The sequence below is a fragment of the Nocardia sp. MH4 genome (assembly GCF_019266065.1).
Taxonomy (GTDB): Bacteria; Actinomycetota; Actinomycetes; order Mycobacteriales; family Mycobacteriaceae; genus Nocardia; species Nocardia canadensis.
Window position 1 is genome coordinate 72,251 of record NZ_LPNR01000124.1, and the last position, 95,459, is coordinate 167,709.

83 protein-coding genes, 5 tRNA genes, 1 other RNA gene and 1 pseudogene (1 of these 90 cut by a window edge) are annotated in these 95,459 nt (G+C 68.9%); 45 read left to right on the forward strand and 45 right to left on the reverse strand.

Annotated features, from left to right (window positions below):
• From ATM97_RS28400 to ATM97_RS28410, 3 genes are all read right to left on the reverse strand, one after another.
• Window positions 1-707 carry the 5' portion of an ABC transporter ATP-binding protein gene (locus ATM97_RS28400; protein ID WP_218721262.1) on the reverse strand. The gene continues 136 nt to the left of window position 1, outside the view, so the window shows 707 of its 843 coding nt (coding positions 1-707); it begins with the start codon at window positions 705-707; the stop codon falls past the left edge of the window.
• 12 nt (window positions 708-719) lie between these two features.
• Complete coding sequence (locus ATM97_RS28405) at window positions 720-1,547, reverse strand: ABC transporter permease (RefSeq protein ID WP_218721343.1); 828 nt, start codon at window positions 1,545-1,547, stop codon at window positions 720-722.
• Window positions 1,548-1,866: 319 nt separating this feature from the next.
• Window positions 1,867-2,454 carry a bacterial proteasome activator family protein gene (locus tag ATM97_RS28410; RefSeq protein ID WP_218721263.1) on the reverse strand — a complete coding sequence of 196 codons (588 nt, stop codon included), beginning with the start codon at window positions 2,452-2,454 and terminating at the stop codon, window positions 1,867-1,869.
• Between the two features lie 86 nt (window positions 2,455-2,540).
• Here ATM97_RS28410 and ATM97_RS28415 point away from each other — a divergent pair, with 86 nt between their 5' ends.
• Complete coding sequence (locus tag ATM97_RS28415; RefSeq protein WP_218721264.1) at window positions 2,541-3,743, forward strand: cysteine desulfurase-like protein; 1,203 nt, start codon at window positions 2,541-2,543, stop codon at window positions 3,741-3,743.
• 3 nt (window positions 3,744-3,746) lie between these two features.
• Here ATM97_RS28415 and ATM97_RS28420 read toward each other — a convergent pair whose 3' ends face one another.
• Complete coding sequence (locus ATM97_RS28420; protein ID WP_218721265.1) at window positions 3,747-4,748, reverse strand: NAD(P)H-quinone oxidoreductase; 1,002 nt, start codon at window positions 4,746-4,748, stop codon at window positions 3,747-3,749.
• A 75-nt stretch (window positions 4,749-4,823) separates the two neighbouring features.
• On the opposite strand from ATM97_RS28420, the gene ATM97_RS28425 reads away from it, so the two are divergent.
• Window positions 4,824-4,911 (forward strand) — tRNA-Ser (locus ATM97_RS28425).
• 341 nt (window positions 4,912-5,252) lie between these two features.
• Here ATM97_RS28425 and ATM97_RS28430 read toward each other — a convergent pair.
• Together ATM97_RS28430 and ATM97_RS28435 are read right to left on the reverse strand one after the other, a co-directional pair.
• A complete protein-coding gene (locus tag ATM97_RS28430) occupies window positions 5,253-5,624 on the reverse strand; it encodes a nuclear transport factor 2 family protein (protein WP_218721266.1) in 372 nt (123 codons plus the stop codon).
• Window positions 5,625-5,725: 101 nt separating this feature from the next.
• Window positions 5,726-6,676 carry an Lrp/AsnC family transcriptional regulator gene (locus ATM97_RS28435; RefSeq protein WP_218721267.1) on the reverse strand — a complete coding sequence of 317 codons (951 nt, stop codon included), beginning with the start codon at window positions 6,674-6,676 and terminating at the stop codon, window positions 5,726-5,728.
• Between the two features lie 83 nt (window positions 6,677-6,759).
• On the opposite strand from ATM97_RS28435, the gene ATM97_RS28440 reads away from it, so the two are divergent.
• On the forward strand, window positions 6,760-7,632 hold the full coding sequence (locus tag ATM97_RS28440; protein ID WP_218721268.1) for a VOC family protein: 873 nt from the start codon (window positions 6,760-6,762) through the stop codon (window positions 7,630-7,632).
• 147 nt (window positions 7,633-7,779) lie between these two features.
• On the opposite strand, the gene ATM97_RS28445 is transcribed toward ATM97_RS28440, so the two are convergent.
• The 4 genes from ATM97_RS28445 to hisC all read right to left on the reverse strand — a co-directional run bounded on the left by ATM97_RS28445 (window position 7,780) and on the right by hisC (window position 11,022).
• Entirely contained in the window at window positions 7,780-8,145 is a 366-nt protein-coding gene (locus tag ATM97_RS28445; RefSeq protein WP_218721269.1) for a YsnF/AvaK domain-containing protein, read from the reverse strand.
• A gap of 32 nt (window positions 8,146-8,177) precedes the next feature.
• Window positions 8,178-8,309, reverse strand: a complete 132-nt coding sequence (locus ATM97_RS28450; RefSeq protein WP_218721270.1) for a PRC-barrel domain-containing protein — start codon at window positions 8,307-8,309, stop codon at window positions 8,178-8,180.
• Window positions 8,310-8,507: 198 nt separating this feature from the next.
• Window positions 8,508-9,683 (reverse strand): nitric oxide synthase oxygenase, encoded by a 1,176-nt coding sequence (locus ATM97_RS28455; RefSeq protein ID WP_218721271.1) that lies wholly within the window; start codon window positions 9,681-9,683, stop codon window positions 8,508-8,510.
• 262 nt (window positions 9,684-9,945) lie between these two features.
• On the reverse strand, window positions 9,946-11,022 hold the full coding sequence (gene hisC / locus ATM97_RS28460) for a histidinol-phosphate transaminase (RefSeq protein WP_218721272.1): 1,077 nt from the start codon (window positions 11,020-11,022) through the stop codon (window positions 9,946-9,948).
• A gap of 89 nt (window positions 11,023-11,111) precedes the next feature.
• Between hisC and ATM97_RS28465 the strand changes: the two genes are divergently transcribed.
• From ATM97_RS28465 to ATM97_RS28475, 3 genes are all read left to right on the forward strand, one after another.
• On the forward strand, window positions 11,112-11,849 hold the full coding sequence (locus ATM97_RS28465; protein WP_218721273.1) for a dienelactone hydrolase family protein: 738 nt from the start codon (window positions 11,112-11,114) through the stop codon (window positions 11,847-11,849).
• Window positions 11,850-11,942: 93 nt separating this feature from the next.
• Window positions 11,943-12,032 (forward strand) — tRNA-Ser (locus ATM97_RS28470).
• 32 nt (window positions 12,033-12,064) lie between these two features.
• Window positions 12,065-12,137: transfer RNA gene (locus tag ATM97_RS28475), tRNA-Arg, on the forward strand.
• 98 nt (window positions 12,138-12,235) lie between these two features.
• Here ATM97_RS28475 and ATM97_RS34630 read toward each other — a convergent pair.
• The 7 genes and pseudogenes from ATM97_RS34630 to ATM97_RS28510 form a co-directional block, all read right to left on the reverse strand.
• A pseudogene (locus ATM97_RS34630) lies at window positions 12,236-12,748 on the reverse strand (tyrosine-type recombinase/integrase); the annotation flags it as partial.
• Window positions 12,749-13,454: 706 nt separating this feature from the next.
• Window positions 13,455-14,138, reverse strand: coding sequence for a hypothetical protein (locus ATM97_RS28485; RefSeq protein ID WP_218721275.1), 684 nt, complete (start codon window positions 14,136-14,138; stop codon window positions 13,455-13,457).
• A gap of 27 nt (window positions 14,139-14,165) precedes the next feature.
• Window positions 14,166-14,642: a DUF4160 domain-containing protein gene (locus ATM97_RS28490; RefSeq protein WP_218721276.1), complete on the reverse strand. Its 477-nt coding sequence runs from the start codon at window positions 14,640-14,642 to the stop codon at window positions 14,166-14,168.
• A 337-nt stretch (window positions 14,643-14,979) separates the two neighbouring features.
• Entirely contained in the window at window positions 14,980-15,705 is a 726-nt protein-coding gene (locus tag ATM97_RS28495) for a hypothetical protein (RefSeq protein WP_218721277.1), read from the reverse strand.
• Between the two features lie 252 nt (window positions 15,706-15,957).
• Window positions 15,958-16,791, reverse strand: a complete 834-nt coding sequence (locus ATM97_RS28500) for a hypothetical protein (protein WP_218721278.1) — start codon at window positions 16,789-16,791, stop codon at window positions 15,958-15,960.
• 561 nt (window positions 16,792-17,352) lie between these two features.
• The gene (locus ATM97_RS28505; RefSeq protein WP_218721279.1) at window positions 17,353-18,078 is read right to left on the reverse strand and encodes a maleylpyruvate isomerase family mycothiol-dependent enzyme; all 726 of its coding nucleotides are present in this window, start codon (window positions 18,076-18,078) and stop codon (window positions 17,353-17,355) included.
• A gap of 143 nt (window positions 18,079-18,221) precedes the next feature.
• Window positions 18,222-18,617, reverse strand: coding sequence for a RidA family protein (locus tag ATM97_RS28510; RefSeq protein WP_218721280.1), 396 nt, complete (start codon window positions 18,615-18,617; stop codon window positions 18,222-18,224).
• 85 nt (window positions 18,618-18,702) lie between these two features.
• Between ATM97_RS28510 and ATM97_RS28515 the strand changes: the two genes are divergently transcribed.
• Entirely contained in the window at window positions 18,703-20,283 is a 1,581-nt protein-coding gene (locus ATM97_RS28515; RefSeq protein ID WP_218721281.1) for an esterase-like activity of phytase family protein, read from the forward strand.
• Here the strand turns inward: ATM97_RS28515 and ATM97_RS28520 are convergent.
• Window positions 20,276-20,965 (reverse strand): DUF998 domain-containing protein, encoded by a 690-nt coding sequence (locus ATM97_RS28520; protein ID WP_218721282.1) that lies wholly within the window; start codon window positions 20,963-20,965, stop codon window positions 20,276-20,278. The genes ATM97_RS28515 and ATM97_RS28520 overlap by 8 nt on opposite strands.
• A gap of 143 nt (window positions 20,966-21,108) precedes the next feature.
• Between ATM97_RS28520 and ATM97_RS34635 the strand changes: the two genes are divergently transcribed.
• Entirely contained in the window at window positions 21,109-21,237 is a 129-nt protein-coding gene (locus ATM97_RS34635; protein ID WP_255588566.1) for a hypothetical protein, read from the forward strand.
• A gap of 11 nt (window positions 21,238-21,248) precedes the next feature.
• On the opposite strand, the gene ATM97_RS28525 is transcribed toward ATM97_RS34635, so the two are convergent.
• Both ATM97_RS28525 and ATM97_RS28530 read right to left on the reverse strand, forming a co-directional pair.
• The gene (locus tag ATM97_RS28525; RefSeq protein WP_218721283.1) at window positions 21,249-21,728 is read right to left on the reverse strand and encodes a very short patch repair endonuclease; all 480 of its coding nucleotides are present in this window, start codon (window positions 21,726-21,728) and stop codon (window positions 21,249-21,251) included.
• Complete coding sequence (locus tag ATM97_RS28530) at window positions 21,725-22,858, reverse strand: DNA cytosine methyltransferase (RefSeq protein ID WP_218721344.1); 1,134 nt, start codon at window positions 22,856-22,858, stop codon at window positions 21,725-21,727. Before ATM97_RS28530 ends, ATM97_RS28525 begins: the two co-directional genes overlap by 4 nt.
• 234 nt (window positions 22,859-23,092) lie before the next feature.
• Here ATM97_RS28530 and ATM97_RS28535 point away from each other — a divergent pair, with 234 nt between their 5' ends.
• The 3 genes from ATM97_RS28535 to ATM97_RS28545 are packed head-to-tail and all read left to right on the forward strand — an operon-like array spanning window position 23,093 to window position 27,442.
• The gene (locus ATM97_RS28535; RefSeq protein ID WP_255588567.1) at window positions 23,093-24,925 is read left to right on the forward strand and encodes an ABC transporter ATP-binding protein; all 1,833 of its coding nucleotides are present in this window, start codon (window positions 23,093-23,095) and stop codon (window positions 24,923-24,925) included.
• Window positions 24,922-26,775: an ABC transporter ATP-binding protein gene (locus ATM97_RS28540; RefSeq protein WP_218721284.1), complete on the forward strand. Its 1,854-nt coding sequence runs from the start codon at window positions 24,922-24,924 to the stop codon at window positions 26,773-26,775. Before ATM97_RS28535 ends, ATM97_RS28540 begins: the two co-directional genes overlap by 4 nt.
• A gap of 49 nt (window positions 26,776-26,824) precedes the next feature.
• The gene (locus ATM97_RS28545) at window positions 26,825-27,442 is read left to right on the forward strand and encodes a putative glycolipid-binding domain-containing protein (RefSeq protein WP_218721285.1); all 618 of its coding nucleotides are present in this window, start codon (window positions 26,825-26,827) and stop codon (window positions 27,440-27,442) included.
• Window positions 27,443-27,508: 66 nt separating this feature from the next.
• On the opposite strand, the gene ATM97_RS28550 is transcribed toward ATM97_RS28545, so the two are convergent.
• Window positions 27,509-28,456 carry a prephenate dehydrogenase gene (locus tag ATM97_RS28550; protein WP_218721286.1) on the reverse strand — a complete coding sequence of 316 codons (948 nt, stop codon included), beginning with the start codon at window positions 28,454-28,456 and terminating at the stop codon, window positions 27,509-27,511.
• Window positions 28,457-28,514: 58 nt separating this feature from the next.
• On the opposite strand from ATM97_RS28550, the gene ATM97_RS28555 reads away from it, so the two are divergent.
• From ATM97_RS28555 to ATM97_RS28570, 4 genes are all read left to right on the forward strand, one after another.
• Window positions 28,515-29,054: a tRNA adenosine deaminase-associated protein gene (locus ATM97_RS28555; protein ID WP_218721287.1), complete on the forward strand. Its 540-nt coding sequence runs from the start codon at window positions 28,515-28,517 to the stop codon at window positions 29,052-29,054.
• A gap of 11 nt (window positions 29,055-29,065) precedes the next feature.
• The gene (locus tag ATM97_RS28560; protein ID WP_218721346.1) at window positions 29,066-29,500 is read left to right on the forward strand and encodes a nucleoside deaminase; all 435 of its coding nucleotides are present in this window, start codon (window positions 29,066-29,068) and stop codon (window positions 29,498-29,500) included.
• A gap of 46 nt (window positions 29,501-29,546) precedes the next feature.
• A tRNA-Ser gene (locus tag ATM97_RS28565) sits at window positions 29,547-29,637 on the forward strand.
• Window positions 29,638-29,766: 129 nt separating this feature from the next.
• Window positions 29,767-30,015, forward strand: coding sequence for a hypothetical protein (locus ATM97_RS28570; RefSeq protein WP_308248652.1), 249 nt, complete (start codon window positions 29,767-29,769; stop codon window positions 30,013-30,015).
• Between the two features lie 121 nt (window positions 30,016-30,136).
• On the opposite strand, the gene ATM97_RS28575 is transcribed toward ATM97_RS28570, so the two are convergent.
• Window positions 30,137-32,425, reverse strand: coding sequence for an MMPL family transporter (locus ATM97_RS28575; protein WP_218721288.1), 2,289 nt, complete (start codon window positions 32,423-32,425; stop codon window positions 30,137-30,139).
• A 172-nt stretch (window positions 32,426-32,597) separates the two neighbouring features.
• Entirely contained in the window at window positions 32,598-34,892 is a 2,295-nt protein-coding gene (locus ATM97_RS28580; RefSeq protein WP_218721289.1) for an MMPL family transporter, read from the reverse strand.
• A 200-nt stretch (window positions 34,893-35,092) separates the two neighbouring features.
• Here ATM97_RS28580 and ATM97_RS28585 point away from each other — a divergent pair, with 200 nt between their 5' ends.
• From ATM97_RS28585 to tgt, 5 genes are all read left to right on the forward strand, one after another.
• Window positions 35,093-35,689 (forward strand): TetR/AcrR family transcriptional regulator, encoded by a 597-nt coding sequence (locus ATM97_RS28585; RefSeq protein WP_218721290.1) that lies wholly within the window; start codon window positions 35,093-35,095, stop codon window positions 35,687-35,689.
• Window positions 35,690-35,736: 47 nt separating this feature from the next.
• Complete coding sequence (locus ATM97_RS28590; protein WP_218721291.1) at window positions 35,737-36,213, forward strand: Rrf2 family transcriptional regulator; 477 nt, start codon at window positions 35,737-35,739, stop codon at window positions 36,211-36,213.
• Between the two features lie 81 nt (window positions 36,214-36,294).
• Window positions 36,295-38,028 (forward strand): ABC transporter ATP-binding protein, encoded by a 1,734-nt coding sequence (locus ATM97_RS28595; protein ID WP_218721292.1) that lies wholly within the window; start codon window positions 36,295-36,297, stop codon window positions 38,026-38,028.
• Window positions 38,025-39,932: an ABC transporter ATP-binding protein gene (locus ATM97_RS28600; protein WP_218721293.1), complete on the forward strand. Its 1,908-nt coding sequence runs from the start codon at window positions 38,025-38,027 to the stop codon at window positions 39,930-39,932. The genes ATM97_RS28595 and ATM97_RS28600 overlap by 4 nt, the downstream gene beginning before the upstream one ends.
• A 58-nt stretch (window positions 39,933-39,990) precedes the next feature.
• Window positions 39,991-41,244: a tRNA guanosine(34) transglycosylase Tgt gene (tgt, locus tag ATM97_RS28605; protein ID WP_218721294.1), complete on the forward strand. Its 1,254-nt coding sequence runs from the start codon at window positions 39,991-39,993 to the stop codon at window positions 41,242-41,244.
• A gap of 33 nt (window positions 41,245-41,277) precedes the next feature.
• Here tgt and ATM97_RS28610 read toward each other — a convergent pair whose 3' ends face one another.
• On the reverse strand, window positions 41,278-42,051 hold the full coding sequence (locus ATM97_RS28610; protein WP_374104915.1) for a queuosine precursor transporter: 774 nt from the start codon (window positions 42,049-42,051) through the stop codon (window positions 41,278-41,280).
• A gap of 62 nt (window positions 42,052-42,113) precedes the next feature.
• Here ATM97_RS28610 and ATM97_RS28615 point away from each other — a divergent pair, with 62 nt between their 5' ends.
• Window positions 42,114-42,671, forward strand: coding sequence for a DUF4190 domain-containing protein (locus tag ATM97_RS28615; RefSeq protein WP_218721295.1), 558 nt, complete (start codon window positions 42,114-42,116; stop codon window positions 42,669-42,671).
• A 68-nt stretch (window positions 42,672-42,739) separates the two neighbouring features.
• Here ATM97_RS28615 and ATM97_RS28620 read toward each other — a convergent pair whose 3' ends face one another.
• Genes ATM97_RS28620 through ATM97_RS28630 form a run of 3 tightly spaced genes read right to left on the reverse strand, consistent with a single transcriptional unit; the run spans window position 42,740 to window position 44,894 of the window.
• Complete coding sequence (locus ATM97_RS28620; protein WP_218721296.1) at window positions 42,740-43,426, reverse strand: RDD family protein; 687 nt, start codon at window positions 43,424-43,426, stop codon at window positions 42,740-42,742.
• A 43-nt stretch (window positions 43,427-43,469) separates the two neighbouring features.
• Entirely contained in the window at window positions 43,470-44,390 is a 921-nt protein-coding gene (gene gluQRS, locus ATM97_RS28625) for a tRNA glutamyl-Q(34) synthetase GluQRS (RefSeq protein ID WP_308248656.1), read from the reverse strand.
• Window positions 44,391-44,405: 15 nt separating this feature from the next.
• A complete protein-coding gene (locus ATM97_RS28630) occupies window positions 44,406-44,894 on the reverse strand; it encodes a DUF309 domain-containing protein (protein WP_218721298.1) in 489 nt (162 codons plus the stop codon).
• A gap of 431 nt (window positions 44,895-45,325) precedes the next feature.
• Here ATM97_RS28630 and ATM97_RS28635 point away from each other — a divergent pair, with 431 nt between their 5' ends.
• Both ATM97_RS28635 and ATM97_RS28640 read left to right on the forward strand, forming a co-directional pair.
• Window positions 45,326-45,523 (forward strand): DUF397 domain-containing protein, encoded by a 198-nt coding sequence (locus ATM97_RS28635; RefSeq protein ID WP_308248653.1) that lies wholly within the window; start codon window positions 45,326-45,328, stop codon window positions 45,521-45,523.
• An 87-nt stretch (window positions 45,524-45,610) separates the two neighbouring features.
• On the forward strand, window positions 45,611-47,053 hold the full coding sequence (locus ATM97_RS28640; protein WP_218721299.1) for a wax ester/triacylglycerol synthase domain-containing protein: 1,443 nt from the start codon (window positions 45,611-45,613) through the stop codon (window positions 47,051-47,053).
• Here the strand turns inward: ATM97_RS28640 and ATM97_RS28645 are convergent.
• Together ATM97_RS28645 and ATM97_RS28650 are read right to left on the reverse strand one after the other, a co-directional pair.
• Entirely contained in the window at window positions 47,050-47,520 is a 471-nt protein-coding gene (locus tag ATM97_RS28645) for a helix-turn-helix transcriptional regulator (RefSeq protein WP_218721300.1), read from the reverse strand. The two genes, ATM97_RS28640 and ATM97_RS28645, sit on opposite strands and share 4 nt — an antisense overlap.
• 265 nt (window positions 47,521-47,785) lie before the next feature.
• Window positions 47,786-48,430 carry a helix-turn-helix domain-containing protein gene (locus ATM97_RS28650; protein ID WP_218721301.1) on the reverse strand — a complete coding sequence of 215 codons (645 nt, stop codon included), beginning with the start codon at window positions 48,428-48,430 and terminating at the stop codon, window positions 47,786-47,788.
• 346 nt (window positions 48,431-48,776) lie between these two features.
• Between ATM97_RS28650 and ATM97_RS28655 the strand changes: the two genes are divergently transcribed.
• Window positions 48,777-50,225 carry a threonine/serine exporter ThrE family protein gene (locus tag ATM97_RS28655; protein ID WP_218721302.1) on the forward strand — a complete coding sequence of 483 codons (1,449 nt, stop codon included), beginning with the start codon at window positions 48,777-48,779 and terminating at the stop codon, window positions 50,223-50,225.
• Window position 50,226: 1 nt separating this feature from the next.
• Here the strand turns inward: ATM97_RS28655 and ATM97_RS28660 are convergent, their stop codons facing one another.
• Both ATM97_RS28660 and ATM97_RS28665 read right to left on the reverse strand, forming a co-directional pair.
• Window positions 50,227-50,649 (reverse strand): DUF5994 family protein, encoded by a 423-nt coding sequence (locus tag ATM97_RS28660; RefSeq protein ID WP_218721303.1) that lies wholly within the window; start codon window positions 50,647-50,649, stop codon window positions 50,227-50,229.
• Window positions 50,650-50,908: 259 nt separating this feature from the next.
• Window positions 50,909-50,996, reverse strand: a tRNA-Ser gene (locus ATM97_RS28665).
• Between the two features lie 147 nt (window positions 50,997-51,143).
• Here ATM97_RS28665 and ATM97_RS28670 point away from each other — a divergent pair.
• The gene (locus ATM97_RS28670) at window positions 51,144-51,695 is read left to right on the forward strand and encodes a TetR/AcrR family transcriptional regulator (protein WP_218721304.1); all 552 of its coding nucleotides are present in this window, start codon (window positions 51,144-51,146) and stop codon (window positions 51,693-51,695) included.
• A 1-nt stretch (window position 51,696) separates the two neighbouring features.
• Here ATM97_RS28670 and ATM97_RS28675 read toward each other — a convergent pair whose 3' ends face one another.
• A complete protein-coding gene (locus ATM97_RS28675) occupies window positions 51,697-52,656 on the reverse strand; it encodes a hypothetical protein (protein ID WP_218721305.1) in 960 nt (319 codons plus the stop codon).
• Window positions 52,657-52,757: 101 nt separating this feature from the next.
• Here ATM97_RS28675 and ffs point away from each other — a divergent pair.
• Window positions 52,758-52,852: signal recognition particle sRNA small type (gene ffs / locus ATM97_RS28680), an RNA gene on the forward strand.
• Between the two features lie 167 nt (window positions 52,853-53,019).
• The gene (locus ATM97_RS28685) at window positions 53,020-54,312 is read left to right on the forward strand and encodes an aminotransferase class I/II-fold pyridoxal phosphate-dependent enzyme (RefSeq protein WP_218721306.1); all 1,293 of its coding nucleotides are present in this window, start codon (window positions 53,020-53,022) and stop codon (window positions 54,310-54,312) included.
• Window positions 54,313-54,352: 40 nt separating this feature from the next.
• Here the strand turns inward: ATM97_RS28685 and ATM97_RS28690 are convergent, their stop codons facing one another.
• Entirely contained in the window at window positions 54,353-55,159 is an 807-nt protein-coding gene (locus ATM97_RS28690; RefSeq protein ID WP_218721307.1) for a methyltransferase domain-containing protein, read from the reverse strand.
• Between the two features lie 79 nt (window positions 55,160-55,238).
• On the opposite strand from ATM97_RS28690, the gene ATM97_RS28695 reads away from it, so the two are divergent.
• From ATM97_RS28695 to ATM97_RS28705, 3 genes are all read left to right on the forward strand, one after another.
• Window positions 55,239-55,817 (forward strand): HhH-GPD-type base excision DNA repair protein, encoded by a 579-nt coding sequence (locus ATM97_RS28695; protein ID WP_218721308.1) that lies wholly within the window; start codon window positions 55,239-55,241, stop codon window positions 55,815-55,817.
• Between the two features lie 105 nt (window positions 55,818-55,922).
• Complete coding sequence (locus ATM97_RS28700; protein WP_218721309.1) at window positions 55,923-56,639, forward strand: hypothetical protein; 717 nt, start codon at window positions 55,923-55,925, stop codon at window positions 56,637-56,639.
• A gap of 373 nt (window positions 56,640-57,012) precedes the next feature.
• On the forward strand, window positions 57,013-58,293 hold the full coding sequence (locus ATM97_RS28705; RefSeq protein WP_218721310.1) for an ROK family transcriptional regulator: 1,281 nt from the start codon (window positions 57,013-57,015) through the stop codon (window positions 58,291-58,293).
• 61 nt (window positions 58,294-58,354) lie between these two features.
• Here ATM97_RS28705 and ATM97_RS28710 read toward each other — a convergent pair whose 3' ends face one another.
• The gene (locus tag ATM97_RS28710) at window positions 58,355-59,980 is read right to left on the reverse strand and encodes a DUF2207 domain-containing protein (RefSeq protein ID WP_218721311.1); all 1,626 of its coding nucleotides are present in this window, start codon (window positions 59,978-59,980) and stop codon (window positions 58,355-58,357) included.
• A 278-nt stretch (window positions 59,981-60,258) separates the two neighbouring features.
• Between ATM97_RS28710 and ATM97_RS28715 the strand changes: the two genes are divergently transcribed.
• Both ATM97_RS28715 and ATM97_RS34920 read left to right on the forward strand, forming a co-directional pair.
• Complete coding sequence (locus tag ATM97_RS28715; protein ID WP_218721312.1) at window positions 60,259-61,170, forward strand: neutral zinc metallopeptidase; 912 nt, start codon at window positions 60,259-60,261, stop codon at window positions 61,168-61,170.
• A gap of 80 nt (window positions 61,171-61,250) precedes the next feature.
• The gene (locus tag ATM97_RS34920) at window positions 61,251-62,348 is read left to right on the forward strand and encodes a neutral zinc metallopeptidase (protein WP_308248654.1); all 1,098 of its coding nucleotides are present in this window, start codon (window positions 61,251-61,253) and stop codon (window positions 62,346-62,348) included.
• 4 nt (window positions 62,349-62,352) lie between these two features.
• Here the strand turns inward: ATM97_RS34920 and ATM97_RS28725 are convergent, their stop codons facing one another.
• Together ATM97_RS28725 and ATM97_RS28730 are read right to left on the reverse strand one after the other, a co-directional pair.
• Window positions 62,353-63,633, reverse strand: a complete 1,281-nt coding sequence (locus ATM97_RS28725) for an ammonium transporter (protein ID WP_218721313.1) — start codon at window positions 63,631-63,633, stop codon at window positions 62,353-62,355.
• Between the two features lie 77 nt (window positions 63,634-63,710).
• Complete coding sequence (locus ATM97_RS28730; RefSeq protein ID WP_218721314.1) at window positions 63,711-64,535, reverse strand: hypothetical protein; 825 nt, start codon at window positions 64,533-64,535, stop codon at window positions 63,711-63,713.
• 440 nt (window positions 64,536-64,975) lie between these two features.
• Between ATM97_RS28730 and ATM97_RS28735 the strand changes: the two genes are divergently transcribed.
• From ATM97_RS28735 to ATM97_RS28745, 3 genes are all read left to right on the forward strand, one after another.
• The gene (locus ATM97_RS28735) at window positions 64,976-67,813 is read left to right on the forward strand and encodes a DNA polymerase III subunit gamma and tau (protein WP_218721315.1); all 2,838 of its coding nucleotides are present in this window, start codon (window positions 64,976-64,978) and stop codon (window positions 67,811-67,813) included.
• 188 nt (window positions 67,814-68,001) lie between these two features.
• Entirely contained in the window at window positions 68,002-69,216 is a 1,215-nt protein-coding gene (locus ATM97_RS28740) for an acetyl-CoA C-acetyltransferase (protein WP_218721316.1), read from the forward strand.
• Between the two features lie 42 nt (window positions 69,217-69,258).
• Window positions 69,259-71,409, forward strand: a complete 2,151-nt coding sequence (locus tag ATM97_RS28745; protein WP_218721317.1) for a 3-hydroxyacyl-CoA dehydrogenase NAD-binding domain-containing protein — start codon at window positions 69,259-69,261, stop codon at window positions 71,407-71,409.
• A gap of 82 nt (window positions 71,410-71,491) precedes the next feature.
• On the opposite strand, the gene ATM97_RS28750 is transcribed toward ATM97_RS28745, so the two are convergent.
• Window positions 71,492-72,367 carry an exodeoxyribonuclease III gene (locus ATM97_RS28750; protein WP_218721318.1) on the reverse strand — a complete coding sequence of 292 codons (876 nt, stop codon included), beginning with the start codon at window positions 72,365-72,367 and terminating at the stop codon, window positions 71,492-71,494.
• 212 nt (window positions 72,368-72,579) lie between these two features.
• On the opposite strand from ATM97_RS28750, the gene ATM97_RS28755 reads away from it, so the two are divergent.
• Window positions 72,580-76,107, forward strand: coding sequence for a serine/threonine-protein kinase (locus tag ATM97_RS28755; RefSeq protein WP_218721319.1), 3,528 nt, complete (start codon window positions 72,580-72,582; stop codon window positions 76,105-76,107).
• A gap of 45 nt (window positions 76,108-76,152) precedes the next feature.
• On the opposite strand, the gene ATM97_RS28760 is transcribed toward ATM97_RS28755, so the two are convergent.
• Together ATM97_RS28760 and ATM97_RS28765 are read right to left on the reverse strand one after the other, a co-directional pair.
• Entirely contained in the window at window positions 76,153-77,469 is a 1,317-nt protein-coding gene (locus ATM97_RS28760) for a class I SAM-dependent methyltransferase (RefSeq protein ID WP_218721320.1), read from the reverse strand.
• Window positions 77,466-78,902, reverse strand: coding sequence for an FAD-binding oxidoreductase (locus ATM97_RS28765; protein ID WP_218721350.1), 1,437 nt, complete (start codon window positions 78,900-78,902; stop codon window positions 77,466-77,468). Before ATM97_RS28765 ends, ATM97_RS28760 begins: the two co-directional genes overlap by 4 nt.
• 174 nt (window positions 78,903-79,076) lie before the next feature.
• Here ATM97_RS28765 and ATM97_RS28770 point away from each other — a divergent pair, with 174 nt between their 5' ends.
• Entirely contained in the window at window positions 79,077-79,511 is a 435-nt protein-coding gene (locus ATM97_RS28770; RefSeq protein ID WP_218721321.1) for an SRPBCC family protein, read from the forward strand.
• A 63-nt stretch (window positions 79,512-79,574) separates the two neighbouring features.
• On the opposite strand, the gene ATM97_RS28775 is transcribed toward ATM97_RS28770, so the two are convergent.
• The 3 genes from ATM97_RS28775 to ATM97_RS28785 are packed head-to-tail and all read right to left on the reverse strand — an operon-like array spanning window position 79,575 to window position 81,363.
• Entirely contained in the window at window positions 79,575-79,925 is a 351-nt protein-coding gene (locus tag ATM97_RS28775; protein ID WP_218721322.1) for a VOC family protein, read from the reverse strand.
• Window positions 79,922-80,752 carry a MerR family transcriptional regulator gene (locus ATM97_RS28780; protein WP_218721323.1) on the reverse strand — a complete coding sequence of 277 codons (831 nt, stop codon included), beginning with the start codon at window positions 80,750-80,752 and terminating at the stop codon, window positions 79,922-79,924. The genes ATM97_RS28775 and ATM97_RS28780 overlap by 4 nt, the downstream gene beginning before the upstream one ends.
• 44 nt (window positions 80,753-80,796) lie before the next feature.
• On the reverse strand, window positions 80,797-81,363 hold the full coding sequence (locus ATM97_RS28785) for a hypothetical protein (RefSeq protein ID WP_218721324.1): 567 nt from the start codon (window positions 81,361-81,363) through the stop codon (window positions 80,797-80,799).
• Window positions 81,364-81,588: 225 nt separating this feature from the next.
• Here ATM97_RS28785 and ATM97_RS28790 point away from each other — a divergent pair, with 225 nt between their 5' ends.
• Window positions 81,589-81,933, forward strand: coding sequence for a YbaB/EbfC family nucleoid-associated protein (locus tag ATM97_RS28790; protein WP_218721325.1), 345 nt, complete (start codon window positions 81,589-81,591; stop codon window positions 81,931-81,933).
• Entirely contained in the window at window positions 81,933-82,541 is a 609-nt protein-coding gene (recR, locus tag ATM97_RS28795) for a recombination mediator RecR (RefSeq protein ID WP_019044526.1), read from the forward strand. Before ATM97_RS28790 ends, recR begins: the two co-directional genes overlap by 1 nt.
• A 3-nt stretch (window positions 82,542-82,544) precedes the next feature.
• Here the strand turns inward: recR and ATM97_RS28800 are convergent, their stop codons facing one another.
• On the reverse strand, window positions 82,545-83,186 hold the full coding sequence (locus ATM97_RS28800) for a hypothetical protein (protein WP_218721326.1): 642 nt from the start codon (window positions 83,184-83,186) through the stop codon (window positions 82,545-82,547).
• A gap of 147 nt (window positions 83,187-83,333) precedes the next feature.
• On the opposite strand from ATM97_RS28800, the gene ATM97_RS35100 reads away from it, so the two are divergent.
• The 6 genes from ATM97_RS35100 to ATM97_RS28830 all read left to right on the forward strand — a co-directional run bounded on the left by ATM97_RS35100 (window position 83,334) and on the right by ATM97_RS28830 (window position 93,304).
• Window positions 83,334-86,996, forward strand: a complete 3,663-nt coding sequence (locus ATM97_RS35100; protein WP_218721327.1) for a transglutaminase family protein — start codon at window positions 83,334-83,336, stop codon at window positions 86,994-86,996.
• A 27-nt stretch (window positions 86,997-87,023) separates the two neighbouring features.
• The gene (locus ATM97_RS28810) at window positions 87,024-90,083 is read left to right on the forward strand and encodes a circularly permuted type 2 ATP-grasp protein (protein ID WP_308248655.1); all 3,060 of its coding nucleotides are present in this window, start codon (window positions 87,024-87,026) and stop codon (window positions 90,081-90,083) included.
• Entirely contained in the window at window positions 90,080-90,976 is an 897-nt protein-coding gene (locus ATM97_RS28815; RefSeq protein ID WP_218721328.1) for a transglutaminase family protein, read from the forward strand. Before ATM97_RS28810 ends, ATM97_RS28815 begins: the two co-directional genes overlap by 4 nt.
• Before the next feature lie 4 nt (window positions 90,977-90,980).
• Complete coding sequence (locus tag ATM97_RS28820; RefSeq protein WP_218721329.1) at window positions 90,981-92,039, forward strand: putative zinc-binding metallopeptidase; 1,059 nt, start codon at window positions 90,981-90,983, stop codon at window positions 92,037-92,039.
• 104 nt (window positions 92,040-92,143) lie between these two features.
• Window positions 92,144-93,025: a bile acid:sodium symporter family protein gene (locus ATM97_RS28825; RefSeq protein WP_218721330.1), complete on the forward strand. Its 882-nt coding sequence runs from the start codon at window positions 92,144-92,146 to the stop codon at window positions 93,023-93,025.
• 93 nt (window positions 93,026-93,118) lie between these two features.
• Window positions 93,119-93,304 carry a hypothetical protein gene (locus ATM97_RS28830; RefSeq protein WP_218721352.1) on the forward strand — a complete coding sequence of 62 codons (186 nt, stop codon included), beginning with the start codon at window positions 93,119-93,121 and terminating at the stop codon, window positions 93,302-93,304.
• A 7-nt stretch (window positions 93,305-93,311) separates the two neighbouring features.
• Here the strand turns inward: ATM97_RS28830 and ATM97_RS28835 are convergent, their stop codons facing one another.
• Both ATM97_RS28835 and ATM97_RS28840 read right to left on the reverse strand, forming a co-directional pair.
• The gene (locus ATM97_RS28835) at window positions 93,312-94,028 is read right to left on the reverse strand and encodes a type 1 glutamine amidotransferase (protein WP_218721331.1); all 717 of its coding nucleotides are present in this window, start codon (window positions 94,026-94,028) and stop codon (window positions 93,312-93,314) included.
• Window positions 94,025-95,260: a Mur ligase family protein gene (locus tag ATM97_RS28840; RefSeq protein WP_218721332.1), complete on the reverse strand. Its 1,236-nt coding sequence runs from the start codon at window positions 95,258-95,260 to the stop codon at window positions 94,025-94,027. The genes ATM97_RS28835 and ATM97_RS28840 overlap by 4 nt, the downstream gene beginning before the upstream one ends.
• Window positions 95,261-95,459: the final 199 nt, after the last annotated feature.

A 95,459-nucleotide genomic window follows, 5' to 3' on the forward strand; every position in this document is an offset into this window, starting at 1 on the left:
CCGTGCAGGCGGATCTGGCCGTGGTCGACCCACATCGCGGTGTCGCACAGCTGGGCCAGGAACTCGTTGGAATGGCTGGCGAAGACGAGAATGCCCGAGCGCGCGACCAGCGACTGCAGCCGCGTGCGCGCCTTCTTCATGAACTCCGCGTCGACCGCGCCGATGCCTTCGTCCAGCAGCAGGATCTCGGGGTCGATGGACGTCACCACACCCATCGCCAGCCGGACCCGCATGCCGGTGGAGTAGGTGCGCAGCGGCATCGACAGGTACTCGCCGAGCTCGGTGAAATCGGCGATCTCGTCGATCTTGGACATCATCTGTTTGCGGGTCTGCCCGAGGAACAGGCCGCGGATGATGATGTTCTCGTAGCCGGAGATCTCCGGATCCATGCCGACGCCGAGGTCGAACACCGGCGCCACCCGGCCGCGGATGCGCGCGCTGCCGCGCGAGGGCTCGTAGATCCCCGACAGCAGCCGCAGCAGCGTCGACTTGCCCGCGCCGTTGTGGCCGACCAGCCCGACCCGGTCGCCTTCCTTGAGCGAGAGGTTGATGTCGCGCAGTGCCTCGACGACCACCACATCGGAACTGTTGCGCCCGATCGCGCCGCCCGCCTTACCGAGGAACGCCTTCTTCAGCGACCGCGACTTGGCGTCGAAGATGGGGAACTCGACCCACGCCTGCTGGGTTTCGATACTCACACGGCTCATCGGGGACTGCTCCTAAACCCAGTACGGGACGCGGGCACGGTACTGCTTGAGCGCCAGGATCGCGACGATCCAGCCGACCACTGTGATCGCGCCGACGATCGCCCAGTGGTGCCATTCCGACGGCTCGCCCAGCAGCGGCGCGCGCACGATCTCCAGGTAGTGGAAGGTGGGCACGATCTCGATCAGCTTGGCGCGGTCGCTCATCCCGCCGACCGAGTTCTCCAGCGCCTTGGTCGACCACATGACCGGGGTCAGCACGAACAGCATCAGCGTCATCGAGCCCAGGATCGGGGCGATGTCGCGGTAGCGGGTGGAGAAGATGCCGAACACGATCGACACCCACATGGCGTTGAGGAACAGCAGCAGGATCGCGGGCACGGCCAGCAGCACCGACCAGTTCAGGTCACGCCAGAGCGAGAACGCGACCAACAGCACCGCGTAGATCGCGGCGTTGTGGATGAAGAACAGGAACTGCCGCCAGACCAGCCGGTACACGTGCACGCTCAGCGCCGACGGCAGCTGTTTGATCAGGCCCTCGTTGGCGATGAAGACATCCGAGCCCTCGAGGATCGAGGCGCTGATGACGTTCCAGACGATCAGGCCGATCGTCACGTACGGCAGATACTGGCTGATCGGCTGATCGAGCAGCGTCGAATACAGCAGACCCATCGCCAGCGCCTGCAGGCCGGTCGCGATGGTGATCCAGAACGGGCCGAGCACCGATCGCCGGTACCGCTGCTTGATGTCCTGCCAGCCCAGCGACAGCCACAGCTCGCGCTGATGGAAGCCGTCTCGCATGTCCTTGAAGGCGCGCTGGAAGGTCTGTGAGTCCGACACCATCGGCTCCGCGACCAGCAGGGGCGAATCCGTGGTGTGCTCGGCTTCGGCGATCTCGGCCAGTTCGGCCTCGGTCACCGGGGAATCGTCGTCGGAATGCACGGGGCTCTCTTCGGTACGCGCGTCACTCTGGTCGGAGACCGAATCGGGACGAGCGGCAGCTGCGGGCACGGTCCCCGACCTTACAGTGTTGTTTTCCGGCTGGCGCCGGGTGTTCTCGGCCTCTCGGCCTCGATTCTTCCCTCCTCCGCTCAGTCGCTGCGCTCCTTCGCTCCGTCAGTCCGGAATCGAGGCGGTCGAGAAGGGGAGTGACTTCAACGGTCTACAGGTACTGCCCGCCGCCCACGTGGCCACCGGCCTTCGGATCACCCGCGTGCATGCCCGGCGGCAAGGCGCCCTGACGCATCTGTTCCAGCTGGGCGCGGGCGGCCATCTGCTGGGCGAACAGCGCGGTCTGGATGCCGTGGAACAGGCCCTCGAGCCAGCCGACCAGCTGGGCCTGGGCGATCCGCAGCTCGGCGTCGGAGGGCACCGACTCGTCGGTGAACGGCAGGGTCAGCCGCTCCAGTTCCTCGCGCAGTTCGGGCGCGAGGCCCTGCTCGAGCTCGCGGACCGAGGACTTGTGGATCTCCTTGAGGCGCGACCGGCTGGCGTCGTCGAGCGGAGCCGCCCGCACCTCCTCGAGCAGCTGTTTGATCATGGTGCCGATGCGCATCACCTTGGCGGGCTGCTCGACCATGTCGGCCAGCGACTCACCCGAATCGGCGTCGTCGGTGGCGCTCTGCTCGTCGTCGGGGACGACCTGCCCGGTGAACGTGGCGCCACCGTTCTGGTCGGCGGGCACGGTGAGCGGACGGCCGTCGGGGCCGATCACGACGATGGATTCCGGTACATCCTCCGAGTGCGTCATATCCCCATCATTGCGTGTGTGGCAGGTTCGCGCTAAAACCCCGACGCGGTTACACCGGACCGCCCGCTGCCCTTAAAGTGGCGGGCATGACTTATGACGTCGCGAGGGTTCGGGGCCTGATACCGTCCCTGGGCGACGGCTGGATCCACCTGGACCCGCAGGCGGGGATGCTCGTTCCGGATTCGGTATCGCGTGCCGTGTCAACGGGTTTCCGCACCTCCTCGTTTTCCCATATCGGCCGCCACGGTGCGGCGACCCGCAGCGGTGCGATCCTCGACGCCGCGCGTGAGGCGGTCGCCGATCTGGTCGGGGGAGATCCGGCCGGCGTCGTGCTCGGACCCGATCGCGCGGTGCTGCTGGCCTGGCTGGCGGAATCGCTGAGTTCCCGGCTCGGTCTCGGCACCGGCATCGTGCTGTCCCGGCTCGACGACGAGGCCAATGTGGCCCCGTGGCTGCGCATCGCCAACCGCTACGGCGCGCACGTGCGCTGGGCCGAGGTCGAGATCGAGACCTGCGAGATGCCGTCGTGGCAGTTCGAGGAGCTGATCGGCCCGACCGCGCGGCTGGTCGCGCTCACCGCCGCGTCCCCGATCGTTGGCTCGGCGCCCGCGGTTCGGGTGGCCGCCGACCGGGTGCACGACGTGGGTGGCCTGCTGGTCGCCGACGCGTTCGGCGCGGCTCCGTACGCCCTGATCGATATCGACGAACTCAACGCCGACGTGGTCGCGCTGAGCGCGCCGTCGTGGGGCGGCCCGCAGGTGGGCGCGCTGGTGTTCCGCGATCCGGCCTTCCTCGATCGCATCCCGTCGATGTCGCTCAACCCCTATGCCAAGGGTGCTGAACGGCTCGAGGTCGGCGGCCACCAGTACGCGCTGCTGGCCGGGCTCACCGAGTCGATCGACTTCCTCGCCGGACTCGACGAGCGGGCGCGCGGCACCCGGCGCGAACGGCTCGAGATGTCGATCACCTCGCTGCAGGACTATCACGACCAGCTCTTCGATCACCTCATGCAGGTGCTCGACAAGGTCGACAACCTCACCGTGATCGGCCGTGCCTCCACCCGCATCCCCACCGTCAGTTTCACCATGGCGGGGATGCAGGCGGAGAAGGTGGCGGCAAAGCTGGCCGACAACCGGATCGGCACGGTCAGCGGCGTGCACGGCGGCAGCCGGTTGCTCGACGCGCTGGGGGTCAACGACGAGGGCGGCGCCGTCACCATCGGCTTGGCGCCCTACACGACCCGCTACGAGATCGACCAGCTCGGCCGCGCGCTCAGCGCGCTCGAATAGTCCTCAGTCGCGCACGCGCAGCACGATCTTGCCGAAGGTCTCCGGCGAATCGAGCAGCTCGTGCGCGCGGCCCGCCTCGGTGATCGGCAGCTCGGCGGAGATCACCGGCACCACCTCGCCCGCGGCGATCAGCGGCCACAGCCGCTCGCGCACCGCCGCGACGACCTCGGCCTTGCTGCCCGCGCCGACGCGTGGCCGGTTGCGCACGTTCGTCGCGTGCACCGTGCCCCACTTGCCCAGCAGCGTGGCCAGATTCAGCTTCCCGGCCACGCCGCCCTGCATCCCGATGACCACCAGCTGACCGTGCGCCGCCAGCGCCTCCACATTGCGTTCCAGGTACAGCGCGCCCATGTTGTCGAGGATGATGTCGGCGCCGGAACCACCGGCCTGCGACGGCTCGGCCGCGACCACCGCGACGAAGTCCTGCGTCTTGTAATCGATCAGCAGCTCGGCCCCCAGCTCGGCGCACTTGGCCAGCTTCTCGGCCGAGCCCGCCGTCACCGCCACCCGCGCCCCGAGGCTGCGGGCCACCTGGATCGCGTGCGTCCCGATCCCGCCGCCGCCACCGTGGATCAGCACCAGCTGCCCGGACCGCAGCCCGGCCGTCATCACCAGGTTCGACCACACCGTCGTCGCCACCTCGGGCAACCCCGCCGCCGCCACCGGATCGAGCCCGTCCGGAATCGGCAACAGCTGGGTGGCAGGCACCGCGACCAGTTCGGCATAGCCGCCACCGGACAGCAGCGCGCACACCCGATCCCCGATCCGCCACTCCCGCACGCCCTCCCCGAGCGCGACGATCGTCCCCGAACACTCCAGCCCCGGCACCGAACTCGCGTCGGCGGGCGGCGGATAGAACCCCCGCCGCTGCAACACATCGGCCCGATTCACCCCGGCCGCGATGACCTCGATCAACACCTCGCCGGGCCCCGGCTCCGGATCGACCGTGACGGTCCACTCCAGCACCTCCGGCCCGCCGAACCCGTTCAACTCGATTGCCTGCATGGGGTGGTTCCACCTCTCCGCGACCTCGGCCGGACACCGGACGCGCGCCGCGCGTCCGCTACGATCTCACTCTAGGGAGACGTGGCAGAGCGGCCGAATGCACTCGCCTTGAAAGCGAGCGTCGCGAGAGCGACCGGGGGTTCAAATCCCTCCGTCTCCGCCAATCCGGTTGGTGGGCACCGCCTGTTCTTCTCGCTGACGCCGCCGATCCGGTCGCACAGGACGTGGAACCGCATCGGCCCATCCCTACTGTCGGGCGCACGGTCGACAACAGCACAGTCCTGGTGATCGGGGCGATCGGTCACGTCACGGTCGGCCGATGCTCTCGGCGGCGACCGCGGAGTTCGTCGTCGCCATGATCGCCGAACGCGCGCGCGGGACCGTGCTGCTGTCCACGGCCGCGATCCGCGATGACGTGGACGAGCAGCTCATCCGATCGGCGCCGCGCACGCGATCGTCGAACGGCCGATCCTCGAATCGGGTCGTTGACGACCCGGGCCGAATTCAGCCGGCCTCGTCCCAGGCCTGGATGGACGTCTGGTCGACGATGCGGCCGTCGCGGATGTCGGCCATCGAGTGGACCAGGACCCGGGTTCCGTCGGGGTAGCGGCAGGATTCGACGAAGGCGACGTGGTCGCCGTCCATCAGGACGCTTTCCAGTTTGTGGGTCATCTCCCGCGAGCACACGTCGGCGAACATCTCGCTGATCGCCGAACGTCCGTGCAGCACACGGGGATGGCTGGGCTGGTCGTTGTGGTCGACCATCCGGATCTCGGCGTCGTCGCCGTACAGTGCCAGCAATGTGGTCGCGTCGCGGCCTTCGATGCCACGGCGCAGTGCTTCGGCATCGAATCCCGAACTGGATGCGGTGCTCATCTCGGTCTCCCTCGCTCGTCGCCCAACGAGCCGGACCAGGGCGATTCGGCCCGTAATCCAGCACATTACGCCCGCGGACCGGCCTGCGGAACGCCCCGAGATCAGCCGACCGGAGCGGCCCGTTTGGCGATGGCCGTGATCGGCACCGGCTCGACGCGTTCGATCCCGTCGAGCGCGCCGAGCCGCTCGGTGAGGTAGTCGAACAGGGTGTCGGCGTCGCGGCACACCACGATCGCGATCAGGTTCGCGGTCCCGGTGGTCCCACCCACGAACGCGGCCTCCGGATGCGCCGACAGGGCCCGCGCGACGGCCACGAGCCGGGCGGGCGCGACCGTCAGCCACAGTGCCGTCTGCACCGGGAAACCGAGCACCGCCGCATCGATCTCCACATCGAAGCGCAGCACGCGCTGCCTGCGCAGCTCGTCCACCCGGCGCCGGACCGCGGACTCCGACCAGTCGACCGCGCGCGCCAGCCGCGCGTAGTCGGCGCGGCCGTCGACGGCGAGGGCGGGCAGCAGGCGCCGATCGAGTTCGGTCATCGTGATCGTGTCCGGCCGCTCGGCCAGCGCCGGTGCCAGTGCGCTGACCTGCTCGGATGTCAGCGCCGACGTCCGGCCCTGCCAGCGCCGATCGGTCAGATGCCGCAGCAGCCGCTGCACCTGGACCGACTCGACTTGCGGATGCCTGGCCAGCGCGTCCAGCGGCACCGTGGCGTCGGCGCCGACATGGAAGAAGCTGCTGATCTCGGCACCGCCGGCGAGCACGCTCACCCACGAGGTGTCCGGCCTGCGGGCGAGTGCTCGCGCCAGCGCGTCCGCGCCGCCGGGCCGCACCCGGATCCGGACCAGCCACTCGGCGTGGCCGACCAGGCCGGTGGCGGCGATGCCGGTGACCCGCGCCAGCCCGTGGGCGCGCAGCCGCGCGAACCGCCGCGCCACCGTCCGGTCGGCGACATCGAGCACCTCGCCGATCCGGCGGAACGAAGCCCGGCCGTCGACCTGCAAGGCGTGCAGCAGCCCCAGATCGACCGCGTCGAGCCTGACCGAATCCACCAGATCAGCGTAGGTCGTGTCGGATTCCGGCGCAGCGGGCGCGGATCGGCGACATCGCCCCCGGCCGGACCCACGATCGACGCATGACAGCAGACATCGACGGCATCCACCACGTCGGCATCCTCACCCGCGATCTCGACGGCCTCGAGCGCCGCTACCGTTCGCTCGGCTTCACCCTCACTCCGCGCTCGCGCCACCTGCTCGCCGCCGGGCCGGGGGAGTCGCCGGTCGCCGGCTGCACCGCGAACCTGTGCGCGGTCTTCGACGACTCCTATCTCGAGCTGCTCGGCATCGTCGACGAATCCGCGCCCGACCCGTGGCACACCAGGGCGATGGCCGACGAGTACGAGGGGCTGCGCCTGCTCAACCTGGAGACCTCGGACGCCGAGAAGGCCGACCGTCGCCTGACCGAGGCCGGGTTACGCACGTCCGGGGTCCTCGACCTCGAACGCCCGGTCGACACCCTGGACGGCCCACGCACCCTGCGGGCCCGCGCCGTCCACGTCGACCCGCGCGCGACCCCCGAGACCTACCTCGGCGTCGCCCAGCACCTGACCCGCGACTACGTCCACCAACCGCGCTATCTGCGGCACCCGAACGGCGCCCGCGGCCTCGGCTCGGCGCTGTGTGTCGTCGACGACGCCGCCTTCGCCACCGTCGTCGACCGCTATCGGCGCGTCCTGGACCGCGTGCCCGACCAGGAGGGCCCGCTGACCATGTTCTCCGTCGGGCCCGCGCGGCTCGAATTCGTCCGGGCGAGCGACGCGGACGAACTCCTGCCCGGCGAACCGGCGCCCGCCGCCTCCTACCCGGCCGCCCTGACCATCCGCGTCGACGACGTCGTCGCGGCCCGCGACCTCGTCGACGACGCGGGCACCCCGACCAGCCCGACCGCCGACGGCTTCGTCGTCTCCGCCACGGACGCCTACGGCGCCTGCCTCTTCTTCACCGCCTGAGGAGCCACCCTCTGCTGTTGAGCTCGTCTTCCACACGGACCAGCGGGGCGGGCGACGAAGTCGTGGCCGAGTCGGTGCGGAACAGCCCGGTGAACGACTCGCGGCCGCCCACCGGAGCGGGCGGCCGCGAGCTGGTTGGCACCCAGGTCAGCGCGCGGTGCGCGGCGGATCGTCGTCGAAGCCCTCGGTGTCCACGCGTTCCTTGCGAACGGTGCCGGACACGGTCTGCTCGTCCTCGACCTCGTCGACCGCCAGCCGGACCCGTTCCACCGGGACGGCTTCGGTCTCCACCCGCACCCGGTCGGCGTGCAGGGTCACCTCACGCTCGTCGTCACCGATCTCGACCCCGCGCTCGCCCCGATCGGTGATCGGTTCGCGCTCGACGCGGACTTCCTCGTGACTCGTCGGGACGCGCACGTTCTGTTCCTCGGTGACCACGTACTTGCGCAGCCGGGCGGTGCCGACGGTCTCGCGCTCGGTATCCACCCGGAGCTGTTCCTCCGAGCGGATCATCGACTCACCGCCGATCCCGGGGTTGCCGTGGGTCAGCGGCTCCTCGTCGCCCGCACGAATCTGCTGGCGGCCGTAGGTATCCCATGCTTGACCTTGCCGATCTTCTCGCCCCGCTCGTCGTACGCGGTGGCGCCGATCAACGAATCCAATGTCGCTCTGCTCATGATGATCCTCCTACCTGACGCGGAGGTCGCCCGATTCCGGCCGCATCGGGTCGGCGGGCGGCTCCGCTGGGTTGTCGTGATCGCTCTTTCGCAGCATCCGGCGTAGCCAGATCAGCTACTTCGAAGCAAATACCCGAGTCGATCTTCGGCAAACAACCCCCGGTCGAGGCGGCATCGGCGTTCGGCGCACGAGCGTCGCTAGCGTTCGCCCGGCCGCTCCCGCTTGACGAAGTTGGGACGGATGTCCATGTCGGGTTCGTCGTAATAGCGATGGAAGGTGGGGGTCAGGCCCGAGGAGATCGGCGGGTTGATCCAGCTCCAGTCGGTGGGGCAGCGTCGGCCCGCCGCCTCCTCGCGCTGGACGTGATCACAGAACTGTTTGGCGACGGTGTGGTGGTCGACCATGTGCACGCCCGAGGTCCGGAAGCTGTGCAGTACCGCGTGATTCAGCTCGATCAGCGCCTTGTCGCGCCACAGCGTGCGCACCGAGGAGGTGTCGAGCTCCATCATGTCGGCGATCAGCGGCAACATGTTGTAGCGATCGGTGTCGCTGAGGTTGCGCGCGCCGATCTCGGTGCCGACGTACCAGCCGTTGAACGGGGCGAACGGGTAGGTGATGCCGCCTACCTCGAGGTCCATGTTCGACACCGCCGGTAGCGCATGCCATTTCAGCCCGAGGGTGGCGAACCACGGGTAGTCGGGGTGAACCAGATCGACCTCGCGGACCAGCTCGCGCGGCACATCGAAGTACTGCAGGTCCTCGTCGGGCGTGCTGATGAGCACGGGCAGCACGTCGAACGGGGTGCGCGCGCCGCGCCAGCCCAGCGCCATCGCCTGCTCGGTGGCGGCGATGTTGGCCGGATCGCCGGTGACGGTGCCGTCGCCGTTGGGATAGCCCGCGTAACGGATCAGCTGCGAGCTCACGATGCGGTACTCCCCACCGCCGGGCTCGAGCTGCGGGCCGACTGTGATCATCGACTGGATCGCACCGCCGTTGGTGGCCAGGCGCAGATGCTGCCAGCAAGCCTCGGAAAGCTCTCGCGCGGAAGTAACTCGGCGCGCGTCCAGCAGTTTGAGCGACCGCCAATGCTTGCGCCCGACACAGCGCGCGTGATTGCGCCACGCCAGTTTGGCGCCGATCAGGATCTCCTCGGCGGTCTGCCGATAGGTGCCGGTTTCGCGCAGTTCGGCGAGCGCGCCGAGCCGGCGCTGGGTGGGTAGATGACCCAGTTCGGGATTGCGGAAGAACTCGTCGCATTCGCGTAGCCGACGCTCGAGGTCGGTGGCAGGCGGTGCGGCGACGACGGTGTCACCGGCCGAAGTGACTGGGGTGGAGCCTTTTTCGCAGACAGCAGGGCGAGAACGTTGGTTCACGGTACATCTCCGGTCGGGCAGCAGGGTGCAGGGCCGTGCGGGCGTACCCGGGATGCGGGGTATTCGCCCGCCGAGAACACGCTGCTCGACCGGTGGCGCGCGCCGACCAGGTAATCGGTCGAGCGTCGCCGCATGCATAGTCGTCCTGTTCGAACACCGAGATTCGCTGCGAGCCAGCCTACGACCGGTGTGCTGGCGGTGTGCTCGAAATCGCGGTAATCCCACCACGACTGGCGTCAAGGCATGCTGACGGTGTGCTGACCTAACGGAATCGGGCGGCGGTCTCCGGTGCGGTGGCGAACGCGAGGAATTGCTCGTTCTCGTGCGGGTCGCCGATCGTGACCCGCACGCCGTCCCCGGCGAACGGCCGCACCAGCACGCCGGCGGCCGCGCTGGCCTCGGCGAAGGCGGTGGTGCGCTCGCCCAGTGGCAGCCACACGAAGTTGGCCTCGCTCGACGGCACCTGGTAGCCGGCCGCCAGCAGCGCGTCGCGCACCTGGTGGCGCTGGGCGACCAGCACGTCGGTCCGGTCGAGCAACTCGCCACGGGCTTCCAGCGAGGCGATCGCGGCCGCCTGCGCCACCCGGTTCACGCTGAACGGGATGTGCACCTTCAGCAGGGCGGTGATCACCTCGGGATCACCGACGGCGTAGCCGACCCGCAGGCCCGCCAGGCCGTAGGCCTTCGAGAAGGTGCGCAGCACCACGACATTCGGTCGGGTGCGGCCGATCTCGACGCCGTCGGGACGGGTCTCGGGGGTCAGCCGGAGGTACTCGTAGTAGGCCTCGTCCAGCACGACGAGCACGTGCGCGGGCACCCGGTCCAGGAACCGCTCCAGCTCGGCGCGTCCGTGCGCGGTGCCGGTGGGATTGTTCGGGTTGCAGACGAAGATCAGCTTGGTGCGTTCGGTGACCGCGTCGGCCATCGCGTCCAGGTCGTGCAGGTGGCCCTCGGCCAGCGGCACCGGCACCGCGGTGGCGTTGCCCACCTGGGTGACGATCGGGTACGCCTCGAACGAGCGCCAAGCGAAGACCACCTCGTCGGTCGGCGCGCCACAGGTGATCTGCACGAGTTCCTGGCACAGCGCGACGCTGCCGCAGCCGACCGCCACATTCGCGACCGTGACGCCGAGGAAGTCCGCCAGGGCGGCTCGCAGCTCGGTGACCTGGTTGTCCGGGTACCGGTTGGCCTGCTCGGCCGATTCCGCGATCGCCTTCGCCGCGCTCGGCAGCGGCCCGAAGGTCGTCTCGTTCGACGCGAGCTTCACCGTATCGGGGTGGTTACGGCCGGGAACGTAGGCCGGGATGGTGGCGAGGTCGGGCCGGATGTGCGCTGTCACGCCTCCACCCTACGGTGACGCGTCATATCGGTGCGCGCCGCCGCCGATCAGCTCTACCCAACCGCTGTTTCGCCGCCTACGCTGGGTTTATGTCGGGGACCTACGACGATGTCGCCCCACTCAGGTCGGTGGAGCTCACCGCCGTGGCGGGTGGCGCCGAAACGGCAGCCGTCGCCACGCGGACGGCTGTGCCCATCACCGTGGTCGAGCCCGAGCGAGTCGCCCGCGGCGGCATCGTGGTCCTGCACGAATCCCGGGAGTTCTCGCCCCAGCTGCTGGACCTGATGCGGTCGCTGGCCTTCGATGGCTGGATCGTCGTCGCGCCGCACCTTTTCGACCGGATCGCCGACGACCAGGTCACCGAGGTCTTCGGCGACGAGCTCTTCGACGACTTCGACGCCGGCTTCGACTGGCTCACTCGCCGCGGCGTCTTCCCCGACACCATCGGCGTGCTGGGCTTCGACACCGCGGGCACCGCCGCCTTCCTCGTCGCCACCAACCGTCCGATCGGCGCCGCGGTGAGCGTGGGTGCCCCCGGCATCACCGAGCCGCTCCCGGATCAGGACACCGCCCTGGTCGACATCGCCGCCGCGTTGCAGGCGCCGTGGCTCGGCCTGTTCGGCGCCGACGATCCGGCCACCCCGCCCGACGCCGTCGAGCGGCTCCGCGACGAGGCCGCCCGAGCGAATGTGGCCAGTCTCACCATCACCTATCCCGGCCTCAGTCACCGCGCCGACCGCCCCGATCCGGACGACGACGCGGCCAACGCCATTCGGATCGATTCCCAGACCCGGATCTACGACTGGTTCGACAGCAACTTACGGTAGTTGACCAGGCGTTTTGGACTACATGAACTGCTCGTGTAATCTTCATTCCCGGCGGTTCGACAAGGACCGGTGCCCTCGAAAGAGAAGGCTCCAGGAGGCGTGCCAGAGCGGCCGAATGGGACTCACTGCTAATGAGTTGTCCCTTCACGGGGACCGGAGGTTCAAATCCTCTCGCCTCCGCCACACCCGGTTCGCCGGGTACAACTGAAGACCATGCGCCCGTAGCTCAACGGATAGAGCACTTGACTACGGATCAAGAGGTTAGGGGTTCGAATCCCTTCGGGCGCACAACAATCCGCCTCCTACCAGCGTCAGCCGGTAGGAGGCGGGTTTCGTTTCCGGACAATCCGGGCATGATCACTTACTTTCCCCGTACAAACGAGCCCTTACTTTCCGTCCGCGAAGCGGTCGAGGGTGCTACGGACGTCCGGCCCCTGGGTCTGGCGCTCGAGGTAGTGCCGCTCGGTCGTAGCCAGCTGGGCGTGGGACAACTGCGCCTGAGCCTGGGTCGCGCCGAGCTCGTTCCGAACGACGGTCGCCACCGTGCGGCGGAAGCTGTAGGGGGTCACCCACGCGAGTTCTTCGGGCAACGCCGCCCGCAATGACCGACGCAGGTTTCCGAGACTCATCCACCCGCCATCACGATTGCTGAACACCGGCCCGTCCTCGGTCACCGCCTCGCTGAACAACGAGGTGAGTGCTTCAACCGCCAGCTTGGGCAGCACGACGGTGTGATCCGGTGCGTTTCCCTTGCGATGATCCTGGCGGTGCAGCGCCTTCCCCTCGGCGCGGCCGTGGTCCACGATGGTCCCGGCGACGGTGAATGTCGGCGGGTCGGCCAGCAGATCAACGTCCGACCAGCGCAACGACAGCACCTCATTCGGCCGGCATCCCGTCGAGGCGCCTGCGGCGGCGCGTGCGCGCCGCCGCCGCGCTACGACGCGCAACGGGTCTTGCTCGTACCTCACCGCCCCGGCGCGTCGGCACGTCGACGGCGTGCACGCGCTATCAGCAGGCGGCCCGGACTCCCGACAGCTCAGACAGCATCCACCCAAGCCGATGACGAGGACCGACCACGGTCCCGATCGGAATTGCTGAACGGAATTCCCGAGCACGAATCGGCCGGCAACTGCCCCGATCGACGGCCACCAGCGCACCGACTCCCATACGGTGCTGCCGCACGAGCTCCGCTCGCTTGCCTCCAAGGACCAGCCTGCCGGACCTGCCTACCAGGTCACCACGTGCGATCCGGTAGGCAAGGATGCTCGGCTTCTCTGCCTGATCACCATGCCGCTCACCAGGTGCGAGTGAATTGCTGAACGAAAGCCGCGGGGAGGTCGGTGGTTATCGCGACTGTTGGCCGCGTGGCCCTGGTCTGGGTCGGCCTGCATTGTGTTCGCGCGCCACTCACGCGTCAAGGGCGCCTGCGGCGTCACTACGTGATGGCTATCGCCACCCTTGACCCGCGAGCCTCTGCGCACGAAGGGCAGGCCCTACGGGGCAGGCGGGTAGCCAGCCCCCTCCATGCGCAGGCCAACCCAGACCAGGGCCAAGGTCATGAACTGTCACACACAGGGTTGGGAGAGGTTGGCAAACGGCACACCGTCACTCGACTTTTCGTGCCAGACCACCATCTGTGTCGACTTCCCATCGCACGCCAGACTCATCGGTATAACGCACTGCAACGTAGTCGGCCGGAACGGCGTCCCAGTCCTTTGGGAACATCGTCAGAACCTCGTCAGGCTTCAGCACCTGAATCGGCAGCGCGTCGATGACCTCGGCTCTTGGCTCTTCGCCAGGTTCGTAGATACCGAACTGTCGATCCAGCTCTGGGACGGCGACCTCCTGGCCCTCCTGGACGACCCGAACAATCTCGATCTCGAACAAGCGTGACCTGCGCCGATTTCGCACCGACACGCCAGCCCGCGTGTCTCCTGGCCTGATCCGGACTGCGGGTGCCAACTGCCGAGCCTCGATCCGTACCAAGGCTGCCTCACGAGCGAAATCGGCAGCTTGCTCTGCGCGTTCTTTTGCACGCAGCTGATCAGCCCGGCGCCGGTCGGAGGTCGCGATCCAGAGCGCAATCACGGCTGCGACGAAGCTACCAATTCCTCCCACCCATTGGCCAATACCCGCGTACCAGTCCGCGTCCTTTACCCGGTCCATCGTGAACTTCGTTCCCGCCAGAAGCGCTACTGTCACCGCGACCACGCCGCACACCGACCAGAACCAAACACCCCGTGCGCGAATCCATGTCGCCGTGCGACTTCGCACAGACTGCTCGGTCATCGTTGCCTCCAGACTCTCTGTGCAACCTTAGGTGAGGAGGACGACAGAACCACCATGGTTCTTCGTCCACCAGCCCGCGAGAAGTTGGTGGTGCTCGACGACGAGCGCCTTGATATTCCTCAGCTGCTTCCGATCCACCCAGGGTGGCAGGTCACCCACAGATTCGCCGGTCTCGAGGTTGATCTTTACGTTCTGGCTGTCCGGCGCAGACTTCTTCAAGATGTGGACATGAGGCGGCGGATGATCGTTCGGCCACACATGGACGCTGATCCCACCATCGAACATCCTCCCCTCCGCGACCAAGGCGGTGATGAATCCCTGCGAGTCGAGCGCCATTGGCCAGTCATGTTTGTTCTCGCCGAATTCGTACAACGCGATGTTCACGAGTCGGCTAAGAACATCTTCAGCTTCTAGGCGACTTTCGGACTCGGCCAGCTCCCAGCCGCGGGCAGTAGCGAGGTTCCGGCGCGCCCGCTCATATGGCGTGAGATCGTCGTCTTTCATCGCGCACAACATACAGTCAAAGACTCAGCGCTGCACCAGAGTGAACGGCGTCTAAGCCCGTGCACCTACTGACCCGTCCCCGTCTCAGGCGCGGGCCCCACCGGCGCGCAAGCGAAGGGATCAGGCCACCCGTTAGCCCGTTTGGAACATCCGATCATCGCTAGGAGCGTCTGCCCTCGTGCCCCGTTCGTGCCCCGAGCCAGGGGCAAAGGCGGTAAATCTGGGTACCCCACGCGCAACCGCCAGCGCACGTCAGACCGTCATTCCCGCCTATTCGCCTGCTTCCCAAGCCAGCCCCCTTCATGCGCCAGCCCGGCCCAGGGCCAAGACCGACAGCTTAGTTGCCGTGTCGCCGTGCGGCTTCATACGACAGCCACGCCAAGACGAGCTTGGAGATGAACTGCCGCGCGTCATCTTGGGACCATCTCACTTTCAGCTCCGGGCGGAGAGGGCGGGCATGCCGTCCGTCTCGATGCTCACCGGTTGCACCAGGATGGTTCGCCGATGAGGTAAATCGGGTCTCGTCCGCCCTGCTGATTCCCAAGTCTTTCCGGCGGACCCCCTCCGGTACGTGGTGCGTCACGATCTCGAACACCTTGTACATCTCGCCCCACCCGAGCAACCCAGGCTTGCCCATCATGTCGAGTGCTTCAGCTAGGTCTGGAACGGACGCAGCCACCTGCACATAGACCGGCTCAGCTGGGGGCGGAGGCGGCACTTCGCGCCCGTTAGCGTCGCGCACGACAACCACGGCCGTCATCGTGAACCTCATCTCGAACGCGGCATCGACCGTGACAACTGCGTCCTTGCCGTCGTTGTAGCGGCCAGCGAGGTTGACCGGGCGATAGTTTGAGTCGACCGCCCGAGCCACACCATTTACTCGCGCCAGAACTCGGGTGGCGACCTCCCTGAATGAGTGAAGGTCGGGGCAAGCATCGAGCTCTGCGGCGGCGAGGTAAAAGCCGTCACCGTCCTGCACTATGCGCACGTCACCCGTCGACAAGCGGCTTGCTAGGGCGCTCAAACTGGGAGCATCACCGGCGAGCCAAGCCTTCACAGTCACGATACGATCGCCTCTCCGTCTGGCACAGTGATTCCAGGACGAAAGCAGCGAGTGTCCGTCCCACCGCTCTCGTACGCAGTTCGTACGCAGCAGCACCAGCCGAAGCCATCACGCACCAACGTAAGAAATCACATCTTCCCAGGTGGCACCACCGTCACCAACGATGCACACCGAAACCGTTACCAGGGCGGACAGCGGTAGTACGCTCTCCTAAAGCGGGTGTCGCAGGTTCGGATTCTGCCGAGAGCGCGCCTAACGGACCATTGTGTACGTGACTCCGAAGGGGTGCCAATCGTCAACCCAAGTGAAGGTTATCCGCTTTTTGACTCCGTTTAGTTCCCACTCCATATATGCGGGACGCTGTAGTGATCCGCGGATCGGATTGTCGAGGTTATCAAACTCCTTCGACTCCCTACCTTGATTGAACAGGGTCAACCCGAAGCCCACACCTGCAAGTTCTACAACGCCGCCACACAGGGCCGTGTCGCAATTTCTAAAAAATGGATGGGCTGACCACCAATTTGTGGTCACCGAAGCTATGTCGGTGAAGGGATCAAATTTCAGGTAGGAGTTGCCTGGTTCTTTAGCGACGCATAGCCCCCAAGTCTTTGGCCATGCCGCCTTGTCGAGCAGAAGGTGGACGGCTTCGTCGGTTATTGGGCTGACAACCTTTGAGCCATGGCTGGCGAAGGCAGAGGCGGCAGCATGCGTGGCTAGCAGCTTCAGAACCCACCTCTGAAAATCGTCGCCTGACACTTCGATGGCTTCACCGTCCCCCCACTCGCCATTTCCATTAAGGTATTGAATTGCAATTTTTCGGAGAAAGGTTGCGAAATTTAGTGCAGCTTTATCTGCTGGACTTAGGAAGTTGTTGTGCGTAGTGCATAGCACGTTCGCAACAAAATTCTTGGGGCTAACGGGGTGCGGAATTCCGAAACCGTGGTCATGAAGAATTTTGATCTCTGGATCATCGAACGTATACAGTTTTATTAGGCTGTGGGATACGAAATGTTCACCCGATATCTTGGATGAGCAGCCGCCATGCAAATTGGCGTAACACTTTGGGTGGCGATAGTCGTCGGTCACCTTGAGTCCTCATCTCTAGTTCGCTCGGCATGGCACTCCCGGCATGGACGACACCACCGACAATGCATCCTGTCCTCACCCGAATGATCGCCGTATTGATCGCGTATGTTGCAGGACAAGTCGAGCAGGCTCTTCCCCGGCGCTGCAAGGACGGTCGACTCAGTGCTCGCAGTCGTTGTGCGCTGGCGGAGTGTAGGTGGTTGCACCGAAGGCCAGGCAGGTGTGGACGTGATGATGTCCGCCGAGTCACCGGGCAGTGCATCGCGTGACGAGTACGCGCCTGGCCCCCGAGGCGGTGTCCGTTCGGGCGGAACTGGCGGCCGCTGTGAGCGTTCGTTACTTTCCCCTTACAAACGCCCCCGGACAAGCGCGGACGGACGAGGACAGCTGTTCGGCTTGGGGCCTGTAAAGTGTTGCGCAACAGCAGAACAGGCGAACCGCTGCGGATCGGCGCATACGCGGGAAAGTATCAAGAGGTTAGGGGTTCGAATCCCTTCGGGCGCAACAAGAAAAGGCTCTCAGTATTCGCTGGGGGCCTTTTCTCATGCTCGGCCGGGTCGGCTACTTCCACGCGGGCAGCGGGGGCAGCGGGCCGGTGAGGTCGTGGCCGGGGGAGCGGCCGAGGAGCCAGGCGAGCAGGGCCGAGGACGGGCCGAGGACGGTGTGGTGCGGGCGGCCGGGGCCGACGGTGGCGATGAAGTCGGTGTCGGTGGCCTGGATGTCGAAGGTGGGGGTTGCCTCCGGGCGCAGGTTGGCGGAGACGTCGGCGATGGCTTCCGGGAGCAGGCGGGCCACGAAGGACGCGGGCCAGTCGGCGGGGGTGTAGTCGACGCCGAGGTCGACGTGATGGATCTCGGTCTCGCGCAGGCGCATCCACGGAATCTGGGCGGCGGTGAGCGAGCCGCCCTGCCGGTTGCGCACGACCGCCTGCCAGTCCGCGGCGGGCATCGTGGTGGCCACCGCTTGCCAGCGGTGCGCCGAGGCGGTGAAGTCGGCGTGCTGGACGGCCAGGTGGCGCGGTGCGCCCGCCTCGATGTCGGCGTCGCGGAGCGCGGCGCTGGCGTACTGGGGGATCTCGATGCCGGTGCGTGCCCACAGCAGCAGGTTCAGCAGGCTGTCGGCATTGCGCGCCATGTGCGCGACGACGTGCCCGCGCGTCCAGCCCGGCAGCCGGGACGGTTCGCTCAGCTGGGTATCGGTGAGCGCGCCGATCGCCGCGTCGAAGCGGGCGGTGGAGGCGGCGACCTGGGTGAGCAGGTCGGTGGGAGTAGCCGTTTCGCTGGTCACCCGGTCGAGCGTAGTTGCCCTGGTCCGTGCGCACCGCCGTTCACCGCGGTGTCGGCGCCCCCTGTGGATAACCGTGAACCTGTGGACAACTGGGGAGTTTTCGGGCTCGACGGCGACGGCGGAGCAGCGGCGCGTGTGACGATTCAGCCGGCAACGATCGCGTCGGCCTCGATCTCTACCAGGAGCTCGGGAGCGATCAAGCCGGTCACCTGGTACATCGAGGCGGCGGGGCGGATGGTGTCGAAGACGGCCGAGTGCGCGGCGGCGACTTCGGACCAGCGGGAGATGTCGGTGACGAAGATGCGGGTGCGCACCACATCCCGCAAACTCGCGCCCGCCTGTTCCAGCGCGGTGGCGATACGGGCGAGGACCTCGGTGGTCTGCGCGCCGATGTCGTCGCCGCCGACGGCGCCACCACCGGGGACGGCGGCGGTCGTTCCGCTCACCACCACATGGTCACCGACACGCACGGCCCGCGAGTACCCCACGACATCTTCGAAATCGGAGGCGGAAGCGATGTTCACCCGAGTTGTGGTCATGGCAGCCAGAATGATCCACCGCAGGGTGGATCACAATTCATTTGTCGGTCGGCTGCCGGTCGGCTCGACGCGGTACGCATGGCAGATGAACGCGCGTCCAGTTTTCCGCCTCCTCCCGCTCACCGCCGCGCTGTGCGCCGCCGCCGTCGCCACGGGCTGCTCGACGCCCGGCGCCGACGCCGACTTCTCCGTGGACCGGGACCAGACGCTGGTCATCTCGCTCGACGAGTTGGTCGCCAAGTCGGGCAAGAGCGCGGTCCTCGGCGTCGACCTGGAGCCCGAGCACGGCAGCCTGACCCGCCGCACCGACGGGTCCTACGTCTACACCCCGGTCGCCGGCTACCGCGGACTCGACCAGTTCAAGGTCACCACCAGCGACGCGGTGCGGCTGTACACCACCGACATCCCGGTGCTCGGCGAGTTCGGCGGCACCACGGTGCAGGGCAGCGGATTCGGTTCGGCGTGGACTCCGGTGCCGGGCAGCGCCGACGAGTTCTACGGCCTGACCGACCGCGGTCCCAATGTGGACGGCCCGGCCAAGAACGAAAAGCTCTCGCCCACCCCGGCATTCGTGCCCAAGATCGGCCGGTTCAAGCTGGTCGACAACCGGGCGGTGCTCCAGTCGAGCATCGAGCTGCGCAGCAAGTCGGGCGCGCCGTTCAACGGTCAGGTCGACACCTCGGCCACAACTGGCGAGACCATCAAGGATCTCCAGGGCACCGTCCTGCCTCCCACCGATCACGGCCTCGACCCCGAGGGCCTGGTCGCACTGGCCGACGGCACCTTCTGGGTGTCCGACGAGTACGGCCCGTTCCTGGTGCATTTCGATGCCGAGGGCACCGAGATCGAGCGGCTCGCGCCCGGGAGCGGGCTTCCCGAGGAGATCGCCTTGCGCACGCCCAACCAGGGCATGGAGGGCCTGACCATCACGCCCGACGGCAGCACCCTCGTCGGCGTCGTGCAGAGCGCGCTCAACACCCCGGGTCTGAGCGGTTCGGCCAAGGAGGTGCCGTTCGCGCGGATCGTCACCGTCGACCTGAAGACCAAGGCGCAGAAGGAATTCCTGTACCCGCTGGAGAACCCGAAGCAGAACAAGGTCGCGGTCTCGGAGATCACCGCGCTGAGCGCGACCACCTTCCTCGTCGACGAGCGTGACGGCAACCTCGCGCCCCAGTCGAACAAGAAGATCTGGACCATCGATATCGCCGGTGCCACCGATGTCGGCCCGCAGTCGAGCGTGCCCGGCGCGACCTACGACGCGGCCAAGGGCGGCCTGCTGGTCGACGGCAAGCCGTTGGAGACGCTCGTCGGCGTCGTGCCGACCACGGACGCGGTGGCCGCGCTGACCAAGGCGGGCATCACCCCGGTCGCCAAGCAGCGCAACCTGGACCTGTCGGCGCTGGTCGCCGGACTCGACGAGCGGGGCCGGTTCTTCGGCCACGACAAGATCGAGGGCATCGCCACCACCGACGGCGGCAAGACGATCTACATCGCCAACGACAGCGATTTCGGGTTGGCCGCGAGCCAGGGCGAGCAGCCGCCGTTCGGGCTGAAGCCCAAGACGTTGCCCAACGGGCTGCAGGACACCGGCGAGGTGCTCGCGGTCGACACCACCAAGCTGCCCGCCGACGTGGGCGGCTACACGGTGCGGATCTCGGTCAACTAGTCCACTCGCGCCCCTCCACGAGCACGGCGGCGGCCAGCGCCAGCAGCCACAGCGACATCGACCCGACCTGGATGCGCTGGGCGATGCCGAGAGCGTAGGAGCCGGACAGGTTGTCGGCGATCAACATCCAGACGGTCGCCGCCGACCCCACGACGAGCACGACCACACCGAACTCGCGCAGGATCCGCCAGCGGTGATAGCGGTAGGCGGCGGCGCTGAAGGCGAACGCCGCCACCGCGATCGAGGTGACCGCCAGGGAACTGGTCAGCGCGTGCGGCTGGTGCAGCTGTGGGAACAGCTCGCTGTTGCCGCCGCACGTGCTGACCGACGGGTCGCAATCGCGCAGCGGGAGCATGGCGTCGGCGATGGTCGACGCGCCGAAGCACAGCAGGGCCACCCACCCGACGGTGGTGAGCGTGCGTCGGCGAAAGACCAGCAGGCCGCCGATCGCGGCCGGGATCAGCAGCAGGCCGACCAGCTTGTCCGCGGTGGCGAACACCTCCCGGTAGGGCTTGCCCTCCGCGTCGAGTTCGCTGAGGAAGGAGTTGACCGAATCGGCCTCGATCGGCAGGACGAACTCCAGCACCCAGGACGAATAGCAGAGGCCGGCGACCGCGATCGCGAGGGCGATCAGCAGGGGGTAGCCGCGGGGTATCCGGGTGGATTCGGGCACATCGACCATTGTGCTGCCCCCGGCGGAGCGTCCGGTTCATCCACCCGATCGGGCGCGTCGCCCGCCGCGCACGTGGTTTCATCACAGCGCGCACAGGTTGTTGTCAGGTTCACCGGGCAGGGTGGGTGGCGTAACCAACCAGGAGGATTTCGATGAGCTACGTGATAGCGCTGGCAGGTTTTGCCATGGTCCTGGCGATGGCTGTCTCCGGTTTCGCCGCCGCCAACGCGCCGCGATCGCTGGTCCGGGTGCGCGTGCACAGCGACCCGCGCCGCCGCTGACCCGGTCGCGTCTACCGCTGCGAGCGAGGTGATCGCTCGCGTATCAGGGCAAAGATCTGCTGGGCGGCGAGATGCGGATCCTCGTGTTCCCACACCCGCACGACCTGCCAGCCCGCTGCCCGCAGCGCGGCGTCGGTGGCCCGGTCACGCGCCACATTGCCCGCCAATTTGTCGGCCCACCACTGGGCGTTGTTCTTCGGATCGGTCGCGTGCACCGGACATCGATGCCAGAAGCAGCCGTCCACGTAGACGGCGACTCGCAGGCGCGGGAACACCACATCGGCGCGCCGGCGCTGGCCTTTGATGGGCGCGCGGTCGACGAAATAGCGCAGGCCCGCGCGATGCAGTTCACGACGGAGGGCCAGTTCCGGTGCGGTATTCGCACGTCGCTGGCGAGACATGCGGGCGCTGGTCGCCGCGTCGGTGACCGGTTTCGCGGCAGGCGGCGGCGCGGCGGGCACGTCCCCACGTCGCGCGTGCCGCCCGGTCATGCCGCCCAGCCGCCCATGCGGTCGAGGTGATCGCGCACATCGTCGAGGAAACCCGGCGGGAAGCGCAGATTGCCCATCTCGGTACGGCGCAGGAAACCGGCCGTGGCGCGTGGCGACAACAGCCGGGGTTCGGCGAGGAAATTCTTCAGATCCTCGTACGGTTCGTGCACCGGCCACGTCGACAGCGGAACCCGGTGCACGACGCCGGCGCGGCCCCACGCCGCGGTCGGCCACGGTGAGCCCGGCCGCAGCGGTTCCCCCACGGTCAGCGGCTCCGACGGCGCGGCCAACCGCTCACCGACCCAGTTGGCCATCCGCACGCTGACCGCGTTGCCCACCAGCTTCCAGCGATGCCCCTGCCGCACCCCGGGCACGTCGAGCGCGGGCGCGGTCCAGTCGGCGTCGAAACCCTGCAACCGCTCGCCGTCGACGATGCCCGGCGTGACGATCTCGCCTGCGGGCAGCCGCACCGCGGGCGGACTCGCTATCCCCAGACCCGACCCGCCCTTGAGCGTCGGCACGGCGTTCACCGCCCAGCCGAGGCCGCGCACGCCCTCGGTCCAGTAGAAGCCGCACGGATCGCGCTCGGGGTCGCCGTACTCGCGCGGGCCCGCGTCGTCGCCGAACAGCACCTCGCGCGGGTCCTCGGTGCGCGAAGCCAGCATCAGCACCCGCTGGCGCCGCTGCGGCAGCCCGAAGGCACGGCCGTCTACGACGCGATAGGCCCACGTGTAGCCGAGTTCCTCCAGTGCGCCGGTGATGTGCCGCATCGCCGCGCCCCGGCCGAGTTGCAGCATGAACGGGACGTTCTCGATCAGCAGCCAGCGCGGTCCGCGTTGCCGCCGGACCAGCCGGAACACCTCGTCGACCAGCCCGGATCGGCGACCGGTGATGCCCGCGGTGCGACCGGCCTGGGACAGGTCCTGACACGGGAAGCCCGCGGCGACCAGTTCGGTTCGGGCGGGCAGGGAGCGCAGCCGGGTGATGTCGCCGTGCAGGGGAGTGTCGGGGAAGCGAGCCGCGAGCACGCCCTGCGCGCCGGGATCGATCTCACAGAGCAACTCGGTCGACCAGCCGTTGCTGCCGAGGCCGAGTTCGAGCCCGCCGATCCCGGCGAACAGCCCGACCATCCGCGTCAACGACCCTCCTGTGTCTGGCGGGCTCGCCGTCCAACGACCCGTCACTCGCGCCTGCGGCGCATTGTATCGGGCGGCCGAACCCCGAGCTCCAGCGGAAAAATCAGTGGCTCGCGACGGTGCTGCGGTGCCACTCTGGAGAGGCCGACTTGTCGGACCCCGGTGCGAACATCACCAGGCGTCCGTTCCGGAAACCAACCATCCAACCGGACACCAAGGGGGAGAGTCTTGTCTGTCACTGTGGAGCTGGCGGCCACCGATGCGGAGGCCGACAGATCGGGGCGGCCGTCGCCGCGGCCGAGCGGTAGATCGCGGTCGCTGCGCCGATTTCTGCCGTACCTGCGGCCCTACCGGGTGCCGCTGATCGGGGCCAATGTGCTCGCGATCGTCACCGCCAGTACCGCCATCGTCATCCCGCTGGTGATCGCCAGGGTCATCGACGGGCCGATCGCGCGGCGGGACTTCGTCGGGCTGCTGCTGCCGGTCGCACTGATCTTCGTTCTCGGCGGGCTCGAATCCTTCGGCATGTGGGGGCGGCGCTGGCTGGTGTCCAAGCCGTCCACCCTGTTCGAGATCCGGATGCGGGCAAAGCTTTTCGCCCAGCTCCAGGCGCTGTCGATCGGACGCCACGACGGCTGGCAATCGGGTCAGCTGCTGTCGCGCGCCATCGACGATCTCTCGGTGCTGCGGCGGTTCGTCGCGTTCGCCGGACCGTTCCTGATCGTCAACAGCATCGTGCTGCCGATCGGCCTGATCGCGCTGTTCGCGATGAACTGGCAAGTGGGACTGATCTTCACGGTGATCTCGCTGCCGCTGACCCTGTTCTGCGTGCGCTTCGTGCGCCGGTTCGAGGTGGCCTCGCGGCGCTCGCAGGACCAGTCCGGTGACCTGGCGACCATCGCCCAGGAATCCGCGCAGGGCGTGCGCGTGCTCAAGGCCCTCGGCCGCGGCCGGTTCTTCGGCGCGCGCTTCACCGCGCTCTCGCGCGAGCTGCAGAAGACCGAGCTGGAGAAGGTGCGCCTGGACGCGACCCTGTGGGCCGCGCTGGTGACGTTCCCGACGGTCGCGATCGCGGTGTCGCTCGGCGTCGGCGGGTACTCGGTGGTGCACGGCACGATGACGATCGGCACGCTGGTCGCGAGCGTCACGCTGGCGACCTTCCTGCAGTGGCCGATCATCTGGCTGGGCTTTCTGCTCTCGGAACTGTTCGAGGCGCGCACCGCCGCCGACCGGTTCTGGGAGATCATCGACACCCCGCTCGACATCACCGACCCGGCGCAGCCGGCGACCCTGCCCACCGGTCTGCGCGGTGAGCTGGTCATCGACCATGTGCGCTTCGCCTATCCGACCGGGGAGGACCGCTCGGACAAGGCCGTGCTGGAAGACATCTCGCTGCGGGTCCGGCCGGGGGAGACGGTCGCGCTCGTCGGCGCGACGGGCAGCGGCAAGACCGCGCTGCTGGAACTGATTCCCCGGCTCTACGACGTCGACGGCGGCAGCATCACCATCGACGGCGTCGACATCGCGACCCTGCGCCTGGCCGACCTGCGCCGAGTGGTGACGGTGGCCTTCGAGGAGCCGGTGCTGTTCTCGGCCAGCGTGCGCGAGAACGTAGCACTGGGCGACCCGCGCGCCACCGACGCCGATGTACGTCAGGCGCTCGACATCGCCCAGGCGAGCGAGTTCGTCGACGCGCTGCCGTGGGGCCTGGACACCAGGATCGGTGAGCAGGGCATGAGCCTGTCCGGCGGCCAGCGCCAGCGGCTCGCTCTGGCCAGGGCCGTGCTCATCGGCGAGGCGTCGGCCGAGCACGGCCGGATCATGGTGCTCGACGATCCGCTCTCGGCGCTGGACGTGGAAACCGAAGAGCGCGTGCAGGATCGGCTGCGCACGGTGCTCGCCGGCGCTACCACGCTGCTGGTCGCGCACCGCCCGTCGACGGCGGCGCTGGCCGACCGGGTCGCCCTGCTGGCCGACGGCCGGATCGTCGCCGAGGGCAGCCACGAGAAGCTGCTGCGCACCAACAGCCGCTACCGCGAACTGATGGGAGGTGAATCATGACCACCGACACCGATATCCAGACCCCGACCGAGCAGACCGACCTGGCGGCGGACTGGCGCGGCATCGCCAAGGAGGACGACGCCGTCACCGGCACCGGAAACCTGGTGCTGGCCGGGCGATCCCGGCGCCTGCTGCTCGATCTGGTGCGCCCCTACCGCAAGCAGGCGGTGCTCACCTTCGTGCTGATCCTGCTCGACAACGCGGCCAAGGTGTCGATGCCGCTGTTCATCGCCTACGGCCTCGATCACGGCATCGGCCAAGGCAGACAGGGCAATTGGACGCCGATGCTCGCCACGGTGGCCGGGTTCGTGTCGGTCACCGTGCTGGCGGGGTTGACCACGTACTTCTTCCTGCGGGCCTCCGGTTCGCTGAGTCAGCGGGTGCTGTTCGATCTGCGGGTGCGCGCGTTCCGGCACACCCAGCGGCTGAGCGTGTCGTTCCACGAGAAGTACACCTCGGGCAAGGTCGTCACCCGGCTCACCAGCGATATCGAGACCCTGCAGGAACTGCTGGAAGGCGCGCTGAATCAGGCGTTCAGCGCGGTCCTTTCGGTGGTCACCATCGCGGTGCTGCTGGTCTGGCTGGATCCGATGCTGGCCTCGATCGTGCTGCTCGGCTTCGTGCCGCTGGTACTGGTGACCCGGTGGGCGCAGCGGCGTCAGCGGGCCGGTTACCGGCGCACGCGCGGCGCGATCGCCCGCGTCGTCGTGCAGTTCGTCGAGTCGATGAGCGGCATGCGCGCGGTGCAGGCGTTCCGCCGGGAAGACCGCAACCAGGAGGTTCTGGGCAGCGAGGACGACGAGTACCAGCGGGCGACCACCACCGCGATCCGCGGGATGGGCGACTACGTCGGCCTGTCGAATTTCATCGGCAAGGTGACCACGGTGATCGTGCTGCTGGTCGGCGCCTGGCAGGTGATGGAGGGCAATCTCGCGATCGGCGTGCTCGCCGCGTACCTGCTCTACCTCGACCAGTTCTACGGTCCGCTCGACGAACTCGCCCAGGTGTTCAACTCCTACCAGTCCGCCGCGGCGGCGCTGGAGAAGATCTCGGGCGTGCTCGAGGAGGAGCCCGCGGTCGCCGAACCCGCGGATCCGGTCGCGCTGGACCGGGCGACCGGTGCGGTACGGATGGACCGGGTCTGGTTCGGGTACACGGCCGAGTCGCCGGTGCTGCCGGAATTCGACCTGGCCATCCCGGCCGGGCAGGTGGTGGCGCTGGTCGGTGCCACCGGCGCGGGCAAGTCGACGCTGGCCAAGCTGCTCACCCGGTTCTACGACCCGAGCGGCGGCGCGATCACCCTGGACGGCGTCGATCTGCGCAAGCTGGCCGACGCCGAACTGCGCAGGCACGTCGTCATGGTCACCCAGGAGGCGTACCTGTTCTCCGGAACCATCGCCGACAACATCCGCCTGGGCAGGCCGGACGCGACCGATGCCGAGGTCACGGCGGCCGCGCGGGCGGTCGGCCTGGACGCGTTCGTGCGATCCCTGCCCGAGGGGTACGCGACCGATGTGCGGACCAGGGGCGGCAGGCTCTCGGCCGGGCAGCGTCAGCTGGTCGCGTTCGCGCGAGTGTTCCTGGCCGACCCCGCGGTGATCGTGCTGGACGAGGCGACCTCGAGCCTCGACATCCCTGGCGAGCGGCTGGTCCAGCACGCGCTGGAGACGCTGTTGCGCGAGCGTACGGCGGTGATCATCGCGCACCGGCTGTCCACGGTCGCCATTGCCGACCGGGTGCTGGTGCTCGACGCGGGCCGGATCGTGGAGGACGGCTCTCCCGCCGAGCTCATCGCCGGGCGGGGCCGCTTCGCCGGACTGCACGCCGCCTGGCGGGATTCGCTGGTCTGATGCCACCGTGTTGTACAGCAGCGGGGCTGGTGTCGCTTACCGTAGAGAGGTGACGACCCCAGCCCCGGGCCCGGCCGCAGGCCCCACCGAGAACAGACCGGCCTCCCGGTGGCCCGCGGTGCTCACCTGGCGGGCCCACGACAACACGCGGATGGAATCGGTGCGCGTGACGCTCAACGGCAACCGGATCCGGGCGGCGGGCCGGATGATCGGCAGCGCCTGCGGCGAGCACCCGGCCTTCAGCGCGTCCTATGACCTGGTCACCGACGAGGCCGGCGCGACGCGACGGCTGTCGCTGCGTACCACCACCGCCGCGGGCGAACGGCACGCCTCCATCTCCCGGGACGAAGAGGACTACTGGCTCGTCGACGCGGGCGGCAGCCATGTGCGCTCCACCTTCGCCGGCGCGCTGGATGTCGACGTGGTGCTGAGCCCGTTCTTCAACACGCTGCCGATCCGCCGGTTCGGGCTGCAGAACGCGGTCGGCGACGTGCAGGTCCCGGTGGTCTACGTGCGGCTGCCCGATCTGCTGGTGCAGGAGGCCGAGCTCACCTACTCGAGCGCCGCCGACGGCATCAACGTGCTGTCCCCGGTCTCCAGCGCGACGCTGACGGTCGATCCGGAAGGATTCGTCCTGGACTACCCCGGACTCGCCGAACGGGCGTAACGCCGAATCGGCCGGCGCGGGACCGGCTTCCACCGCCCGGCGCGGGCGACCGCGCGCTCGCCGGGTTCACAGTGCGCGCAGCACCCCGCCACGCTGTCCGGCTCGGTGTAGCTCGGTGAGCCAGTCGGCCGCACCCGGGACGATCCCGGTGATCTCCCAGTGCGTGCGCTGCTCGTACGCGGTACGGCCGCGGTAACCCGCCTCGACAACCTCGCCGAGGCTGCCGTCCGCGCGCAGCGCGTCCCTGGCGGTGACCAGCGCGGCGATGGTCTCGTCGAGCACCTGGCCGAGCGCGGTGGCGTTCGGTTCGCAGATAGCGCGCACCAGATCGGGCGCGGTACCGGCGACGCGGGTGCCGTCGCGGAACGAACCGGCGGCCAGGCCGAGCGCGAGCGCCCCGCCCTCGGCGCCCGCCGCGGCCAGCGCCTCGGCCAGCACGTGCGGCAGGTGCGAGATGCGCGCGACAGCCTGATCGTGTTCGTCGGCGACCACCGGAACCACCACCGACCCGCAGTCCAGCGCCAGCCGCACGACCCGTTCCCACGGCTCGACCCGCGTGCCCTCGTCCACGCCGACCGCCCACACCGCGTCGCGGAACAGTTCGGGATCGGTTGCCGCCCAGCCGGATTCGGAGGTGCCGGTCATGGGGTGCCCGCCGACGAAATTCGCCGCCAGCCCGTGCTTGCGGACCGCGTCGACGACCGGGCGCTTGATGCTCACCACGTCGGTCACCGGGCAGTTGGGGGCGAGCGCGGCGATCTCGGCCAGCAGCTGTTCGACCGCGGGCATCGGCACCGCGACCACCAGCAGCGCGTCCTCGCCGGCGGCTCGGCGCAGCACCGCGGACAGGTCGGTCGACACGTCGAAACCATCGCGACGCGCCGCGTCGGCACCCGAGTCCGAGCGGTTGTAGCCGTACGCCGGGTACCCCGCCGCGACCGCGGCGCGCAGCAGTGAGCCGCCGATCAAACCGGTTCCGAGGACGCAGACAGCGGCACGCTGGTCGAGGGTCATCGGAACAGATTGGCACACGAGTTCATCATTACGGGCGGGACAGACTACCGTTTGGTCCATGGCAGCACAGCGCTCGGGCACGAACAGGGCGACGTCGGACGACGACTTCGACGTCGAAGGGTTCGCAGTGGCGGTGGTCCGCGAAGAAGGCACGTGGCGGTGCAGTCCGCTCAGCCACGATGCGCTCCTCGACCTGTCGGTCGCGGAGACGGAGCTGAAGGCATTGCGCAGCTCGGGGGCGGTATTCGGGCTGCTCGACGTCGATGACGAGTTCTTCATCGTGTTGCGTCCGGCGCCGAGCGGCACCCGCCTGCTCGTCTCGGACGCGACCGCGGCGATCGACTACGACATCGCCGCCGACGTCCTCGACGCACTCAATGTGGAAATCCCCGACATCGACCCCGACGACCTCGACGACGTCGAGCCGTGGGAAGAGGGCGACCTGGGCGTGCTGGCCGACCTCGGCCTGCCCGAGCCGGTGCTCAGCGTGATCCTGGCCGAGACCGACCTCTACCCCGACGAGCAGCTCGGCATGATCGCCCAGCGGCTCGGTTTCGCCACCGAATTCGCGGCGGTCCTGGACAAACTGCCTCGGTGACCGACGAGGACATGGTGCGCGCCGCGATCGCGGCCGCCGCCGACGCCGACCCGCGTGATGTGCCGGTCGGCGCCGTCGTCTTCGACGCCGAGGGGCGCGAACTCGCGCGCGCGAGCAACGCCAGGGAGGCCCTCGGCGATCCGACCGCGCACGCCGAGGTGCTCGCGTTGCGGGCCGCGGCCGCCGTGCACGGCGACGGCTGGCGGTTGGCGGGCGCGACGCTGGCGGTCACCCTGGAGCCGTGCACGATGTGCGCGGGCGCGCTGGTGTTGGCCCGGGTGGGCAAGGTCGTGTTCGGCGCCTGGGAGCCCAAGACCGGCGCCGTCGGCTCCCTCTGGGACGTCGTGCGCGACCGCAGGCTCAACCATCGTCCCGAGGTGCGGGGCGGGATCCTCGAAGCGGAGTGCGTCGCCCTCCTGGACGATTTCTTTCGAACTCAGCGCTGACCAGCCGATTTAACGATCCGGCACCCCCTCCGGTATCGTAGTCGGCGGTGGCGTGTCCGAGCGGCCTAAGGAGCACGCCTCGAAAGCGTGTGACGGGTAACCCCCGTCCGAGGGTTCAAATCCCTCCGCCACCGCCACAGAGCCCCTCACCTGATATGCCAGGTGAGGGGCTCTTTTTCGTCGGCTGTTCACGCGGTACGGCCCCGCCCGCCGGGGCTGTAGGTAATAGACTGGTAGTACCGAAATCCGGGAAGGAACGATGTCTTATGCGCGGGCGACAGCCGCCACCCGCGAAGTCCGGGATCGGGCTCGGGGGGAAGCTCATGGTTCTGGTCGTGCTGGGCTGGGTAGCCGTCGGGCTGCTCGCCGCGGGCCAGCGACACTACTTCGCCCACCTGCCCAAGGAGTGCTCCGACTGGGCGACGATCGCGGTGACCGCCGCCGCGGGTCCGGCCAACTATGTCGGCCTGAACCCGCGGGTCAGCCAGTGCGAGGTACCCCAACCGAGCCAGTGATATCGGCGGCTGGCGCCGCGGGGGTTTCCGGCCCTTGGTGCCTCGAATCCGAGGGGCGATACTGCGCCTTCGGCGGTACGTCTCGCCCCTCGGATTCGAGGCGGCCGGAAACCCCGGGTGGTCAGGTGCGGGCGGGGACGGGGGTCTTTTCCTGCTCTTGTAGTTCCCGCAGGCGAGCGCCCTCGACGTCGATGTCGGGGACGATCTTGTCCAGCCACTTCGGCATCCACCATGCCCATTTGCCGAGCAGCACCAGCAGCGCGGGGATGAGCACCATGCGGACGACGAAGGCGTCGAGGGCGACACCGGCGGCGAGCGCGAAGCCCATGGACTTGGCGGTGACGTCGGACTCCAGCAGGAACGAGCCGAAGACCGAGATCATGATGATCGCCGCCGAGGTCACCACGCGCGCGCCGTGGTGATAGCCCTTGACCACGGCCTCGGTGGGATCGGCGCCGTGCACGTACTCCTCGCGCATGCGGGTCACCAGGAATACCTGGTAGTCCATGGCCAGGCCGAATACCAAGCCGATCAACATGATCGGCAGGAAGCTGACCAGCGGATGCGGGTCCTCGATGAGACCGAGCTCGCCCTCCTGGAAGATCAGCACGGTCGCGCCGAAGGTGGCCGCCATGGACAGCAGGAAACCGAGCGCGGCCGTCAGCGGGACCAGGATCGAGCGGAACACCAGGATCAGCAGGACGAACGCCGCGCCCGCCACGATCGCCATGTACGGGACGATCTTGCTGAGCAGGACGTGGTCGATATCGGCGTAGATCGCGGTGCTGCCGGTGATGCCGTAGGACATCTTGTACTGCTCGTTCAGCGCGGGTTCGGCATCGCGCGCCGACTGCACCAGGTCCTTGGTCGACTGCGCGTTGGGCCCGGCGTTGGGGATGCCGTTGATCAGCGCGCCCGCGCCGTCCTGGCTGAGCTGCGGCTCGGTGACAAGCTCCATGTCCGGATAGGACTGTAGCTTCTCGCGCAACGCGAGCAGCGCGGCTTCGCGCTGGTCGACGGGGGTGTCGCTGAGGTCGACAGCGATCTGCAGGATGCCGTTGCTGCCCTCGCCGAAGCCCTCGGTGCGCAGGTCGTAGGCCTTGCGGACGGTGGTCGACTTGGGCAGGCTGTCCTCGCCGGGCAGGCCGAGGTTCAGGTTGATCGCCGGCGCGGCCAGCAAGCCGAGCACCACGATGGCCAGCCCCATCGTCACGGCGGGCCATCTGGCGATGACCTTGGCCACCCGGGTGCCGTTGGTGACGACGCTGTCGTCCTCGGGATCGTGCTGGGCGATCAGCGGCAGCTTCGGTGTGAACAGGAACTTGCCGAACGCGCCGAGCAGCGCCGGCATCAGCGTGATCGCGGTGAGCACCGCGAACGCGGCCGCGATCGCGCCGCCCAGACCCATGAAGGTCAGGAACCGCACGCCGACGATGCTCAGCCCGACCAGCGCGATGATGACCGTCAGCCCGGCGAACACGACCGCCGATCCGGCCGTGCCCAGCGCCGTGCCCGCCGCTTCCTCGGCCGAATCCTGCACCGCCAGTTCGTGCTTGTACCTCGACACGATGAACAGCGCGTAGTCGATCGAGAGCGCGATGCCGATCATCGAGGCCAGGAACGTGGTGAAGCTGGGGATCGAGAGCACCGAGGTGGACAGGAAGATCAGCGAGGTGGCCGCGCCGAGGCCGACGATCGCGGTGATGATCGGCACGAACGCGGCGACGATCGCGCCGAACGCGACGACCATGACCACCAGCGCCACCAGCATGCCGATCATCTCGGACTTGCCGCTGGGCATCTCCTGTTCCATCGCGATGGTGCCGCTGATCTCGACCGTCAGCCCGGCCGCGCGGGCGGCGTCACCGACGGCGTAGGCGGCGTCGCGGTCCTCGGCCGTGATATCGGCGAATTCCTTGATCGTGAACGGCACGCTGAAGTACGCGACGGTGTCGGGGTCGGTCTTGTTCAGCACGTTCAGCGGTGCGCCGCTGCAGGTCGACGGGTCGCGCTCGGCCCCGAGACAGCCCATCTCCTCGGTCATCGCGATCGGATTCGGGATCGGCTTGCTGTGATCGACGATGTCGAGCTGATCGAGCCGGGCGATCATCGCGTCGAGCGCCTGCTTGTTCGCCGGGTCGGTGAGCTTCTGCCCGGCCGGCGCGCCGACGACGTAGGTGCCGGTCACGGCGTCGAAGGCGAAGGCCTCCGACATGCCGGGGAAGTGTTTGTCGAGGATCTCGGTCGCCCGTTCCGACGGCAGGTTGGGCATGCTGAAGTCGTCGGTCATCGGTTTCTGGAGCTGCGCGCCGAGGGCGCCGAGCACCAGGAAACAGATCAACCAGACGGGTAGCACGATCCATTTGCGGCGAAAGGCCAGCTTGCCCCACCGGTACAGATAGACGGACACGGTTTTTCTCCTCGCGGTGATCGGTGCGGAGCGGGAGGTAGAGCCGGGTCTAACCAGTCCGAGTCTGGTGCCAGGCCACCGCGATATCAAGCAACCTGCCAGGTGCGACGGGCGAAAAAGCAGGACGACCCCGCGATCCTGAGGGATCGCGGGGTCGTCCGGTTCGAGTGGGTCAGGAGACCGGAAGCGGCTGCTTCACCGTCTCGGCGCCCTGGTTACGCAGCTGTTCGAGCTTGGAACCCTCGACGTCGATATCGGGCAGGATGCGGTCGAGCCACTTCGGGATCCACCACGACCACTTGCCCATGATGACCAGCAGCGCGGGCACCACGACCATGCGGACGATGAAGGCGTCGATCGCCACACCGGCGGCCAGCGCGAAGCCGAAGGACTTCGCGGTGACGTCGGTCTCCAGGATGAACGAGCCGAACACCGAGATCATGATGATCGCCGCCGAGGTCACGACGCGGGCGCCGTGGTGGTAGCCGGAGACCATCGCGTCCTTGGGCGACTTGCCGTGCACGAATTCCTCGCGCATGCGGGTCACCAGGAACACCTGGTAGTCCATGGCCAGGCCGAATACCAAGCCGATCAACATGATCGGCAGGAAGCTGACCAGCGGCTGCGGGTCCTCGATCAGGCCGAGCTTGCCCTGCTGGAAGATCAGCACGGTGGCGCCGAAGGTGGCCGCCATCGAGAGCAGGAAGCCCAGGGCCGCGGTGAGCGGGACCAGGATCGAGCGGAACACCAGGATCAGCAGGATGAACGCGGCACCGGCCACGATCGCCAGGTACGGCACGATCTTGCTGAGCAGGACGTGGTCGACATCGGCGTAGATGGCGGTGGTGCCGGTGATCCCGTACTCCATGCCGAACTGCGCCTCGAGGTCGGCTTCGGCGCCGCGCGCTTCGGCGACCAGATCCTTGGTGGCCTGGTTGTTCGGGCCCGACTTCGGCACGCCGTTGAGCATGGCGCCCTGCTTGTTCTCGCTCCACTGCGGCTCGGTCACGTAGTCCATGCCGTCGTAGGACGCGAGCTTGTCGCGCAGCGCGCCGACCGCGGCCTCACGCTGGCTTTCCGGCACCGCGCTCAGGTCGGTGACGACCATCAGCACGCCGTTGCTGCCCTCGCCGAAGCCCTCGGTGCGCAGCTCGTAGGCCTTGCGGACGGTGGAGGTCTTCGGGGCCGAGTCCTCGCCGGGCAGACCAAGGTTCAGGCCGGCGGCGGGTGCGGCGAGCGCGCCGAGCACGACGACCGACAGGATCAGCGCGACCCACGGGGCCTTGCCGATCAGGCGGGCGAAACGCTGGCCGTTGGTGACCGAGCTCTCGTCCTCGGGATCGTGCTGGGCGACCAGCGGCAGCTTCGGCTTGAACAGGTACTTGCCGAAGGCGCCCATCAGCGCGGGCATCAGGGTGATCGCGGTGAGCACCGCGAAGCCGGCCGCGATGGCGCCGCCCAGACCCATGAAGGTCAGGAACTGCACGCCGACGATGCTGAGCGCGCCGAGCGCGATGATGACGGTCAGACCGGCGAACACGACGGCCGAACCGGCGGTGCCGAGCGCGGTACCCGCGGCTTCCTCGGCCGAGTCACGCACGGCCAGTTCGTGTTTGTACCTGGACACGATGAACAGCGCGTAGTCGATCGACAGCGCGATGCCGATCATCGAGGCGAGGAAGGTGGTGAAGCTGGGGACCTCGATCACCGAGGTGCCGAGCATGATCAGCGAGGTCGCGGCGCCGAGGCCGACGATGGCGGTGACGATCGGGACGACGGCGGCGACGATGGCGCCGAAGGCGACCACCATCACGATCAGGGCCACGCCCATGCCGATCAGCTCGGACTTGCCGCTCGGCTGCTCCTGCTCCATCGCGATCGAGCCGCTGAGCTCGACGGTCAGGCCGGCGTTGCGCGCTTCGGCGGCGACCTCGTAGGCGGCGTCGCGCTCGACGTCGGTGACATCGGTGACGCCCTCGATACTGAACGGCACGTTCAGCACCGCGACGCTGTCCGGCGCGGTCGAGCTCAGCACGTTGAGCGGTGCGCCCGAGCACTTCGACGGGTCGGGGTTGGCGAGACAGCCCATCTTGTCGGTCATCTCGATGGGGCTCATCAGCGGCTTCGAGTGATCGACGATCGGCAGCTCACCGAGCTTGGTGATGAGCGCGTCGACGGCGGCGCGGTTGGCCGGATCGGTGAGCTTCTGGCCCTCCGGGGCGCCGATCACGTAGGTGCCGGACACGGCGTCGAACTTGAACTGCTCGGACATGCCCGGGAAGTGCTTGTCGAGGATCTCGTTCGCACGGGCCGACGGCAGCGACGGCATGCTGAAGTCGTTGGTCATCGGCTTGCTCAGGGTGGCGCCGACGCCGCCGAGCAGCAGGAACAGCAACAACCAGACCGGTAGCACGATCCATTTGCGGCGGAAAGCGAACTTTCCCCATCTGTACAGGTATACGGACACGAGGGTGCTCCTAGCGCGAAGAACTCGGGTGGGATCAGGCTCGTAGACAGCACTTGCGGGTCTCCCCTGACGACCCGCCTCCACATCGTCGTTTTCTGCCTACCGTGCGGTAGGTAGACTACCGATTCAGTAAGTGGAGAGGCAACCTCAATTTCGGGGGCGCCGCGTAAGTCACACGCAGTGATGGGAGGATTGAATACATGGCTCCCCGAGACACCGTCGACGCCGTTTCCGCAGGTGGAGGCACTAAGCAGGCTATCCGCGACGCCGCGGTACAGCTTTTCGGCGCCAAGGGTTTCGAGCAGACGAGCCTGCGCGAGGTCGCCGATATGGTGGGGATCACAAAGGCTTCGCTCTACTACCACTACGCGTCGAAGCTGGATCTGCTCCTCGCGATCATCGATCCGATCATCGATCACATGCGCGACATCGTCACCGACATCGACGCGGTCCCCTACGACGACGAGGGCATCCGCGCGGTGCTGCGGACGTACCTGCGCGGGATGATCCGGCACCGCGCGGCGGGCGCGCTGTGCGTGCGCGACACCGCGGCGATCGTCAACGCCATCGCCGATCGCTACCCCGATCTGATGGAGCCGACCAGGGAACTGCGCACCTGGCTGGCCGGTCCCGACCCGGATCAGGAAGCCATGCTGCGCGCGGCCGCGGCCATCGAGGTGCTCGGGGTCGCGCTGCTGTCATCGGAGCTGGCGCCCGGCGCGACCGATGAGATGGTGGAGAAGACCCTGCTCGACGCGGCGACCTGCGTGCTGACCGCCTGCGGACGGTCGGCATGACCGGGCGGCCCGCCGCTCCCGCCCGGCCGACCGCGTAAGTTCGACTCGTGCATATCACCGCCAGGGTCGATTACGCGGTGCGAACGCTGCTGGAGCTCGCCGCGGCCGACGGCGTCGTCAAGGCCGAGGCGATCGCCGCCGCCGCGCAGATCCCGCCGAAGGTACTCGAGACCGTGCTGGCCGAGCTGCGCCGCGCCGACCTCGTGCTGAGCAGGCGCGGTCCCGACGGCGGCTACCGCCTCGGCAGGCCTGCCCCGGAGATCTCGGTGGCCGACGTGATCCGCGCCGTCGAATCGCCGCTGGCCTCGGTGCGCGGGCAGCGCCCCGAGGACGTGCGCTATCCCGGCGCCGCCGAACCGTTGCAGCAGGTATGGATCGCGCTGCGGGTCAACATCAGGGCCGTGCTGGAGAACGTCTCCATCGCCGATATCGCCACCGACCGGCTGCCGGGTTTCATCGGCGAGCTGATCGCCGACCCCGGCGCCTGGGTGCGGCGCGAGCCGCGCACGCCCGCCGGCGCGTAATTCGTCCACAGGCCGGACTTGTCCACAGGGCGGCAAAAGTCGGCGGCGACGCTCACCCGCACGCGGTAGCCTGCGACCACCATGTTGATCACCCTGCTGCGGACCTACCTGGCCCCGTACCGCGCTCAGCTGGCCGGTGTCCTCGTGCTCCAGCTGATCTCGGTCATCGCGATGCTCTACCTGCCCAGCCTCAACGCCGACCTCATCGACAACGGCGTGACCAAGGGCGATATCGGCTACATCTGGTCCACCGGCCTGTTCATGCTCGCGGTCAGCTGCGTGCAGATCGTGGCCTCGTCGGCGTCGGTGTACCTCGGCGCCCAGGCGGCCATGGGAGCGGGCCGCGATATGCGCGGTGGCGTGCTGCACCGGGTCGAGACCTTCTCGGCCAGGGAGGTCGGCATGTTCGGCGCGCCCTCGCTGATCACCCGCTCGACCAACGACATCCAGCAGGTGCAGCTGCTCATCGTCATGTCGGTGACGATTCTGGTGATGGCGCCGATCATGTGCGTCGGCGGCATCATCATGGCGCTGCGCGAAGATCTGGGCCTGTCCTGGCTGCTGCTGATCGCGGTCCCCGCGCTGGCGTTGGCCATGGGCACGATCGTGGCCCGCATGGTGCCCGGCTTCCGGCAGATGCAGGCGCGCATCGATGAGGTGAACCGGGTGCTGCGCGAGCAGATCACCGGCATCAGGGTGGTGCGGGCGTTCGTGCGCGAACGCCAGGAGATCTGGCGCTTCGGGATGGCCAACACCGCGCTCACCGACGCCTCGCTGCGCGTCGGCAAGCTGATGGCGCTGATGTTCCCGACGGTCATGCTGATCAGCAACGTCACCGCCGTCGCGGTGATCTGGTTCGGCGGTCACCACGTCGACAACGGCACCATGCAGATCGGCTCGCTCACCGCGATGCTGTCCTACATCATGCAGATCCTGATGGCCGTCATGATGGCCTCGTTCCTGGCGATGATGGCGCCGCGCGCCGCCGTCTCGGCAGACCGGATCGGCGGGGTACTCGAGACCGAGTCCTCGGTCCGGCCGCCGCGGCTGCCGCAGCCCTTCGCCGCCGACCCGGCCGCGGTCGATGTCCAGTTCGCCGAGTTCGCCTTCCCCGGTGCGGAGAAGCCGGTGCTGCGCGGCATCCGGTTCCAGGTCGCCCCCGGCACGACGACCGCGATCGTCGGCGCCACCGGCTCCGGCAAGACCACCCTGATCAACCTGATCCCGCGGCTGATCGACGTCACCGACGGCGCGGTCTACCTCGGCGGCACCGACGTGCGCCACCTCGATCTCGAACTCCTGCGCGGCGGCATCGGACTGGTCCCGCAGAAGGCGTACCTGTTCTCCGGCACCATCGCGAGCAACCTGCGCTACGGCAAGCCCGAGGCCACCGACGCGGAACTGTGGCACGCGCTCGAGGTGGCCCAGGCGGCCGACTTCGTGCGCGAGATGCCGCAGGGGCTCGACACCCCGGTCGCCCAGGGCGGCACCACCGTCTCGGGCGGGCAGCGGCAGCGCCTGTGCATCGCCCGCGCGCTGGTGCGCAGGCCGCGCGTCTACCTGTTCGACGACTCGTTCTCGGCGCTCGACGTCGCCACCGACGCCAGGCTGCGTGCCGCGCTCAAGCCCGAGACCGCCGACGCGTCGGTGCTCATCGTCGCCCAGCGGATCGCGACCGTTCGCGACGCCGACCAGATCGTCGTCCTGGAGGACGGCGCGATGGCGGGCATCGGCACGCACGACCAGTTGATGCAGCGATGTCCCGAATACCGCGAGATCGTCGAGTCCCAGCTCAGTGTGGAGGAGGCTCGATGAGGCCCGGTGCTCCGGTACCCGGCGCGCCGGGTACGAAGGCCAAGTCGTTCGGACCGTCGCTCAAGCGCCTGCTGCGCAGGCTCGCGCCGGAACGCCTCGCCGTCGGCGTGATCGTCGCGCTGGTGATCACCTCGGTGGTGCTCAACACGCTCGGCCCCTACCTCCTCGGCAAGGCCACCAACCTGGTCTTCGACGGCTTCGTCGGCAAGCAGCTCGACCCGCGGTTCAGCAAAGAGCAGACCATCCAGATGCTGCGCGACCGCGGCGAGAACACCCGCGCCGACATGCTCTCGGCGATGAACGTCATCCCCGGCACTGGCATCGACTTCGACGCCGTCGCCCGGGTCCTGCTGATCGTGCTCACCCTGTACGTGGCGGCCTCGGTGTTCGGCTGGCTGCAGGGTTACCTGCTCAATATCGTCATCAACCGGACCGTGAAGCGGCTGCGCGACGACGTCGAGGACAAGCTGCACCGGCTGCCGCTGCGCTACTTCGACTCCGCCCCGCGCGGTGACGTGCTCAGCCGCGTCACCAACGACGTCGACAACGTCTCGCAGAGCCTGCAGCAGACGATGAGCCAGCTGCTGGTCTCGCTGTTCACCGTGGTCGGCATCCTGATCATGATGTTCTGGATCTCGCCGCTGCTGGCGCTGATCGCGCTGCTCACCGTGCCCGCGGCCATCGTCGTGACGGCGCAGATCGCCAAGCGGTCCAAGCCGCACTTCGTCGACCAGTGGAAGTTCACCGGCGCGGTGAACGCCTCGGTCGAGGAGGCCTACACCGGCCACGAGATCATCACCGCTTTCGGCCGCAGCCGCGAGGTCGGCAAGGAATTCGACGAGCGCAACCAGCAGCTCTACGACGCGAGCTTCAAGGCGCAGTTCATCTCCGGCCTGATCATGCCGGCCATCATGTTCCTGGGGAACGTGAACTTCGTGTTCATCGCGCTGGTCGGCGGCCTGCGGGTGGCCACGGGCAACCTGTCGCTGGGTGACGTCCAGGCCTTCATCCAGTACTCGCGCCAGTTCAGCCAGCCGCTCACCCAGATCGGCGCGATGGCCAACCTGCTGCAGTCCGGCGTCGCCTCGGCCGAGCGGATCTTCGAGATCCTCGACGCCGAGGAGCAGAGCCCCGACCCGGTGGTGGAGAACCAGCGCCCGGTCGATCGCGGGCGGGTCGAGTTCGAGGCGGTCTCCTTCGGCTACGACCCCGAGGTGCCGATCATCGAGCGGCTGTCGCTGGTCGCCGACCCGGGGCACGTCGTCGCCATCGTCGGCCCGACCGGCGCGGGCAAGACCACGCTGGTCAACCTGCTCATGCGCTTCTACGAGCTCGACGCGGGCACCATCTCGATCGACGACGTCGACATCACCACCATCACCCGCGACCACCTGCGCTCGCGGATCGGCATGGTGCTGCAGGACACCTGGCTGTTCAAGGGCACCATCCGGGAGAACATCGCCTACGGCAATCCGAACGCCTCCGAGCACGACATCCTGGCGGCGGCCCGCGCCGCCTACGTCGACCGGTTCGTGCACGCGCTGCCGCACGGCTACGACACGGTGATCGACGAGGAGGGCGGCGGTGTCAGCGCGGGCGAGAAGCAGCTGATCACCATCGCCCGCGCGTTCCTGGCCAAGCCGTCGATCCTGATCCTCGACGAGGCGACCAGCTCGGTCGACACCCGCACCGAACTGCTGGTCCAGCACGCGACCGCAGCCCTGCGCCGCGACCGCACCAGCTTCGTCATCGCGCATCGCCTCTCCACCATCCGCGACGCCGACCTGATCGTGGTGATGGAGAAGGGCCGCATCGTCGAGCACGGCTCGCACGAGCGGCTGCTCGAGGAGCGCGGCGCGTACTACCGCCTCTACAACGCGCAGTTCGCGGCGGCGGAACTGTAGGAGACCGGCGCGTCACCCGGGCGGGTGACGCGCCGGGCAGTCCTGGCACGATGGGCAGGTGGCCGATCCCAGCGAGTTCTCCTTCTCCGTAGGCACCCGTCTCGACCGCGGGCGCCACGGCCGTACCGGCGTCATCGGTACCCCGCACGGCGAGATCGCCACGCCCGCGTTCATCCCGGTGGGCACCAAGGCGTCGGTGAAGGCGGTGCTGCCGGAGACGATGAAGGACCTCGGCGCGCAGGCACTGCTGGCCAACGCCTATCACCTGTACCTGCAGCCGGGCGCCGACATCGTCGACGAGGCGGGCGGTCTCGGTACCTTCATGAACTGGTCCGGCCCGACCTTCACCGACAGCGGCGGCTTCCAGGTGATGTCGCTGGGCGTCGGGTTCAAGAAGGTGCTCGCGATGGAAGCGGTCGACATCCGCTCCGACGAGGTGATCGCCGAGGGCAAGGAGCGCCTGGCCACCGTCGACGACGACGGCGTCACCTTCCGCTCGCACCTGGACGGTTCCAAGCACCGCTTCACCCCCGAGGTGTCGATGGGCATCCAGCATCAGCTCGGCGCCGACATCATGTTCGCCTTCGACGAGCTGACCACCCTGCTGAACACTCGCGGCTACCAGGAGAAATCGCTGCAGCGCACGCACGAGTGGGCGCAGCGCTGCATCGACGAGCACGAGAAGCTCACCGGCGAGCGCGGGCACCGTCCCTACCAGGCGCTGTTCGCGGTGATCCAGGGCGCCCAGTACGAGGACTTGCGGCGCAAGGCCTGTCGCGAGCTCGAGGAGATTCGGGGTGCCGGCGGAACGGAGTTCGACGGCTACGGCATCGGCGGCGCGCTGGAGAAGCACAATCTCGGCACCATCGTCGGCTGGTGCTGTGACGAGCTGCCCGAACACAAGCCGCGCCATATGCTCGGCATCAGCGAGCCCGAGGACATGTTCGTCGCCATCGAGAACGGTGCCGACACCTTCGACTGCGTGAATCCGTCCCGGGTGGCGCGCAACGCGGCGATCTACGTGGACCAGGGCCGGTTCAACATCAACACCAGCCGCTTCCGCCGCGATTTCACCCCGATCGACGAGAACTGCGACTGCTACACCTGCGCGCACTACACCCGCGCCTACCTGCATCACCTGTTCAAGGCCAAGGAGATGCTCTCGGCCACGCTCTGCACGATCCACAACGAGCGGTTCACCGTGCGGCTGGTCGACCGGATCCGCGCCAGCATCGAGGGCGGCTACTTCGACGAGTTCAAGACCGAATTCCTCGGCCAGTGGCAAGGCCGGATCAAGGCGCCGGGGGCGTAGCGGCGGACCGGAGGCCGGTCCGCCGCGGGCCGCCTAATCGTGCAGGGCGTCGACCTCGGCCGGGCCGTAGGTCGGTTCGGTCTTCTTGAGGAGCGCGATCACGCGGTAGGTGATCGGCATGACGATGATCTCGCACAGCGTCTTCCACACGAAGCCGACGATGACGTAGTTGACGAACGACTGCCAGGTGTTGATGCCGATGGCGGTGGCGGCGATCGAGCAGAAGATCAGCGTGTCGGCGAACTCGCCGATCACCGTGGAGCCGAGCAGCCGGGCCCACAGATGCTTCTCCTTGGTGCGTTCCTTGATCAGCACCAGGGTGGCCGAGTTCAGCAGCTGGCCGACGAAGTAGCCGGCCAGGCCGGCGAGCACCAGCTGCGGGGTGGTGCCGAGGACCGTCCGGAACGCTTCCTGGTTCTCGTAGAAGCCGGCGGCGGGCAGCCGGATCGCGATCGCGAAGCACGCGACGGTCAGCAGCAGCGCGCCGAAACCGGTGTAGATGGCGTGGCGGGTGGCACGGAAGCCGTACACCTCGCTGAGCACGTCACCGAGGATGTAGGCGAGCGGGAACAGGAAGAAGGCGCCGTCGGTCGCGATCGGCAGGATCTGCAGCGGGCCCAGCATCACCGATTGGTCGGCGAAGAACTCGACGCCCTTGGTGGCGCAGATGTTGGAGATGATCAGCGTCGCCGTGAACACGGCGACGATTACCGGGTAGAACCCCCGCGCAACCTGGGCGAATGCCGCATGGTCCGGCGCGGGGCGCCCAGATTCGGCAGGTTGGTCGAGCGTGTTTGCATCAGTCACGGCTCCTATCCAACCAAGGTCGCGGTGCCTCACGGGCGCCGGTTGTGGAATACGCTGTACCAATGACGAATCCCGGCGATTCCGACGAGTGGTGGAAGCAGTACGGCGGCTCCGGCGTGTCGCCGGAGTCCGGCGCGCCGGGCTCGGTGCCGCAGTACCCGTCCGCGCAGCCGTCGCAGCCTCCCAGCTACCCGTCGACGCCGCAGTACCCGCAGCAGCCCGCCCCTCCGCCGTCGCAGCCGCAGTACCCCAACTACCAGCAGCCCTCGGCGCCGCAGTACCCGCAGCAGCCACCGCAGCCCGCCTACGGCGCCTACCCCGCCGGGGGCGGTTACCAGCCCTACGGCGGGTTCCCGCAGCCGCAGGGCACCAACGGCCTGGCGATCGGCGCGCTGGTCTCCTCGCTGGTCGGCCTGTGCACCTGCATCGGGTCGATCGTGGGCATCGTGCTCGGTGTGATGGCGCTCAACCAGATCAAGGAGCGCGGCGGTGAAGGCCGCGGTATGGCGCTGGCCGGCATCTGGATCGGCGCGATCACCCTGGTGCTGGGTCTGCTGTACGTGGTCTTCGTCATCGTGCTCGGGGTAGCGGGCGGGCTGGATTCCTCCACCTCGTACTGACTTTCCGGAAAACGAACAGGGGCGCTTCCGTATCCGGAAGCGCCCCTGACGTTTTCGTCAGCCGGGAATCAGCCCTTGACGACCTGCGTGCCGCCGGCGAACTTGTCGTGCCAGCCCTGCTTGTTCGGGTCCTGGGAGATGGTGATCATGATGTAGATCGCCAGGCCCAGGCTGATCAGGCCACCGACGCACGGGATCAGGCCGACGATCTGGAACAGGTTGCGCTTGGCCGACTGCTCCGGGGTCAGGTTCGGCGCGCCACCGGGGGCGACGACCCGCAGGCCCAGCATCTTCTTGCCGAGCGAGGTGCCCTGGGTGACTTCCATGGCGATGAAGTAGCCGTAGACCGCCAGCGAAACGACAGCGCCGCTGACGAACTGGTAGGTGTTACCGCTGAACACCAGCGCCAGCACGATCGCGAGCGGGAGGCTGACGATCAGGTTGTCGATGACGCGCGCGCCGATCCGGATGCCCAGATCGGCAGGCTGCACGCCGCCGTAACCCTGCTGGCCGTAGCCGCCCTGGCCGCCCGGGTAGGCCTGCTGGCCGTACTGGTCCTGGCCGTAGGCCGGCTGCTGCTGGCCGTAGGGGTCCTGGTTGTAACCGGGCTGGGGCTGCCCGTACGGCTGCTGCTGCCCGTATCCCGGCTGCTGCTGGCCGTAACCCGGCTGCTGCTGGCCGTAGGGGTCCTGGCCGTAGCCGCCGGGCTGACCGCCCTGCGGGTACTGGTTGGGGTCGTAACCACCGCTGGTCATAAATTCGTCCTCGTCGTGATCAGGAGATCGGTCGATGCGTACGTTACGGACATCCCTCTGGTCGGAACAACCCGATAGGCTCGAGTATCCATGGTTTTCCCGGTATCCGCGCCGGGTCGAAAACTTCACGGAGCTCGGCTGTTGTCCGCGCGGTGTAGCCGAGGGAGCCGGCGAGGGCCGCCACCACATCCTCGGGCGTGTTGCCCAGGGCGCGCTGATCCGAAAGACTCACGGCACCGTCGCGTTTGGCCAGTCGCTTGCCCTCCTGGTTGAGCACCAGCGGGACGTGCGCGTAGCTCGGCGTGGCCAGGCCGAGCAGTTCGGCGAGGTAGGCCTGGCGCGGGGTCGACGGCAACAGGTCGTCGCCGCGGACCACCTGGTCGACGCCCTGCGCCGCGTCGTCGACGACGACCGTCAGGTTGTAGGCGGGGATTCCGTCGCCCCGCCGCAGCACCAGATCGTCGACGGCGCCACGGTATTCGCCGTGCAGGAGATCGGTGATCGCGTAGTCGTCGACGTCGGCGCGTAATCGCAGCGCGCCGCGCCGTCCTTCGGTGCGCTTGGCGGCGCGCTCGGTGTCGGTGAGGTGGCGGCAGGTGCCCGGGTAGGCGCCCATCGGTCCGTGCGGCGCGGTCGCGGCCTGCTGGATCTCGCGGCGGGTGCAGAAACACTCGTAGGTGCGTCCCGCGGCGGTGAGCTCGGCGATGGCGGCGTCGTAGCGCGCGAGCCGCTCGGACTGGCGCACCACGGGGCCGTCCCAATCGATACCGATGGCGGCGAGGTCGTCGAGCTGGCGTTCGGCGGCGCCGGGGCGGACCCGATCGAGATCGTCGATCCGGAGCAGGAAGTCGCGTCCGGTCGTGCGGGCGAACAGCCACGCCAGGATCGCGGTGCGCAGATTGCCCAGGTGCAGTTCACCCGAGGGGCTCGGGGCGTACCGGCCCGCGCCGGTGGAGCGGCTAATTGGCACCGGACCATCCTATGCGGCGGACGGGTGGCACAGCCGCGGCCGCAACTGCTCCTCGGCGATGGGGCCGCCCGTGTCCAGCGCGGCGAGCAGGACGGCGGCGTGGGCGATCAACCCGGCCCGGTCGACGTCGTGCTGCTGCGCATTCGCCGGGTAGGTCCCGAGCCGCTCGCTCGCGCGGCGCAGCAGAGTACCCGCGCCCTTGGCGTTCCCACGCTGGATGTGGGTGATGCCGACGGCGTATTGCGCCAGCCCCTGCCAGAGCATCCGCTCGGCTACCGGCCTGTTCTTCCATGCCGCCTCCAATACCTCATGGGCATTGAAAGCCAAACCGTCGTCCAGCAGTTGCTGAGCGAAGGTGAGAGTTTGCTGGGGTGCCAGCTCCAGGTCGTCCGGAATTCGGGCGACTCCGGCACTGCCGGGAGGTAGCGGCCTGCCGAGTCGGTCCCTGGGGCGGTCGTTGCGGGCACGACCTGCGGCGTCGCGATCACGGGAGATCATTCCCCCATGATCCACGGCCGCCGTTCGTGGTGCCCGAGGGGCGGCTGGGACAGTCGAGAAATTGACGTATCACGGACTAATCACATGGAAGTAAAAGTTGATGTGTCAGCCGGTTCGGGAATGGGTACAGGGGTCCGGCAATGCTCCCGCAAACGTGAAGCTTCGCAAGCTTGGCAAACCCATATGAGAAAGCAAATTCTCATCCGCAAACTTGCGGAAGACCTGCTAGTGTTTCTTCCGCGGGGGCAGCCCCCGGAGGCGGAAACGCCTCGATGCGCTGGTTCGTGCCGGTCGGTTGCGCGCACCGTGTGGCAGTGCTCTGTGTGCCACGAAGTAACTCGTCGATCGCGCCGGATATCGGAATGTTGCAACGATTCCTGGAGTAATCCCGTTCTCGATCATGCAAAGGAGTAAGTGCCGTGGAGGTTGATGTGACGGACGCTGTGTGGCGGAAGAGCACCTACAGCGGACCCGATGGGAACTGCGTGGAAGTGGCCTTTCTCGCCGGCGGCGATGTCGCGGTCCGCGACACCAAGGATCGCGGTCGCGGTCCCGTGCTGGCCTTCGGACCGGGAGAGTGGCGCGCGTTCCTAGCCGACGTCACCGCGGGAGAGTTCGCGCGCGGCTGAGCCGCACCATGCGCCTCGAGAAGGCAGCACGGGCCCCGGGTCGGTAGGACTCGGGGCCTTCTCTGTGGCGTGGCCTATCGTGGCCGGATGACCACGATGGCCGCGCGCGACGCGACGATGTTCTGGCTGTCGCGCCGCGGCGCCAATGACGTGTTCCTGCTCTACTGCTTCGCCGAAACCGGCAGCACCACAGACGAACTCCGCGCTTTCCTCGCCGCACGTTCGGCGCGTATTCCGGATCTGCGGATCCGGATTCGGGAGATTCCGGGCAACCTCGACTATCCGCGGTGGGAACCCGCCGAATTCACCGCCCAGCAATTCGTCACGCATCGTCCCAGCGGGCTCGGCTGGCCCGCGCTGCTCGACCGTGTCGGCGAACTGCTGGGTACCGGTGTGAACGGCACCGAAAGTCCTTGGCGTGTCCATGTTTTCCGCGATGTGCGCGACGCGCCCGCGTCGGCGGGGCCCGTGCTGGTCGTCGTGCTACAGATATCGCACGCCCTGGCCGACGGCACCAGAGCCGCCGCTGTCGCGCGTTCGCTGTTCGCTCCGGCGCCGGTGGGCGAAGTTATCCCCAGCTCTCCCGGTGTACCTGTGGACAACTCGGAAGATCCCCCGGTCGAGCCTGTGAAAACTCCTGCACGGCCTGTGGATTACTGGGGACAAATCTGTGCATGGGGTACCGACGCGAGAGTCGCTGGGGTGCTGAGGTTTCCCCGGCAGCTGGTGACCACCGCGCGCCGGGGACGTGCGGCGCACCGGGCCCAGCGCGAGCTCGCGGACCGCACCGCGGCGGGGAAGGTGCCCGCGCCGACCAAGGGTTTCGCGCCGAACGCGCTCAATCCGAGCGCTCCGGTCGGGGTATTCGACCATCGGGTTCGCATGCTCGTCGTCGACGCCGAACGCATCCGCGTGCCCGGCCGCACCGTGACAGTCGTTGCCCTGACAGCGATTTCTCGCGCGCTCATCACCTACCTGGCCGAGATCGGCGACCGCCCCGACCGGCTCGGCACCGCCCTGCCGATGGCATTGCCCGGCACGGCCGCGGCGCACAACCACTACCGCGGCCTGTCGATCGATCTGCACATCGACGAACCCGACCTCGCCCTCCGCGCCGGGCTGATCGCCGCCGACCTCGCGACCCGCCGCGAGCGCGCGCTGAATCCACTGCTCGCCGTGCAGGATCGGGTCGGCGCGACGGTCCCGGCGGTCTTCGCCGCCCGCGACGTGGCCAGGGCCGACCTGGACGGCGTGCCCGCCGCGCTGGACGGCAACACCGTGGTCTCCAGCGTGTACCGCGGCGCCGCCGATCTCGCGTTCGCCGGTGCTCCTGTCCTGTTCACCGGCGGTTTCCCCGCGCTCGGCACCGTCATGCATCTGACCCACGGCGTGCACGGCATCGGCGAAACCATCGCGCTGTCGGTGCATGCGGACGCCCGGGTCCTGCCCAATCCGGATCGCTATCTCGCCCTGCTCGCCGATTCGCTGGACGCGGTGGTGGCGTCGCACCGCGAGGCGAGCGGGGTCTAGTCGCGCTTCCTGGTCAGTTCGACGCCGACGGCGCGCAAGGCGGAACGCAGCGCGGTGGCGGCGTCGGTGCCCGCGGCCTCGCCTTCCATCAGGCCGTCGATGCGGAACGGGCAGAAGTAGCCGGTTCCGTTGTCGCCCTGGTGTGGTCGGTCGATCTCGATGAGCGGCCGGGTCGCGCCGTTTCTCGTCGCTATCGCGTCGGCGAGGGCGGCGTCGGCCGCGCGTGGATCACGGCGCCGGGTGCCGGGGAGCGCGGGGGCCGACTGGGCGTGCACCCGCTCGTACCAGTCGATCACCTCGGATGGCGCTGCGCGCGTGCCGGTTTCGTAGTGGCCGAGGGCCGCGCGACTGTACGGGACGCGGGTGGCCAGCGCGGTCAGGGATAGTCCGGCTTCCTCGCGGAGCTGTCGTAACCGTGCCCCGACGACGGTGGTCTCGCCGTTCCCCTGCTCGCCCCGACTGGACATGGACACACCGTAGCGAACTGTAGACGTTTGTAGACGCTTTTTGCTGTCCAAAAGGTCTTGACGACGACCATACTTTGCTGCGGTGGCTTCGACACCACCATACCGCGCCACCCGTGCAGCACCGACTGGTTCGGAGGGGACAGATGGACATCTACCTGTGGATTGCTGTGGGACTGTTCGTGTTCGGAGCGCTGACCCGCTACCTGTTCCTGCTACCGCCCGTGGAGCCGGGGCGGCCGACCGTCGGCGACATCCGCCGCCGGCTTCAGGCCGAGCGCGAACTCCCCGGCCACGACTCGACGGTGCCGTCGGTGCGGACCAGTTCCGACAGGAGCTTCTCGGCGTCGGACTTCTCCCTGGCCAGCGCGCTCCAGCCGCGGACCACACCGTCGGGGCCGGACTTCGTCGTCCACGAGCCGACCGCATGAGCGCCCTGGGGGTGCAGCGAGTAGTAGATGGTGCCGATCGGCCGCGCGACATCCATGCCACGCACCCAGCCGGTGAGCGCGTCGCCGTCCCACACCCGCATCTCGCCGCGCATCTGCGCGGACGGGTCATCGTGCGCCGCAGCGGATTCGGCGGCCGAGTCGATGAGCAGGTGGTCGCCCTCGTGCCGGATCGTCACCGGCGTTACCTCGACCTCGTCGCCGTGGTTTGCCGCTTTCTGCCAGGCTGCCCACCAGCGGCCCGCCAGATCGATCCGGTTGTCGACGATGCCCGCCAGCTCCGCGAGCGAGATCTGCAGCGCGTCGGCCAGCCGGATCGCCACCGGCAGCGTCGGCGACTGTTCCTCCGATTCGTACCGGGTGATCTGCCGCGAGCTCACCCCGATCGCGGTCGCGAGCGCGGGCTGCGAGAGCCCGAGCAACCGCCGCCGCTCCTGGATCACCTTCCCCGTCCCGGTGTTCATACAGTCATCGCCTCCATCGCCGGCCCCTACCGTCACACCCTGCTGGACACATCCGCACCAGACCCGCCCACATCGCGGGCCGCCATCCGTGGTCGCGAAGACCGCTGGCGCGCCGCGCATGCCGACTGCGTGGCCGATTCTCCCATCTTCTCGCTTCAGCAGGCTCGTTTCGTGCTGACTCAGCACGACGGCTGCGGTCCGCGCTGCCTCCAGCACCTGGCGGCCACGGCCTACAGCACCGGACTGATCGAGGACATCTGAGACCGGCCGCGACATGACGAGCGACACGTTGACGAACTCGTTGCGAGACGGCGAACCCGCCTCGAACGCCGTTACCGTCGAAGGTATGAGTGCGGACCCGGCATCGGAAAGCGACGGCGACACGATTACCGAACGCCCAGCTCTGCGCCCGCGCTGGCGGCTGCGCCGCCCGTTCGTCCTGCCCTCACAGCGTGCGACGGCCGACAACATCACCATGGCCCCCACCCCGCTGCAGCCGATCGACCTCACCGACGACGCCGAGGTGTCGCAGGTGCTCGATCTGGCCGTGCGGGTGGGGGAGGTGGTGCTGGCCGCCGGCACCGGTGTCATCGACACCTCGGCCCAGGTCCGCTTCATCGCCTCCACCTACGGCCTGGACAAGTGCGATATCGACGTCACCTTCGACGCGATCCGTATCTGGGCCGATCGCGGCCCGCGGTTGCCCCCGGCCAGCGATATGCGGGTGGTGAAGTACCGCTCGCTCGACTTCACCCGGCTGGCCGCGGTCGACCGGCTGACCCGGCGGATCCGCAGCCAGGTCGTCCCCGTCGACCAGGCGCACGCCGCGCTGGACGAGATCGTCTCCGGGGCGCACCCGTATCCGCGCTGGGTGTCGACCATGGGCTGGTCGCTGCTGGCGGCGGCGATCGCGGTGCTGCTCGGTGGCGGCGCGCTGCTGGCCGTCATCAGTTTCGCGACCACGGCGCTGATCGACGTCGTCAACCGGGCGCTGCACCAGCTCGGTCTGCCGATCTTCTTCCAGCATCTGGTCGGTGGTGTCATCGCCGCCACGCCCGCCATCGCGTTGGCGGCGGTCAGCGATCACTGGCGGGCCGACGCCGCGCTGATCGTCGCCGCGGGCATCACGGTGCTGTTGTCGGGGCAGCAGTTGGTCGGTTCGGTGCAGGACGCCATCACCGGCGCGCCGATCACGGCGGCGGCGCGCATGCTCGAGGTGGTGATGATGACCGGCGGCATCGTCGCCGGTATCGGCCTGGCGCTGCGAATCTCGACGATGCTCGGGATCGCCGTGCCCGAGATCGCCGCGAGCGCGGGCCGCGACACCGAGTATCTGGCGATCAAACTGAGCGCCGGTGCGGTGGCCGCGATCGCCTTCGCGATGGCCTGTTACGCCGAACGCCGGGCGTTGTTCGCGGCCGGGTTGAGCGGCGCGGCGGGCACGGTGGCCTACCTGGTCGCCCAGGACATCGGGTTCGGTCCGGTGGTCGCGTCCGGGATGGCGGCCACGCTGATCGGCCTGGCCGGTGGTCTGATGGCGCGCCGGGCGCTCACCCCGCCGCTGGTCGTCGCGGTCGCGGGCATCACGCCGCTGCTGCCGGGTCTGAAGGTGTACCGCGGCCTGTACGCCCTGCTCGAGGACGAGACCCTGCTCGGTTTCGGGCAGATCCTCGGCGCGTTCGGTGTCGGGTGCGCACTGGCGGCCGGCGTCATCCTGGGTGAATGGTTCGACCGCTTGCTCAGCCGCCGTGGCGCGCCGCGCGACTTCGACCCGACCTACACCAGCGATCGCTGAACTACGTCTGGACGAGGGTGCGCGGCCCGTCGGCCGCCGTCTCGGCGGGCGCGGGGTCCTGCACCCGCGGTTTGCCCGCGGCCCAGCGCATCTGGCTGCGCGCCGCGGGGGCCTCGGTCGAGGCGGGGATCACGAGCAGCGCCAGGTCGGCGCCGTTGCTGCCGACCAGGTGCATGATGCGCGAGGCAGGCTCGGCCGACGTCGCGGATTCGGTGGCATGCCAATCGAATCCGAGCCGGGCCAGCTTGCCGATCCGCGGCGAGACGGCCTGCACCAGCTGGTGCAGTTCGGTCATCGGCTGGTCGGTACGGGGCCACCAGGCGCCGTCGATCGGGCCGGTGATGGCATGTCGCTCACGCAGCATCAGCCGGATCGGCCCGGCCGCGTCGCGGCCGATGCTCGTGGTCTGAGGTGAGGTATTCACTACGAGTTTTCTTCCTGAAGTCTGGGGGCGCGGTCGAAGAACAATCGACCGGCGCACGCCGTCCGTTTACGGACGGGCACTGGGGTTGGGTACCCACTCCGCTGTGTCGGCACGCACACATCTGGGACGGCGGCGACACCGGCGGGTGGGTGGTGGGGGTTTCCCGCACCATCGGGGCTTCACTCTACGGAAGCCCACCGACAGATCCACCGATTAAACGAACAGGGCCCCGACCGGCGAACCGATCAGGGCCCTGCTGTGGCGGAGGATAGGGGATTTGAACCCCTGAGGGCGTTAACCCAACCCGCGTTCCAGGCGAGCGCCATAGGCCACTAGGCGAATCCTCCGTGGAGCAGCATAGCGGTCCCGGTGCCCCGGTGTAAAAACGGGTCGGGTCGGTCAGGGCGGTTGAGGAGACTATACGGCTCCGTACACTGAGTGCTCGGGCCGCTCATCCGCTGGTCCGGCCGAGCCGATATGAGGTGGAACACGTCGTGGGTACCGCGCGCACACCCCGGGAGCGCTGGGTGGAGGAAGGCCTGCTGGTGCTGGCCGCCGCCGGTGTGGACGCGGTGCGGGTCGAGGCGCTGGCCAAGCGCATCGGCGTCACCAAGGGCGGGTTCTACGGCTATTTCGCCGACCGGGAGGCGCTGCTCGTCGCGATGCTCGAGCAGTGGGAGCGGGAGGCGGTCGACCAGGTGCTCGAACAGGTCGAGCACGCGGATGACCCGAAAGCGCGGGCCCGGCTGGCGGGCGTGCTCACGTTCTCCAGCGACCGGCTGCTGCCCATCGACCTCGCGATCCGTGACTGGGCCCGCCGCGACGCAGACGTGGCCGAGCGGCTACGGCGGGTCGACAATCGCCGAATGGCGCTGTTGCGCGAGACGATCGGCGCCTTCTGCGCCGACCCCGATGAGGTCGAAGCCCGCAGCCTGCTCGCCTTCTGCGCGGTGATCGGCAAGCACTTCCTCGCCGCCGACCACGAGGGCCGCACCCGCAACCAGGTGCTGGCCCGCGCCGCGGACCTGCTGTTCGAGCGGCGCTGAGTTACTTCTTCAGTCCCGTGAGCGCCTTCTGCGCCTGGGCTTTCGCGACCGTGGCGACCTCGTCGGTGTTGATGGTCTCGCCTTCGGCCCGCGAGAGAGTGATCTGGACCTTGACCGAGACGTTGCTGTCGGCGACGCCGACGGTGTAGGTCAGCCGCGGCCCGACGACATCGCGGGTCTCGGATTTCCAGTAGCCCTGCGAGCCGATCCCGCTGACCTCACCCGACGCCAGACCCGAACCCGAAGTGCCGGTGTCGTATTCCTTCCATCGGGTGTAGGAGGGGTCGCCGTAGGCGTCGTTGAATTCGACGTCCAGCTCGATCCTGGCGTCGTTGGTCTGGTATTTGCTGCGGGCCGACTTGCTCGAGTAATCGGCGGTGCACGACAGCCTGCCGCCGGTGGAACTGGTCGGCTGGGTTTCCTTGTGCTCCGGGCTGCCCTTGGGGTCCGAGGACCACTTCTTCAGCACCGTCGGGTCGATGAGCGAGCACGCGTTGGAGACCGAGGCCATCGTGTAGTCGCCCTCCATCTTCTTCTTGCGGTCGTTCTCCATCGACGTCAGCGGGTCGGACGGGTCGTCGCGGGTGGCGACCGCGACCCCGACCACCCCGATGCTGACCACCGCGAGCAGGCCGACGACACCGGCGATGATCAGCCCGTTCTTGTTGCCGGGAGGTCGGGGCGGCATCGCGTAGGCGGGCTGCTGATAGCCGGGCGCGTTGTACGGGGGAGTGGGCTGCGGCGGATAACCGGCCTGCGGCATCGACGGAGCGGACGGATAGGGCCCGTAGCCGGGCTGACCCTGCGCCGGAAAACCGAATCCCGGTTGCGGCTGCTCGGGCCCCGCCGCCGGATTGAACACAGTGGGATCGGCGCCCGCGTTCGTCGGCGTCGACCACCAGTGCACGGTCGGATCGGACTGTCCAGGCTGATCGCCGGATCCCTGCTGCGAATTCGTCATCTTCGGCCCCCTCCGGTTTTCGATACGGGTTCGCCCCGTCGATTCGTCGCGATCGTATCGACCCCCCGCTGCGGAGGGCACATCGAACCGCTACACTGGCCGACGGATCCCGCGCGGCGCGCATCCTGTGAACTCCCCCAGGGCCGGAAGGCAGCAAGGGTCAACGGGCTCTGCCGGGTGCGCGGGGTCCCCTTTATTCTCGGGGACCTCCGCCTGATCGATCCGCCTACGCACCTTCGCAGCGTGCGAGCCTGATCCGGCTCCGGATACCCCACCGATTCCGAGCAACCGCCGGGTAACGTTGCGAGTGTCGGCACGCGCAGCGTGCACCACCCACCTTGCTGCTTCGAAAGGCTGCCCAGGATGCCCCGGCAAACGCAGATCGGTTTGATGAGCCACGCGGAACTCGTGTCCGAGCACGAGTCCCAGACCGCGAATTACGCGACGCTCCAGACCGAGAAGCTCACCCTGGATCTGACCCGAGGTAAGCCATCGCCGGAACAACTCGACCTATCCGCGTCGCTGCTCTCCCTCCCGGGCGACGGCGACTTCCGCGACGGGTCGGGTGTCGACTGCCGCAACTACGGCGGCCTCAACGGTCTGCCCGAACTGCGTGCGATCTTCGGTGAACTGCTCGGCATCCCGGTCGAGCAACTGATCGCGGGCAACAACGCCAGCCTCGAGCTCATGCACGACAACATCGTCTTCGCGATGCTCTACGGCACCCCGGACTCCCCGCGCCGCTGGGCGTCGGAGGAGACGATCAAGTGGCTGTGCCCGGCCCCCGGCTACGACCGGCACTTCGCGATCACCGAGGCGCTCGGCATCGAGATGATCGCCGTCCCGATGAACAACGACGGCCCCGACACCAGGGCCATCGCGGCGCTGCTGGCCGACGACCCGCAGATCAAGGGCCTGTGGGCGGTGCCCAACTACGCCAACCCGACCGGCGCCGTCTTCTCCGAAGAGGTTGTCCGCGAGCTGGTTTCGATGAAGGCCGCCGCGCCGGACTTCCGGCTGTTCTGGGACAACGCCTACGCGGTGCACCCGCTCACCGACACCGCCGCGCCGGTGCTCGACGTCCTCGGCATGGCCGCGGCGGCGGGCAACCCGAACCGGCCGCTGGTCTTCGCCTCGACCTCCAAGATCACCTTCGCCGGCGCCGGCGTGAGCTTCTTCGGCGCGTCCAAGGCCAACCTCGACTGGTACCTGGCGCACGCGGCGAAGAAGAGCATCGGCCCGGACAAGCTCAACCAGCTGCGGCATCTGCGGTTCTTCACCGACGCCGAGGGCGTGCGCGAGCACATGCAGAAGCACCGCAGGCTGCTCGAGCCGAAGTTCGCGCTGGTGCGCCGCATCCTCGAAGACCGGCTCGGCGCGTCGAAGGTCGCGTCCTGGACCGAGCCCAAGGGCGGCTACTTCATCAGCCTCGACGTGCTCGACGGCACGGCCGCCCGGGTGATCGCGCTGGCCAAGGACGCGGGCATCGCCCTCACCGCCGCCGGTTCGGCGTTCCCGTACGGCAAAGACCCCGACGACAAGAACATCCGCATCGCCCCCTCCTTCCCGCAGTTGCCGGAACTGGAGAAGGCGATGGACGGGCTGGCGACCTGCGTGCTGCTCGCCGCCACAGAGAAGCTGCTCGAGGAGCACTGAGCGAGCGGGCCGGGCGCGCGGTGGCGCGCCCGGCCCCGGCTCAGCTCGGCTTGTGCACCAGCACGCCGAACATCGTCACCGAGACGTGCACGTCACCGCGATCGGCGCCGGCCTGCAGGTCGGCGATCAGTCGCGCGTGCTCGTCCTCGGTGATCACCCCGCGCAGCACCGCCAGCCCGGCGATCCGGCTGACCAGCGCGCCGGCGCCGACGCTGCGGTCCTGCACCAGCGCGTGCGAGCCGATCTCGTCGACGACCAGCCCCGCACCGCTGAGCAGCCCGGCCAGCCTGCGCCCGGACAGCGGGTTGGTGGTCGAGGAGATCAGGGTGTCGATCACCGCGCCGACCACCCTCGGATCGCCCGGATGCACGATCGAGGTGGCCCAGTCGCTGTCGACGACCACCGCGCGGCCACCGGGCCGCAGGACCCGCGCGATCTCGGCCGCGGCCCGCGCGGGCGCGGTCAGGTGCTGGAACACGCGTTCGCAGAGCACCGCGTCGAAGCTCTCGTTGCCGAACGGCAGGCCGTAGGCGTCGCCGGTGGCGAAGGTCGCCGTCGAGTCGCGCTCGGCGGCGCGGCGCTGGGCCGAGGCGAGCAGGTTCGGATCGGGTTCCACGCCGACGGCGGTGCCGGTCGGGCCGACGGCGTCGGCGAAGACGAACACCTCCGAGCCGGTGCCGGAGCCGATGTCGAGGGCGCGCTCGCCCGGTCGCAGGGCCAGCGCGGCGTGACTCCAGGCGCGTAGCCTGCGCATCCCGGGCTGGGTGACCTCCAGGTCGTGGGCGTCGATCAGTTGGTCCTGGCCCGCTTGATCGAAGCGGTCAGGGCGAGGGGTGTAGTCGGTCATACTTACCGCCATCGTGGAAGCTGCAGTCCTCGGGAGCATGGACCCAGAGGCTACTAGTGAAATGTGTCACGATGAATGTATGACTCGAACGCTGTGTCTCGCGCAGGAGGCCGAAGCCGACGAACTCCTCAGCACCGATGATTTCGCGTTGCTGCTCGGCATGCTGCTGGATCAGCAGTATCCGATGGAACACGCGTTTCGCGGGCCACGCAAAATCGCCGACCGGATGGGTGGATTCGATCTGCGCCGGATCGCCGAGGCCGATCCGGCCGAATTCGAGGAACTCGCCGCCACGCCACCGGCCATCCATCGCTACGGCCGCTCCATGGCCCGCCGGGCCCAGGCGTTGGCCCAGTACGTCATCGAGCACTACGACGGCGTGCCCGCCAACCTCTGGACCAGCGGCGACCCCGACGGCAAGGAAGTGCTGCGCAGGCTGCAGGACCTGCCCGGGTTCGGCGCGCAGAAGGCCAAGATCTTCCTGGCACTGCTCGGCAAGCAACGTGACGTACATCCCACCGGCTGGCGAAAGGCCGCGGGGTCCTACGGCGACGAGGGTTCGCGCCGCTCGGTCGCCGATGTGGTCGACGCCGAAACTCTCGCCGAAGTAAGGGAATTCAAGAAGCAGGCGAAGGCCGCCGCGAAATCCGCCGGGTGAATTCTCGGTTACGATCTGCCTGCTTTTTTCCCTCGTCATCGGTGGTGATCTGCTCGAAGCTGGCTTCTCGAACAGCTCAACGACTGATGAGGGATTGGCAGTTTTATGAAGATGAGGAAGCTCGCCGTGGTTGCGGCGCTCGTGACCATGGCAACCGGTGTTGCTGCGGGCACCTCCAACGCGGCTCCGGCGCCGGTCGAAGAGGCCGCACCGATCAACTACTCCGCCGAGGTCGTCGAGGACTCGAAGGCTGTCATCACCACCGATGCGGGCTCGCTCGTCGTCGAGGACGGTGCCTTCAAGGTCAAGGCCGCCAACGGCACGACCGTCGCCGGCACCCCGCTGACCTTCCGCCTCGACGAGTTCGAGCTGCCCATCGCGGCCGAGATCTCGGGCAACAAGGCCACCCTGACCCCGGTCTACGACGCCGCCAAGGCCGTCTACAAGCCCGTCGCCCTGCCGTTCGAGAACCAGGCCCCCTGGAAGAACGAGTACGAGCGTGAGCAGGCCGCCTGGTCGCGTCTGACCTCCACCATCTCCATGGGCGCCACCATCGGCACCCTGGTCGGCGGCCTCGGCGGCGCGGCGGTGGGCTGCATCGCCGGTGCCGGTGCCGGCCTCGTCGCGACCGGTGTCCTGCTGGCCCTCTTCGGCGCCGGTCCCATCGCGGGTTGCGTCGTCGGCGCCACCACCATCGGCGCGCTCGGTGTGATCGCCGGCCAGATCTTCGTGACCGCCCCGGTCGCGATCGGTGCCGCGATCCAGTACTTCATCACCATCACCCAGCCGGTCCCCACCCCGGCTCCCTCGCCGGCCAAGTAGTCACCCGGCTCGGCGAACCCCTCCGGAAGCTCGTTTTCCGGAGGGGTTCGTCGTCTCCCCGGGGAGACCTCGATCGCCATTGCGCGCCCCACCCGACGCTCTGAGCTGCGAAAACGTTGTGCGGCGCGACACAATCCGCCGGTTCGGGTTGGACGGGCCAGGATTCGGTGTTAGCTTGATTGTTATGTCCGGCAACCATCTCCTCGCCAAGCGGGTCACCTACGTGACCGCCGCTATCGGCTTGCGGTTGCCGTTGACGCGTGAACTTTGTCGTTCCTGATGCTGCAGCTGAGCCTTCTGCGGCTCGCGAGCTGCCACGCCCTACGTGTCGGCAATTCCGTTGGGACAACGGGATTTCAGCAAGGAACTTCATATGTCTACTCCCATCATCGATCGTCCCGCCGCTCGGACGGGCGCCGGTCGCTCTCGGGTATCCCGTCCCGTCGTCGCCCCCGAACTGCGCCGTAGCGACAACCCCGCCGCCGCTGTCCTGCGGACCGCCGCCTCCGGACCGGTCTCACGCGACAACGCCGCGCGGGCAACGGGTCTGAGCATCGCCACGGTGAACCGGCAAGTGGCCTCGCTGCTTTCGGCCGGTCTGTTGCGCGAGCGGCCCGATCTGACCGCTGCCGGCGCGGTCGGCAGGCCCCGCGTGCCGTTCGAGATCGACCACGACGCCTACCTGACCCTGGGCATCCACATCGGCGCCGCCGCGACCAAGATCGTCGCCGCCGATCTGCGCGGCCGGATCCTGGGCGGCCTCGCCATCGCGACCCCGCAGACCGGTCAGGAATTCGCGGTCACCACGGTCGCGCGCAGCGCCAAGGCGTTCCTGCAGCGGTGGCACCGGCGCACCCCGCTGTGGGCGGGCGTCGCCATCGGCGGCCGGGTGGACCCGCATACCGGCGTGGTCGACCACCCCAAGCTGGAATGGAAGGGCGCCCCGATCGGGCAGGTCCTCGGCGACGTGCTGGAGCTGCCGGTCTCGGTCGCGCCGCACGTGGAGGCCATGGCCGCGTCGGAACTGCTGCTGCCGACCTTCGACGCGCGCAGGCCCGAGCCCGACACCGAACTGCCCGCCGCCCAGAACGGCAGCAGCCTCTACTTCTACGTCCGTGAGACCGCGGGCATCGCCGTCACCCTCGACGGTCGCGTGCACACCCCGAACAACGGTCCCGGTTCCATCGCGCACCTGCCCACCGGCTCGGACGTGCAGTGCACCTGCGGCCGTCGCGGCTGCTTGGAAGTGACCGTCGGCGATCGCGCGCTGCAGGCCAGGGCCGTCGGCCGCGGCATCATCCCGGCGCACAACGGCACCGCGGGCACCACCATCGCCGACCTCTACCGGGCCGCGGAGTCCGGCTCCGAGGGCGCGCGGGAACTGCTCGCCGAGCGGGCCACGATGCTCGGGCAGACCGTCGCGCTGGTGCGCGACATGCTCAACCCCGACCGCGTCGTCCTCGGCGGCCAGGCGTTCACCGGCTATCGCCCCGCGCTGCCGCACGTGGCCAGGGCGTTCACCCAGAGCACCCAGCTCCCGCCCACCGACATCCGGATCAGCGGATTCGGCGGCAAGGTGCAGGAATTCGCCGCCGTGGTCACCTCGCTCAGCGCGCTCTACGCCGACCCGCTGGCGGCCATCCGCCGGATCTGAGCGGCGCCCCGGACAGGCCGACGGCCGCTTCGGCACTACCGAAGCGGCCGTTCGGCATTCGTCAGCGGGGGTTGAACGCGCCTTCCAATGCGGTGATGAAGTATGGGAACTGCGCGGCGAAGCGGTGCAGGTTCCGGTCCCGGTCGTAGCCAGCGAACCAGTAGAGGCCGGGCTGGGAATCGGCCGACGGATCCATGTCGCGGAAGGCGCGGATCCAGTTGTCGGCCCGGCCGCTGATCACCGTGTACGGCAGCGCGCGCGAGAACACCGTCTCCTGATCGATCGGCGGGATCTGTTCGCGAGCAACGGTATCCAGACCGCGCTGCATGGCGCGCACCCGGCCCGCGACGGTGTCGCCGAGGGTGGTCCTGGTCGGCAGGTAGTTCGGCAGCAGGACCGCGGCCACACCGGCCAGCGCGATCGCGACGCCGACCAGCGCGTGACCGGCGGTCAGCGCGAGCACTACGGTGGCGATCACGCCGAGGACGATCAGCGCGCCGCCGAGCCAGCGGGGCAGCGCGCGCTGCTTCGGGTCGGCGAAGGCGCCGGTGGCGACCGCGTCGGCGCGCATGGCGGCACGGACCGGGTCGAGCTGCATCCGGCCCGGCGCGCGGAGCTCACGCACGGCGACGGTGTCGGTGCCCTCGGGCAGCAGCATGTCGTAGACGGTGCGCTCGTAGTCGCGCAGCTGGTCGTCGGGGGCGTTGACCCGGCTGATGCGCCAGTCGTCCTCGCCGCGCGCGTTCACCGGAGTGATCCAGATGTAGCGCCGGACCGCGAGATCGACCACGGTGGCGGCGATGTCGACCGGATCGACGTGCTCGTCGAGCAGCAGACCGGCCTCGCCGGGCAGCACGCCGTCGGGGGAGACGAAGTCCACCCGGCCGCCCTGCTGGACGATCGGCTGGAAGGTGTCGCTGCCCGCCAGCGCGGCCGCGGCGCGCTTCCTGGCGGTCAGGACGTAGGCGACCATCGCCGCCAGCGCCAGCAGCAGCGCGCCGAACGCGGCGAGGACCGGGGTGGTGAAGGCGAAGAAGTTCTCCGAGTCGCCGCCGCGCACATCGGCGTTGGCGGGCACGGTGCCGGGCGGCAGCTGCAGGGTGAGGTCGATCGCATCGCCCTTACGCAGATCGCGCTGGCTCAGGTACAGCACGCCGTCGGGTTCGGTGTGCACATCGGCGCACGGCTTGGGATTGCCCGCCGGGCCGAGTTTGCAGTCGACGATGCCCATTTGATAGCTGGGGCTGATCACCGAGACGTCGAGCGCGGCGATGTCGGCGTTCATCACGCCGAGCCAGTGGAACACCTGGGTGCCCGGTGCGTCGGAGACGGTGTTGTGCAGCGAGTAGGTGAACTTGGATTCACCAGGCTTCGACTCGACGACGAACTGGTCGTCGACCGTGGTCGCGGTGCCTGCGCCGCTCGCGGTGACGTCGGTGACTTTGAAGATCCGCTCGACATCGTCGCCGACCTTCAGGCGCAGTGGCAGTGACATCGTGAAGTTTCCATCGGCGGGCACCCCGACGGTCTCGGTGACCTGGAGCACGCCGTCCTCGGTCAGTGTGAGATCGGCGGTGATCGTGACGCCGGCCGGCGCGGGCTCCGTGTGGGCTACCGGCGCGGCCGCGAGCAATCCCGCCGAAGCGAGCAGCAGCGCGCCTGCGGCGCCCCCCCGAAAAGTCAGCATGGCTGCTTACTCTAGACAGCTTGCTATTCTGCGTCAGCGGCTGTCGGCGACTCACGAGACGAGGGGGTACGGGGGACGTGACCCAACCACCGTACGGTTATGGCCCGGTCGGTCCAGGTGGACGACCGGTTCCGCCGCCCCCTGGCTATGGACCGCCCCCGGGATATCGACCGCAACCAGGCTATGGTCCACCTGGTTATCAACAGCCGCAAGGTTATCCACAGGGTTACGGGCCCAGGCAAGGCTACGGCCCGCCCTCGGGATACCGGCCACCGCCGATGCCCTATGGTCCGCCCGGCAGGCCCACCCCGCCGCCGCGCAAACGCCGCGGCGGTCTGACCTCGCTGTTCCTGGTGATCGTCTTCCTCGTGGTCGGCGGCCTGGTGAAGTTCGCCGTCAGCACCGGCATCGACGCAGGCATCGGCGCGATCGGCCCGAAGCCGAGCACCACCTACACCCCGCAGCCCGGCACCGCACCGGCAGCCACCGGCGACAACCCGCTGCTCACCGACTCCGACGGCACCCTGGTGCCCGCGTCCTGCGACTACGCGCCATGGAGCACCCAGGTCGAGAAGGCGCGTGCCTTCTTCGAATCGGCCGCGACCTGCCTGGAGGCGGCCTGGAAGCCGTTGCTGGCGGCCAACAACCTGCCGTTCGAGTCGCCGACGCTGAGCGTCACCGCGACCACCGCGGGCATCACCACGCCGTGCACCGGCTCGACGAGCAACTTCGCCGCCTTCTACTGCGCGGCGAACAAGACCATCTACATGCCGATCAGCCAGCTGCAGACCGATCAGTTCCGCGACAACTGGGTCGTCTACCTGTCGGTGTTCGCGCACGAGTACGGCCACCACGTGCAGGCCCAGTCGGGCATCCTGCGCAAGGCCAACTCCGAACGCGTCGACGCGGGCGCCCGCTCGCCCAAGGGCCTCGAGCTCTCGCGGCGGGTCGAATTGCAGGCCAACTGCTTCGACGGCATGTTCATCGCGTCGTCGAAGGGCGGCGGCTCGCTGAGCGCCGCGCAGGTCACCGTCGCCACCAAGGACTCCTACGGCCGCGGCGACGGACCGGGCGACATGCGCGATCACGGCACCTCCGAGCACGGTGGGCAGTGGTTCGAGGCCGGGCTGCAGCGCAACCTGACCGCCCAGTGCAACACCTTCACCGCCGCGGCGAGCGAAGTGAGCTAGCGGTTTCCATCTTTCCGCGATTTCCGGCCGGACTCGGGCGAGATCAGTTGCCAGTTGCCGAACCTCGATGAACTGCTGGAGTGAGTGACGTGTATCCGCCGCAGCCGCCCTACGGCCGACCGGTTCCGCCCGCGTACGGCAGGCCGATGCCGCCGGGGTACCCCCGCCCGCTGCCGCCGCCGTACGGCTATGCGCCGCCGGGGTATCCGCCGCCGCGCCGGGGTGGCGGCGGGTGGTTCGGTTCGCTGCTGACCGTGCTGACGGTGTGTGGGATCGTCGGTGCGCTGCTGGTCGCGGCGGTCTCGCTGTCGGAGGACTCCTCGAAGCGCGACGTCGCCACGACGACGCCGCCGAGTTTCACCTACAGCAGTTCGGCCACGCCCGCGCCGACCACGACGAGCCAGACCACCGTGCGCACCTCGGCCCGCACCACCGCGCCGACGACGACGAAACCCGCTGGGCCGCAACCGGTGATCGCGCTGGGCCAGCATCCGCTGTTCCGCGACAACAGCGCCTTCCTGCCGAACATGGACTGCGATCTGCCGCGCTGGTCGACCGACGCGGCGACGGCCAAGGCCTTCTTCGCCGCCGCGCAGGGCTGCCTGGATCAGATGTGGCGGACCAACCTCGCCGCGGCGAACCTGCCGTTCCGCAGCCCCGGACTCGAGGTCGCGGTGAATCCGTCCGAGCTGTCCTCGCCGTGCGGCGGCGCCACCAGCGACGCGTTCTACTGCAGCGCGTCGAGCACGATCTACATGTCCACGGCCGGGCTGGTCCTGCACAACACGCCGTATCCGCCGATGGAGGCGCTGTCGGTGTACGCGCACGAGTACGGCCACCACGTGCAGGGACTGACCGGACTGCTGCAGGCCTCGTCGAACCAGCGCCGCGAGCAGGGCGCCACCTCGGTCGGCGGGCTGGAGACCTCACGCCGAATGGAATTGCAGGCCAGCTGCTTCGGCGGCATGTACATCGGTTCGGCCGAGGCGGGCGGTTCGTGGACCTCGCAGGAGGGCTACGCCGCGGTCAAGCACAACTACAACCGCGGTGACGGCAACGGCCGCCACCGCGATCACGGAACGCCTGAGCACAACGGCAACTGGTACAACCAGGGTTACTCGAAGAACCGCAACTTCGAATGCAACACCTGGTTGTCCCCGGCCGACGAGGTCAGCTAGGGGGTCAGTGACCCCCGTAGTGCCCCTCGCCGAAGCGGCGCGGCGAACTGCCGTGCACGCCTTCGGCATACGCGGTCTCGGCGTGCAGGGCGAAGTCGATGCCCGCGGTCTCGTCTTCCTTGCTCACACGGAACCCGATGACCTTGTCGATCAGCTTGCCGATCACGAACGACACCCCGAACGCGTACGCCGCGACCACCAGCACGCCGACCAGCTGCTTGCCGAGCTGGGCGAAGCCGCCGCCGTAGAACAGGCCGTTCACGCCGCCGGTCATCACCTCGGTGGCGAGCAGGCCGATCAGGACCGTGCCGACGATGCCGCCGACGAAGTGCACGCCGACCACGTCGAGCGAATCGTCGTAGCCCGCCTTGTGCTTCCAGCCGACGGCGAACGAACACACCACACCGGCGGCCAGGCCGACGATCACCGCACCGAGGGTGTTGATCACGCCGCAGGACGGGGTGATCGCGACCAGGCCGGCCACCGCGCCCGAGGCCGCGCCGAAGGTGGTCGGCCTGCCGTCGCGGATCTGCTCGACGATCAGCCAGCCGAGCATGCCGAGGCTGCCCGCGACCAGCGTGTTCAGGAAGACCGCCGCCGCGGTGCCGGTGGCGCCGAGCGCGGAACCGGCGTTGAAGCCGAACCAGCCGAACCACAGCAGGCCGGCGCCGAGCAGCACGAACGGCAGGTTGTGCGGACGCATCGCGTCGATGTTGAAGCCGATGCGCGGGCCGAGTACCAAAGCCAGGGCCAGCGCCGAGGCACCCGAGGCGATCTCCACCACGAGGCCGCCCGCGTAGTCGAGCGTGCCGAAACCGAGCAGCCAGCCGTCGGGACCCCACACCCAGTGCGCGATCGGGGCGTACACGGCCAGCGTCCACAGCGGCACGAAGACCATCCAGCCGGAGAACTTCGCGCGGTCGGCGATCGCGCCGGAGACCAGGGCGGCGGTGAGGATCGCGAAGGTCAGCTGGAAGGTGACGAACAGCAGCTCCGGAATCGTGCCGCGCACCGAGTCGGGGTTGATTCCGGCCAGGCCGACGTGCTCGAGATCGCCGATCAGGCCGCCGCCCGCGTCGTCCCCGAAGGCCAGGCTGTACCCGGCCACCAGCCACACCACCGTGACCAGCGGAATCGCGATGAAGCTCATCATGAGCATGTTCAGTACGCCGGTGGAGCGCACCATCCCGCCGTAGAAAACAGCCAGCGCTGGCGTCATCAACAGCACCATGGCGGTAGCCGCGAGAAGCCAGGCGGTGGCCGCAGGATCGATCGTTGCGGGCACGGTAACTCCTTTCACGCGTGATTGCGTTGCAAGGAAATTACCGAATGCTCACCATCCGTGCTGGTGTCGGCCGGGTTCTAGCCGCGGTTTTCCTTCGCCAGTGCCCTGGTGCCGCGCTTACCGGGAACGGGCAGGTCATCACCGTCGGCGAGCCATTCGGCGGTGATCAGCCAGCGCCGCTGGGCGTGCGCATCGGCCACATCGAAGAAGACCCGCCTGCCGCGATCGTCGCGTGCGTCCCTGGCCAGCGCCGCCCAGCTCGGGGGCCTGCCGCGCTCGGCGGTGTGCTCGACGACGAAGCCGGCGACGAGCTTGCCGATCATGTTGACCGGCTTCTGCGACACCCGGTTGCCGTACTTGGTGGTGTGCCAGCGGCGGGCCGGGCACAGCGAACCCGGATTCGCGTTCGAGGCGATCCAGCCCGCGCGCTGCGCACGCTCGATCAGCCACAGATGCTTGACCGCCGACGGCGCGATCTCGCCGACCCGCTCGGCGATGAGTTCGGTGATCTCGGCATCGGCGAGGATGTCGCGGCGGGTGGGGCCGATGCCGTGTTCGGACCAGTGCGCGGCGGCGAGCCGGGCCAGGATGCGGCCGAACTCGTCGATGCTGCGCTGGGCGCGCCTGCCGAGCCGCTCGATCCGCTCGGCCTCCCGGCGCATCTCGTTCTGCGCGGTGAGGGTACGGATGGCCGCCATCGTCGGCACCTGCCCGCGTTCGAGCAGTTGCAGGATGGCGGCTGCGGTCGCCGGGTCCGCCGCGGCGGCGACGGGCAGCGAATCGCGTTTGATGTCGAAGTCCTGGGGGCTGATCGCCCGGCTCAGCAGTCCGACCGCGGCGTGGTCGCCGGCGAAGTCGGTGTGGGCGAGCCAGGCGGCTGCGATGTCATCACACGACAGCACGGTGAAACGTTCCTCCGGTCGGCGGTGGGGGAGCGATACGGTGCGCGAAGGTTGTGCCCCGGTCGGGATGAGGGACCGGCCGGGGTCACCAACCTGATGAAGGTTTGGCCACCGAAGTTGCCGAGATCCACGGTAGCCAGGGGCTTGCGCCGCTGTCACGACGATTGATTGTTTCGTTACATCCAGAAAGGGACCGTCAATCGGGGAACCGGTACGCATTTCCACGGCAACCAGGATTGATTGCTGTTCTTCTGGCGATTCGCCGCGCGCGATGCAGTCGTTAGCTCCGTCGTAACGCTTCACTGACCGGGTTTGCCCACCCGCTCCGAACCCGCACCCGAACTGTGATCTACATCACGTTTGTGCGGCGGGGTTCGGACGGCCCGGCAACGCGTCGGCCGCTCATCCACCTGTCACAGTGCGGCGGTAGCCTGTGGGCCGTGGCTCTGTACCGGAAGTATCGACCGGCGACGTTCGCTGAGGTAGTGGGTCAGGAGCATGTCACCGACCCGCTGAGTACGGCGCTGGATACCGGACGGATCAGTCACGCGTATCTGTTCTCCGGTCCCCGTGGCTGCGGCAAGACCTCGTCGGCGCGCATCCTCGCGCGCTCGCTCAACTGTGTGGAGGGGCCGACCTCCACGCCGTGCGGGGTCTGCGCATCCTGTGTGGCGCTCGGGCCGGGCGGTGCGGGCAATCTCGACGTCATCGAGCTCGACGCGGCCAGTCACGGTGGTGTCGACGACACCCGTGAGCTGCGCGATCGCGCGTTCTACGCGCCCGCCGAGTCGCGCTATCGCGTGTTCATCGTCGACGAGGCGCACATGGTCACCACGGCCGGGTTCAACGCGCTGCTCAAGATCGTCGAGGAGCCGCCCGCCCACCTGATCTTCATCTTCGCCACCACCGAACCGGACAAGGTGCTGCCGACGATCCGCTCGCGCACCCACCACTACCCCTTCCGGCTGCTGCCGCCCGCGACCATGCGCGGCCTGCTCGGCAAGATCTGCGAGCAGGAACACGTGCCGGTCGAGGAAGCGGTGTATCCGCTGGTCATCCGGGCGGGCGGGGGATCTCCGCGTGACAGTCTGAGCGTGCTCGACCAGCTGCTGGCCGGTGCCGGGCCCGAGGGCGTCACCTACCCGCGCGCGGTCTCGCTGCTCGGCGTCACCGACGTCGCGCTGATCGACGACGCGATCGACGCGCTCGCCGCCGTCGACGGCGCCGCGCTGTTCGGCACCATCGACAGCGTGATGGAGGCGGGCCACGACCCGCGCCGCTTCGCCGTCGACCTGCTCGAGCGCCTGCGCGATCTGATCCTGCTGCGCGCGGTGCCCGACGCCGCCGAGCGCGGTCTGGTCTCCGGCCCCGGCGGCGTCCTGGAACGCATGCGTGACCAGGCCGAACGCCTCGGCCCAGCCACCCTCACCCGCTACGCCGAACTCCTGCACGAGGGCCTCGGCGAAATGCGCGGCGCGACCGCCCCCCGCCTCCTGCTCGAGGTCATCTGCGCCCGCATGCTCCTGCCGTCGGTCTCCGACGCCGAATCCGCCACCCTCCAGCGCCTGGAACGCCTGGAGCGGGGATTCGCCGGCGGCGCAGTGCCTTCCGCCCCCGCCCGCCCCGGCCCCGCGGCCGGCGAACCATCCCCCGAGCACGCCGCTCCGTCCGAGCGCCCGGCTCCCCGCCCCGCGGGCGCCGAGAGCCGTCGCCGAGGCGCCGAGCTCCTGGCCGCCGCCCGCGCCGAAAAGGAAGCGGCCGCAGGCGGTTCGGCCACGCCCCACCGTGAGCGCCCCGCCGCGGGCGGCCCAGTCGCGTTCGAGTCCACGGCCCAGGCTCCTGCGCAGCAGAATGTGGCGCCCGCACCGGCTGGGCAGCAGAATGTGGCGCCCGCACCAGCTGGGCAGCAGAGTGCGGCACCCGCGTCGGCTGACCGGCAGAACGCGGCAGCCGCGTCGGCTGACCGGCAGAGTGCGGCAGCCGCGTCGGCTGGGCGGCAGAGTGTGGCGGCCGCACCGTCGAGCTCGGTCGAGGAGCAGGGTTCTGCCGCAGGTCAGCCGGGTCCGGCGATCGGTGGCGCCGCTGTGGAAGGTTCTGCCGCGCAGTCGCATTCGGGTGCGGCTTTGGTTTCTGACGGCGGGGCAGTCGTGTTGACGCAGGGCGAGGCCCCCATCCCTGGCGTAGAAGGTGAGGCGGCACAGGCTGTTTCGCGCTCGGGCGCGGCCGCTCCCGCAGGCGCGTCACCGTCGCGCGACATCGAGCAGGTCGCTGACGATACGCAGCGTCCGGCGGCTGCGCGCGAACAGGCCGCTCCGCAACACGTGGCTCCGCACCAGGTCACGGCCCCGCAGTCGGCGGTTTCTCCCGCATCGGTCGCTGGTACGGAACCGGCTGGCCAAGCGCCCGCGGTGATGCCGGAAGTGCCGCCGCGTCAGGCGCCCGCGCAGAGCGTCGTGTCTCCGCACGAATCCACAGGACCGCAGACTGCGGCGCCGCGCCAGGAGCCCGCCGCCGCTCCGCAGCAACCCGCCGCCTCTGCTTCGCAGCAGCCGGCCGCATCGCAGCAGCCCTCCGCATCGCAGTCACCGGCCGCACCGGCGGAGGATCTTGTCGCGCTGGTCGACGGAGCCTGGGCGGAGATCAAGGGGAAGGTGCGGGAATTCGGGCCGACCTTGCAGGCCCTGTTGTCGGGGGCGGCGGTGTCGCGGGCCGAGGGCGACGTGATCGTGTTCGCGCATCAGAGCCCGCCGTTGGCGCAGCGGCTGTCGGATCCGCGCAATATCGACGCGGTGCGGTCGGCGGTGCGCGCGGTGCTCGGTCGCGAGCTGGATGTGCGCTGGGAGACGGGTGCGCCCGCGCCGCGTCCGGCGGCGAAGTCGGCGAGCGCGGCGCGCGGTACCGGTCAGGGCGAGGCGAAACCGGCGGGCCGTCCCAAGTTCTCCCGGCCGAGCCAGGCCGGGGGCGGTCAGCAGGCGGGCGCGTCGGGTCAGGCCAAGTCGGCCGCCGACGACGACATCCCGCCGCCCGACTTCCCCGACCTACCCGACGACCCCGGTCCCGACGAGGGGTATGGGGCCGAGTCGAGCCGGTCCGGTGGCGATTCCGGGCGCGGTGCCAGGCCGGGTGACGCGGTGCTGGCGCCCCCGACGCCGGAAGAGGAGCAGGAGATGCTGGCCGCCGCCGCGGAGCCGGTGGCGCCCGGAGATCGGCAGGACCCGGACGAGGTCGCTCTGGCGTTGCTGCGAGACGAGCTCGGAGCGAAGAGTCTGGATGGTTGACAGCCACCGGCTGGACCACGTTAAGTTAACCGGAGTTCGCACACCACGGTAGTATGAACGGGTGGCCGGAATCGCCGGATGGAGCATGGCTCTATGCTCCGCTGGTGCTGCCGGATTTGTACGGCGTCGAGACAGTTGGTCGTGGCGTTCGTGCGGCCACCGCACCCCAAGGAAGGAAACACTCCGATATGACCACAGAGGCCTACATCTACGAGGCCATCCGCACTCCGCGCGGCCGCGGCAAGAAGAACGGCTCGCTGCACTCGGTCAAGCCGATCGATCTGACTGTTGGTCTGATCCAGGAGCTGCGTGGCCGCTTCCCCAACCTCGACGAGGACCAGATCTCGGACCTCATCCTCGGTGTCGTCACCCCCGTCGGTGACCAGGGCATGGACATCGCCCGCACCGCGGTCACCATCGCGGGTCTGCCCGACACCGTCGGTGGCTTCCAGCTCAACCGCTTCTGTGCTTCCGGCCTCGAGGCCGTGAACCTGGCTGCGCAGAAGGTTCGCTCCGGCTTCGACGACCTCGTCCTCGCCGGTGGTGTCGAGTCCATGTCGCGCGTGCCGATGGGCTCCGACGGCGGCGCCTGGGCGCTTGACCCGGCCACCAACTACGACGGCTACTTCGTGCCGCAGGGCATCTCGGCCGACCTGATCGCCACCATCGAGGGCTTCTCCCGCGATGACGTCGACGCCTACGCGGTGCGTTCGCAGGAGCTGGCCGCCAAGGCCACCACCGGCGGCTACTTCGCCAAGTCGATCGTTCCGGTCAAGGACCAGAACGGCCTCGTCGTGCTCGACAACGACGAGCACATGCGTCCCGGCACCACCGCCGCCGACCTGGGCAAGCTGAACCCCTCCTTCGCCGGCATCGGTGAGATGGGTGGCTTCGACGCCGTCGCGCTGCAGAAGTACACCTACATCGAGAAGATCAACCACGTCCACCACGGTGGCAACAGCTCGGGCATCGTCGACGGCGCCGCCCTGGTGCTGATCGGTTCCGAGGAGGCGGGCAAGAACTCGGGTCTGACCCCGCGTGCCCGCGTCGTCGCGACCGCCACCTCCGGTGCCGACTCCACCATCATGCTGACCGGCCCCACCCCGGCCGCGAAGAAGGCACTGGCCAAGGCCGGCCTGACGATCGAGGACATGGACCTCGTCGAGATCAACGAGGCGTTCGCCTCCGTGGTGCTGAAGTTCCAGAAGGACCTCAACGTCCCGGACGAGAAGCTGAACGTCAACGGCGGCGCGATCGCCATGGGCCACCCGCTGGGTGCCACCGGCGCGATGATCACCGGCACCGTGGTCGACGAGCTGGAGCGCCGCAACGCGCGCTACGGCCTCGTCACCCTGTGCATCGGTGGCGGCATGGGTGTCGCCACCATCATCGAGCGCGTCTGATCCCCAGCCGACTTCACTTCTCATAGGAGAGAACGAAAAACTATGACTGACAACATCATCGGCTGGGAGAAGGACGCCGACGGCGTGGTCGTCCTCACCATCGACGACCCCAGCCAGGGCGCCAACACCATGAACGACGCGTACATCACCTCGATGGCCGCGACCGTTGATCGCCTGGAGGCGGAGAAAGACGACATCACCGGTGTCGTCATCACCTCCGGCAAGAAGACCTTCTTCGCCGGCGGCGACCTGAAGAACATGATGCAGGTCGGCCCGGACAACGCGGCCGAGGTCGTGGCGATGCTCGAGGGCGTGAAGGCCCCGCTGCGCCGCCTGGAGCAGCTCGGCAAGCCGGTCGTGGCCGCGATCAACGGCGCCGCCCTCGGCGGTGGCCTGGAGATCGCGCTGGCGACCCACTACCGCGTCGCGGCCGACGTCAAGGGTTCGGCCATCGGCCTGCCCGAGGTCTCCCTGGGCCTGCTGCCCGGTGGCGGCGGCGTGACCCGCACCGTGCGCATGCTCGGCCTGCAGAACGCGCTGATGCAGGTGCTGCTGCAGGGTCAGCGGCACCGGGTGACCAAGGCCAAGGAAATCGGCCTGATCAACGAGGTCGTGTCCTCGGTCGAGGAGCTGCTGCCCGCCGCCAAGGCGTGGATCGCGGCCAACCCCGACGCTGCCCAGCCGTGGGACAAGAAGGGCTTCAAGATCCCCGGTGGCACCCCGTCCACCCCGGCCTTCGCGGCGAACCTGCCCGCGTTCCCGGCCAATCTGCGCAAGCAGATCAAGGGCACCAACATGCCCGCCCCGCGCGCCATCATGGCCGCGGCGGTCGAGGGCGCGCAGGTCGACATCGACAACGCGCTGACCATCGAGGGCCGTTACTTCACGAGCCTGCTGACCGGTCCGGTCGCGAAGAACATGATCCAGGCGTTCTTCTTCGACCTGAACCACATCAACGGTGGCGGCTCGCGTCCGAAGGACGTGCCCAAGCGTGAGATCAAGAAGATCGGTGTCATCGGCGCCGGCATGATGGGCGCGGGCATCGCCTACGTCTCCGCCAAGGCCGGTTACGAGGTCGTCCTCAAGGACGTGCAGCTCGAGGCCGCCCAGAAGGGCAAGGCGTACTCGGAGGCCATCGAGGCCAAGGCTCTCTCGCGTGGCAAGACCACCCAGGAGAAGTCCGACGCGCTGCTGGCTCGCATCCACCCGACCGCGGACGCCGCCGACTTCGCCGGTGTCGATTTCGTGATCGAGGCCGTGTTCGAGAACCCCGAGCTCAAGAACAAGGTCTTCCAGGAGATCGAGGACATCGTCGACGCCGACGCGCTGCTCGGCTCGAACACCTCCACCCTGCCGATCACCCTGCTGGCCGACGGTGTGAAGCGCTCCGAGGACTTCATCGGTATCCACTTCTTCTCCCCCGTGGACAAGATGCCGCTGGTGGAGATCATCAAGGGCGAGAAGACCTCCGACGAGGCGCTGGCCCGGGTGTACGACTACACCCTCGCCATCAAGAAGACCCCGATCGTCGTCAACGACAGCCGTGGCTTCTTCACCTCGCGCGTGATCGGTACCTTCATCAACGAGGCCATCTCCATGGTCGCCGAGGGTGTCGACCCGGCCACCGTCGAGCAGGCCGGTCTGCAGGCGGGCTACCCGGCCGCGCCGCTGAAGCTCAGCGACGAGCTGAACTTCACCACCATGCAGAAGATCTACAAGGAGACCGCCGAGGCCATCCTCGCGGCCGGTGGCGAGCTCAACGCCGCGTCCGCGAAGACCGCCGAGGTGCTCGACACCCTGGTCGGCAAGTACGACCGCAAGGGCAAGGCGGGCGGCGCCGGCTTCTACGACTACGTCGACGGCAAGGCCACCGGCCTGTGGGACGAGCTGCGCTCGCTCTACAACTCCAGCCGTGAGCTCCCGGAGGGTGTCACCTTCCAGGACCTCAAGGACCGGATGATGTTCGCCGAGGCCATCGAGACCCAGAAGTGCTTCGACGAAGGCGTGCTCACCAGCACCGCCGACGCGAACATCGGCTCGATCTTCGGCATCGGCTTCCCGGCCTGGTCGGGCGGCTCGCACCAGTTCATCGTGGGCTACCCCGGTGGCCAGGAGGCCTTCGTGGCCCGCGCCGACGAGCTGGCGAAGAAGTTCGGCCCGCGTTTCGAGGTCCCGGCCTCGCTGCGCAAGTAAGCAGTACCCGGCTCCGGCCGGTCCGGAAGCCCGTCACCGTTCGCGGTGGCGGGCTTTCCGCATGAGGCCGGCTCGCGCCGAATCAGCCGTAGGTCACCACGAGCGGCGCGTGGTCGGAGAGCCGCTCGTCGGGTGAGGATTCCTTGTCCGCGACGACGGCCGTGGCCAGCCGGGCGAGTTTCGGTGTCGCGAGCTGGTGATCCACCCGCCAGCCCACGTCCTTGACGAAGGACTGGCCCGCCCAACTCCACCAGGTGAGCGGGCCCGGCCGCTCGCCGTGCACCTGCCGCACCACGTCGACGAGCCTGCGGGTGCCCAGCACCGTGCTGAACCAGTCGCGGTCGGCGGGCAGGAAGCCGTCCATCGTGCGCGCGGCACGCCAGTTGGTCACGTCGTGCTGGGTATGGGCGATGTTCAGGTCTCCGACGAGGAGGAACTCGCGTCCCGCCGCGCGCGCCGCGAGCCGGTTCCGATGCAGTTCGCGGGCGAAGGCCGCGAGAAACCGGTGCTTGCGCTCGTATTTGAGACCGCCATCGGGCTGTTCACGCATCGAGCCCGGACGCTGCAGCTGCGCGGGCAGGCCGCCCTTCGGGAGATAGAGGCAGGCCACCGTCACCGCGCGGTCAGCCAGATCGACCTCGAGGTAGCGACCTTGCGTGGCGAACTCGCCGAGTCCGCGGGCCTTGGGGGGATGGGTCACCCACGTCCGCACCGCGGCGGCGGGAACTCTCGTCAGCACAGCCACCCCGTTCCGACCGGCCACGGAACCGACGTCGACAGCTGCCGAGTAGCCCGGAAATGACCCCACTTCCCAGGCGGGACAACGCAGTTCCTGCAGCGCGACGACATCGGCCGACCGAGCACGCAGCCAGGTGTCGAACCCGCGACGCCGCGCCGCGCGAATCCCATTGACATTGAACGTGGCGACAGTGAACGAATCGCCGACCGAGGAACTCATGCGCAACACTGTGCCTGAACCGCCCACCGCCCGCGCTCGCGCTGCGCTCAACTCCGGTGTCGGCCAACCGTGGCCGCCACAGCATCGAATCTCCACCCGATGGATGCCATATCGCGCTAGCTTGGATATGTGCGGATATTCGGGCGCGCGTCCGATAGGTCCCACGCCGACCGATACGCCGGTGACGCCGATTCGATGTGTGAGGTGGTCACATGGATCCGCAGCAGTCGCGCATAGCGAACACGCAGCGCCAGCAGGCTCCCGGCGAGGTCGACGAGACCGTCATCGCCGAGCTCGACGCCATGGGCCTCACCGGGGCCAAGGAGATCGGGCGCGGCGGATTCGGCGTGGTCTACCGGTGTCTGCAACCCGCGCTGGACCGGGTGGTCGCGGTGAAGGTGCTGTCCTCGGAGATCGACGAGGAGAGCCGGGAGCGGTTCCTGCGCGAGGAACAGGCGATGGGCAGGCTCTCGGGCCATCCGAACATCGTCGACATCCTGCAGGTCGACGTGACCGCGACCGGGCTGCCGCTGATCGTGATGCCGTACTGCTCGCGCGGGTCGCTCGAACGTCTCATCCATGATCGTGGCCCGCTGACCTGGGCCGATACCCTGCGCGCCGGGGTGAAACTGGCCGCGGCGATCGAATCCGCGCACCGGGCGGGGATTCTGCACCGGGACGTGAAACCGGCGAACGTGCTGATCAGCGGGTACGGCGAACCGCAGCTCACCGACTTCGGCATCGCCCGCATCCCCGGCGGCTTCCAGACCTCGAGCAGCTTGATCACCGGCTCGCCCGCGTTCACCGCGCCCGAGGTGCTCAGGGGGCAGGAACCGACCGTGCAGTCCGATATCTACGGGCTCGGTGCGACCCTGTTCGCCCTGCTGACCGGCCACGCCGCCTTCGAACGGCAGGCCGGCGAGAAGGTCGTCGCGCAGTTCCTGCGGATCACCACCCAGCCGGTGCCCGACCTGCGTGCCCAGGACATCCCCGACGACGTGGCCGCGGTGATCGAGTCGGCGATGTCGCCGGAGCCGGGGGACCGGCCCGCCTCGGCCTACGAGTTCGGCGAGATGCTGCGCGAGGTGCAGCGCGCGCACGGCCAGATGCCCGACGAGATGGCTCTGCTCGACACCCAGCCCGTCGAGATCGACGCGGGCACCCCGGAAGCGCTCAAGGCCGTGACCGCCCGGCGCAGCTGGCCGTTGACCCTCCAGCCCGCGGGCGCCTCGGTCCCGCTGCGCAGCGGTGGCACCGGGCCCACCGGCACGCTGCCACCCACCGCGGCCACCAAGTTCCGGCCGCCGACGCCGGCCCGCGAGCCGTTTCCACGCCAGCGTCTGCTCGACGTGCTGCGTGCGGGCGGCAATCGTCGGCTGGCGCTGGTGCACGCGCCCGCCGGATTCGGCAAGAGCACGGTGGCCGCCCAGTGGCGGGCCGACCTGGTCGCCAGGGACATCCCGGTGGCCTGGCTCGGCATCGACCAGGACGACGACAGCGAGATCTGGTTCCTGGCCCACCTGATCGAGGCCATTCGCCGGGTGCGTCCCGATGTCGGCGCCGGTCTGGAGCAGGTGCTCGAAGAGCGTCCGGCCGACGCGGCCGCCTTCGTGATCGCGACCCTGATCGATGAGATCCACGCCAGCGATCGCAGCGTGGTCGTCGTCGTCGACGACTGGCACCGCGTCCGCGACCCCGGGGTGCACCGGGCGATGGCCGCGTTGCTCGACAACGGCTGCCACCACGTACGTTTCGTGGTGACCAGCCGCGATCAGTCCGGGCTGCCGATCAGCAGGCTGCGGGTGCGCGACGAACTGGTGGAACTGGGCGCGGCGGAGCTGCGGCTCACCGAGGCCGAGACGCGGCAGATCCTGGTGGAGCGCAACGGCTTCGCGCTCACCGACGAGCAGGTCGAGCAGATCCACACCGCCACCGAGGGCTGGCCCGCCGCGATCCAGCTGGTGAGCCTGACCCTGCGCGGCAAGGCCGACCCGACCCAGCTGCTGAGCTCGCTGGCCGAGGGCGGCCACGGCATGCGGGAATACCTGGCCGAGAACGTCCTCGACAGCATCGCGCCGGAACTGCTGGAGTTCCTGATGGCGATCTCGGTGGTCGAGCGGGTCAGCGGTTCGCTGGCCACCGTCCTCGCCGACGTGCCCGACGGCGCGGCCATGCTCGAACAGGCCGAACAGCGCGAACTGTTCCTGCACCGGATCGAGCACGACCCGGAGTGGTACCGGATGCAGCCGCTGTTCGCCGAGCACCTGCGGGCCCGGCTCGAGCGCGAACACCCCGGACGCGCGAAGGTGCTGCACCGCAAGGCGGCTCGCTGGTACGCCGAGCACCAGCTGCTGCGCAAATCGGTCGACCACGCGCTGGCCGCCACCGACCTCAAGCTGGCCGCCGATCTGCTGGAGAGCGGCGGCATGGACCTGATCGACCGGTCCCGGCTGGCGACGCTGCTCGGCAGCGTCTCGAAACTGCCGGTGCAGCAGGTGACTTCCCGCTCCAAGCTGCTGATGGCGGTGGCGCGGGCGAACATGAACCTGCAGGAGACCAGCACCGCGCGGTCGGCACTGGGCCGGCTGTCGAATCTGCTGGCCCGCGGTGCGGGCGGCGAACCGGAACTGGCCGAACAGCGCTGCGCGGCAACAGTGCTCGAGGCCGCCGACCAGGTCGCCCACGACGACCTCGACGGCGTGGCCGACAAACTCGCCGCCTGCCTGGCGACCCCCGACGAGCTGCCCGCGTGGACGGTCTCGACCGCGGCCAACCTGGTGTCGTTCGTCCGGCTGTGCGAGTTCGACTTCGCCGGCGCGACCGAGATGCAGGACTGGGCGGCCGAGTATCACGCGCGGTCCAAGGACCCACTCGGCCCGGTCTTCGGCCTGTGCGCGCGCGGTGACGCCGCCTACGAACAACTCGACATCGCCACCGCCACCGCGTGTTTCGAGCTGGCCTACGACACCGCGCGGGACCGGGCCGGGCCGCGTTCGGACGCCGTGCGGGTGGCCGCGGCGCTCCTGGGCGAGGTCGCCTACCGGCGCGGCGACCTGGACCTGGCCGACCGGCTGCTCGACGAGAGCCATGAGCTGGTCACCCGGGTCGGGCCGGTCGACTTCCTGGTCGCGACCTTCGTGACCGGCGCGCGGGTGAAGGCCGCGCTCGGCGACCAGTACACGGCGTCGGCGCGGCTGGACGAGGGTGCGCGGGTGGCCGCGACGAACGGGCTGGCCCGTCTCGACGCGCAGGTCCGCGCCGAGCGGTCGCGGCTGGGCCTGCCCGCCGGTGACGCAGTCGACCGATTCGCCGCCGACCCGTCGGGCAACGGCAAGCGGAGCAAGTCGGGTGCGGCGGTGCTCATCGCCGAGGCCCGCGAATTCGCCGAGATCAGGGCGCTGCTGGCCGAACAACGCCTGCGCGCCGACGACCGGGCCGCCCGGCACGCCCGGGTGCTCTACGCGCGGCTGCTCGATCAGTCCCGGCCCCGGGCCGAACTGGACGCCACGCTGCTGCTCGCCGAGTGTCTGGCGTCGGCGGGCTGGGTCGGCGAGGCGACCGGGCTGGTCCTGCCGGTGCTGCGCACCTGCGCCGACCTCGGCTGGACCAGGCCACTGCTCGACGCGGGGCCCGGTGTCGTCGGCTTGCTGCACGTGCTGCGCACGCAATCGCACGAGGGACAGCCGCATCCCCTGCTCGCCGAGGTGCCCGGCCACTTCCTCGACGAACTGCTGGTCTGAGCCGAAGCTCGGGTGCGCGCCCGCGCACCCGAGCTCAGGACCGGATTACGGCTGCCACCACGGACGCAGCGGGACGTCCCAGGTGCCGTTCTTGTCGAGCTTCACGCCCAGCACGTGATGCAGCTGCACCACATTGCGCTGGAAGCCGAGCCGGCAGCCCGCCATGTACAGGCCCCACACCTTCGCGGTGCCCTCGCCGACCTCGGCGACGCAGGCGTCCCAGTTCTCCACCAGGTTCTTGCACCATTCGTGCAGGGTGAGCGCGTAGTGCTCGCGCAGGTTCTCCTCGTGCAGCACCTCGAGGCCGATGTTCTGGACCTCGGAGATGATCCGGCCCGAGCCGATCAGCTCGCCGTCCGGGAACACATAGCGGTCGATGAAATCGCCCGCCTTGGTGGTGCGGGTGTTGTCCGGCCGGGTGATGCAGTGGTTGAGGAACAGGCCGCCGTCGCGCAACTTGTCCTTGATGTAGCCGAAGTAGAACGGGTAGTTGTGCACCCCGATGTGCTCGGTGAGACCGATCGAGGAGACCGCGTCGAACTCGCCCTCGGGGATGTCGCGGTAGTCGCTGTGCCTGACCTCGGCGAACTCGCCCAGGCCCTCGTCCTCGATCTTCTGCTGCGCCCAGGCGGCCTGCTCGGCCGAGAGGGTGGCGCCGATGACCTTGACCCCGCGCCGGGCCGCGTAACGGACCATGCCGCCCCAGCCGCAGCCGATGTCGAGCAGCCGGTCGCCTTCCTTCAGCCGCAGCTTCTCGAAGATCAGCCGGTACTTGTTCTCCTGGGCCTGCTCGAGGGTCCAGTCCGGTTCGCCGTAGACCGCGCAGGTGTAGGTCATGGAGGGACCGAGGACGTACTCGTAGAACTTGTTCGAGACGTCGTAGTGGTGGTGGATCGCCTCGGCGTCGCGGGTCTTGGAGTGACGTAGGCCCTCCAGCGCGATCCGGCGCCAGCGGGGCAGGGTCTCCTGCGGCGGCGGCGCGATCGGCTTGAGCCGCTCCCAGCCGAGCGAGCGGGCGATGGTGACCAGCGACAACGCCGAGGGGCGATGGAACTTCATCGCCTGCATGGCCTGGAGGATGTTGTACGGGTCGCCGGGGTGCACGCCCTCGGCGACCATGTCACCGGCGATATAGGCCCGGGCCATGCCGAGATCGCCGGGTGCCGAGGCCAGGTAGTTGATACCGCGCGGTGTCTTGATGTCGAGGGTGTAGGGCGAGTCCGCCGGCCCGGTCGCGCTGCCGTCGTAGGCGGTCAGCCGGATCGGGATCTCGCCGTCGATGAGCGTCTCGAAGACCTCGGCGATCGTGAGCCGGGTTCCCAGCTCGGCGAATACCTCGGATCGGTCCTTGAATGTCGTCACTTGCGTTGCACCGCCTTCGAATACAGATTCAGCAGTCGTTGGTCCGGGTCGTAACGGTTCTTCAGTTCGGTATAGGTCTCGCCGCCGTACAGCTCGGCGAACTCGTCCTCGGCGTAGTAGGAATCCGAGTACAGCGACTTGTGCCCGTCGAATTCGGACACGATCTTCTCGATCGCGCGGTTGGCCGCCCCCTCCGGCTGACCGGGCTTGCTCGGGACGGCCGACCAGAAGCCGACATTGACATAGGTGCGCCGCGGTTCGAGCGGGTACAGCGGCCACGGACGGTCGCCCGCCGGGTCGCCGGCGGTCTCGCGCAACCGCAACGGGCACAACCAGATCGGCTCGATCGGTATTTCCTTCAGGAACCATTCGACGAAATCGGCGGTGCGGTGCACCGGTACCTCGATGTCCTGGACCACCCGCTCCTGCGGTGGATTGCCCTTGCGGGCCTCCAAGCGGTCACCGATGTGGTACTTGCGGTCGAGGGCGACCAGCTTCCAGTAGAAACTGCTGCGTCGGTAGGCCTTCGGCCAGAACCGGCGGATCTTCGGGTTCTGGGTGCCGAAGGCGCGTGAGCACCAGAACCAGTCGGTGTCCCAGCGCCAGAGGTAGTCGTGGATGGTCAGCCGGTCCCGCTTGACGCCGTCGGCGTGCTGTAGCGAGCGGTAGTAGATGTCCATCCCGGTGTAGTCGCTGACCGGGCCCGGCTCGTCGGTCTGCCTGCCCAGGGTGAGATAGCTCTCGGTCGCGGTGAACACGACGCCGTCGAGGTAGTCGACCCGTTCGCCCTGGTAACTGCGCTCGGTGACGATGCGCTCGAGCTCGGCTTCGAGTTCGCGCAGGTCGTGGAAGCGCACGTGGCGCAGCGCGACATACGGCTCGACGGGTTCGAGCTCGATCTTCAGCCGGACCGTGTAGCCCAGCGTGCCGTAGGAGTTGGGGAACCCGCGGAACAGATCGGCGGTCTCGCCCTCGGGTTTCACCGTGACGATCTCACCGGAACCGGTCAGCACGTCCATTTCCAGCACGGATTCGTGCGGAAGGCCGTTGCGGAACGAGGTGGACTCGATCCCGAGGCCGGTGACGGCACCGCCCAGGGTGATGGTCTTGAGCTGCGGCACGACCAGCGGCGCGAGACCGTACGGCAGCGTGGCCGCCACCAGGTCTTCGTAGGTGGTCATGCCCGCGACATCGGCGGTTCTCGCTTCCGGGTCCACCGCGATCACCCGCCCGAGGCCCGACACATCGAGGCCGGGCGCGGTGCTGGCCGCCCTGGCCCGGAACAAGTTGGACGTCTTCTTCGCCAAGCGGACGACGGCGCCGGGTGGAATGGCGCGATAGCTTGCCAGCAGTCGCTCCACACCCTCCCGGTGCGCGGCATATCCAGACTCGCGTGCGGCCGGTTCGTGGCCGGCCCTACCCAAAAGACTCACTGCCACGCATTCGACGCTAGTACGACCGTGTCCGTCGGGCTACCGAATACCACCCCGCCACGTCGAAATGTCACGCACATGTTTCCCTTTCGCCCAACCTGGTCGGGCGATCTGGTGAGGCGCAGGGCAGGATGTAACCCGGTCGAGATATCGCACCCCGACAAGGAGTCAACAGTGGGACAGGTCAGCGCCAGCAGTTCGATCGTCGTCGCCGCGGATCCGCAGCGCACGCTCGAAGCGATCGGCGACTACGAGACGATCCGTCCGCGCATCCTCTCCTCGCACTACCGCGACTACAAGGTCGTCGAGGGCGGCAAGGGCGCGGGCACCGTGGTGGAGTGGACGCTGCAGGCGACCGAGAAGCGTTCGCGCAACGTGCGCGCGAACGTCACCGTGTCGGACTCGATCCTCACCGAGCGCGACGCCAACTCCTCGATGGTCAACACCTGGACCGTCACCCCGGACGGCGCCGGTTCGCAGGTCACCCTGCGCACCACCTGGACCGGCGCGGGCGGCGTGTCGGGCATCTTCGAGGGCATCTTCGCGCCCCTGGGCCTGAAGAAGATCCAGGCCGAGGTGCTGGGCAATCTCCAGCGTGAGCTGGCCTGATCCAGCCGGGCGAACATCGAGGAGGGCCGTACCGCGTCGATCGTGGTGCGGCCCTCCCGGCGTTCACTCCTTGCCGATGTCGAAGAGGTTTCCTTCGGGGTCGGCGAGGGTGACCCACTGCTGGCCGTACTCGTCGAAGTCGCCGATATGCTTGGCGCCCAAGCTGATCGCGCGCTCGACGTAGTCGCGCCATTGGACGGCGTGGAAGTCCAGGTGCACCACGTTCTTGCCGGGCGTCTTGTCCGGCACCTGGATGAACATCAGCACGGGCGAGGTGCCCGAGGTCTGGCCGACGGTGGCGAAGAACGGGGAGGCCTCCGGGTCGACGGGACGGTCCAGCAGCTGGGCGTAGAACTCGGCCAGCGCGTTCGCGTTGTTGCAGTCGAACGTGACATTGCCAAGGGCGAGGGTCATCGGATCTCTCCTTCGGTGATCGGCCAGCACACCTCGGTGCGGTAGTCGGCCGGGTTATCGGTGATGTCCGGTCCGACGAGATAGCGCTCGCGGACCGGTTCGTCGGGAAGAACGGTGTCGTGCTCGGCGACGTGGCTGCCCAGCGCGCCGTAGGTGCGGTCGAAGTCCTCGAACGCGCCCGTGTGCACGGCGATGGCGAAGCGGCGGGCCGCGAACTCGGTGATCGCGAGTCCCTTCGGCGGGGTCGGGTCCGCGCCGGGCGGCAGCGGCACGTACGCCGTGACCGAGCCGGTGGCCTCGGTGAAGAACTCGGTCGAATAGGTCGCGCCCGCGACCCCACCCGGCGTCACGCCCGCGGCGAGCAGGCTCGTGTAGAGCTGCTCGAACGCGGTGCCACACCATGTCCCGATCGCGTCGCGGTCGACCGATTCGGTCAGGGTGAGCGCGGTGAACGCTGGCTCGATCCGGTAGTCCACCCGCAAGGGCGGCGCGGGTACGGTGAGCAGCGCGCGCAGCGAGGCGACCACGTCGCGGGTCCGCTGCAATTCGGCTTCCATCCTGGTCAGATGGGCGCGCAGGGTGGCGTCGCGGTCGGCCGGTTCGGCGGCGGCGAGCACGGTGCGGATGTCGGGCAGCGGCATGTCCAGATCGCGCAGCCTGCGGATCAGATGCGCCGTGTCCACCTGCTCGGTGGAATACCGTCGATAACCCGTGCCCGCGTCCACCGCGACCGGCTCGAGCAACTCGATCTCGTGGTAGTAGCGCAGGGTCTTGACGCTCAGATGGGTGAGGCGGGCGAACTCGCCGATCGCCACGGTGGCTGTCATGAGATCAGCCAACACCCTCCAGCGGGGGGAGGGTCAACAACGACTCACGCGGGGGCGAGCACGAAGGCCGCGAGCAGCGGCCAGTCGCCTTCGCGCCACCACGAGTAGCCGAACCAGACGCCCGGGCTGATCTCGCGGATCTCGTCGTAGACCTGCGGTGTCGGCGACGGCGCGTAGTTCAGGGCCCAGGCCGGGCCGCCGTCGAGGATGGACGGCGCCCGGTAGACATCGGCCGGGAAGGCCTCGATGCCCGCGCCGGTCACCCGGTTGGTCAGAGAGCCGCCGTCGGGTCCGGTGCGGAACACCTTGCCGATCCACAGCGCCGCCGCCATCGGTGCGAATTGGGGTGGCCGGGCCAGCCAGCCGTTGGTGACGCCGGTCGGCACGGCGCCTGCCCGCGCGTCGCGGTAGATCTGATCCTGCTGGGTGACGTTGCAGCGAAAGCGCAGCGAATCCAGGGTCGCCGCGGAGTTGCCGGGGTCGACGACGCAGCCGCCGCCGTAGTCGACGACCGCCGCGCCCGAGTCCGCCGACGCGGTCGAGGTGGGCAGAACGAGCAGGCCGACGGCGGTGAACACCGTGGCGATCAGGGACGTGCGCATGACACTCATCAGTTCTCCCTCGGATTGCCGAACCCTGTCCCGAACCACGTTCGATCCTAGGCAAACGATCTGGAGCGGGTTCGCTTGCGACCAGGCAGCAATCAACCTGTTACCCGGCAGGTCACGGGTAACGGCACGGTCGGTATGCGCCATCGCCGGGGCGGGTGTGGGAGTATCCCGGCGGCGCGTGAGGACTACGCTTGACGCGGACGAAACTTCTGGAGAGGACGTGCTGTGCAACCCGATGGTGGTCAGTTCGATATGCAGGCCCTGCTCGCCCAAGCCCAGCAGATGCAGCAGGCGGTGATGCAGGCGCAGGCAGAGCTCGCCGAATCCGAGGTGCAGGGTCAGGCCGGTGGCGGTCTGGTCGCGGCGACCATCAAGGTGAGCGGTGAGGTCGTCGCGCTGACGATCGACCCGAAGATCGTCGACCCGTCCGACGTCGACGGCCTGCAGGACCTGGTCATCGGCGCGATCAACGACGCCATGGCCAACGCGCAGAAGCTGGCCGCCGAGCGTCTCGGCCCGCTCTCGCAGGGGCTCGGTGGCGGTTCGCTGCCCGGTCTGCCCGACTTCTGATGTATGAGGGGCCGGTTCAGGATCTGATCGACGAACTGGGCAAGCTGCCCGGCGTCGGTCCGAAGAGCGCACAGCGCATCGCTTTCCATCTGTTGCAGGTGGAGCCGCCGGAGATCGACCGGTTGCAGGCCGCGTTGCAGAAGGTGCGCGACGGCGTGCAGTTCTGCGTGTCGTGCGGCACCGTCGCCGACGGAGAGCTGTGCCGGATCTGTGCCGACCCGCGCCGCGACCGCACGATGATCTGTGTGGTCGAGGAACCCAAGGACGTACAGGCGATCGAGCGCACCCGTGAGTTCCGTGGTCGCTACCACGTGCTCGGCGGTGCGCTCGATCCGCTCAGTGGCGTCGGACCCGATCAGCTGCGGATCAGGGAACTGCTGACCCGCATCGGCAATCAGGACGACGGCGTCGACGTGAGCGAGGTGATCATCGCGACCGACCCGAACACCGAGGGTGAGGCGACGGCCACCTACCTGGTGCGCATGCTGCGCGATTTCCCCGGGCTCACCGTCACCCGGCTGGCTTCGGGCCTGCCGATGGGCGGTGACCTCGAATTCGCCGACGAGCTGACCCTGGGCCGCGCCCTGTCGGGCCGGCGGGCGCTCTAGCGCTCAGAACTCGACGCGGGTCCAGTCCACGCCCTTGCCCGCGGCGGGGTCCTCGGTGGTCCAGGCCCAGATGATGTCGGCGACCTGCGCCGGATCGTCGAGCGTGGCGCCGAAGTGCTGGTCCGGGGAGCCGTCGCGGTATTCCAGGGTGTACGGCCCGCTCGGGTCACGGTAGGTCTGGATGTAGCGCTGCTCGCCGCGCTCGACGATGAGATACGGGTTCGGGTCGGCCAGCCCGGCGACCCAGCGCCGCGCCAATTCCTCGGTGAGATACGGGAATTCGCCCGCGCCGCCGTGAGTGACGGCGATCGGCACGTGCCCGGCGGGGTCGATCAGCCAGGTCAGCTGCGGGTCGTAGACCGCGTAGCCGCGCGGGGTGGCCAGGTCGAAGAGCAGGTGGCGGACGAAGCCGATCGCGTCGTACGGCGAGGGGACGTAGAGCGTCGTCCCGTTCGCGCCGCCCACCGATTCGACGCTCAGGAACGAGTCGTCCACCGGTAGTTCGGCGTTGCGGGCGTTGAGTTCGGTCGCGATCTCGACGATCTCCGCGGACTCGGGCCGACCTTCCTGGGTAGCCAGATACGCGTCCACTTCGTCGACGGAGGTGGCGACGCCGGACGGCAGGAGGATGTGGTCGTAGCTCACCCGGTCAGCCTACGGGTCGGTCGGTTCGTGCTGGTTCGGCAGCCTTTGGTGCGGCAGTGTTGCCTGCGGGTTTCGACCTGATGCCCGTCGGGAAACTCCGGTTTCGTCACGCCACGCCGCGCCGGTGGTGTGTGGTCAACTGGGGGCATGGGCATCAAGGTGTCACTCGAACACCGGACCGCGTACTCCTTCGATCGTCTCGTCGAGGTGCATCCGCACGAGGTGCGGCTGCGGCCGGCGCCGCATTCGCGGACGCCGATCGAGGCGTATTCGCTACAGGTGTCGCCGGCCGCGCACTACATCAACTGGCAGCAGGACGCGTTCGGCAATTTCGTTGCGCGGCTGGTGTTTCCGGAACCGACCAAGGAATTGTCGATCACCGTGGGGTTGATCGCCGATCTCGAGGTGGTCAATCCGTTCGACTTCTTCGTCGAGGACTACGCCGAGTACTTCCCGTTCACCTATCCGGCGGCGCTGGCCGCCGACCTGGAGCCGTACCTGCGCCCGGTCGACGAGGGGGAGCCGGGTTCGGGGCCGGGGGAACTGCTCGACGACTGGGTGCGGGTGCACCGCCCGCAGGGCCGGATCCGCTCGATCGACTACCTGGTCGAGCTGAACTACGCGCTGCGCAACACCGTCGACTACACGGTGCGGATGGAGCCGGGCGTGCAGTCGCCCGATCACACGCTGCGCACCCAGCTGGGGTCCTGCCGGGACTCGGCCTGGCTGCTCGTCGGCATCCTGCGCGAGCTCGGGCTGGCGGCCCGGTTCGTCTCGGGCTACCTGGTGCAGTTGACCTCGGATACGCCGTCGCTGGACGGGCCATCGGGGCCCAGCGCCGACTTCACCGACCTGCACGCCTGGACCGAGGTGTATCTGCCGGGCGCGGGCTGGATCGGCATGGACCCCACCTCCGGGCTGTTCGCGGGAGAGGGGCACATCCCGCTCGCGGCCACCCCGCATCCCGGTGCCGCCGCCCCGATCACCGGCGCGACCGGGATCACCGAGGCCACTCTCGAATTCAGCAATGTGGTGCGCCGGGTGCACGAGGACCCGCGAGTCACCCTGCCCTACACCGATTCCCAGTGGGAACGGATCACCGCTTCCGGCGCGGCCATCGACAAGCGGATGGCCGCCGCCGACGTCGGCCTGACCATGGGCGGCGAACCCACCTTCGTCTCCATCGACGATCAGATGAGCGCCCAGTGGACCACCGACGCCGACGGTCCACACAAACGCGAGCGCGCTGTCGACCTGGCCGACCGCCTGCGCTCGATCTACGCGCCCACCGGCATCGTCCAGTACCGCCAGGGCAAGTGGTATCCCGGCGAACCGTTGCCGCGCTGGGAGATCGCCATCGCCTGGCGCGCCGACGGCGAACCGATCTGGCACCGCCAGGACCTCCTCACCAACCCCTGGACCCCGATCTCCCAGCGCGCGATCCCGGTCGGGCCCGCGCGCACCGACGCCCCCGCCGAACCGGCCGAGCTCACACCAGAGGCTGAGGCTGCGGGGTTGGCTGAGGCCGCTGAACTGGCCGCGTCCGGGGGGCTGGGCGAGGCTGCTGGAGTGACCGAGTCGGTCGGGTCGGACGAGGCGCCGGCGGCGAAGGGGAAGAAGCAGAAGGACAAGAAGAAGGGAAAGCGGGCGCGGAAGAAGGCGGGGGTCCGGCCTGCCGAGACGCAGCCGCTGAATGCGGCCGGGGTGGTGGCGGATCGGCAACCGGCCGCCGATATCGATGCGGCGCGGGAGCTGATCGCGCGGGTCGCCGACACGCTCGGGTTGCCCGCCGGGCAGGTCCGCCCCGCCTTCGAGGACCCACTGGCCCGCCTGGCCGCGACCGTGTCCGCGCCGTACGGTGATCCGCCGCCCGCCGACATCGATCCCGAGCAGGATTCACCGCAGGTCCGGCAGCGGCTGGTGGAGAGCCTGGATCAGGCGGTCAACGAACCGGCCGCCTTCGTGCTGCCGATTCATCGCCGGGCCGACGGCGCGGGCTGGGCGAGTGCCGATTGGCAGTTGCGGCGGGGGCGCAACGAGGACGGCCCCGGCCGGATCGTGCTCGCCGACGGTGATTCGCCCGCGGGCCTGCGGCTGCCGATCGGGTCGGTGTCGTGGCTGTCGCCGCCGGTGCTGCCCGAGGCCGATCCGCTGTATCAGCGGCCGCTGGACCCGGAGCGCGACGAACCAGCCGCGACCGTGGAGCCCGCGCATTTCACGCCGACGACCGCGCTGGTCGCCGAGGTGCGCGAGGGTCGGTTGCATGTGTTCCTGCCGCCGGTCAGCGAGCTGGCGGACTTCCTCGACCTGATCGCCCGGGTCGAATCGGCCGCCGTGGCGATCGGGCAGCCCGTGGTCCTCGAGGGCTATGCCCCGCCGAACGACCCACTGTTGCAGACGTTCTCGGTCACCCCTGACCCCGGCGTGATCGAGGTGAACATCATGCCGACCAGTTCCTTCGCCGAGCAGGCCGAGGTGCTCGACACGCTCTACGAGCAGGCCAGGCTGGCCAGGCTGAGCACCGAGTCGTTCGACGTGGACGGCACCCACGGTGGCACCGGCGGCGGCAATCACATCACCTTGGGCGGGGTGACGCCCGCGCGCTCGCCACTGCTGCGCAGGCCCGATCTGCTGGTGTCGATGTTGACCTACTGGCAGCGGCATCCGGCCTTGTCGTACCTGTTCGCGGGCCGTTTCGTCGGGCCGACCTCGCAGGCGCCGCGCGCCGACGAAGGCCGCGAGGACGCGCTCTACGAACTGGAGATCGCCTTCGCCGAGATCGCCCGGCTCACCGCCGAACAGGCGATCGGCGACGCCACCCCGGCCGAGATCCAATCCGCTCCTTGGCATATCGACCGCGCGCTGCGCCACCTGCTGACCGATCTCACCGGCAACACCCACCGCGCCGAGTTCTGCATCGACAAGCTCTACAGTCCCGATTCCGCGCGCGGCAGGCTCGGCCTGCTGGAACTGCGCGGCTTCGAGATGCCGCCGCACTTCCAGATGGCGATGGTGCAGTCGCTGCTGGTGCGTGGCCTGGTCGCGATGTTCTGGGACCAGCCCTACCGGGCGCCGTTGCTGCGCCACGGCGCCAACCTGCACGGCCGCTATCTGCTGCCGCACTTCCTGATGAGCGATATCGCCGAGGTGGCCGCCGACCTGCGCGCGCACGGCATCGACTTCGACACCAGCTGGCTCGACCCGTTCACCGAGTTCCGGTTCCCGCGGATCGGGACCGCGGTGATCGGCGCTGTCGAACTGGAACTGCGCGGCGCGATCGAACCGTGGCTGACCCTCGGTGAGCAGACCACCGGTCAGGGCACCGCCCGCTATGTCGACTCCTCGGTGGAGCGGTTGCAGGTGCGGGTGGTCGGCGCCGATCGCGGCCGATACGTGGTGACCTGCAACGGCATGCCGGTGCCGCTGCTGACCACCGACAAGGCCGACGTGCAGGTCGCCGGCGTGCGCTATCGCGCCTGGCAGCCGCCGAACTCGCTGCACCCGTCCATCACCGTGGACGCGCCGCTGGTGTTCGACCTGGTCGACGCGGCGACCGGGCTCTCGCACGGCGGCTGCACCTATCACGTCGTGCACCCCGGCGGCCGCGCGTTCGACGACGTCCCGGTGAACGCGGTGGCGGCTCAGTCGCGGCGCAACCGCCGCTTCGAGGCTGCGGGACACACCGTGAATCCGATCGACCCGGCCGAACTCCGTGCGAAGATCGCGGCGCAGTCGACCGATGTCGGCGCACCGGGCATCCTGGATCTACGTCGCGCGCGAACCGTGTGGGGCGCGACCGGCGGCCGGTAGGCAACAACAGGAAGCGAGGTCGGCTCGGTGACACAGCGCGACGAGGCGCTACGGGACGGGAACCGGACGGCACCGGGCGTGCGCGCGCAGGTGGCCGAGCAGTTCGCGCGGTATCGGGCCGAGAGCAAGGCGGGATCGCGCTTCGACGAGTGCGGCCGGCCGACGCAGGGCTATTACGACGAATTGGTCGACGGGCGCGGCCGCGTGCGGTCGATGTGGTCGGAGCTCTCGGCCGACTTCGTCGACCAGGGCACCGGCGGGCTCGGCCGGATCGATCACCGGGTGCGCAGGCAGATCGAGGACGACGGCGTCACCTACACCGAGGTCGGCCTCGGTGACGACACGGCGACCCCGATGCCCTGGCGGCTCGATCCGATCCCGCTGCTGGTCTCCGCCGACGACTGGACCCGGCTGGAGACAGGTCTGGTCCAGCGCTCGCTCGTGCTCGACGAGGTGCTCACCGATGTCTACGGCCCACGCAGGCTGCTGAGCTCGGGCCTGCTGCCACCGGAGATCGTCTTCGGCAGTACGGGTTACGTGCGGGCGGCGCACGGCATCACCATTCCCGGCACGCACCAGCTGTTCCTGCACGCCTGCGACATCAGCCGCTGGAGCGACGGCCAGTTCCGGGTGCTGGCCGACTGGGCGCAGGCGCCCTCCGGCGCCGGGTACGCGCTGGCCGATCGACGCGTGGTGGCCTCGGCCATTCCCGAGGCGTTCGAGCACGCCGGACCGCGCCCGCTCACCCCGTTCGCGCGGGCCATGCGGTTGATGCTGGCGGAGGCCGCGCCGGAACTGGCCGACGGCGAGGAGCCGGTGGTCGTGGTGCTGAGCCCTGGCTCGCACTCCGAAACCGCTTTCGACCAGGCCTATCTCGCGCAGATGCTCGGTTTCCCGCTGGTCGAGAGCGCCGACCTGGTAGTTCGCGACGGCGCGCTGTGGATGCGCTCGCTCGGCAGTCTGGAACGGGTCGACGTGGTGCTGCGCCGCGTGGACGCGGAGTTCTCCGATCCGCTGGATCTGCGGCCGGATTCGCGCCTCGGCGTGGTCGGTCTGGTCGAGGTGTTGCGCCGGGGCGCGGTCACGGTGGTCAACACGCTCGGCTCCGGCTTGCTGGAATCGCCTGCGCTGAGCGCGTTCCTGCCCCGGATCGCCCGCTCCGTCCTCGGCGCCGACCTGCTGCTCGACGGGACACCCGCCTATTGGGGCGGCGACGACGCCGAACGCTCGCATCTCCTCGCCCATATCGGTGATCTGGTGATTCGCTCGGCGGTCGACGGGTCGACCATCTTCGGGCCGAGCCTGGCCGCCGCCGAGCGCGCCGAACTCGCCGCCCGGATCGAGGCCGAGCGGTGGAAGTGGGTCGGCCAGGAACCCGCGGAGTTCTCCGTGGCGCCCGCCGTGGAAGGCGAGGCGGGTCTCAAGCCCGCGCCGGTCGGGATGCGGTTGTTCTCGCTGGCTCGTCGTGGCGGGTACACCGCGATGTCGGGTGGGCTCGGCCAGCAACGGATGCGGCTCGAGCCGACGCGCAGCGTGATCAAGGTGGCGGCCAAGGATGTCTGGGTGCGCGCCGCGCCCGCGACCGCGCCCGCCGTCGGCGCCGAGGCGCCGCACGAGGAGCGGCTGCGTCGCGCCGTGCCGGTCGTCGAGGCGGTCAGCTCGCCGCGTGTGCTCAACGACCTGTTCTGGATGGGCCGCTACAGTGAACGCGCCGAATCGGTGGTCCGCCTGCTCGCCGCGACCCACGACGTCTACCAGGACTACCGCTACCGGCCCTGGCTGGACGGCGCCGAGGCACTGCCGATCCTGATGCGCGCACTGTCGGTGACCACCGGGACGAACGCGCCGGAATCCGTGCTGCCCAGTGGAACCGGTGCCGTCGGAGCCCTGGTCCGGGTGGCGCAGGCGGCGGACTCCGGTGCGGAGTCGCCGACCTCCCCCACCACAGCCGGCAGGTCACCCGCCACGACCTCGGGAAGCGATTCGTCCGCCGACGGCACCCGATCCGCTGACGGTGCCACCGCGCCGCCGGACGCGGGCGAGGCGGAAGCCGATACGGCTGCGGTGGAACAGGATTCCGACGACTCGGCCGCCCCCTGGGAGCGCGCGGGCACGAGCGCGCTCGCGCGAGCGCTGCGCACCACCGGCACCGCCGCCGATCGCACGGCGGAACCACAGCCGGACAGGGAATCCGAGGTGCCACGCACGCGGCAGAAGCAGGGGCAGTTCACGAACCGCCCGATGGACGGCGGGTCCACCGCGGCCCGGCGCACCGTCGCGGGCGCCTCCGCCGACGGCTTCGCCTACCTGTCCGCCCTCACCGGCGACCGGAACCTGGCGGGATCGCTGTCCTACGCGGTCGACCACTACGGCTCGGCCGCCCGGGCCGTGCGTGACCAGCTCTCCGGGGACACCTGGATGATCATCGGCGCCCTCGACCGCGCGCTGGCCGAGTTCCGCGGCGCCGATACCGAACAGGAGACCGCGCTGTCCTCGGTGCATTCGCTGGCGCTGGCCGCGCTGCTGTCGCTGTCGGGGATCGGCGCGGAATCGATGGTGCGCGACACCGGCTGGTACGTCATGGACATCGGCAAGCGGATCGAGCGCGGGCTCGCGCTGACCTCGCTGCTCAATGCCGCGCTGGCACAGGCCAGCCCGGCCGAGGTGGAGCGGGTGGTCACCGATTCGGTGCTCGTCGCGACCGAGTCGGCGGTGAGTTACCGCCGCCGCCACCGTGGTTCGGCCCATGTCGCCGCGCTGGCCGGGTTGCTGCTGTTCGACGCGGGCAATCCGCGCTCGCTGGTGTATCAGCTCGACCGGCTCGAGGCCGACTTCCAGGCGCTGCCCGGCGGCTCCGGCGCGTCGCGTTCGCAGCGGCTGCTCGCCGACGCCCAGCGAATGCTGCGCCGGGTCGACCCGGCCGATCTCGAACACGCCGACGCCGCGGGTGTGCGCACGGAGCTGGTGGAACTGCTGGAGGGGGTGCACTTGCGGCTGCGCAAGCTGTCGGAGTCGTTCGAGACCACCAAACTCGCTGTGCCGCTGGGTATCCAGCCGCTGTGGGGCAATACCAGGATGGTCGGATGAGCAGGCGTTACCGGGTGGTGCACCGGACCACCTACAGCTACTCCGACGAGGTCACCAGCTCCTACGGCCGCGCGTATCTGACCCCGCGCGAGTTCCCCGGTCAGCGGCTGCTCGAGCACGACATCTATATCGACCCGGTGCCTTCGGACCGCTCGATCGGCACCGATGTCTACGGCAACACGACCACGTATTTCCATGTGACATCGGAACATCGGAGACTCGAGGTCACCGGCGAATCCCTCGTCGACGTCGACGGCGAGCACCCGGCGACGATGGCGGGCGCCGACGTCGGGTGGGAGGCGGCCCGGCCGGTCACCGCCACCGGCCCGCTCGCGGTCGAGTTCACCCTCGATCTGCTGCCGCCGGAGATCACCCCGGAGGTCGCCGAGTACGCCGCGCGGAGCTTCCCGGCGGGCAGGCCGCTGCTCGAGGCGGTCACCGAGCTGAACACCCGGATCAACCAGGACTTCCGGTATCGCTCCGGCTCGACCACGGTGAGTACCAGCGTCGCCGACGTGTTCGCCGCGCGCGAGGGCGTCTGCCAGGATTTCGCCCGGATCGGCGCGGCCTGCCTGCGGTCGCGGGGGCTGGCCGCCCGCTACGTCTCGGGCTACCTCGCGACCGATCCGCCGCCGGGTAAGGAACGCATGGTCGGGGTGGACGCCACCCACGCGTGGGCGGCGGTCTGGCTGCCCGGCACCGACCCCACCGACCGCACCGGCCGCTGGATCGCCTTCGACCCCACCAACGACCAATTCGCCGACGAGCGCTATGTCACCGTGGCGTGGGGGCGTGACTACCAGGATGTTCCGCCGCTGCGTGGCATCATCTACACCGACGCCAAACAGTCCACGATCACGGTCTCGGTCGATGTTGCCCCGGTGGAGGTGTAGTCCCTTGCGTGATTTCGTCTGCCCCAACTGCGGGCAGCAGCTGGCTTTCGAGAACTCGGTCTGCCTGTCGTGCTCGAGCAGGCTCGGCTTCAGCCTGGACGAGCGCGCGCTGGTGGTGATCGGCGATCCGCCCGGTGACGCGGCGATCGATCACGCGGGCGGCGTCGTCGACGGCGACCGGTTCCGGCTGTGCGACAACCTGCATGTGGCGCAGTGCAATTGGCTCGTCTCGACGACCGGCCACACCTCGGGGCCGATGCTGTGCGCGTCGTGCGCGCTCACCCGGACCAGGCCCAACGACGCCGACGCCGACGGGCTGGCGGCCTTCGCCGAGGCCGAGGCGGCCAAGCGCCGCCTGATCTTCGAACTGGTCGAACTCGGGCTGCCGATCGTCGGCCGCGAGGCCGACCCCGCCCATGGCCTGGCCTTCGACCTGCTCTCCAGCCGGACCGACGACGTGCTGACCGGTCACATGGACGGTGTCGTCACCCTCGATCTGGCCGAGGCGAACGACCCGCACCGCGAGCAGCTGCGGATCGAGATGGCCGAGCCGTACCGCACCCTGCTCGGCCATTTCCGGCACGAGATCGGGCACTACTACTTCACCGTGCTGGTTGCCGGAGACGAAGCGCTGCAACGGTTCCGGGAGCTTTTCGGCGACCCGTACGCCGACTACCAGGAGGCGCTGAACCGGCATTACTCCCAGGGCACGCCGTCCGGCTGGGAGAGCGACTACGTCTCGTCCTACGCGACCATGCACGCCGCGGAGGACTGGGCCGAGACGTTCGCGCACTATCTGCACATCCGCGACACCCTCGACACCGCCGCCGCCTTCGGCTTCGCGCCTGCGGGCGCCACCCTGGATCGTCCGCAGGTCGGACGGGCGGGGTACGACAAGATCATCGAACTGTGGCTGCCGCTGGCCTGGTCGCTGAACATGGTCAACCGGTCGATGGGCCACGACGACCTCTATCCCTTCGTGCTGCCCGACCGAGTCCTGGAGAAGATGCGCTTCGTCCACGAGCTGTGCGAGCGCAGCGACTCCACCGCCGTGGTCGCGTAATTCCGGCAGTTTCACTGCGACCTGGATCACAGCTGGCTATCCTCTCTCATTGAGACGCATGAGTCTCAAACCCGGTGCGCCCGGGCCGCTCGATGAGGATTGCTATGAACTCACCCCTGGTTTCCGTCGGACTGCCGCTGGCCTTGGCCGTGATCATGTTCGGTCTGGGACTCTCGCTCACCGTCGCCGACTTCACCCGGATCGCCAAGAGCCCGCGCATCGTCGCGATCGCGCTGCTGTGCCAGGTGATCGCTTTGCCCGTGGTCGCCTTCGGGCTGGTCCTGCTGTTCGATCTGCCCGCGATCCTGGCGGTCGGGGTGATGCTGCTGGCGTCCTCGCCGGGCGGGACGACGGCGAATCTGTTCAGCCATCTGTTCCGCGGCGATGTGGCGCTGAACGTGTCGCTGACCGCGGTCAACTCGATCATCGCCGTCGCCACCGTGCCGCTGGTGACCAACTTCGCGATCGGCTACTTCGACCCGGCCGAGGGCGGCTCGCTCGGGTTGCAGTTCGGCAAGGTGGTGCAGGTGTTCGCGATCGTGCTGGTCCCGGTGGCGATCGGCATGCTGGTGCGCCGCTCCTCGGCGGCGTTCGCCGACCGGATGGACCGCCCGGTGCGGATCGGCTCGGCGGTGACCCTGCTCCTGGTGATCCTCGGGACGGTCGCCACCGAATCCGACACCCTCACCGAGTCGTTCGCGCAGGTCGGCGGCATCACCGTGCTGTTCTGCCTGATCAGCCTGACCGTCGGATACTTCCTGCCGCGCCTGCTCGGGGTGCCGGACCGGCAGGCCATCGCCTGCTCGATGGAGGTCGGCATCCACAACAGCACGATCGCGATCACCATCGCGGTGAGCGTCCTGGACAGCACCGAGATGGCGGTGCCCGCCGCGATCTACGGCATCCTGATGTTCCCGCTCGCCGCCGCGTTCGGTTACCTCATCACCCGTCGGCAGCCGAAGGCGGCGGTCGCCGCGGCGGACTGAGGCTCAGGCGTTCGCCGCGAAGCACGCCGAATCCCGGTTGCGCACGGCTGTGGGCGAAGTCGGTGGACAGCCCCGAATCACCGGACTGACCTCTTGGCCGAGGAGGCGGCATGGCGGGCGATCGAGGCGCGGCACACCATCGAAGCCGCGCGGCTGCCGTCGATCCATCGTGATCCGTTCGATCGGATCCTGGTCGCGCAGGCCCGGTGTGAGGAGCTGACGCTCGTCACCCGGAACCCGTACTGCCTGCGCTACGAGGTCGATTCGCTCCCGTGCTGACGAGCCGCTAGGCGCGCAGGCGCTCGCGGCGGAGGCGGTCAACCTCGGGGAGGTCGAGGGGGGCGAGGTCGGTGGGGGAGATGCCGAGGGCTCGGGCGATGAGGAGGTCGGCGAGTTCGGGGTTGCGGGCCAGGGCGGGGCCGTGCAGGTAGGTGCCGATGACCGAGCCCTGGACGACGCCTTCGGTGCCGTCGCCGACGCCGTTGCCGACACCGCGGGTGACCTTCGCCAGCGGGGCGGCGTCGGGGCCGAGCAGGGTGCCGCCGCGGTGGTTCTCGAAACCGGTCAGCGGGGCGGACAGGCCGTCGAGGACGGGGGTGGTCGTCACCTCGCCGATGGCGCGGGTGTGCTGGGGCGAGGTGGTGACGTCGAACAGGCTCACGCCGTCGACCTTCTCGCCGGCCGAGGTCTCGTACCAGTTGCCGAGCACCTGGATGGCGGCGCAGATCGCGAGCACGGGCGCGCCCTTGGCGGCGGCCTGCTGCAGTCCTGGGTACTTCTGCAGGTGGCGGGTGGCCAGGCGCTGGGCCGAGTCCTCGGCGCCGCCGAGGGTGTAGATGTCGAACGAGTCCGGCACGGGGTCGGCCAGGGTGATCTCGACGATCTCGGCGTCGTAGCCGCGCATGCGCAGGCGCTGGCGCAGCACCAGCGCGTTGCCGCCGTCGCCGTAGGTGCCCATCACGTCGGGCAGGACGAGGCCGATACGAATGGTCGACTCGCTCATGGGCGTGCCTCCAGGTCACGGTTGAGATCGCGGAACGCGGTGTAGTTGGCCAGCACCTCGACATGCCCGGGCGGGCAGGAGGCGATGGCGCGCAGCGGGTCGGGGATCAGGGTGTGCTCGACCCCGGCGTAGGTCAGGCGTACGGCCAGATCGGTGGCGCGTTCGCCGGCGGCCACCACCTGCACGCCCTCGAAGTGCTCGAACCGCACGTCCCAGAGCCACGAGAGGTCCTCGCCGTCGGGCACCTGCCCGTTCACCGCGATCACCAGCCCGGCCGAGGTCGGCTCGATCATCGACAGTGCCTCCTGCCAGCCGGCCGGGTTCTTGGCCAGCAGCAGCCGCGCGTCGTGCGGACCGACGGTGACGGTGCGGTAGCGGCCCGCGATCTCGCGCACGGTGCCGGTCGCGTCGGTCGCCTTCGTCGGCTCGGCGCCCATCGCGACCGCGGCGGCGACGGCCTGCGCCGCGTTGCCGCGATTCGCGCGACCGGGCAGCGCCAGGTGCAGGGGTGCGCGGAAACCGTCGGGGCCGCACAGGTCGTCGCCCTCGAGCCACCAATCCGGCTGCGGGCGATGGAAGTCGGCGCCGGTCGAGCGCCAGTTCTCGCCCTCCCAGACGATCGGCTCGCCGCTGCGCGGACAGCTCGTCGCGTCGACCGCCCAGCCGCTGCCCGCCGACACCCACACCACGCGGGGGTGGTCGTAGGCGATGGAGGCCACCAGCACGTCGTCGCAGTTGGCGATGACGACGGTGTTCGGATGACGAGCCAGTCCGGCGCGGAGCTTGCGCTCGATCATGTTGATCTCGCCGACCCGGTCGAGCTGGTCGCGGCTCAGGTTCAGCAGCACCACGGCGGCCGGGTCGAGCGCGTCGCTGACGTGCGGCAGATGCAGCTCGTCGACCTCGATCGCGGCCAGCGGCACTCCCTGGTGCACGCTCAGCGCGGCGACGATGCCCGCGTCCATATTGGCGCCGTCGGCCTGGGTGGCGACCTGGCCGAGCGTGCCGAGCGCGGCGGTGGTCATCCTGGTGGTGGTCGACTTGCCGTTGGTGCCGGTGATCAACACCGTCCGCCTGCCGCGACCGAGCTGGGTCATGATCGTCGGATCGATCTTCAGCGCGATCAGGCCGCCGATCATCGAACCCTTGCCGCGGCCCGCCTTCTGCGAAGCCCACGACGCTGCCGCCGCCGCTCGCAAAGCCAGGCGCCCACGCACCGAGATGTCTGCCACGCCGCGAGTCTATGTGCGCGCGGTCGCGGGCCGCGTGCGGGAGCGGTGTGAGCTACGTCAGCCCATCCGCGCCGGTGGCGTGAGCCGGATGATCGAGCGGGGGTCAGCTCATTCGCGCCGGTGGCGTGAGCCGGATGATCGAGCGGGGGGTCAGCTCATTCGCGCCGGTGGCGTGAGCCGGATGATCGAGCGGGGGGTC

What these genes read in the sequence shown, in the direction of transcription:
- ATM97_RS34635 (WP_255588566.1), top strand. Translation starts at nt 21,109, where the DNA reads ATGAGCTACGTGATAGCGCTGGCAGGTTTTGCCATGGTCCTGGCGATG.
- ATM97_RS28405 (WP_218721343.1), bottom strand. Translation starts at nt 1,547, where the DNA reads ATGGTGTCGGACTCACAGACCTTCCAGCGCGCCTTCAAGGACATGCGA.
- ATM97_RS28825 (WP_218721330.1), top strand. Translation starts at nt 92,144, where the DNA reads ATGAACTCACCCCTGGTTTCCGTCGGACTGCCGCTGGCCTTGGCCGTG.
- ATM97_RS28785 (WP_218721324.1), bottom strand. Translation starts at nt 81,363, where the DNA reads ATGAGTGTCATGCGCACGTCCCTGATCGCCACGGTGTTCACCGCCGTC.
- ATM97_RS28835 (WP_218721331.1), bottom strand. Translation starts at nt 94,028, where the DNA reads ATGAGCGAGTCGACCATTCGTATCGGCCTCGTCCTGCCCGACGTGATG.
- ATM97_RS28520 (WP_218721282.1), bottom strand. Translation starts at nt 20,965, where the DNA reads ATGGTCGATGTGCCCGAATCCACCCGGATACCCCGCGGCTACCCCCTG.
- ATM97_RS28560 (WP_218721346.1), top strand. Translation starts at nt 29,066, where the DNA reads ATGGTGCGCGCCGCGATCGCGGCCGCCGCCGACGCCGACCCGCGTGAT.
- ATM97_RS28485 (WP_218721275.1), bottom strand. Translation starts at nt 14,138, where the DNA reads ATGACCGAGCAGTCTGTGCGAAGTCGCACGGCGACATGGATTCGCGCA.
- ATM97_RS28685 (WP_218721306.1), top strand. Translation starts at nt 53,020, where the DNA reads ATGCCCCGGCAAACGCAGATCGGTTTGATGAGCCACGCGGAACTCGTG.
- ATM97_RS28755 (WP_218721319.1), top strand. Translation starts at nt 72,580, where the DNA reads ATGGATCCGCAGCAGTCGCGCATAGCGAACACGCAGCGCCAGCAGGCT.
- ATM97_RS28750 (WP_218721318.1), bottom strand. Translation starts at nt 72,367, where the DNA reads ATGAGTTCCTCGGTCGGCGATTCGTTCACTGTCGCCACGTTCAATGTC.
- ATM97_RS28595 (WP_218721292.1), top strand. Translation starts at nt 36,295, where the DNA reads ATGTTGATCACCCTGCTGCGGACCTACCTGGCCCCGTACCGCGCTCAG.
- ATM97_RS28450 (WP_218721270.1), bottom strand. Translation starts at nt 8,309, where the DNA reads ATGAGCAGAGCGACATTGGATTCGTTGATCGGCGCCACCGCGTACGAC.
- ATM97_RS28645 (WP_218721300.1), bottom strand. Translation starts at nt 47,520, where the DNA reads ATGTCCAGTCGGGGCGAGCAGGGGAACGGCGAGACCACCGTCGTCGGG.
- ATM97_RS28695 (WP_218721308.1), top strand. Translation starts at nt 55,239, where the DNA reads ATGACTCGAACGCTGTGTCTCGCGCAGGAGGCCGAAGCCGACGAACTC.
- ATM97_RS28440 (WP_218721268.1), top strand. Translation starts at nt 6,760, where the DNA reads ATGACAGCAGACATCGACGGCATCCACCACGTCGGCATCCTCACCCGC.
- ATM97_RS28585 (WP_218721290.1), top strand. Translation starts at nt 35,093, where the DNA reads ATGGCTCCCCGAGACACCGTCGACGCCGTTTCCGCAGGTGGAGGCACT.
- ATM97_RS28775 (WP_218721322.1), bottom strand. Translation starts at nt 79,925, where the DNA reads ATGACCCTCGCCCTTGGCAATGTCACGTTCGACTGCAACAACGCGAAC.
- ATM97_RS28715 (WP_218721312.1), top strand. Translation starts at nt 60,259, where the DNA reads ATGCCCTATGGTCCGCCCGGCAGGCCCACCCCGCCGCCGCGCAAACGC.
- ATM97_RS28710 (WP_218721311.1), bottom strand. Translation starts at nt 59,980, where the DNA reads ATGCTGACTTTTCGGGGGGGCGCCGCAGGCGCGCTGCTGCTCGCTTCG.
- ATM97_RS28675 (WP_218721305.1), bottom strand. Translation starts at nt 52,656, where the DNA reads ATGACGAATTCGCAGCAGGGATCCGGCGATCAGCCTGGACAGTCCGAT.
- ATM97_RS28465 (WP_218721273.1), top strand. Translation starts at nt 11,112, where the DNA reads ATGTCGGGGACCTACGACGATGTCGCCCCACTCAGGTCGGTGGAGCTC.
- ATM97_RS28410 (WP_218721263.1), bottom strand. Translation starts at nt 2,454, where the DNA reads ATGACGCACTCGGAGGATGTACCGGAATCCATCGTCGTGATCGGCCCC.
- ATM97_RS28640 (WP_218721299.1), top strand. Translation starts at nt 45,611, where the DNA reads ATGACCACGATGGCCGCGCGCGACGCGACGATGTTCTGGCTGTCGCGC.
- ATM97_RS28415 (WP_218721264.1), top strand. Translation starts at nt 2,541, where the DNA reads ATGACTTATGACGTCGCGAGGGTTCGGGGCCTGATACCGTCCCTGGGC.
- ATM97_RS28705 (WP_218721310.1), top strand. Translation starts at nt 57,013, where the DNA reads ATGTCTACTCCCATCATCGATCGTCCCGCCGCTCGGACGGGCGCCGGT.
- ATM97_RS28510 (WP_218721280.1), bottom strand. Translation starts at nt 18,617, where the DNA reads ATGACCACAACTCGGGTGAACATCGCTTCCGCCTCCGATTTCGAAGAT.
- ATM97_RS28420 (WP_218721265.1), bottom strand. Translation starts at nt 4,748, where the DNA reads ATGCAGGCAATCGAGTTGAACGGGTTCGGCGGGCCGGAGGTGCTGGAG.
- ATM97_RS35100 (WP_218721327.1), top strand. Translation starts at nt 83,334, where the DNA reads ATGGGCATCAAGGTGTCACTCGAACACCGGACCGCGTACTCCTTCGAT.
- ATM97_RS28780 (WP_218721323.1), bottom strand. Translation starts at nt 80,752, where the DNA reads ATGACAGCCACCGTGGCGATCGGCGAGTTCGCCCGCCTCACCCATCTG.
- ATM97_RS28555 (WP_218721287.1), top strand. Translation starts at nt 28,515, where the DNA reads ATGGCAGCACAGCGCTCGGGCACGAACAGGGCGACGTCGGACGACGAC.
- ATM97_RS28690 (WP_218721307.1), bottom strand. Translation starts at nt 55,159, where the DNA reads ATGACCGACTACACCCCTCGCCCTGACCGCTTCGATCAAGCGGGCCAG.
- ATM97_RS28650 (WP_218721301.1), bottom strand. Translation starts at nt 48,430, where the DNA reads ATGAACACCGGGACGGGGAAGGTGATCCAGGAGCGGCGGCGGTTGCTC.
- recR (WP_019044526.1), top strand. Translation starts at nt 81,933, where the DNA reads ATGTATGAGGGGCCGGTTCAGGATCTGATCGACGAACTGGGCAAGCTG.
- ATM97_RS28600 (WP_218721293.1), top strand. Translation starts at nt 38,025, where the DNA reads ATGAGGCCCGGTGCTCCGGTACCCGGCGCGCCGGGTACGAAGGCCAAG.
- ATM97_RS28540 (WP_218721284.1), top strand. Translation starts at nt 24,922, where the DNA reads ATGACCACCGACACCGATATCCAGACCCCGACCGAGCAGACCGACCTG.
- ATM97_RS28530 (WP_218721344.1), bottom strand. Translation starts at nt 22,858, where the DNA reads ATGGTCGGGCTGTTCGCCGGGATCGGCGGGCTCGAACTCGGCCTCGGC.
- ATM97_RS28570 (WP_308248652.1), top strand. Translation starts at nt 29,767, where the DNA reads ATGCGCGGGCGACAGCCGCCACCCGCGAAGTCCGGGATCGGGCTCGGG.
- ATM97_RS28620 (WP_218721296.1), bottom strand. Translation starts at nt 43,426, where the DNA reads ATGACCAGCGGTGGTTACGACCCCAACCAGTACCCGCAGGGCGGTCAG.
- ATM97_RS28745 (WP_218721317.1), top strand. Translation starts at nt 69,259, where the DNA reads ATGACTGACAACATCATCGGCTGGGAGAAGGACGCCGACGGCGTGGTC.
- ATM97_RS28815 (WP_218721328.1), top strand. Translation starts at nt 90,080, where the DNA reads ATGAGCAGGCGTTACCGGGTGGTGCACCGGACCACCTACAGCTACTCC.
- ATM97_RS28525 (WP_218721283.1), bottom strand. Translation starts at nt 21,728, where the DNA reads ATGACCGGGCGGCACGCGCGACGTGGGGACGTGCCCGCCGCGCCGCCG.
- ATM97_RS28490 (WP_218721276.1), bottom strand. Translation starts at nt 14,642, where the DNA reads ATGAAAGACGACGATCTCACGCCATATGAGCGGGCGCGCCGGAACCTC.
- ATM97_RS28445 (WP_218721269.1), bottom strand. Translation starts at nt 8,145, where the DNA reads ATGATCCGCTCGGAGGAACAGCTCCGGGTGGATACCGAGCGCGAGACC.
- ATM97_RS28700 (WP_218721309.1), top strand. Translation starts at nt 55,923, where the DNA reads ATGAAGATGAGGAAGCTCGCCGTGGTTGCGGCGCTCGTGACCATGGCA.
- ATM97_RS28630 (WP_218721298.1), bottom strand. Translation starts at nt 44,894, where the DNA reads ATGATCTCCCGTGATCGCGACGCCGCAGGTCGTGCCCGCAACGACCGC.
- ATM97_RS28655 (WP_218721302.1), top strand. Translation starts at nt 48,777, where the DNA reads ATGAGTGCGGACCCGGCATCGGAAAGCGACGGCGACACGATTACCGAA.
- ATM97_RS28740 (WP_218721316.1), top strand. Translation starts at nt 68,002, where the DNA reads ATGACCACAGAGGCCTACATCTACGAGGCCATCCGCACTCCGCGCGGC.
- ATM97_RS28615 (WP_218721295.1), top strand. Translation starts at nt 42,114, where the DNA reads ATGACGAATCCCGGCGATTCCGACGAGTGGTGGAAGCAGTACGGCGGC.
- ATM97_RS28430 (WP_218721266.1), bottom strand. Translation starts at nt 5,624, where the DNA reads ATGAGCACCGCATCCAGTTCGGGATTCGATGCCGAAGCACTGCGCCGT.
- ATM97_RS28550 (WP_218721286.1), bottom strand. Translation starts at nt 28,456, where the DNA reads ATGACCCTCGACCAGCGTGCCGCTGTCTGCGTCCTCGGAACCGGTTTG.
- ATM97_RS28515 (WP_218721281.1), top strand. Translation starts at nt 18,703, where the DNA reads ATGAACGCGCGTCCAGTTTTCCGCCTCCTCCCGCTCACCGCCGCGCTG.